Source organism: Vibrio sp. 2-Bac 85, from assembly GCF_037546705.1.
Taxonomy (GTDB): Bacteria; Pseudomonadota; Gammaproteobacteria; order Enterobacterales; family Psychromonadaceae; genus Psychromonas.
Genome location: NZ_JALAAB010000020.1, coordinates 1 through 102,585 on the forward strand (window position 1 = coordinate 1; position 102,585 = coordinate 102,585).

At 37.1% G+C, this 102,585-nt stretch carries 92 protein-coding genes, 6 tRNA genes and 1 pseudogene; 29 read left to right on the top strand and 70 right to left on the bottom strand.

The window, feature by feature from the left end; translation table 11 throughout:
• The 7 genes and pseudogenes from MT390_RS16995 to MT390_RS17025 all read right to left on the bottom strand — a co-directional run.
• Positions 1-182 (bottom strand): annotated as a pseudogene (locus tag MT390_RS16995) (IS66 family transposase); the annotation flags it as partial.
• 91 nt (positions 183-273) lie between these two features.
• On the bottom strand, positions 274-501 hold the full coding sequence (locus tag MT390_RS17000; protein ID WP_499442298.1) for a hypothetical protein: 228 nt from the start codon (positions 499-501) through the stop codon (positions 274-276).
• Positions 502-823: 322 nt separating this feature from the next.
• Complete coding sequence (arsJ, locus tag MT390_RS17005) at positions 824-2,050, bottom strand: organoarsenical effux MFS transporter ArsJ (RefSeq protein ID WP_499442300.1); 1,227 nt, start codon at positions 2,048-2,050, stop codon at positions 824-826.
• A 46-nt stretch (positions 2,051-2,096) separates the two neighbouring features.
• Entirely contained in the window at positions 2,097-3,098 is a 1,002-nt protein-coding gene (locus tag MT390_RS17010) for an ArsJ-associated glyceraldehyde-3-phosphate dehydrogenase (protein ID WP_166371988.1), read from the bottom strand.
• Positions 3,099-3,273: 175 nt separating this feature from the next.
• Positions 3,274-3,597, bottom strand: a complete 324-nt coding sequence (locus MT390_RS17015; protein WP_499442301.1) for a metalloregulator ArsR/SmtB family transcription factor — start codon at positions 3,595-3,597, stop codon at positions 3,274-3,276.
• Positions 3,598-4,008: 411 nt separating this feature from the next.
• Positions 4,009-4,926 carry a hypothetical protein gene (locus MT390_RS17020; RefSeq protein ID WP_499442303.1) on the bottom strand — a complete coding sequence of 306 codons (918 nt, stop codon included), beginning with the start codon at positions 4,924-4,926 and terminating at the stop codon, positions 4,009-4,011.
• A 40-nt stretch (positions 4,927-4,966) separates the two neighbouring features.
• The gene (locus MT390_RS17025; protein ID WP_499442305.1) at positions 4,967-5,422 is read right to left on the bottom strand and encodes a VOC family protein; all 456 of its coding nucleotides are present in this window, start codon (positions 5,420-5,422) and stop codon (positions 4,967-4,969) included.
• Between the two features lie 138 nt (positions 5,423-5,560).
• Between MT390_RS17025 and MT390_RS17030 the strand changes: the two genes are divergently transcribed.
• Complete coding sequence (locus tag MT390_RS17030) at positions 5,561-6,166, top strand: TetR family transcriptional regulator (RefSeq protein WP_499442307.1); 606 nt, start codon at positions 5,561-5,563, stop codon at positions 6,164-6,166.
• 175 nt (positions 6,167-6,341) lie between these two features.
• Here the strand turns inward: MT390_RS17030 and sixA are convergent, their stop codons facing one another.
• Both sixA and MT390_RS17040 read right to left on the bottom strand, forming a co-directional pair.
• Positions 6,342-6,818 carry a phosphohistidine phosphatase SixA gene (gene sixA, locus MT390_RS17035; RefSeq protein ID WP_028867052.1) on the bottom strand — a complete coding sequence of 159 codons (477 nt, stop codon included), beginning with the start codon at positions 6,816-6,818 and terminating at the stop codon, positions 6,342-6,344.
• A 105-nt stretch (positions 6,819-6,923) separates the two neighbouring features.
• A complete protein-coding gene (locus tag MT390_RS17040) occupies positions 6,924-7,064 on the bottom strand; it encodes a TIGR02808 family protein (protein ID WP_084296167.1) in 141 nt (46 codons plus the stop codon).
• A gap of 226 nt (positions 7,065-7,290) precedes the next feature.
• Between MT390_RS17040 and MT390_RS17045 the strand changes: the two genes are divergently transcribed.
• The 10 genes from MT390_RS17045 (at position 7,291) to MT390_RS17090 (ending at position 18,873) form a co-directional block, all read left to right on the top strand.
• The gene (locus tag MT390_RS17045; protein ID WP_166371983.1) at positions 7,291-8,250 is read left to right on the top strand and encodes an AAA family ATPase; all 960 of its coding nucleotides are present in this window, start codon (positions 7,291-7,293) and stop codon (positions 8,248-8,250) included.
• The gene (locus MT390_RS17050; RefSeq protein ID WP_028867054.1) at positions 8,250-9,191 is read left to right on the top strand and encodes a DUF58 domain-containing protein; all 942 of its coding nucleotides are present in this window, start codon (positions 8,250-8,252) and stop codon (positions 9,189-9,191) included. Before MT390_RS17045 ends, MT390_RS17050 begins: the two co-directional genes overlap by 1 nt.
• The gene (locus MT390_RS17055; RefSeq protein WP_166371982.1) at positions 9,175-9,690 is read left to right on the top strand and encodes a DUF4381 domain-containing protein; all 516 of its coding nucleotides are present in this window, start codon (positions 9,175-9,177) and stop codon (positions 9,688-9,690) included. Before MT390_RS17050 ends, MT390_RS17055 begins: the two co-directional genes overlap by 17 nt.
• A complete protein-coding gene (locus tag MT390_RS17060; protein ID WP_499442310.1) occupies positions 9,683-10,666 on the top strand; it encodes a VWA domain-containing protein in 984 nt (327 codons plus the stop codon). Before MT390_RS17055 ends, MT390_RS17060 begins: the two co-directional genes overlap by 8 nt.
• Positions 10,656-12,686 (top strand): vWA domain-containing protein, encoded by a 2,031-nt coding sequence (locus MT390_RS17065; protein ID WP_499442312.1) that lies wholly within the window; start codon positions 10,656-10,658, stop codon positions 12,684-12,686. Before MT390_RS17060 ends, MT390_RS17065 begins: the two co-directional genes overlap by 11 nt.
• Positions 12,686-14,443 (top strand): BatD family protein, encoded by a 1,758-nt coding sequence (locus MT390_RS17070; protein ID WP_499442314.1) that lies wholly within the window; start codon positions 12,686-12,688, stop codon positions 14,441-14,443. Before MT390_RS17065 ends, MT390_RS17070 begins: the two co-directional genes overlap by 1 nt.
• Before the next feature lie 328 nt (positions 14,444-14,771).
• Positions 14,772-15,785, top strand: a complete 1,014-nt coding sequence (locus MT390_RS17075; protein ID WP_028867058.1) for an amino acid ABC transporter substrate-binding protein — start codon at positions 14,772-14,774, stop codon at positions 15,783-15,785.
• A gap of 64 nt (positions 15,786-15,849) precedes the next feature.
• Positions 15,850-17,034, top strand: a complete 1,185-nt coding sequence (locus MT390_RS17080; RefSeq protein ID WP_499442316.1) for an amino acid ABC transporter permease — start codon at positions 15,850-15,852, stop codon at positions 17,032-17,034.
• A gap of 1 nt (position 17,035) precedes the next feature.
• A complete protein-coding gene (locus tag MT390_RS17085) occupies positions 17,036-18,115 on the top strand; it encodes an amino acid ABC transporter permease (RefSeq protein ID WP_499442318.1) in 1,080 nt (359 codons plus the stop codon).
• 29 nt (positions 18,116-18,144) lie between these two features.
• Positions 18,145-18,873 carry an amino acid ABC transporter ATP-binding protein gene (locus MT390_RS17090; RefSeq protein ID WP_182690702.1) on the top strand — a complete coding sequence of 243 codons (729 nt, stop codon included), beginning with the start codon at positions 18,145-18,147 and terminating at the stop codon, positions 18,871-18,873.
• 160 nt (positions 18,874-19,033) lie between these two features.
• On the opposite strand, the gene add is transcribed toward MT390_RS17090, so the two are convergent.
• The 8 genes from add to MT390_RS17130 form a co-directional block, all read right to left on the bottom strand.
• Entirely contained in the window at positions 19,034-20,035 is a 1,002-nt protein-coding gene (gene add / locus MT390_RS17095; RefSeq protein WP_499442320.1) for an adenosine deaminase, read from the bottom strand.
• Between the two features lie 626 nt (positions 20,036-20,661).
• Positions 20,662-21,492, bottom strand: a complete 831-nt coding sequence (locus MT390_RS17100; protein WP_499442322.1) for a nucleoside-specific channel-forming Tsx family protein — start codon at positions 21,490-21,492, stop codon at positions 20,662-20,664.
• 173 nt (positions 21,493-21,665) lie between these two features.
• Positions 21,666-22,376, bottom strand: coding sequence for a purine-nucleoside phosphorylase (gene deoD / locus MT390_RS17105; protein ID WP_028867064.1), 711 nt, complete (start codon positions 22,374-22,376; stop codon positions 21,666-21,668).
• Between the two features lie 16 nt (positions 22,377-22,392).
• Positions 22,393-23,640, bottom strand: a complete 1,248-nt coding sequence (locus MT390_RS17110) for a phosphopentomutase (protein ID WP_028867065.1) — start codon at positions 23,638-23,640, stop codon at positions 22,393-22,395.
• On the bottom strand, positions 23,640-24,413 hold the full coding sequence (gene deoC, locus MT390_RS17115; RefSeq protein WP_499442325.1) for a deoxyribose-phosphate aldolase: 774 nt from the start codon (positions 24,411-24,413) through the stop codon (positions 23,640-23,642). The genes MT390_RS17110 and deoC overlap by 1 nt, the downstream gene beginning before the upstream one ends.
• 122 nt (positions 24,414-24,535) lie before the next feature.
• Complete coding sequence (locus MT390_RS17120) at positions 24,536-25,792, bottom strand: NupC/NupG family nucleoside CNT transporter (RefSeq protein WP_028867067.1); 1,257 nt, start codon at positions 25,790-25,792, stop codon at positions 24,536-24,538.
• A 157-nt stretch (positions 25,793-25,949) separates the two neighbouring features.
• Positions 25,950-26,900 (bottom strand): transaldolase, encoded by a 951-nt coding sequence (tal, locus tag MT390_RS17125; protein WP_166371973.1) that lies wholly within the window; start codon positions 26,898-26,900, stop codon positions 25,950-25,952.
• A gap of 83 nt (positions 26,901-26,983) precedes the next feature.
• Positions 26,984-27,154, bottom strand: coding sequence for a XapX domain-containing protein (locus MT390_RS17130; protein WP_166371972.1), 171 nt, complete (start codon positions 27,152-27,154; stop codon positions 26,984-26,986).
• A 157-nt stretch (positions 27,155-27,311) separates the two neighbouring features.
• On the opposite strand from MT390_RS17130, the gene MT390_RS17135 reads away from it, so the two are divergent.
• Positions 27,312-28,682: a hypothetical protein gene (locus MT390_RS17135; protein WP_499442329.1), complete on the top strand. Its 1,371-nt coding sequence runs from the start codon at positions 27,312-27,314 to the stop codon at positions 28,680-28,682.
• 154 nt (positions 28,683-28,836) lie between these two features.
• Here MT390_RS17135 and cdd read toward each other — a convergent pair whose 3' ends face one another.
• From cdd to MT390_RS17170, 7 genes are all read right to left on the bottom strand, one after another.
• Positions 28,837-29,244 (bottom strand): cytidine deaminase, encoded by a 408-nt coding sequence (gene cdd / locus MT390_RS17140; RefSeq protein ID WP_028867070.1) that lies wholly within the window; start codon positions 29,242-29,244, stop codon positions 28,837-28,839.
• A gap of 381 nt (positions 29,245-29,625) precedes the next feature.
• The gene (udp, locus tag MT390_RS17145) at positions 29,626-30,384 is read right to left on the bottom strand and encodes a uridine phosphorylase (RefSeq protein ID WP_166371970.1); all 759 of its coding nucleotides are present in this window, start codon (positions 30,382-30,384) and stop codon (positions 29,626-29,628) included.
• A gap of 145 nt (positions 30,385-30,529) precedes the next feature.
• Positions 30,530-32,539 (bottom strand): transketolase, encoded by a 2,010-nt coding sequence (gene tkt / locus MT390_RS17150; RefSeq protein WP_499442332.1) that lies wholly within the window; start codon positions 32,537-32,539, stop codon positions 30,530-30,532.
• 247 nt (positions 32,540-32,786) lie between these two features.
• Positions 32,787-33,302, bottom strand: coding sequence for a GNAT family N-acetyltransferase (locus MT390_RS17155; protein ID WP_166370459.1), 516 nt, complete (start codon positions 33,300-33,302; stop codon positions 32,787-32,789).
• Positions 33,303-33,437: 135 nt separating this feature from the next.
• Positions 33,438-33,887 (bottom strand): GyrI-like domain-containing protein, encoded by a 450-nt coding sequence (locus MT390_RS17160; protein WP_499442334.1) that lies wholly within the window; start codon positions 33,885-33,887, stop codon positions 33,438-33,440.
• A 250-nt stretch (positions 33,888-34,137) separates the two neighbouring features.
• On the bottom strand, positions 34,138-34,524 hold the full coding sequence (locus MT390_RS17165) for a carboxymuconolactone decarboxylase family protein (RefSeq protein WP_166370463.1): 387 nt from the start codon (positions 34,522-34,524) through the stop codon (positions 34,138-34,140).
• Between the two features lie 354 nt (positions 34,525-34,878).
• Positions 34,879-35,238: a MerR family transcriptional regulator gene (locus MT390_RS17170; protein ID WP_166370465.1), complete on the bottom strand. Its 360-nt coding sequence runs from the start codon at positions 35,236-35,238 to the stop codon at positions 34,879-34,881.
• A gap of 118 nt (positions 35,239-35,356) precedes the next feature.
• Here MT390_RS17170 and MT390_RS17175 point away from each other — a divergent pair, with 118 nt between their 5' ends.
• Positions 35,357-35,533 carry a DUF6435 family protein gene (locus MT390_RS17175; protein WP_166370467.1) on the top strand — a complete coding sequence of 59 codons (177 nt, stop codon included), beginning with the start codon at positions 35,357-35,359 and terminating at the stop codon, positions 35,531-35,533.
• 199 nt (positions 35,534-35,732) lie between these two features.
• Here the strand turns inward: MT390_RS17175 and MT390_RS17180 are convergent, their stop codons facing one another.
• The 5 genes from MT390_RS17180 to MT390_RS17200 all read right to left on the bottom strand — a co-directional run bounded on the left by MT390_RS17180 (position 35,733) and on the right by MT390_RS17200 (position 40,315).
• Positions 35,733-36,317, bottom strand: coding sequence for a YqaA family protein (locus MT390_RS17180; RefSeq protein ID WP_166370469.1), 585 nt, complete (start codon positions 36,315-36,317; stop codon positions 35,733-35,735).
• 396 nt (positions 36,318-36,713) lie between these two features.
• Positions 36,714-36,905: a CsbD family protein gene (locus tag MT390_RS17185; RefSeq protein WP_028870287.1), complete on the bottom strand. Its 192-nt coding sequence runs from the start codon at positions 36,903-36,905 to the stop codon at positions 36,714-36,716.
• A gap of 380 nt (positions 36,906-37,285) precedes the next feature.
• Positions 37,286-38,251 carry an endonuclease/exonuclease/phosphatase family protein gene (locus MT390_RS17190; RefSeq protein WP_499442338.1) on the bottom strand — a complete coding sequence of 322 codons (966 nt, stop codon included), beginning with the start codon at positions 38,249-38,251 and terminating at the stop codon, positions 37,286-37,288.
• Between the two features lie 325 nt (positions 38,252-38,576).
• Positions 38,577-38,912: a rhodanese-like domain-containing protein gene (locus tag MT390_RS17195; RefSeq protein WP_166370473.1), complete on the bottom strand. Its 336-nt coding sequence runs from the start codon at positions 38,910-38,912 to the stop codon at positions 38,577-38,579.
• Between the two features lie 86 nt (positions 38,913-38,998).
• Entirely contained in the window at positions 38,999-40,315 is a 1,317-nt protein-coding gene (locus MT390_RS17200) for a CinA family nicotinamide mononucleotide deamidase-related protein (RefSeq protein WP_499442340.1), read from the bottom strand.
• Between the two features lie 386 nt (positions 40,316-40,701).
• Between MT390_RS17200 and MT390_RS17205 the strand changes: the two genes are divergently transcribed.
• From MT390_RS17205 to MT390_RS17215, 3 genes are all read left to right on the top strand, one after another.
• Positions 40,702-42,570: a DUF294 nucleotidyltransferase-like domain-containing protein gene (locus tag MT390_RS17205; protein ID WP_499442341.1), complete on the top strand. Its 1,869-nt coding sequence runs from the start codon at positions 40,702-40,704 to the stop codon at positions 42,568-42,570.
• A gap of 233 nt (positions 42,571-42,803) precedes the next feature.
• Complete coding sequence (locus tag MT390_RS17210; RefSeq protein ID WP_499442342.1) at positions 42,804-43,979, top strand: efflux RND transporter periplasmic adaptor subunit; 1,176 nt, start codon at positions 42,804-42,806, stop codon at positions 43,977-43,979.
• Between the two features lie 4 nt (positions 43,980-43,983).
• Positions 43,984-47,091 carry an efflux RND transporter permease subunit gene (locus tag MT390_RS17215; protein WP_499442344.1) on the top strand — a complete coding sequence of 1,036 codons (3,108 nt, stop codon included), beginning with the start codon at positions 43,984-43,986 and terminating at the stop codon, positions 47,089-47,091.
• 176 nt (positions 47,092-47,267) lie between these two features.
• On the opposite strand, the gene MT390_RS17220 is transcribed toward MT390_RS17215, so the two are convergent.
• From MT390_RS17220 to MT390_RS17255, 8 genes are all read right to left on the bottom strand, one after another.
• Positions 47,268-47,879 (bottom strand): glutathione S-transferase N-terminal domain-containing protein, encoded by a 612-nt coding sequence (locus tag MT390_RS17220; protein WP_299665739.1) that lies wholly within the window; start codon positions 47,877-47,879, stop codon positions 47,268-47,270.
• Positions 47,880-48,029: 150 nt separating this feature from the next.
• Entirely contained in the window at positions 48,030-48,356 is a 327-nt protein-coding gene (locus tag MT390_RS17225; protein ID WP_499442346.1) for a DUF4144 family protein, read from the bottom strand.
• 53 nt (positions 48,357-48,409) lie between these two features.
• On the bottom strand, positions 48,410-49,312 hold the full coding sequence (locus MT390_RS17230; protein ID WP_499442347.1) for a DUF6279 family lipoprotein: 903 nt from the start codon (positions 49,310-49,312) through the stop codon (positions 48,410-48,412).
• A gap of 111 nt (positions 49,313-49,423) precedes the next feature.
• Positions 49,424-50,212 (bottom strand): DUF3047 domain-containing protein, encoded by a 789-nt coding sequence (locus tag MT390_RS17235; protein ID WP_499442349.1) that lies wholly within the window; start codon positions 50,210-50,212, stop codon positions 49,424-49,426.
• Between the two features lie 170 nt (positions 50,213-50,382).
• On the bottom strand, positions 50,383-50,868 hold the full coding sequence (locus tag MT390_RS17240; protein WP_240923579.1) for a cupin domain-containing protein: 486 nt from the start codon (positions 50,866-50,868) through the stop codon (positions 50,383-50,385).
• 119 nt (positions 50,869-50,987) lie between these two features.
• Positions 50,988-51,872, bottom strand: coding sequence for a chemotaxis protein (locus MT390_RS17245; RefSeq protein WP_499442351.1), 885 nt, complete (start codon positions 51,870-51,872; stop codon positions 50,988-50,990).
• A 183-nt stretch (positions 51,873-52,055) separates the two neighbouring features.
• The gene (locus tag MT390_RS17250; RefSeq protein WP_499442352.1) at positions 52,056-52,502 is read right to left on the bottom strand and encodes a GNAT family N-acetyltransferase; all 447 of its coding nucleotides are present in this window, start codon (positions 52,500-52,502) and stop codon (positions 52,056-52,058) included.
• Between the two features lie 150 nt (positions 52,503-52,652).
• On the bottom strand, positions 52,653-53,090 hold the full coding sequence (locus MT390_RS17255) for a GNAT family N-acetyltransferase (protein WP_499442354.1): 438 nt from the start codon (positions 53,088-53,090) through the stop codon (positions 52,653-52,655).
• A gap of 319 nt (positions 53,091-53,409) precedes the next feature.
• On the opposite strand from MT390_RS17255, the gene MT390_RS17260 reads away from it, so the two are divergent.
• The gene (locus MT390_RS17260; RefSeq protein ID WP_499442356.1) at positions 53,410-54,780 is read left to right on the top strand and encodes an MFS transporter; all 1,371 of its coding nucleotides are present in this window, start codon (positions 53,410-53,412) and stop codon (positions 54,778-54,780) included.
• A gap of 243 nt (positions 54,781-55,023) precedes the next feature.
• Here MT390_RS17260 and cyoE read toward each other — a convergent pair whose 3' ends face one another.
• The 6 genes from cyoE to MT390_RS17290 form a co-directional block, all read right to left on the bottom strand.
• Entirely contained in the window at positions 55,024-55,908 is an 885-nt protein-coding gene (cyoE, locus tag MT390_RS17265; RefSeq protein WP_166370497.1) for a heme o synthase, read from the bottom strand.
• 132 nt (positions 55,909-56,040) lie between these two features.
• Positions 56,041-56,370, bottom strand: a complete 330-nt coding sequence (cyoD, locus tag MT390_RS17270; RefSeq protein ID WP_499442358.1) for a cytochrome o ubiquinol oxidase subunit IV — start codon at positions 56,368-56,370, stop codon at positions 56,041-56,043.
• The gene (gene cyoC, locus MT390_RS17275) at positions 56,370-56,990 is read right to left on the bottom strand and encodes a cytochrome o ubiquinol oxidase subunit III (protein ID WP_499442359.1); all 621 of its coding nucleotides are present in this window, start codon (positions 56,988-56,990) and stop codon (positions 56,370-56,372) included. Before cyoC ends, cyoD begins: the two co-directional genes overlap by 1 nt.
• A complete protein-coding gene (cyoB, locus tag MT390_RS17280) occupies positions 56,987-58,975 on the bottom strand; it encodes a cytochrome o ubiquinol oxidase subunit I (RefSeq protein WP_499442361.1) in 1,989 nt (662 codons plus the stop codon). Before cyoB ends, cyoC begins: the two co-directional genes overlap by 4 nt.
• Positions 58,976-58,977: 2 nt before the next feature.
• The gene (cyoA, locus tag MT390_RS17285; protein ID WP_499442407.1) at positions 58,978-59,889 is read right to left on the bottom strand and encodes a ubiquinol oxidase subunit II; all 912 of its coding nucleotides are present in this window, start codon (positions 59,887-59,889) and stop codon (positions 58,978-58,980) included.
• Positions 59,890-60,242: 353 nt separating this feature from the next.
• On the bottom strand, positions 60,243-60,668 hold the full coding sequence (locus MT390_RS17290; RefSeq protein ID WP_499442363.1) for a hypothetical protein: 426 nt from the start codon (positions 60,666-60,668) through the stop codon (positions 60,243-60,245).
• Positions 60,669-61,122: 454 nt separating this feature from the next.
• On the opposite strand from MT390_RS17290, the gene MT390_RS17295 reads away from it, so the two are divergent.
• Together MT390_RS17295 and MT390_RS17300 are read left to right on the top strand one after the other, a co-directional pair.
• Entirely contained in the window at positions 61,123-61,488 is a 366-nt protein-coding gene (locus MT390_RS17295; RefSeq protein WP_499442364.1) for an integrase arm-type DNA-binding domain-containing protein, read from the top strand.
• 375 nt (positions 61,489-61,863) lie between these two features.
• Positions 61,864-62,022, top strand: a complete 159-nt coding sequence (locus MT390_RS17300) for a hypothetical protein (protein WP_499442366.1) — start codon at positions 61,864-61,866, stop codon at positions 62,020-62,022.
• Positions 62,023-62,444: 422 nt separating this feature from the next.
• On the opposite strand, the gene MT390_RS17305 is transcribed toward MT390_RS17300, so the two are convergent.
• The 8 genes from MT390_RS17305 to MT390_RS17340 form a co-directional block, all read right to left on the bottom strand.
• Positions 62,445-63,500, bottom strand: a complete 1,056-nt coding sequence (locus MT390_RS17305) for a radical SAM protein (RefSeq protein ID WP_499442367.1) — start codon at positions 63,498-63,500, stop codon at positions 62,445-62,447.
• Positions 63,497-64,792, bottom strand: a complete 1,296-nt coding sequence (locus tag MT390_RS17310) for a glycosyltransferase (protein WP_499442369.1) — start codon at positions 64,790-64,792, stop codon at positions 63,497-63,499. The genes MT390_RS17305 and MT390_RS17310 overlap by 4 nt, the downstream gene beginning before the upstream one ends.
• Complete coding sequence (locus MT390_RS17315; RefSeq protein WP_499442370.1) at positions 64,789-65,706, bottom strand: NAD-dependent epimerase/dehydratase family protein; 918 nt, start codon at positions 65,704-65,706, stop codon at positions 64,789-64,791. The genes MT390_RS17310 and MT390_RS17315 overlap by 4 nt, the downstream gene beginning before the upstream one ends.
• A gap of 22 nt (positions 65,707-65,728) precedes the next feature.
• Positions 65,729-67,315 (bottom strand): carbamoyltransferase C-terminal domain-containing protein, encoded by a 1,587-nt coding sequence (locus tag MT390_RS17320; RefSeq protein ID WP_499442372.1) that lies wholly within the window; start codon positions 67,313-67,315, stop codon positions 65,729-65,731.
• On the bottom strand, positions 67,309-68,589 hold the full coding sequence (locus MT390_RS17325) for a histidine phosphatase family protein (RefSeq protein ID WP_499442373.1): 1,281 nt from the start codon (positions 68,587-68,589) through the stop codon (positions 67,309-67,311). Before MT390_RS17325 ends, MT390_RS17320 begins: the two co-directional genes overlap by 7 nt.
• Positions 68,590-68,722: 133 nt before the next feature.
• The gene (locus tag MT390_RS17330; protein WP_499442374.1) at positions 68,723-69,022 is read right to left on the bottom strand and encodes a hypothetical protein; all 300 of its coding nucleotides are present in this window, start codon (positions 69,020-69,022) and stop codon (positions 68,723-68,725) included.
• Positions 69,023-69,041: 19 nt separating this feature from the next.
• On the bottom strand, positions 69,042-69,221 hold the full coding sequence (locus MT390_RS17335) for a hypothetical protein (protein ID WP_499442375.1): 180 nt from the start codon (positions 69,219-69,221) through the stop codon (positions 69,042-69,044).
• Positions 69,218-69,367 carry a hypothetical protein gene (locus MT390_RS17340; RefSeq protein WP_499442376.1) on the bottom strand — a complete coding sequence of 50 codons (150 nt, stop codon included), beginning with the start codon at positions 69,365-69,367 and terminating at the stop codon, positions 69,218-69,220. The genes MT390_RS17335 and MT390_RS17340 overlap by 4 nt, the downstream gene beginning before the upstream one ends.
• A 316-nt stretch (positions 69,368-69,683) precedes the next feature.
• Here MT390_RS17340 and MT390_RS17345 point away from each other — a divergent pair, with 316 nt between their 5' ends.
• From MT390_RS17345 to MT390_RS17360, 4 genes are all read left to right on the top strand, one after another.
• Entirely contained in the window at positions 69,684-71,507 is a 1,824-nt protein-coding gene (locus MT390_RS17345) for a sigma 54-interacting transcriptional regulator (RefSeq protein WP_499442378.1), read from the top strand.
• A 599-nt stretch (positions 71,508-72,106) separates the two neighbouring features.
• The gene (gene ylqF / locus MT390_RS17350) at positions 72,107-73,048 is read left to right on the top strand and encodes a ribosome biogenesis GTPase YlqF (RefSeq protein WP_166370509.1); all 942 of its coding nucleotides are present in this window, start codon (positions 72,107-72,109) and stop codon (positions 73,046-73,048) included.
• Positions 73,049-73,416: 368 nt separating this feature from the next.
• Positions 73,417-75,822, top strand: a complete 2,406-nt coding sequence (locus MT390_RS17355) for a diguanylate cyclase (protein WP_499442379.1) — start codon at positions 73,417-73,419, stop codon at positions 75,820-75,822.
• 570 nt (positions 75,823-76,392) lie between these two features.
• Positions 76,393-79,941 carry a PAS domain S-box protein gene (locus MT390_RS17360; RefSeq protein WP_499442380.1) on the top strand — a complete coding sequence of 1,183 codons (3,549 nt, stop codon included), beginning with the start codon at positions 76,393-76,395 and terminating at the stop codon, positions 79,939-79,941.
• A 448-nt stretch (positions 79,942-80,389) separates the two neighbouring features.
• Here MT390_RS17360 and MT390_RS17365 read toward each other — a convergent pair whose 3' ends face one another.
• Together MT390_RS17365 and MT390_RS17370 are read right to left on the bottom strand one after the other, a co-directional pair.
• Complete coding sequence (locus tag MT390_RS17365) at positions 80,390-81,199, bottom strand: DODA-type extradiol aromatic ring-opening family dioxygenase (RefSeq protein ID WP_499442382.1); 810 nt, start codon at positions 81,197-81,199, stop codon at positions 80,390-80,392.
• Positions 81,200-81,409: 210 nt separating this feature from the next.
• Positions 81,410-81,871: a DoxX family protein gene (locus tag MT390_RS17370; protein ID WP_166370517.1), complete on the bottom strand. Its 462-nt coding sequence runs from the start codon at positions 81,869-81,871 to the stop codon at positions 81,410-81,412.
• A 268-nt stretch (positions 81,872-82,139) separates the two neighbouring features.
• Here MT390_RS17370 and MT390_RS17375 point away from each other — a divergent pair, with 268 nt between their 5' ends.
• Both MT390_RS17375 and MT390_RS17380 read left to right on the top strand, forming a co-directional pair.
• The gene (locus tag MT390_RS17375; RefSeq protein ID WP_499442384.1) at positions 82,140-83,054 is read left to right on the top strand and encodes a LysR family transcriptional regulator; all 915 of its coding nucleotides are present in this window, start codon (positions 82,140-82,142) and stop codon (positions 83,052-83,054) included.
• Positions 83,055-83,168: 114 nt separating this feature from the next.
• A complete protein-coding gene (locus MT390_RS17380; protein WP_499442386.1) occupies positions 83,169-84,014 on the top strand; it encodes a LysR family transcriptional regulator in 846 nt (281 codons plus the stop codon).
• On the opposite strand, the gene MT390_RS17385 is transcribed toward MT390_RS17380, so the two are convergent.
• Together MT390_RS17385 and MT390_RS17390 are read right to left on the bottom strand one after the other, a co-directional pair.
• Positions 83,965-84,747: a TSUP family transporter gene (locus tag MT390_RS17385; protein WP_499442388.1), complete on the bottom strand. Its 783-nt coding sequence runs from the start codon at positions 84,745-84,747 to the stop codon at positions 83,965-83,967. The two genes, MT390_RS17380 and MT390_RS17385, sit on opposite strands and share 50 nt — an antisense overlap.
• A 194-nt stretch (positions 84,748-84,941) precedes the next feature.
• Positions 84,942-85,340 carry a universal stress protein gene (locus MT390_RS17390; RefSeq protein WP_499442390.1) on the bottom strand — a complete coding sequence of 133 codons (399 nt, stop codon included), beginning with the start codon at positions 85,338-85,340 and terminating at the stop codon, positions 84,942-84,944.
• A gap of 93 nt (positions 85,341-85,433) precedes the next feature.
• On the opposite strand from MT390_RS17390, the gene MT390_RS17395 reads away from it, so the two are divergent.
• Complete coding sequence (locus tag MT390_RS17395; RefSeq protein ID WP_499442392.1) at positions 85,434-85,952, top strand: hypothetical protein; 519 nt, start codon at positions 85,434-85,436, stop codon at positions 85,950-85,952.
• Entirely contained in the window at positions 85,852-86,559 is a 708-nt protein-coding gene (locus MT390_RS17400) for a hypothetical protein (RefSeq protein WP_499442394.1), read from the top strand. The genes MT390_RS17395 and MT390_RS17400 overlap by 101 nt, the downstream gene beginning before the upstream one ends.
• Before the next feature lie 146 nt (positions 86,560-86,705).
• Here MT390_RS17400 and MT390_RS17405 read toward each other — a convergent pair whose 3' ends face one another.
• From MT390_RS17405 to MT390_RS17415, 3 genes are all read right to left on the bottom strand, one after another.
• Positions 86,706-87,614, bottom strand: a complete 909-nt coding sequence (locus MT390_RS17405) for a DMT family transporter (protein ID WP_499442395.1) — start codon at positions 87,612-87,614, stop codon at positions 86,706-86,708.
• A gap of 183 nt (positions 87,615-87,797) precedes the next feature.
• On the bottom strand, positions 87,798-88,505 hold the full coding sequence (locus tag MT390_RS17410; protein WP_499442408.1) for a helix-turn-helix domain-containing protein: 708 nt from the start codon (positions 88,503-88,505) through the stop codon (positions 87,798-87,800).
• A 95-nt stretch (positions 88,506-88,600) separates the two neighbouring features.
• A complete protein-coding gene (locus MT390_RS17415) occupies positions 88,601-90,571 on the bottom strand; it encodes a DNA topoisomerase III (protein WP_499442397.1) in 1,971 nt (656 codons plus the stop codon).
• A 279-nt stretch (positions 90,572-90,850) separates the two neighbouring features.
• On the opposite strand from MT390_RS17415, the gene MT390_RS17420 reads away from it, so the two are divergent.
• Positions 90,851-91,450: a hypothetical protein gene (locus MT390_RS17420; protein WP_499442399.1), complete on the top strand. Its 600-nt coding sequence runs from the start codon at positions 90,851-90,853 to the stop codon at positions 91,448-91,450.
• A gap of 218 nt (positions 91,451-91,668) precedes the next feature.
• Here MT390_RS17420 and MT390_RS17425 read toward each other — a convergent pair whose 3' ends face one another.
• Positions 91,669-92,220 carry an NADPH-dependent FMN reductase gene (locus tag MT390_RS17425; RefSeq protein ID WP_166370535.1) on the bottom strand — a complete coding sequence of 184 codons (552 nt, stop codon included), beginning with the start codon at positions 92,218-92,220 and terminating at the stop codon, positions 91,669-91,671.
• Positions 92,221-92,739: 519 nt separating this feature from the next.
• Positions 92,740-92,976, bottom strand: a complete 237-nt coding sequence (locus MT390_RS17430; RefSeq protein WP_166370537.1) for a PA3496 family putative envelope integrity protein — start codon at positions 92,974-92,976, stop codon at positions 92,740-92,742.
• 363 nt (positions 92,977-93,339) lie between these two features.
• On the opposite strand from MT390_RS17430, the gene MT390_RS17435 reads away from it, so the two are divergent.
• Positions 93,340-94,392 (top strand): aldo/keto reductase, encoded by a 1,053-nt coding sequence (locus tag MT390_RS17435; protein ID WP_499442401.1) that lies wholly within the window; start codon positions 93,340-93,342, stop codon positions 94,390-94,392.
• Between the two features lie 277 nt (positions 94,393-94,669).
• On the opposite strand, the gene MT390_RS17440 is transcribed toward MT390_RS17435, so the two are convergent.
• The 10 genes from MT390_RS17440 to MT390_RS17485 all read right to left on the bottom strand — a co-directional run bounded on the left by MT390_RS17440 (position 94,670) and on the right by MT390_RS17485 (position 102,521).
• Positions 94,670-97,084 (bottom strand): DNA polymerase II, encoded by a 2,415-nt coding sequence (locus MT390_RS17440; protein WP_499442402.1) that lies wholly within the window; start codon positions 97,082-97,084, stop codon positions 94,670-94,672.
• 219 nt (positions 97,085-97,303) lie between these two features.
• Positions 97,304-98,578: a uracil-xanthine permease family protein gene (locus MT390_RS17445; protein WP_499442404.1), complete on the bottom strand. Its 1,275-nt coding sequence runs from the start codon at positions 98,576-98,578 to the stop codon at positions 97,304-97,306.
• A gap of 122 nt (positions 98,579-98,700) precedes the next feature.
• On the bottom strand, positions 98,701-99,327 hold the full coding sequence (gene upp / locus MT390_RS17450) for a uracil phosphoribosyltransferase (protein WP_166370545.1): 627 nt from the start codon (positions 99,325-99,327) through the stop codon (positions 98,701-98,703).
• Positions 99,328-99,513: 186 nt separating this feature from the next.
• Positions 99,514-100,731, bottom strand: coding sequence for an ammonium transporter (locus tag MT390_RS17455; RefSeq protein ID WP_299665599.1), 1,218 nt, complete (start codon positions 100,729-100,731; stop codon positions 99,514-99,516).
• A 636-nt stretch (positions 100,732-101,367) separates the two neighbouring features.
• A tRNA-OTHER gene (locus MT390_RS17460) sits at positions 101,368-101,453 on the bottom strand.
• Positions 101,454-101,520: 67 nt separating this feature from the next.
• Positions 101,521-101,609, bottom strand: a tRNA-OTHER gene (locus MT390_RS17465).
• A gap of 84 nt (positions 101,610-101,693) precedes the next feature.
• Positions 101,694-101,779, bottom strand: a tRNA-Tyr gene (locus tag MT390_RS17470).
• Positions 101,780-101,915: 136 nt separating this feature from the next.
• Positions 101,916-102,001: transfer RNA gene (locus MT390_RS17475), tRNA-OTHER, on the bottom strand.
• Positions 102,002-102,133: 132 nt separating this feature from the next.
• A tRNA-Tyr gene (locus MT390_RS17480) sits at positions 102,134-102,222 on the bottom strand.
• A 223-nt stretch (positions 102,223-102,445) separates the two neighbouring features.
• Positions 102,446-102,521: transfer RNA gene (locus MT390_RS17485), tRNA-Asn, on the bottom strand.
• Positions 102,522-102,585: the final 64 nt, after the last annotated feature.

Genomic DNA, 102,585 nt, shown 5'->3' on the forward strand with positions numbered 1-102,585 from the left:
GCACTTGATGGTGGCTTACTACTATTACGACTGTTGAGGCCGAGACGCTGACAAAGCAAATTAACGATAAGCAGTAATAAATCTAACGTTGTACGCATAGAAGGCGATAATGTTTTATCGGCTTCTATCTGTTGTTTTATCTTTTCGACATTACTCTCAATATCGAGACCACTTACTTTCATTTTGCCTCATCATAAGAATAGGAAGAAAGTAGTTAGAGTAACGACTAAAAAGGATCAATCAAGTTGATCCTTTTTGATCTTCTATAAATTATCAAAAATGTGAATTAAGTGCTGAGTAGTTACTTTTATTTTTACTATTACCTTTTGATTTCCCCCTTTTCTTCTTGTCTGACTCAGGAGGGATAACTTCAAAATATTCATTCATCTCAGATTCAGTTTTGGCACTTGCAGATAAATATTTAGCAAGCAAGTCAGCCTTTCGTTCGCCACTCAAATCTAATTTATCTAGGTTTATAGTGAACTGTTTCACCAACTTCATTATTTACACCAGATTGTTTAAGCACATAACATCGTAACTAAGCAGAACCACTCTATCTATCAGGTGGATAGAAAACATCTACTTGTTACTTAAATTTGATTTAACCATAACAATAAAAAACAATTAATCAATTAGTTAAATTACTTATACTAACTATTCATCATGAAAATAGATAAATAAATCCTATATTAATGCAGGAAATGCGGGATCAATATACTTTGTCGTTTAAAGTTAATAGAAACATTCATTTCACGATTTAATGCAGATAATAAAAAGCACTAACAATAGCGCTTTTGTTTACTTCTCATTGATTCATTAAATTCTACTGTTTATTGCTCGACTCCGGCAGCTTCAATGAAATGATGCTAGTGATCACCAAGAACGCAAATGCAATCCATAAACATGCGGCAAAACCGTAGGCTTGGTAAACCCACCCAGATAATACGGTTCCTACTAAGCGCCCCATGGCATTTGCCATATAGTAAAAACCTACATCTAATGACACGCCATCTTGTTTTGCATAGCTGATGATTAAGTAGGAATGTAAAGATGAGTTAATGGCGAAGATTGCACCAAAGATTAATAAACCCACGATTATCAGTGTCTGCACTTGCCATTCAAGTTGAATACCTGCTGCTAATGCACCAGTCACAACTGCTAATAATGCACACCATAACATGGCATGTTTACCGCCTGGCGCTGAGCCTTCTTTAGCAAAGAACGCAGTGATCTTAGGCGCAAATCCTTGCACGATGCCGTAGGCAATCACCCAAGCAGCCAAGAAACCACCAACGATTGAATGTGACCAACCAAAGATACTCGCTAAGTAGATAGGCAGAGCCACTACAAACCAGACATCACGTGAAGCAAACAAGAATAATCGCGCCGCTGACAATATGTTCACGGGGCCTGATTTGGAGAACATCTGGCTAAATTTTGGTTTAGTTTTTGCCTTGCCTAAGTCCCCTTCTAGGAACAATAAACTCATTACAAAAACCACCGCTAATACACCCGCCATGATCGTCAAGGCCACTTGGAATCCCACCAGCGTTAACAGTAAACCACCAATGAAAAAACCCGCGCCTTTTAATGCATTTTTGGAACCAGTTAATACAGCAACCCAATGATAAAGTTTACCTTGTTGGTTATTAGGAATGAGGGTTTTGATGGAACTTTTGGCACTCATCTTATTCAGATCTTTAGCAATCCCCGACAAGGCTTGCGCCATCATCACCCAAGGAATAGTTAACCATTCACTGGGGACGGTAAGTAGCAATAATGCAAAAACTTGCATACCTAAACCGATATTCATGGTGCGGTTTAAACCTACCCTTGCACCTAACCAACCGCCAACAAGGTTAGTCACCACACCAAAGATTTCATAAAATAAAAACAATAAAGCGATATTTAATGGGCTGTAACCCAGTTGATAAAAGTACAGCACCACTAACATGCGCAATGCACCATCGGTGATAGTAAAGTTCCAGTAATTAAACGTTACCAAAAGGTACTGTCTTAAGGATTTATCAAGCTTTAAAAACCACTTCATTGCTACTATTCCTAATGCTCACTTGTAATTAAGTCGTTTAAGTCGTTTAAGCTAAAGCGACTTTTTTCATTAACTCAGCGGTACGCGTTGCATAACCCATTTCGTTATCGTACCAAGCGTAGATTTTTAACATACGCTTACCAATTAACATGGTAGATAATCCATCAACAATGGTTGAGCGTTGGTCACCTCGGTAATCAATTGACACTAACGGACGCATTTCAAACCCTAAAATACCTGCTAGTTCACCGTCAGCCGCTTCTGCTAATAACTGATTAACTTCTTCCACCGTAGTATCGCGCGCCACTTCAAAAACGATATCGGTTAATGAGGCATTAGCTAAGGGAACACGTACTGCGTGACCATTTATTTTATCTTTTAATTCTGGAAATATTTCTACAATCGCTTTCGCTGACCCCGTTGTGGTTGGGATCAAACTCATGCCACAGGCACGGGCACGACGTAGATCTTTATGCGGTGCATCAAGAATGGTTTGAGTGTTAGTTAAATCATGAATAGTCGTAAATGCGGCGTTGCTGATACCAATTTTTTCATGAATAACTTTAACAATCGGCGCCAAGCAGTTAGTAGTACATGACGCAGCGGTAACAATTTTATGTAACTGCGGATCAAAAACATGGTCATTCACACCCACAACAATATTTGCGATGTCAGGATGCTTAACCGGTGCAGATACCACCACACGTTTGACACCTTGTTGAATGTATTTATCTAATAATGCTTTATCTCGATTCACGCCCGTTGCCTCAATCACGACATCACAAGCAGACCAATCCACAGCATCGATTTCACCCTGTTGTGTCACCGCAATCGATTTACCCGCAACTTGCATGGTATTTTTGGTACAAGCCACCTCATGCTTCCAGCGCCCTTGTACTGAATCGAACTCTAATAGATGCGCTAATGTTGCGGCATCACCTGCGACATCATTGATTAGTACAAATTCTACTTCAGGCCAATCAAATGCTGCACGCATTGCTAAACGACCGATACGTCCGAATCCATTTATACCTACTTTAATTGTCATTACATTTCTCACTTTTATAAATTAAGCTTTTATTAGTATTCTTGAATTCAAATAATAAGCTTTCGTTAGCATTAATTGTTTTAGACCAAGCCTGAGTTCGGTGTTTTTCAAGACAGTTAACACAGGCGTTACCGATTAAGTTTTTAATTATTTTTTAGTAACTAACTTGTTTTAGCTATTTGTTCCCAAGTTGAAATTTTTCAATATCTTGTTGATATTCTGCTTTCAAACAATTGGATGCGGTTAATCCACTAATGACTTTACGCATCCATCCTGGCAACTCTGAATTCACTTTGTAATACACCCACTGCCCTTCACGTTGATCAAGTAACACACCTGACTGTCGTAAAATAGCGAGGTGCCTTGAAATTTTGGGCTGGCTTTGTTCCAGCGCGATACATAATTCACCGACACTCACGCGATCTTCACGCGCAATTAAAATCAAACAACGTAAACGTGTTTCATCTGATAACATTTTGAAAAATTGGTTAGGCAACATAACTACATCCACATATACGAATATCCATATATATTAAATTAATTGAATAATATTTCAACGAAAAAATTAAGAAAATAATTTCAGAAATAATAAACGTGAAATATTTTTTAATATCATAAAGATACGTTTCAGCTGAGATGAAGCTGTTTTTCAGATCGAATGGTATGGGGGTTCTATGACAGAAATATGAATTAATATTGTAACTACTCAGGCCGTCACTATTTAAGCCTATTTCTTCGTTGAAAAATGCTCATTTAAACCACTAAACTGCGCTTTTTCGCCTTGAACTAAGCATAAATAGCTTAGCCCTGAGCATTTACGTTTTTATTTTGGTAAAAAGCACTCAGTTTTAATGGGTGCTGAGTAATTACTTAATATTTTAACCAAATAGGAGGTAATAAAACATCACGATTAAATAACTCGATACGCCAAGCTATCGGTTAATTTTTCTATTTTAATAGGAGTAAAACAAAGTGTGCGTGCTGTTTTTTGTTGCGTATTCACTTGAATACTTTGTAGGCTTTGCTCTGACCACAAAATTTCACTTGATACCGTTATTTGATAGGCATGACCTTGCTGCCAATCGCAAAATAATAAACTCGCAATAGGATTTTCTAACAAATTACCTAAGGTATTAAAAAAACCATTACCAACGTAATCAGGCACTAATAACTGTCCTTTTTCATTAATGGTAATGAAACCAGCCACACCACCACGATGAGAAATATCAACACCTCGATTATTTAATGCTTGTCCATCATCAAAGCGGCTGGCAATAAAAAAGGCATCTGCATTAATTATCAATTCTTGAATGTTTTGCGTTAGCGATACGGTCGAACTAGTTAATTTAGCATCATAATGTGGATTCGTTACCAGTATTTTAAGTTGAATATATTTAGGACAATTGCCGTAGCTTTGTAATACCTTAACTTGAATATTTTTTTGGTTGATATCGGTAATTATCACGTTGAGTCGGTTGCGCCTTTTACTGATAAACTCAATCCCCAACAACCCAACCCTATCACCCACATTAAGATGATTATTATTAAAATCATTAAGCGAATATTGTGTATTGATCTGCAAGGTGGTTTCACTGGATGAAGTTATAAAGCCGGGTTCACCAAATAATAGGCTGGCGCGAGTTTCTGACTTTGAATCACTATAACCGATATATATCATCGATAGAGATTGAAAAAAATCACGATGTTGTTGTGGCATAAATTCTCGAATAAACTTAGGGCCAACTTCTGCCATTTTTTGCGCTGTACCCGCACGTTTTTGTACCGACAATTCACCTTGATGCCAGCTATTGACCACTAGTTTATTCATTTGATTAGCTCACTTATAATTAGATTTTTTTGTTAACTTATTATTCACTAATAAGTTCAAGTCTAATGCCACCTGGGATCAAACACATCATGTGTTGAAAAGGTGAAGCACCTAAGGCTTCTGGTGCAAATTCAATCTCAACATTATCGAGTTTAGTCAGGTTTTGATAAACGGCTTGTAACTGATCGATAGTGCTAACTTTCAAGGCAAAATGGTGCAGACCTACATTTTTTGTGCGGTCAAATTCCACTCTATTATCTGCATCTTTAATCTGCCATAACGTCAACATCACCGTACCATCAGAGATAAAAATAGCTGGGTAGTCAGGTTTTTCACCGACCTGTTTAAAATTTAATTGCTCAATGAAAAAGCTGGCCACCTCTTTAATATTGGTAACGCTCAGACCAAGATGGTGAAGACCTAAAGTAGTAATAGCCGTTACATCGCTGTTTGTAGTTGTGTTTGATGCTGTGTTTGATGATGAAGTAGTGCACATAATGAAGCCCTTTTAGTTTTATAAATTAGAGTGAACAAATCTGTTCACTCACTATAGGTGAACAGAACTGTTTACGTCAAGTTTAAATTGGTTATACTTACTAAAAATAAAATGGTGGTCTAAAGGACAAGCGATAATATGCAACCAAGAAAACAACATTTGATCGAAACTGCGCTGACTCTGTTTAATCAATATGGCTACCATGCAACGGGTATTGATTTGATTTTAGCGGAATCAGGGGTTTCCAAAGCAACCCTATACAAACATTTTCGCAGTAAAGAAGCGTTAATTTTAGCTGCTCTGCAACTTCGTCATGAGCAAGTGATTACAAGACTTCAAGCGACCATTGATAACAATACTAAAACACAGTTAAAGCATGACTTAACGGACCAAAAATCGATAAAAAACGCATCAACTAATGCGGCAACGAATAAAGCAGATAGTGAAAAACTATTGGCTATTTTTGATGATTTAAATGATTGGTTTAACAGTGAAACGTTCTTTGGATGTAACTTTATTAATGTCAGTGCGGAATATGCCGATCCTAATCATCCAATCAATCTATTTGCGGCAAAACATAAACAAGCGATTGTAGATGTCATCTATACACAATTAGCAGAACAAGAAAGTCACAAAGCGGATCAAATAGGTTTATTAATTGAAGGGGCTATTGTGATGGCTCACACGCGGGGTATCAAACAATCAGCCTTGCTCGCAAAAGAGATGGCTAGACAATTGATTTAATGCTTTAAGGTTTAGTATTTAGTATTTAGTATTTAGTATTTAGTATTTAGTATTTAGTATTTAGGGCATTTGAAACCGAGCAAATCTATTGATTGGAATAATAACAACTTACCATCTCAGCAACACACTTTTAGGGCTGAGACAGTTGTTATTCATTACTCTTGTTTGAGCAATCTTAATCGCTTATTTGAGGAACCGTTGTCAAACTCAATAACTCGGCAAAACCATCTTCATCACTCAAAGAAAGGTGTCCAACCGCTGACGTTGAAAAAGCAGGTACGCCAGCCGCAGGTGCAAGTTCCCCTACAATGTAACCCACTAAAGGTAGGTGAGAAATAATCATCACTGACTTCACCCCTTGCGCTTGCATTGCTAATAACTCATCCACTGTTTTACGGGCGCTGCCGCTAGGGGTCAAACAAGGCAATACTTGAATGTTAGTAACACCTTCAAAAAATGGGCTTACAGACTCCCAAGTTTGCTGCGCTCTAACATAGGGACTGACTAATACGGCATCTAGTGACACATCCTGTTCCACTAAATATTTAGCCATTAATTCAGACTCTAAACGACCGATATCGGTCAAATTACGCTCAGCATCTGAATAAGCCATCATCTCTGCCTGTCCGTGGCGCATTATATATATCTGCATAAACTTATTTCTCCTGAGCAAAAAAAAGCCCCATTACATTAAATGGAGCTTAAGCATTATAAACAATTGATAGCTATCTTTATAGGTAGCATTAACATGCTTTGATTAATCTTCGACAGGTGTATCACCTGAGATTTTTAAAATAGCAACAGCACCTATAAATACAGCAACAAAACCAGCCACAAAAATAGTTGGCATAGCCATATAACCTAGTACATGCCAAATGATTGATTCTAATTGACTCATAGCGGTTCCCTTAAATAATTAATGAATAAAGTAATACAATCAATATAGCCTAAATAAAACAATAAAAGTCTTTTTTCAGCAAAGCTTTTGATCTATTACAATATTTTTAAGTACTTTAAAGAAATAATTGTAACTTATTGTTTATAAGGATTGAACTTTTGGGTCTTGAACTTGCCCTTTATAGGCAGTATATTTTCCTCAAAATAAATTAATGAAGATACTCACAATGGCAAAACAACAATTAAATCAATTACGTCACTATTTAAATCAAATGATATTAGGGCAAAGCGAGTTAGTTGATAGCTTATTAATTGCCTTATTAGCCGATGGACATATTTTAGTTGAAAGCCCACCTGGTTTAGCAAAAACACGTGCTATCAATGCATTATCTGATGGTATTGAAGGTGACTTCCACCGTATTCAATTTACCCCCGACTTATTACCTTCTGATGTCACAGGTACTGATATTTTTCGTCAGGAAACGGGTCAATTTATTTTTGAAAAAGGTCCCATTTTTCATAACCTGATCTTAGCTGATGAAATTAACCGAGCACCGGCTAAAGTACAATCTGCATTACTTGAAGCAATGGCAGAACGGCAGGTAACAGTTGGTAAAACAACCTATCCGTTACCGGAGCTATTTTTAGTGATGGCAACACAGAATCCGCTTGAGCAGGAAGGCACTTACCCCTTACCTGAAGCACAATTAGATCGTTTTATTATGCATATTCAACTGGATTATCCGGATGCACAAACCGAACGCGCGATTCTACAGTTGAACCAAAAAGAGATTTTGAAAGAGAAAGTAGCGGAAGTTACTCCCCTATTAAATGAACAAATTTTTGCCATGCGTGAAGAGGTCATGAAAGTGAGTATTGCTCCGCACCTAGAGCAATATCTGATTGATTTAATTATTGCAACGCGCCAGCCAGCTCGTTTTGGTGAGCAGTTAGCACAATGGATAAGCTATGGTGCGAGCCCGCGTGCAACACTGGCTTTAATGCGTACCGCCAAAGCACGCGCTTGGTTAAATGACCGTGATTATGTAATGCCAGAAGATATCATTAGTAACTTGTATCCAGTGTTACGCCATCGTCTTATTTTAAGTTATGAAGCTGAAGCACAAGGTGTCAGTGCCAATCAAGTTATTCAAGAAATCATTAATCAGGTGGCTATTGCAGGATAATGGATAATAACGTGCCCGCTATTTTTACTAATACGCCTTATACCACAGGGGTGGATGTGCAATTAACTGAATTGCTCAGTTATAAACAGCACGGTAAACTTTCGCTTAATGCCAAACGCTTACCGGCAACACGCCAACTCTCTGGTAATTATTTAGCGAATATTAAAGGCCGTGGTATGGAGTTTGCTGAAGTACGTCATTACCAACCTGGTGATGATGTACGTGCCATTGATTGGGCGGTAACCGCAAGAACAGGCAAAGCACACACTAAATTATTTCAAGAAGAAAAAGAACGCCCAGTTTTTTTATTAGTTGATGTTTCCGATAGTATGATTTTTGGCAGCCAATTAGTGTTCAAATCTGTACAAGCCTGCCATTTAGCCGCCCTATTAAGTTGGCAAGCCAAACAGCGAAATGACCGTTTGGGTGGGATTGTATTTAATCAACAACAGGTTGCAGAGCTAAAACCAACATCACGTAATAAAGGCTTAATGGCCTTTTTACATCAAAGCCAAACGTTATGTAAAAAAATAGCGTTTAAAACAGCGCAGCAACAATCACTTTTTTTACAGCTAAAACGACTATCTCATTTAGTACAAACCGGTAGCCAAGTTCATTTAATCAGTGACTTTTCTCAATTAGATTCAGCCTGTTATAAACTTATTAATTTAATGCGGCGGCATAATCAAGTCACCGTCTGGCAAATTAGTGACCCTCTTGAATCGCACTTACCCAAACAAGCGTTACAAGCGGGTTTAAAAATTAATTCAATCAAAGGCAGTGGTTTTTTACGTAATCAACGACAACAACAATCTTACCAAGAAGCTGCTAGTCAACGTCAGCAATTAATGGAAAATAATTTACTTAAGTATGGTATTGCACATTACCATATCAGTGCAGCAGTGCCATTATTGGAGCAATTTAATGCCTACGCCCAATAACCCATTTGAACAAATAATATTGCCTGTCGATGTGCCGTCTGCTTGGCCTCCAGCACCTATTTATTGGTTAATTTTGGTTGCGGTCATTGCCGTTAGCTGGTTAACGTTTTTTTTAGTTAAACGCTATATCAAAAAGAAAAGAATAGTGAAACAAGCCTTGGCATCATTGCAGCAATTACAAAAGGATAACGCCAGCTTTGCACAATTAAACCAATTATTAAAAGGCTTATGTTTACATTATTACCCTCGTGAACAAGTCGCATCGATTACTGGACAAGCATGGTTTAACTTTTTACAAGCACACCATACGCAACAAGGTGTTACTCTGTTCAATAATCAGGATGAGTTTTGCCGTCGTTTATATCAAGATAACTCCTCTTGTACTGAAAAGGATTTTCTCTCTGCCAAAAAATGGATACAAGCATTTCCAACACAGTTTAAAGCACGTCAAACGTTAGCTTTAAAAAATAAGCAGTTAGCAGGTAAAAAAGATGTTTGAATTTGTATACTGGTGGGTTTTTCTATTATTACCACTGCCTTTATTAGTCCGTTATTTTCTAAGCCCTAAAAAACAATCTTACACACAGGTATGGATCCCGCTTGCTGATGGTTTACAGCAACAAAAAACGACTAAAAGAAATCCTCTGATCAGTTTTATTATTCCTTGGTTGTTATGGTTTTTATTACTTGCCACCATCGCTAAACCTATTTGGTACGATCAACCTATCCGCATTCAACAACAAAGCCGCGATATGATTTTATCTTTGGATTTATCAGGCAGTATGGATGAAGTGGATATGCCATTAAATGGTAAAACGGTAAATCGTTTAACCTTAGTAAAATCAATCGTTAAAGACTTTGTTAAAGCACGACAAGGTGATCGTTTAGGGCTTATTTTGTTTGCCGACCATGCTTATTTACAGACTCCGTTAACCTTTGATGTGGAGACTGTTTCCACCATGGTAGATGAAACACAAATCGGCCTAGTAGGGAACCGTACCGCGATCGGAGAGTCGATCGCAATGGCCATTAAACGCTTTGTAGAAAATAAAAATGAACAACGTGTTTTAATATTACTGACCGATGGCGCAAATACAGCGGGTAAAATTAAACCGATTGCCGCAGCGCAACAAGCCGCTAAAAATAATATTAAAATATATACCATTGGTATTGGTGCCGATGAAATGATTAAGCGAGGTTTCTTTGGCAACCAACGTGTTAACCCTTCTGCGGACTTAGATGAAAAAACATTAACTAAGATTGCAACATTAACTAATGGGCAATACTTTAGAGCCAGAAACCAGGAAGACTTACAAAAAATTTACGATACGATTAACCAATTACAACCCGTAGATAGTGAGTTTTTAGAGTTTAGACCAGAGAAAAACTTGTTTTTTTGGCCTTTATCGTTGGCAATATTGATTTTATCAATGGTAATTATTTCATTAAAACTAAGAGGTGAAGATGAACTTTAATGACACCTTAGCCAGCACTTTTGGCCCATTAAGCTTTATTCGTCCTTATTGGCTAATTGGGTTAATCATTATCGCCGTCTATAGTTTATGGCGTTATCAGCGTAGTCAACATAAACAAACCGGTATTATTGCCAATCATTTAAGTGAACATTTGGTTACCTTGCCTGAAACCAGCAAAAATAATCGCCTAGTCATCACTATATTATCGGCCATTGCTTGTATTGCATTATCAGGGCCGAGCCTGCGTAGTGTTGAATTGCCTGTTTATGAAATACAAAAAGCACAAGTTATTGCACTCGATTTATCCTATTCGATGTATGCAACGGATATTAAACCTAACCGATTAAGCCGCGCTAAATACAAAGCAATCGAGCTATTAAAACAATGGTCGGAAGGTGAAAAAGGCCTGATTGCCTATGCTGGTGATGCTTTTACTATCACCCCTCTCACCATAGACAGTAATGCCATTATTAATCATATTCCGCACCTTTCACCGGAGTTAATGCCAGTTAAAGGTTCTCGACCTGACCTCGCGCTACAAAAAGCGATTTCATTACTCGAAAATGCCGGGTATCAACAGGGACAAATTGTCTTTATTAGTGACGGGTTTGATCAACAAAGTTTGAATAAAATGAAGGATCTCATTACAGGTACAAAATGGATGGTATCAGTATTAGCAATGGCTACACCTGCGGGGGCTGCGATCACATTACCTGATGGCAGCTTATTAAAAGATGATGCGGGTAATATCGTTATACCAAAACTAGAAGCAGATAAGCTTTATCCGATCGCTAATATGAGTGATGGTTTGTATTTAACTTTCGATGCTAAGGGACAAGAAATTCCTTTACTAGCGAATCATTATGACACCAATAAAGCAGTAAAAGAGAACCAGAAAAATTCTAAAAACATGGCTAGTAAACAATTGATTGATGATGGCTATTGGTTAAGTTTATTACTTTTACCCCTATTTTTATTGTTATTTAGGAAAGGTACTTTTTATGTTGCATTATTAGCGCTCACTTTGCCATTAACAACACCGAAAGTAGAAGCGTCAATATGGAAAAATAGTGAGCAGAATGCCTACCAGGCTTTGCAAGATGGCGACTATACGCAGGCCAGTGACAACTTTCACAATCCAGATTGGAGAGCCGCCGCACTATTCAAAGATAAACAATACAAACAAGCTGAAGCGATTTATTCAAAACAAATAACAGTAAATCCTAAAAATGCAACGACGCTTTATAATCTCGGTAATGCACAAGCGATGCAAAAAAAGTATCAACAAGCATTAGAAAGTTATCAGCAGGCATTAGCACTCCAGCCAGACTTTGCTAAAGCTAAAGCCAATAAAGAGGCAGTTGAGAAATTACTAGAGCAGCAAGAGCAAAAACAGCAACAGGATCAGCAGAACCAACAAGACCAGCAAGGTCAAAGCCAGCAAGATGAACAACAATCATCTGAGCAACAGAACCAACAAGACCAGCAAGGTCAAAGCCAGCAAGATGAACAACAATCATCTGAGCAGCAGAACCAACAAGACCAGCAAGGTCAAAGCCAGCAAGATGGGCAACAATCATCTGAGCAGCAGGATCAACAAAGTCAAAGCCAGCAAGATGGACAACAATCATCTGAGCAGCAGAACCAACAAGACCAGCAAGGTCAAAGCCAGCAAGATGAACAACAATCATCTGAGCAGCAGAACCAACAAGACCAGCAAGGTCAAAGCCAGCAAGATGAACAACAATCATCTGAGCAGCAAGAGCAACTGGCTCAGCAACAAGCGGAAATGAATGCAGCGGCACAGTCACAGCAGGATCAAGCCGCAGACCAGGAAGCCAATGCATTATCATCAACAAATGAAGAAGACGTTAATAAAGAGTATGAAGAATTACCGATTTGGTTAAAGAATATGCCCGATGATCCTTCTTTATTATTACGCAATAAAATGCAGCTTGAATATAGAAAGAGAGCCGCTAATAAACCTGTTTTACAAAAAAATAACGGAGAAATCTGGTAATGCCGTTTTTACATAAATGTTTAAGTGTGATCCTACTTTTAATTGCGATCAGCTCCTCTGCTTCTGCCGCGACACAAGCAACGGCATCAGTTAGTAATAATCAGGTTTTTCAGGGGGATACTTTTATTTTAACCATAGAAGTTAATGACACGGGATCAGAATATCAACTCGATACTAGTGCATTGACTGATGACTTTAAAGTAAGTGGCCCGTCTCGAAGTCAAAGCACTTCAATTATTAATGGTGATATTAATCGAAAAATCACATGGGTATTACGCTTACAGGCCAATAAAGTAGGTAATTTTACCATTCCTGCTCTAGCAATCGGTGATCTTTTAACCGACCCAATAACAATACAAGTTAAAGAAGCTGGTGAAGAACAACAATCTACCTCAGGCGACACTATCTTTATTGAAAACAGCGTCGATAAAACACAAGTTTATTTAGATCAACCTATTATTTTAGAAAGCAAAATTTATGTCTCTGAAAATATCGTCGATGGTGATGTACAAGCGCCAACATTAGCAGCTGCAAATATAGAGCGTATCAGTAATGATAACCAGCAAACACAAGTGATACTTAATGGACTTCGCTATAAGGTATTCACTTATCAATATCAGATAACGCCAACACAAGCCGGTGATGTGAGGATAACTTCCCCACTCTTGGTGGGCTCAATTCGTAAAAATGTCAATGTCAGCGATTGGCAAAATAGGATCATTTCACAACCTATTAATATACGAGGTAATAGCATTGCCATCACTGTAAAACCGATGCCGGCTAATTATCAAGGCGATTGGTTGATCAGCGAAGATGTACATTTAGTTGAAAATAATAACTTACAGGCAGCTTCTTATACCGTTGGCGACCCAATCACACGTAGCATTAGCTTACGAGTGGCATCAATTAGCGTCGACAAGATGCCTGAAATTAAACTTAACTATGACAGCTCCTTACGTTACTACCCTGATCAAGATGATTTAAAACAAGGAACGTTAAATGGTGTCTTATATAGTCAACGAACTATTACCCATGCGATTATTGCTGATAAAAGTGGCGAGCTAGTTTTACCTGAAATAAGAATTCCTTGGTGGAATAGTAAAACTGAACAACAAGAGTTTGCAACACTACCAGCGCAAACATTAACTATCAAAGCGGCATTACCAAACACCAATAATGGTCATCAGGGCAATGCCAGTAACGTTGTAAATAATGATGCAAGCACTCAGGGTGAACTCTCGGCAGCTTCACAATTAGCCAACAACGATGCACAAAACAAGCTCAATGAATATGTGGCTGAAAATGAACAATTAACAAAACGTTTATTGTTCTGGCAAATCAGTGCACTAATACTTTTAATTCTAGTTATTTCACTTTGTATCTATTTATACTTTGTAAAAACTAATAAACAATTAAAAGCAGTGGTTACCCCAAGTAATAACAATAAAACAGCAACACCCTACCAACAATTATTACAAGCTTGTGAGCAATCAACGCCGCAACAGGTTTATACCTATTTATTACGCTATTTTCAGTCACAACATGCTGATATTACGCAATTACAACAAATTACGGTATTTAGCCCATTGCCGGATGATCAAAAACAACAACTTAAAAGTAATTTGCAACAACTTGAGCTAGCTTGTTCAGGTAAAACGCACCAATGGGATGCAAAACAACTAATAAAGTTAATAAAAATGCACCAAAAAACAGCAAAAATACATAACAGCCACTCAATTAACACCCTCAACCCTTAACTTCAGTCAAAAATGAGCAGATTGTTCTTTTTTAATTTGCTCATAAATGACGTTTAAAACTCATTTTTCGTTAAAAAACAAACCGAAACATGACCTAAATCAAATAAATAGATAGACAAACCCTAATGAGGTAGAACCCTCGCATATGATGCAACTGTTCAATATACGGGATGGCGTTTTAATTACTCCTTTTTCGTATTATTAATGAGCATTCATCATAAAGTGGCATGTAAGTTGCTGTAATTACTTTATATGAATATCGTTTTTAGTGCGTACCCATATATTCATAGTTGATTTGACTATAATTTTAAGCCACAAGGAAAATACAATGAAAGTGACAAAATTAGCATTATTGGTTGGTCTTACTGCAGCAATCCCTTCTCTATCTCACGCTGACACATTACAAGATGTAATGGAAAAAGATGTTTTAAACTGTGGTGTATCGACAGGTATCCCAGGCTTCTCAGCAGCAGATTCTAAAGGTGTATGGAAAGGTATCGATGTTGACATGTGTCGCTCTGTTGCTAGTGCAGTATTAGGTGATGCAAGTAAAGTTAAATATATCCCACTGACAGCAAAAGAGCGTTTTACAGCACTACAAAGTGGTGAAATTGATCTGTTAGCACGTTCATCTACTTGGACAGCGACTCGTGATACATCACTAGGTTTAAACTTTGCTGGTGTTAACTATTATGATGGTCAAGGTTTCTTAATCAGTAAAAAACTAGGTGTAACATCGGCTAAAGAGCTAGATGGTGCAACGTTCTGTATTCAAGCAGGTACTACTTCTGAACTTAATCTAACTGATTACTTTAAGTCTAATGGCATGGAATACAAAGCCGTAACTTATGATACATCAGGTCAAACTATTGATGGTTTCAAAAAAGGTCGTTGTGATGCAGTAACATCAGATGCATCTCAGTTATACGGTTTGAAATTAAAAATGGATGATCCAAACACAGTAATGGTATTACCTGAAATCATTTCTAAAGAACCATTGGGTCCTGTTGTTCGTCAAGGTGATGATAATTGGTTCAACGTAGTACGTTGGAGCTTATTTGCAGCACTTGAAGCTGAAGAACTAGGTGTTACTTCTAGTAATGCAGAAGCAATGATGAAATCAGAAAACCCAAGTATCAAACGTTTATTAGGTACTACAGGTAACGCTGGTGAAAACCTAGGTCTTAAATCTGACTGGGCTTACCAAATTGTTAAACAAGTAGGTAACTACAGCGAAATGTTTGATAAAAATGTAGGTAAAGATTCTCCGCTAAATATTGACCGTGGTTTAAACAAACTATGGAACCAAGGCGGTCTAATGTACGCAATGCCAATTCGTTAATTTTAAACAGTCTCTTAGGGGGAGTTTACCTCCCCCTTTTCCCTAGCTGATTAAAAGGCACATTATGAACAACAAACAACTCCCAATAGACGGTAAAGGTTTCTTAAACAACCCCCAACACCGTGCAGTTTTCTTCCAAATTATTGCCTTAATCGCCGTCATTTTATGTGCATTTTATTTTGCTAATAATATGTTCGAGAATATTGAAAAGCGTGGCATAACAACTGGATTCTCTTTCTTAGATAACACCGCTGGTTTCGGGATCAGCCAAACTCTTACCAATTACGATGATGGTACATCGACTTACTTTGATGTATTTATTGTCGGTTTATTAAATACTTTATTAGTCTCTATTTTAGGCATTATTTTCGCTTCTATTCTGGGGTTATTAGTTGGTATTGGACGTTTATCAAACAATTTTTTGATTTCTAAACTATCACTTATCTATATAGAAACATTCCGTAATATTCCTATTCTATTACAAATTCTATTTTGGTATAACGTTGTACTAGCGGCATTACCTAGCCCACGTCAAAGTATGAATTACTTAGACAGTGTGTTCTTAAATAATCGTGGTTTATTAATACCAGAACCTATTTTTGAAAGTGGTAGTAGCGCTATTTTAATCTCGTTTATCATTGCTGTCGCAGCGGTTTTCTATCTGACTCGATGGTCAAGAAAACGCCACGATAAAACAGGTGAAGAATTCCCACTTATTAAAGTCTCTCTTGCTATTTTGATCCTAGCGCCAACATTAGTTTACTTTATTGTAGGCCAGCCTATTTCAGCTGTTTATCCTGAATTAAAAGGATTTAACTTTAGAGGTGGCCTAGCCATTATTCCTGAGTTATTAGCGCTTTTATTTGCACTAAGCATCTACACAGCAACTTATATCGCAGAAGCAGTTCGTGCCGGCATTGAAGCTGTGCCTAAAGGACAAAAAGAAGCGGCTAAAGCATTGGGTTTAAAAGATCATGTTATTTTATCAAAGGTTGTTTTACCACAGGCATTACGCGTGATCATTCCACCTGTGATTAATCAATTTTTAAACTTAACTAAAAACTCATCCTTAGCAACCGCGATTGGTTATCCTGAACTGGTCACATTATTCTCTGGAACAACATTAAACCAAGTCGGTCAAGCAATTGAAATAATACTCATGACCATGGCTGTTTACCTCACTATCAGTATTGTTATCTCACTGTTATTGAACTGGGTTAACGCCAAAATGGCTATAAAAGGACGTTAAAATGGCAACTTATACAATGAAAGAAGCCAAGCCTGCCCCTTCGGGAAGTAAAGGCATTATTTTTTGGTTAAAAACAAATCTATTCTCGGATGTAAGAAATAGCTTATTAAGTTTGGTTGGTCTGTACCTTATTTACGTCACCATTCCTCCGCTGTTAAATTGGATGATATTTGATGCAACTTGGAGCGGAACACAGGATGAAGTGGTTAATTCAGGTGCACGATGGATATTTATCATCGAGAAATTCGATCAATTTATTTATGGTTTTTACCCTGAACATTTACATTGGCGCCCTAACCTAGTTGCAGTGCTATGCGTTGCATTCTTAATCGCATTAAAAGTATTAAAAAATAACAAATCTAAAATAGTGCTGATGTTGCTATTCCCTTTTGTTTGTTTCATTTTAATTAGTGGTGGATGGTTTGGTCTAGAAACAGTTGAAACAGAAAAATGGGGCGGTTTAATGCTAACCATTTTAGTTGCAGCCGTTGGTATTATCGCTTCGTTCCCTATAGGTATTGTATTAGCCCTAGGTCGTCAATCTGATATGCCTATTCTAAGAACCTTATGTATTGGTTTTATTGAATTTGTACGTGGTGTTCCGCTGATCACTATTCTATTCATGGCTTCAGTGGTATTACCGTTATTTTTTCATGATGGTATTGAGTTTGATAAGTTACTGCGCGCTTTAATAGGGATCACGCTATTCCAAGCGGCTTATATTGCAGAAGTGGTACGTGGTGGTTTACAGGCGATACCAAAAGGTCAATACGAAGCAAGTGAAGCACTAGGTCTTAGCTACTGGCAGGGAATGATTTTAATCATTCTTCCGCAGGCTTTAAAAATATCTATTCCTAATCTAGTGGGTTCGTTTATCTCGTTATTTAAAGATACTACCCTTGTTTTAATCATCGGTTTGTTCGACATTCTTGCCATGGTAACACTGACTAACAGTGATACTAATTGGCTAGGCTACGAAGTAGAAGGCTATGTTTTTGTAACCCTTATTTACTGGGTATGCTGTTTTACTATGTCACAATATTCAAAATCGATTGAACGCAAATTTAACACCGAGCATTAAAAGGAAACGTCATGTCAGACCAAGAATTTATGATAACAATGAAGGACGTCAACAAGTGGTATGGTGATTTCCATGTACTAAAAGATGTAAATCTAAATATTAAAAAAGGCGAGAAAGTCGTTATCTGTGGCCCATCGGGCTCAGGTAAATCAACCACTATCCGTTGTTTGAATCACCTTGAGAAATTTCAACAAGGCCAAATTCATATTAATGGAACAGAGCTGATTGATGATGTGAAGATCGTACGTCACATTCGCGCACAAGTGGGCATGGTGTTCCAACACTTTAATTTATTTCCACACCTTTCAGTGTTAGAGAACTTATTGATTGCACCAACTTGGGTACACAAAAAGCCTCGTAAAGAAGCCATCGAAACAGCGATGTATTACCTTGAGCGTGTGAAAATTGCGGATCAAGCACATAAGTACCCTAACCAGCTATCAGGTGGACAACAACAACGTGTAGCGATTGCACGTTGTCTATGTATTAATCCTGAAATCATGTTATTTGATGAACCAACGTCAGCACTGGATCCCGAAATGGTATCGGAAGTATTAGACGTAATGGTGGAGTTAGCTGACGAAGGTATCACGATGATTTGTGTAACCCATGAAATGGGCTTTGCGAAGAAAGTAGCAGATCGCGTCATCTTTATGGATGCTGGACAAGTAATTGAAGAGAATGAACCGCATCAGTTCTTTGATAACCCACAATCTGACCGACTTAAGCTATTCTTAGATCAAATACTTTCACACTAATCTACTTAGGGCTGTTGATGTTTCTGGTTTAAACAAAACAATCAACAGTCCTCATAAACCTTAGTATTTTACAGAACCAAAAAAGGGCTAATTACTTAGCCCTTTTTTATATTTTTTATATTCTAACTTCAACTAAAAAGAATGAAAGTATCTCAATAAATTAGCGTTTTTCAGCAATGTCACGTAAAGCTTGTTTCTCTTGTGCTGATAAAAATGACATTTCTAAACCATTAATTTGCGCTTGTTTAATTTGTGCTAATGACAGCCCTGCTTGTATTGCAGCTACTTCGTATTCATAAGGTAATTCGATACCTTCAACTGCAGGATCATCAGTGTTTAATGACGCCATTACACCGTGATTTAAAAAAGTTTTAATAGGATGATTAGTAATATCGGCAATAGTACTGGTTTGTAAGTTAGAAGTAATACAAGACTCGATACCAATCTTATTCGCTGCAAGATAATCCATTAACTTCATATCTTCGATAGCTTTAACGCCATGCCCAATACGTTCCGCACCTAACTCTTTAATCGCCTGCCACATGCTTTCTGCACCAGCAGCTTCTCCAGCATGCACAGTGACGCGTAAACCTGCATCCCTCACCTGCTTAAAGTGATTAACAAACAGGTCACCTGGTTTACCTAATTCATCACCAGCAAGGTCTACTGCAACCAACTTATCTTTCTGGCTAAGTAAGCCGTCTAGTTCTATTTGACATGCTTCAGTACCATATGAACGGCTCATAATACCAATTAAATTGGTTTTTACATTGAAGTCTCGACTACCTGCAGCAACACCAGCAACGACAGCTTCAACCACACCTTGTACCGGTAAATTGTGTTTTAACGCCATGTAATAAGGTGAAAAACGCAATTCAGTGTAATCAATCTGCGCATTTTTAGCATCTTCGACATTTTCATAGGCCACTTGATAACAAGCTTCTAAATCGCCCAGCACTGCCACGCCCCAATCTAGTTTTGATAAGAAAGCAACTAAGTTAGGCTCAGCTTCAATGACTTGCACAAAGGGACGCAATGTATCAATTGTTGTTGCAGGTAAAGCAAGATTAAATTTTTGGCCTAATTCTAAAATGGTTTCAATACGAATGTTGCCATCTAAATGGCGATGTATATCAGTAAGCGGTAAGTTTTTAGTGATCATATTCATTCCTCTGTATTTGAAACCATGATAAAAAATTAAACCACCTTAAAATGCAATTTCCGAGGTTACAAATTAAAGTGGTTTAGTAAATGTAGTATAAAGAATGTGGTTATTTTTTGTCATCATAAAATCCGACTAAATGTCACTTTTTAAACTAAACTTAAACCCTATTAACATAATGTGTTGGCAGGATGTAATTAGCACAGGCAGAACATATTTCGAATAATAACGCACTATTGTAATTTTTATGCCCGTTGTCGTTAAAAGCGAGTATAAATTTCTATTTACCCCTTAGCTCTTCATTTTTATGCACTTATTATTTGAACCTAAGCTTAACAACAAATAACCGCACTTTTGATTATTTTGGCTAATAACAATTTCAGCCTTAAATTTATGTCCTCTGCTTGATATTCGTTCAATTAGTTAATGAAACAGGCATCAAGAAGTGAATAATTAAATGATTTGAGTGTGAATAGCTAAATGATTTGAAAATAGGTTTAAGTCTATTTACAAATAATTCAGAGGTTAATATCGGGGTTTTGTGAAATGAATTGCAGGATAAAAGACTATCCTGCAATTATTTAGATTGGCTACATGTTATTTAGATGCACTCAAAAAAGTGATGCTTAGAACTTGTAAGTAGCAGCAAAGTAATGACCAAATCCAGTTGTTTTGCCTGCAAAACCATCGTCTTTAAGACCATAAACATCTTTAAATGCTTTCAAGCCATAACCTAGAGCAAAATTATCTGAATGCCAGTAAATACCATTAAACATTACACCGCCATTATCTGTTTTAAGTCCAGAATTACTATCATCAACTCCAAATTGATAATCGATATAACCTTGGTACGAAATGAATGAACCATTTTCAAAGAAGTGGAAAGGTTTAAACCAGTTAGTAGAAACTTGGAAACCATCCCAATCCTTTTCATTTAAGTCGTATAAACTGTAAACATTTAAACCGACTTTACCTAACCAAGGTACCATTACATCAGAGCCAAGTCCCACAAAAGCATTATTTGTAGTTGTGCTTTCATTACAATTATTTCCATCTGAGTCACATACAGTTGCACCACCGCCACCCCAATTAAATAAAGTAGCTATGTATAATTCTTTAACAGGGCCAAACGATAAATCTGTACCAGTTAAACCATCTAGTGAAATACGAGGTGCAAATTTAATAAAAATTCTATCTTTTCCATCTTTATCAGAAGAGTCACTACTAGTTAAGTTGAATACATCAGCATAACCATAATAATCTAAGATTCCAGAACGGCCACCAAACTCAAGCTCAAGATAGTCATGGTCTGATTCACCTGGAAGTTCATTAACGGCATACATTAAATTGCCTTGCATCCAGTTATAATCATTTTTATGCGTATCGCCATCGGTATAATCGGCTGCAAACGTTGGCATTGCTGCTGCTAAGCTAAGAGCAAGTATTGTTTTTTTCATTGTAAAGTTCCTTTTATTAAGTAAAACAAACCCTAGACATGATAATTCACGTCCAAAAATAGGCTATTTTTTATGACTATCATCCATAACGTCACATTGGATGATGGCTAAAATTCCTGCCGCTTAGGGAGGACCATAAGCATTAAATGGCAGGAATTTTTAGATGTACTTTTTTATTCTGCAACCACAGAATCAAGCGCTATTAACAACATTTCATTAAAGCTTGTTTGACGATCATCTGAAGACAGTTTTTCGCCAGTACGGATATGATCCGATACGGTTAAAATACATAGTGCTTTTGCACCGTATTCAGCTGCCACGCCGTATAGACCAGCCGCTTCCATTTCTACGCCTAAAATATTGTATTTTTCTAACGTATCAAACACTTCAGGCTCAGGTGTATAGAAAGTATCAGCAGAGAAAATGTTACCCACTTGCGCTTTAATACCGTGCGCTTTTGCTGAGTTCACAGCTTTTTCTAGTAGGCTGTAATCTGCAATAGCAGCAAAATCATGATTAGCAAAACGGATACGGTTTGCTTTTGAATCTGTTGATGCACCCATACCAATGATCACATCACGGACTTTAATGTCTTTGCTTACTGCGCCACAACTACCTACACGGATAATGCTTTTAACGCCATAATCCTTGATCAATTCAGTAGCATAAATTGAACATGATGGGATACCCATACCGCTGCCCATAACTGAAATGCGTTTGCCTTTGTAAGTACCAGTAAAACCAAGCATATTACGAACATCCGTCACTTGCACAACGTCTTCTAAAAAGGTCTCTGCAATGTATTTAGCTCGTAAAGGGTCGCCTGGCATTAATACTGTTTCTGCAAATGCGCCGTCGACTGCGTTAATATGTGGTGTTGCCATGTTAATTCTCCAATAATTATTTAAAAATACTTTTACCGTATTCAAGATCTGGTAATTGATGATATTCCGCGATTGTTTGTCCGATATCAGCAAAGGTGTCACGCAAACCGACTGGGCCTGCAGGTACATTTTTACCGTAGAAGATGACCGGAATATGTTCACGAGTGTGGTCAGAACCAGGCCAAGTTGGGTCACAACCATGGTCTGCTGATAACACTAATAGGTCGTCGTCATCCATCAACTCAAGCATTTCTGGTAAACGAGTATCAAAATACTCAAGCGCTGCGGCATAACCTGCCACATCACGACGATGACCAAAATCCGCATCAAAATTTACAAAATTTGTAAATATAATGGTTTCTTTATCTGCGTCTTTTAGCGATTGTAAAGTGGTATCAAATAATGCTTCTAGACCCGTTGCTTTAATCGCTTGGGTAATACCTTGGGTTGCAAAGATATCCGAAATCTTACCAATACTGACCACTTCTCCACCGGCATTTTTCATGCGATCTAACAAGGTTTCAGAAGGTGGTAATACCGAGTAATCATGACGATTACCAGTACGCGCAAAATTGCCCGGTGCGGTGCCTAAAAATGGACGCGCAATCACTCGGCCAATGTTGTAAGGCTCTAATAGCTCACGTGCAATTTCACATAGCTCATACAAACGCTCAACACCGTAGGTTTCTTCATGACAGGCAATCTGAAAAACACTATCACTTGATGTATAGAAAATCGGCTTACCGGTTTTCATGTGCTCTTCGCCTAATTCATCTAAAATAACCGTACCTGATGAATGGCAATTTCCTAGGTAACCAGAAATGCCTGAACGTTCAACAATTGCATCTAATAGTTCTTTCGGGAAACTATTTTTCTTGTCTTTAAAGTATCCCCATTCGTACAAAACAGGTGCGCCAGTAATTTCCCAGTGACCACTTGGCGTATCTTTACCCGTAGAGATTTCCTGTGCGTAACCATACGCAGAGACAGGAACAACAGTTTCGTCGAGTTCTAGTGGGAACTCGCCTGAACTATCTCGGCAAGCATGTGCTAGGCCTAATTTAGTTAGGTTAGGTACCACTAACGGACCCTTGCGATTTATATCTGCTTGACCTGTTGCACAAAGTTTGGCAATACTGCCAAATGTATTTGCACCCACATCATTAAAAGTAGTGCCATCGGCTAAGCTGCCTTCAAATTGGTCTGCATCGTGGCTTGCGCCTATACCTAAAGAATCAAGTAATAGAATAATGGTGCGTTTCATTAGTAACCTCCAGTTTCAGCGGGTTTAGTCGCTAAATTTAATTCCGCTAATAAGCTTCCTAAAAGGCTTGAAGCCCCAAAACGGAAATGCTCTGTGTTCACCCAATCGTCACCCATAATATCTCGGGCTAATTGCATGTAATCATTTGCAGTTTGTGCATCTTTCACACCACCTGCGGCTTTAAAGCCAATATCCTTGCCTGACTTTTTAATTGCTTCAATCATTACTCTTGTTGCTTCTAATGTTGCGTTGACTGGTACTTTACCCGTTGATGTTTTAATAAAGTCAGCGCCTGCATTAATACAAATTGAACTTGCTTGCTCAATTAACTCGGCAGTTTTTAACTCACCGCTTTCAATAATCACTTTTAAAGTGACTTGCTCGCCGCAAACTTCTCGGCAGGCTTTAACCATTTTTTCTCCAACCGTAGCGTTGCCCGCTATTAATGCTCGGTATGGAAATACTAAATCCACTTCATCAGCGCCATAGGCGACAGCGGCTTTAGTTTCAGCGACAGCAATGTCGATATCGTCATTACCGTGTGGGAAATTTGTGACTGTTGCGATTTTAATATCGCCAGTTTTTTGTGCTTGTAATGTTTTACGTGCAATCGGAATAAAGCGTGGGTAAATACAAACAGCAGCAGTGTTACCTGCAGCACTCTGTGCTTGTTTGCATAGCGTAATCACTTTTTGATCCGTGTCGTCATCATTCAGTGTGGTTAAATCCATCAAATGAATTGCTTGTCGCGATGCTTGTTGTAAATCACTCATTAAAAAATCCTTTGATTTCATTTTATGGGTCATTAAGTTGTATCGTGTTTATTGATACTACCTAAAGGTTAAATAACTGAGGGCTCATTAAGAGCACCTCAGTGCTTATTTAAATATGTAGGTTATGCAACGCTTAGTGCGAAGAAAATACCTACTAGAGTTGCACTCATTAAGTTAGATAATGTACCAGCCATTACCGCTTTTAAGCCTAAACGTGCGATATCAGGGCGACGTGAAGGTGCTAATACACCCAGACCACCTAATAAAATAGCCATTGACGATAAGTTAGCAAAACCACATAACGCAACAGTAATAATTACTTGTGTATGTTCGCTTAATGCTTCTTTAACATTTATAAAGTCGATGTAAGCAACAAACTCATTAACTACTAATTTCTGACCTAGTAAGCTACCTGCAACAACAGCTTCAGACCATGGCACACCAATTAAGAAAGCGATTGGAGCAAATAAGTAACCTAGAATTTGTTCAAGTGTTAATGCCTCAAAACCAACAACATCACCAAACGCACCTAACATAGTATTAATTAATGCAATTAATGCGATGAAAGCGATTAACATTGCACCTACATTTAGTGCTAGTTTAAGACCAGATGATGCACCTGAAGCAGCAGCATCAATAACGTTAACAGGTTTGTCTTCATCTTCAACCAATGCGAGTTCTTCGGCAGTAAGCTCTTTGGCTAGTTCTGTTTCTGGCTCTAAAATTTTAGCCATTAACAGACCACCAGGAGCGGCCATGAATGATGCAGCGATTAAGTACTCAAGGCTAACACCTAAAGATGCATAACCTACCAATACAGAACCAGCAACCGACGCCAAACCACCACACATTACGGCAAACAATTCAGAACGAGTCATATGTTTAATGTAAGGTTTAACCACTAATGGTGCTTCAGTTTGCCCAACAAAAACGTTCGCAGCAGCTGACATTGACTCAGTACGACTTGTGCCTAGTAATTTTTGTAGCGCGCCACCAAAGATTTTGATAATGAATTGCATTACACCTAGGTAATACAAAACCGCCATGAATGAAGCAAAGAAGATAATGATAGGAAGTACTCTAAAGGCAAAGACAAAACCGCCACCGCCAAATACTTCAAACATCTTACCTGATACAAGACCACCAAATAGGAAGCTTACCCCTGCATTAGCACTATCGATAACACCTTGAACTGCGCCAGAGATACCCTGCAGGAATGATGCACCCCACGGAGTAAAAATAACGAAAGCTGGAATGATTGCTTGTATTGCAAAAGCCCCACCCACAGTTCGAATATTAATTGATTTTTTATTCTTAGAAAAAAGAAAAGCAATTAAAAGAAGGGATATAACTCCCACTAGACCCATAATTATGTGCATATATTTACTCCATTCATTTATGTCAATTAGACTGAAGAATAACTCTACAGTCATCTCCCTCTGATATCCTGGCCAACCCAGGCATGTATAATCCGAAAAATTCGAATTTGTGCGGTTTGTTACCTATTGAGAACAAACCTAATTTGTTACACCTCGATTATAGTTTATCCATAATCATGGTTTCTAATTTATTCTGGTCAATCGCAAAGTTGCGAATACCTTCGGCTAATTTCTCAACCGCCATAGGATCTTGATGATGAGCCCATAAAAACTCAGATTCTGTTAATGCACTTGGTGCTGCTTTAACTTCCGTAGTTGCGATTAATTTTGTTTCAACTTCACCATCAGTATCACGTAATTCTTGTAATAATTGCGGGCTAATCGTTAAACGGTCACAACCGGCTAGCTCTAGTATTTCACCGACATTTCTAAAACTTGCACCCATTACCACTGTGTTATAACCATGTTCTTTGTAATAGTTATAAATAGACGTTACAGAGATCACACCAGGGTCTTCACTAGGTTCAAAATCAACACCTTGCTTTGCTTTGTACCAATCCATAATACGGCCAACAAAAGGTGAAATTAAAAACACCTCGGCTTCAGCGCAAGCCTGTGCTTGAGCGAATGAAAAAAGCAGCGTGAGGTTACAGTTTATCCCTTCTTTTTCAAGTATTTTAGCTGCTTGAATACCATTCCAAGTTGCCGCTAGCTTGATTAAAATACGATCATTGCTTATTCCTGCATCATTATACATTTTCACTAACTGACGAGCCTTTGCTAAACTTGCTTCAGTATCGTAAGAAAGACGCGCATCTACTTCTGTAGAAATTCGACCAGGAATTGTTTTTAAAATCTCTTTACCAATATTGACCGCTAACATGTCACAGGCAACTTCTACTTGTTGTTGTTTGTTATCACCCTGCTTTTTAGCATATTCAATCGCATCTGCGATTAATGGTGCATAGGCTTCAATAGTCGCAGCTTTTAATATCAGAGATGGGTTCGTTGTAGCATCTTCAGGTTGGTACTGTTTGATTGCTTCAATATCACCTGTATCTGCAACAACTGTTGTCACTTGGCGTAATTGCTCTAATTTATTTTGCATGTTTATTCCTTTCACTTGATTCTTTATTTGCAACTGAAACCTAGTTGAAAGCGTCTCACTTTTTATTTATATTAAGTATTTATTTACGACAATAATGGGATGATAAATTGTTGATAAACTATACCACCAAGATAAACACCAAAAATTCCGATAATGCCTGAAAGTACTGGTGGAGCTGGTAGCGGCAGTTTCAAAAAGGCAAATATCAACCCTACAACAACCCCCGCAAATAAAGCTAATAGTATTTCTTGCATCTCTGTTCCTCGTCATTCTTCAATGAGTAAATAGTAGGCATTCAAAGCACTTTAAAATGAGATCTTGATCTATAGATTTGATATTGACTGAAAAGCATTAACTAGCGTTAACAAAATATGTGGTTTATGCTAATGGTAGATTTAAGGGACCAATATTATGTTTAATATAAGAGAAGATTTTAATTGTTGTAAAACAGTTAGTTGCAGAAATTTCGGCATAAATAAAAGCGATGACTATATTTATAAAAGTAAACGCTTAGGGTATCTTGCAGTAGAATGTAAGGCCTGTGGTAGTCTCCCACCCTGGGTAAATAACCAAATAATCGAAAATATTTTAAAAGAAAAGCTTGCATTCCATTTTGCTAGGAAAATTAGCCACTGTACCCATTGTTATCAATATTTCTTTTTTAACGAAAAAAATGAAGCTCAGTTACACGGTTTCACTGCAGCGGGTACGCAACGTTTGAAATGTAAAAATTGCCAACGGGTGTATAGCGTAGGTAAACATAAGAATATTGATGCAATCACACAGGTATTGCAAACAGTAATAGATAAGCTAGATACAAGTGCTGCGATCAAACAAACCGGTTTATCGGCACGCCTTTATTACTTTTACCTCGAAAAATTATCATTATTGTTGACCAACTATAGCCGTTTAAAAGAGCAAGGAGTAGTACAGCGCGACTACATAGCACTGCAGACTGAAGGCAAGATTGTACATTTAGACCACAAGCGAGGTTTTTATGCATTGTTCACTGCGGAGGCAGATAGTGGCTATATTTTGTTACAAACCAGTAATGTCACACAACAAAAGCTAACCAAACAAGATACTTACCACAGCACTGAAAATACTGTCATTAAAGATGGGTATTCCAATAATGTTGAAAATGAAATTAATCAACGTTACCAGCAAACGATGCAGCGTAAACATTTCGAAAAATTATTGGTTGGAGAATTAAAGCCGATCAACCGCTGTAGTTTAATCAACCCAGCAAGGCTCTCATACGTGCATTTTTCGATGCTACGCGCCTTTATATACAAAACAGAGCATTACAGACATTATATCGAGTTAGAAAGTAGTATTCGTGCCGCGGCATTAATGTCAGCCTATCCAGAGATTAAAACTGAAAAAGCAGAAATCTATTATTATTTACCTTTTGCTAACAGCAAAGAAACATTAATTAATAAAAAAGTGGGATGGTGGGGAGATCGTTGGTCAAGTTTTGAATCAGGTGCATATAGCGCGATCACTAAAAATTTGCAAAGTAGCCCCCCTTTTGACTTAAAGGATACGGAATATTTGAATCGTTATTTTGCTTATTTAAAAGGAAGTTTGAATAAGGGGTTAAATAGTATTAATACCCTTGCAAACTTTTCAGAGATTCATCGCGTATTATTTAATTTTTGTGAAACTAATAAAGGAAAAAGTCCTGCGATGCAGTTTGCTTTAGCGGATAAACCCTATACGGCACAGGAACTACTAGAAGAAGCGATTGTGCTTAACGAAAATTTACCGCAAAAAGACTAAAAGGTGAAGAGATAACAAAAGAAATAAAGGCCAAGACATTGGCCTTTATTTCCTAAAGTGAACGTAACAATTATTGTTTATTACTGTACAGATTAAAGAGTTTAATAGCGTGCGATTAAAACTTAATACCGTGCAGGTTAAAGTCTAATAATGATTAAAGCTCTTCACCTAAGAAAGCAAAAGGTAATAATGCTGCAATCGTATTTTGTGTGTATTCACCTTCTGATTCATAGCTATAGACTAAACAATCGTTCATTGACTGCTCAGCAATCACCTGTCGACATGCGCCACATGGATGCGCCGTAACCAACAGTTTTTCCGCATTACGAGCGGCAATATGCACTTCTTGAATATCGCCTTTATTAATACCTTCAGCAACGGCTGTAAAAATGGCATTACGTTCAGCACAGATAGTCGTTGGATAAGCAGCAGATTCAACATTAACCCCCTTGAATTCGCGTCCATCTTTGCACACCACAATAGAAGCAACATTGAATCCTGAGTATGGCGCAGAGCTATTATCTAATAGCGTTTTTAATTCATTAAAATAGTTTTTTTTCATATGAAATTTCTCTCTTTTTCTACATTGGTGATGTATTTAATACAATTTTACAGCAGACAATAAGTTAACTCGATATTAGCAGTCATTAATCGTACAACAGCACCCGTGGCATAAACATAACGCTAAGGACTATCGACCTTTCAAACTCTAGAGTCAGATAATAAGTGTAATCAATGACGTATAAAACTTTCTTAGGTAATTGGGTCTGATTTCATTCAGCTTAAGCACATCAAGCAAATGAACCACCTAAAGCAAAGCTACTGGTGGTAAAAAATTACACAGCCTACATGAACAGGCAGAAGATATAAGCGACTCTTTGTTGTACTTAAAGAGTCACTTTAAACGATAGACTGAGTACAAAGATCACAGCCTACAGCATCGTTATTTTAATAATTTTTTCGCAGCAGCAACGACAATAGTAATCGCATGTGATTCCGTTTTTTTCATGGTTGCTTCGTCTGGGATCTCTTGTTGTGTACGGTTAACTATCACGCCTGCAACACAAGCAGCAGCCCAACCTTGAGAAGCACACATAGTAAATAAGGTAGATGACTCCATCTCGTAATTTAATACACCAAGGTCCTGCCACTCTTGCATTGAACCTTTAAACTGGCGAGTAACACGACCAGACACTGTATCGTAACGCTCTTGACCTGGGTAAAAAGTATCACTTGAAGCAGTGATACCCACATGTGGTTCAATATCAAGATCACGACATGCAGCGACCATTGCCGTTGTAGCATGAAAATCTGCAACCGCAGGGAATTCCATAGGAGCAAAATGTAAACTTGCACCATCCAGACGTACAGAAGCTTGAGTCACAATCACATCGCCTACATTTACATGTGGTTGAATCGCTCCAGTGGTACCGATACGTAAGAAAGTACGAACACCTAACTGTGCCAGCTCTTCCACAGCAATTGAAGTCGAAGGACCACCAATACCTGTTGAACAAACCACAACAGCTTTACCGTCGATGTATGCTAAGTAACTAGTGTATTCACGGTGGCTTGCTAAAAATGTTGCATTTTCCATTAATTCCGCAATACGAGCAACGCGCTCAGGATCACCAGGGACAATCGCTAAGGTTGCACCATCTAACATCGCTTTTGTTAAACCTAAATGAAATACTTCAGACATAATTTTTTTCCTTTTTTAAAAGGCAGTCACACTGCCTTTATTTGTTATAAGATTTTTATTATAAAAACTTAATATAAGAACTTGCTAGTCGTGTTTGATATAAAACTTCAATGTAACCACTTAATTTATAAGCTAAACACTGTATTTATAAGTTAATTGCTGTATTGACGACATTATCTACAGTGAAACCAAACATTTCAAATAATTGATCAGCAGGCGCTGACTCACCAAATGTGGTCATACCAATCACCGCACCGTTTAAGCCAACGTATTTGTACCAGTAATCAGCAATACCCGCTTCAATTGCTACACGTTTAGTTAAAGCTGCTGGTAATACAGACTCTTTGTATTCTGCAGATTGTAATTCAAACTGCTCAGTACAAGGAATTGATACAACACGTACCGCTTTACCTTGAGCTGTTAATTCTGCAGCACCTTGCATTGCTAACTCAACCTCAGAGCCTGTCGCAATTAAGATGATTTCAGCAGGTGTTTCAGAGTCAAGCAACACGTAACCACCTTTTGCCACATCAGCTAATTGCTGTGCATCACGCGCTTGTGGTTTCAGGTTTTGACGGCTAAAGATAAGTGATGACGGTGCATCAACAGATTCAATCGCAAATTTCCAAGCAACAGCAGATTCAACGCTGTCACATGGACGCCATGTGTTCATGTTCGGTGTTAAACGTAAACTTGCAATTTGCTCGACAGGTTGGTGAGTTGGACCATCTTCACCTAGACCAATTGAGTCATGCGTAAACACTTGAATAGAACGTTGCTTCATTATTGCAGACATACGTAATGCGTTACGTGCGTATTCCATAAACATTAAGAATGTTGCGCCGTAAGGGACAAAACCTTTATGTAATGCGATACCGTTGATAATGGCAGCCATTGCAAACTCACGTACGCCGTAATGTAAGTAGTTACCCGTAGCGTCATCAGCCGTAATCGCTTTTGTACCAGACCACATGGTTAAGTTAGATGGCGCTAAATCAGCAGAACCACCTAACAGCTCTGGTAACATTGCGCCAAATGCTTCGATACAGTTTTGTGAGGCTTTACGTGTTGCAATATTGCCTTGGTTAGCTTGTAAATCAACAATGTAAGCAGAAGATTTAGCTTCCCATTCAGCAGGCAATTCGTTATTAACACGACGTTTGTATTCAGCTGCTAGTTCAGGATAAGCCGCGGCGTAGACTGCGAATTTTTCATCCCAAGATTGCTCTGCTGCTTGACCTTGTGTTTTGTTATCCCAACCCGCGTAAATATCGGCAGGAATTTCAAATGGACCGTGGTTCCAACCTAATGCTTTACGCGTTGCAGCGATTTCATCGTGACCTAATGGTGCACCGTGACAATCATGTGTACCTTGTTTAGCAGGTGAGCCGAAGCCAATAATTGTTTTACAACAAATCATCGTTGGTTTAGTCGTTTCTGCTTTTGCAGAGATGATAGCCGCTTTAATTTCTTCAGGGTTATGCCCATCAACAGAAATAACTTGCCATCCGTAAGCTTCAAAACGTTTAGGTGTATCGTCAGTGAACCAACCTTCTACGTCACCATCGATTGAAATACCGTTGTCATCCCAGAATGCAATCAGTTTACCTAGGCCTAAGGTTCCCGCTAAAGAACAAGCTTCATGAGAAATACCTTCCATTAAACAACCATCACCTAGGAAAGTGTAAGTATGGTGGTCAACAATATCGTGGCCTTCTTTGTTAAAAGAAGCCGCTAAAGAGCGTTCAGCAATCGCCATACCAACGGCATTAGTAATACCTTGGCCTAATGGGCCTGTTGTTGTTTCGACACCTGGTGCGTAACCATATTCCGGATGACCCGGTGTTTTTGAATGTAATTGGCGGAAGCTTTTAAGATCTTCAATTGAAAGGTCGTAACCTGTTAAATGCAATAGAGAATAGATAAGCATTGAACCATGGCCGTTAGACAAAATAAAGCGGTCGCGATCAGCCCAGTTTGGGTTAGTCGGGTTATGCTTTAAAAAGTCAGTCCATAAGACCTGCGCAATATCAGCCATACCCATTGGTGCGCCTGGGTGACCTGAATTGGCTTTTTGGACAGCATCCATACTAAGGGCGCGTATTGCGTTAGCTAACTCTTGACGAGAAGGCTGAGAAGTAGAACTCGATGGCATAAATAACTCCTAAAAATTAAACTTAAATTTAAAAACTAAAATCAGTGTATTTTGTAAATAGGTAAGAAAGTGAGAACTAGATCGACAGAATGGGTAAAATATTTTCAACAGTGCTGCAATACACAAAATATGTGGTTAAATTGATATATTACACTCCACTAAAGTGGTGGGTTTATAAATTAGAGTCTTAATTAAGTGAATTAGTTAAGTGAATTAGTTAAGTGGATTAATTAAGTATCTTCATAAACTAACAGTCCGATGATTGAGCACGTAGGTAATTAACCACTTTTTCTTCAAAGGTAACCTCAGAATAAAATTCTTTTACCATCTTGGCAGGTGAAATAGGCGTGCGCTCCATTAAAGGAACGGCTCGTCCGGTGGCAGTAATATATGCATGTACATCTGTATGTCGAGCCAATAAAGGCTGAATAACATCTCGATACATCACCTCAGCTAATAGGCTCGCATAACCTTGTTTACGAAAGTCAGGCATAGTCACAAAGTGTATTACGCCTAAATCCTGATATAAGATGCCGTCGAATAAAGTTGTTTTATCCATGCAAGCTTCATAATTTTCTAACAGACTATAAGCCACCAGCTGTTCATCAACATACAACTTGAGTAATTCAGCTTGAGTACCATGACGCAATTGCTCATGCTCAGTTAACCATTGGAATAAGTACCACATTTTCATGTTAACTTGCCCTAAGTTGAGCATTTCTTGCGCACAATCTTTAGCATTACAATATTCAAAGCGTTGCATTTATTACCTATATTTATTTAATGAGCCTAATAGAGCTTCTGGCCAAAATAACCATTCACATTAGCATTAGCATTAGCATTAGCATTAGCATTAAAGAATACAATGCAGGCTGAGCAGTAACCACAATAGCGAGTGTTATTTTATCGCAATGTGTATTTCAATTTCATTATAGTTTGGATAAAACTCAAAATCAGTGGAATAAGTGCGCTGATGTTTAGCCTCTGGATTCCAAAAATAATTCCAAACCTCAGTCCACCCATCAATGGCAATTTGTGGCATTTCTCCTTTGTGTTTAAAGACAAGATACTTGCCAGCGGAGATTACTACTTTTTGTAAAGGTATAGATGCAGGTAAATTTTTACCATCAAAACCAGCTAATACACTAAATTGACCGCGAGCATCTGATTCATAATCAAAATATACTCCGTAAACTCTTTCTCCACTTTGATAATCAACATCAACAACCTTATCAAACTGTTGCCACAAAGCGCCTATTTTTCCTTTATCAGCGCTCATTTCAGTTTCATTATCAGTTCTGATACTTAAGCCATGCAGTATTTTTTCTGAAACATTACGTATCGTCATAACAAATCCAAGTAAAAAATCGGATAGTTTACCGAAGTATTCAACAGAAGCACTACTATGAGGCAATACTATGCAGCAGTGAATAGTTTTGCTCATGCTAAGTTGAGGTTAGTTATATCACAATCAAGAATAAGGATTAAAATTTATAAATATTATCCTGGTTATTTTCCAGAGGAGTTGATCTTTGAAGTGTATTTTTCTAGTGCATCAAAGGAAAACTGTGATGCACAAGTATCTATATTTCCTAATATTAACTATTGATAATGGCACGCTCAATAAAGACTTCTTTTGCTATCTGCATCGCATTGAGTGCAGCAGGAAAACCTGCATAAACAGCCATTTGTATAATTACTTCTGTCACTTCCTGTGGTTTACATCCTACATTCAGCGCACCATTAATATGTACATTTAATTGCGGTAAGCAACTCCCCATTGCAGTTAATGCAGCCACCGTTGCTAATTCTCTGCTCTTAAGATCAAGCCCTGCTCTAGGGTAGATATCACCAAAAGCAAACTCAATAGTATACTTGGCTAAGTCGGGAGAAATAGTTGCTAAACTATCAATCACTTTTTGCCCTGCCTCTCCATCAATTTCTTGTAATTTGATAAGGCCATCTTGATAACGTTTATTATTCATTTTCTTTCCTTATGTATTTATTAATAAGCCAACTTTCAATAACAATCGGATTTCGTTAACCACTCTACAACTTAGAGCCAACTCTAAGTCAAGTGTTTAAAAGATGAAAAATTTGAGAAGATTAGCCAATGGGCAAAACGTAGATTTATTAATATAAGTTTATGAAAATTTTGAATTGTCGACAGTGACTTTATAAGAAATTTAATATCAAAGAATTAAGCTGTAACACTTTTATTTTAATGACTTTTAATTTTAATGCCTTGTTATTTAATGATTTAAGGAAGGTATATTAAGGAAAGGTAATTGAAATAATAGCGAGTACAAATTGTTTATAAATTATATTGATGCCTATATTCATTGCACTTTAATAACGTCGCTATAATAGGTGATTTTTTGTTGCAGCTTCTTAAGGTTTAACTGCTGCTCAGTAATATTTTCCTCAAGTTTAAGGGCGTGATCCTGTAACATCTTCATTCTTTGCTCTGATGTCGAAATGCCCTGCTCTCTTAATTCTGCATACTTCAAGATTCCTTCCAGTGGCATCCCCGTATCTTTTAATCGCTTTATAAAGGCGACCCAAACTATATCTTGCTCTGTAAACCAACGGTGGCCACTGCTATTACGAGAAATGTTTTTTAATAACCCCATTTTTTCATAATATCTAACGGTATAAGCAGTGAGCTTGGTTGCCTCTGAAAATTTTTTAATATTCATGCATTTTTCCTAATCTTGAATTCAAGTAATAAGTCCTAATAATTAAAATATACACTAACAAAGTAAACCAAATGAGTGATCAAAACGTATAACTCGAAACAACCTCAAGGAGTAAATCATGTTTTCAATATTTAAAAAAGATCCAATTAAAAAACTCAACCAACAACTGTCTGCAAAATTAGAGGAAGCAATGAACGCACAGCGTAACGGCGATATAAGAACTTACTCGCAATTAAGCTTTGAAGCACAAGAAATTGAAAAGCAGTTAATCGTCTTAGAAAATGCAAACAAGTAGAAGATTATTGATAGCCTTATAAATTTATCTTTGTATTTAAGAGCTCATTTGGTTGCATGTGATAGAGCCTTTGACAGTCCCTATTAACTTAGATTGAGATGGTGTTGTTTATTAGGGTATCGATCATTAGGGTATCAAATATTATACTAGCGATTGTTTTAGAGCTGTGGCGATTGACAATGATCTAATACTAAATGGCTTATAAGACAGCACTTAATGCCCACCCTCCTAGTATTAGAATAGTTAGACTAATCATCGCTTTCTTTTTGTGTTTATTGATAATGCGTTCAGCATGGTTTCCTGCATAATATACAACTAACGCCAAACCAAAGTAACGAATAGAACGTGCAATTGCAGAAGCAATTAAAAATAAAGTAAGTGAGTACTTAGTTGCACCAGCAGCAAGCATTGCGATTTGGAATGGAATCGGAATAATGCCTAGTGTAATAACAAACCAAAATCCTTGATTTTCCATGCTTTGTCTGACATTTTCAAACTGTGTTGGGTTTGAAAATGTTTCAATGATCCAATCGCCAACCACATCAAATAAATAATACCCAAGTGCATAACCAAATAAAGCGCCCACAATACAACCTAAGGTTGCCATTAAGGCAATAAGCCAAAGCTTTTCGCGACGTGCCTGCATTAACGGTACTAATACCGCTTCCAATGGGATGGGAACAATGGTTGATTCCAAAAATGATGCAATCGTAATACCACTCAACATATGCTTTGAATCAATAAACTTACGTGTTTTTTGTTTTATCTTTTTTTGGATTGGCATAATGTATCTCTTTAGTAGCTAGGATCTTGGTTAGCTACCGTTTCAGTTACCTGATGGTTAAATCAGCTGATGACTAAGTTAACTGATTATGTATGTTATTTAGTAGTTATTTAAATATCAAGTAGCAGTTATTTAGTATCAGAGTTGCAGATATGAATATTATTCATCATCAATAAAATAATTTTGAATACACCCTTTTAAAATAACGTTAATGGCTTCATTTTTAGCATATAAGTATGAAGGCGTATTGATATGGAGGACTGATTAATGGGGCAGCAATCAGGGGCTCCCCCTAGAACTTAGACAACATTTTACTACTACAAACCTACTTAGCACTTAACTTATGCATCGATGTATGTACAGCTTGAGTACGGTCGTTGCCCTATGTAAAACGACTTAGTAGTATGATTTTTCAAACTCTTTTTTGGCTTCATCTTCAGCCATTCCATACTTCTCTTGCATTTTTCCTTGAAACTTTTCTAGGTTACCATCAATTTCTTGTAAATCATCATCAGTTAATTTACCCCAATTCGCTTTAAGTGTACCTGAAACTTGTTTCCACTTACCTTCGATAATATCGTTGTTCATTAAGTAACTCCTTGCTTTATTATAAGGTTTATTAAACTTGGTTTAATAAAAGAGCCATTAAAAAGATTATTTAAAAATAACATCGTCATTAGAATCCTTGATGCTACAAACTTTTCATCGAACTCAATTAACTATAACCAAGTTCCATGTAACTATAACCAAGTTCCATGTAACTATAACCAAGTTCCATGCCAACACATAAACCATTGATTATTAAATAATAAAATAAAAGGTAAGTGATAAGCATGTGACTTCTTTGTAATAATTACAGCCCTGCTTGTCAATATTTCATGGGGCACAATGAAAACAGATGCTCAATAAGTTACATTATTGAATAATGCCTTACGCCATAACAGTTGAATCTAGCAACGCTATAGTGATTATTTATTAACGTAAACTAACTCACTGAGTAAAGGGAAGTGATCTGAGTCGATAGATGGCATTCTTTGTATTGAACCCAACTCAAAATGTTCACTATGGAAAATATGATCTAGAGGCCAACGCAAAATAGGATAACTGGCATGAAACGTATTAAACATGCCCCTGCCCATCCTTGGATCCTTAAGTCCACTAATACGCCTAAAAGCACGCGTAGTTGGCGACCAAGCAACATCATTTAAATCGCCGGTCACTATAATAGGCTCCGTTTGTCCTGCAACTTGCTTTGCAATTACCAATAACTCCCGATCTCTTGGCGTTGAGGTTGTGTTCTCTGTTGGACTTGGCGGCGCAGGATGTAGAAAATGACATTTAACTTTAATATTATTTTTTAACACTAAATAACAGTGTATTGAAGGGATCCCTTCCTCGATAAGCTCTAATAATTGTACATCCTCTAATACAAACTTACTGTAAAGGTGCATACCGTATAAATTATCTAATGGGCAATTAACTCGATGTGGATATTCGCTATGGATGGGGTGTAATGCATCTTCCCACCATTGATCTGTTTCCAAGGTCACCACCACATCAGGCTGGTATGACTGAATTAACTTAATTAACTTTTCAGCAGAATGATTGGGCATCAGTACATTGCTGGTCATTATTTTAATTGATTGTTGATATGGTGCGGTCGCCTTTTTCACTTGTATTGGATATAGCCTTGTGTAAGGAAAAATCCAAGCGATTTGATACAAAGATAATAAGCCGTTAATACTAACAAGCACAATTGCCATGCTAGGAGAAGCAAGGAAGACGCTAGCAATGGTAAGACTCACAGTAAGTACGGCAATTTGTACGCGCGGAAACTCCCACACTCTCGATAACCAATGATTACTCGGTAATAAAGGCACTAGTGTCACGCACAACATGATGCAAGTGAATAGGGTAATAATAATTTCAAACATCTTCAATTCCTTGGCTAACTATCTTTTAAATAACTATTTTCTAAATAGTCATTTTTTAAATAAGCACTTTTTAATAACTATGTTGCTCTAAATAGCTATGTATTTCTAAATAATTGGTTCTAATTATGTCTTAATATGCCTTAATTAAAACGCAGTGAGAACTACGTTATGCCCTATGACGTGTGCATTAATTAATGACAGGGTAATGAAGAGATAATCTTGTAAGAATAAGATCATCTAGGAAGTTCATAAAGTAATAATCGATACTTTGTATTTCATGATCCATTGTGTGCGATAATTTTTTGCTAGCGTAACCATTAATACTTTACTGAGAAAGTCCTCTTTGTTTTCGCGCCTCCTCAATACTGCCAGCATTGTGTAAATTTTTATATCCTTCTAGCTTTAGCGCTGAAATGGCAATATCAGATCTCCCCCCAGTTTTATCATAAAAATAGAAAACTGTTTCTCTATCGGGAAACAGTTTAACCACTTCTCTAACAATATTAGAATGCGAAATACGTAAGTCTCCTGCAATATTGTCACGTTGATTTTCCACTAAGGTACGAACATCAATCCACACCGGTTCATCAGCATAAGACAATGAACTAAATAGCATAGCCAAGGTAAATGAAGCGATACTAATAAGCCTTTTAATTTTCATTAAATAACTCCTTTTGAGCTAACCATAGTTTTTAGTTGACCATAGTTTTGAGTTAACCACAGTTTGAGTTAAGCATAGTCTTCAGGTTAATTTAATAGATCTCGCAAATTGTAAACCGCTGAGTCAGTGCGTTTAATATAACTGTAATCCGCAATCGGTGATAACTCTAAAATAGCTCTGCGTAACATATCAAAGGCAATGGCGACGGTTAAATCACGAATGTAATCTCGACTTCTCGTCGCGGTTATATTGATCATCTGGCAATAGATTTTTTGTTGGGCTTTAACCGCAATCACCACCGTACCAACTGGGTGTTGATCTGAGCCGCCACTAGGGCCTGCAATGCCGGTAGTCGCGATCGCAAAATCTGGCGTTGTAATATTGGGGTTAGCACAAGCTACACCAGCGGCCATCTGTGCTGCACAAATTAATGAAACTTCAGATTGCTCAGCAATATCTATTGCTTGTACATTAAGTAAGCCTATTTTTGCTTCATTACAATAACTAACAACACCTTGTTTAAGGTAATGAGAGCTACCAGAAAAAGCAACTAATTGACTGCAAATCTCGCCGCCAGTTAATGACTCAGCAATGGCCAAAGTACTATCTCTTTCACTAAGCAGATGATGTACTTCTGCCGCTAAAGTGTCCTTATTTCTCGCAACAATACCATCACCTAATAAACTAACCGCTTGTGATATTGCTAGCGATTGCTGTTCTTGAGTCACATCACGTGCGATTAACTTTAACTCTAAATAAGGCATGTAAGAACGGTAACCAAGCGTGATACCAGCTGGCCAAGTAAGTTGTTCTAAACGTTCAGCCATCTCTGATTCACCAATACCAATACTTAACAATTTAGTGACTTCAACTTTACTCTGTTTTGTTGCCTGAGATTTAACAAAGGGAATAAATTGCTCTAACACCATTTTTTTGTATTCATGGGGAACTCCAGGTGTAAAAAAGAACCAAGCTTGATTTAATTTAACTCTAAAGCCACAGGCACTACCCACTGGATTATCAACAACTAATGCACCTTTGGGTAACAAAGCTTGCTTTAAATTACTAGCAGTTAGGGCGATATTTCGTCCTTTTGCCCACTGAGTTAAAGTAGCACGCCATTCGGCACTCTCTTCTAACTCAACGCCCATTGCTTTGGCCATCGCTAACGAAGATAGGTCATCTGCGGTAGGCCCGAGTCCACCATTAACTAAAATGATATCTGCACGATGACTTCGCTCTTCAAATACTTCGATTAAATCAGCTAATCTATCACCAACCGTGGTACGACGATGCATCTCAAAGCCATTATCCATCAATTGATTACCTAACCAGGCAGCATTAGTATCGACAATCTGTCCTGCTAATACTTCTTCACCAGTGCATATCATTTCTAGCTTCATAAACTCTCTTTATTAGTTGTTTGATTGCTTACATAAAACAATGCTAGCGTACTCATCTATACTGACTAAAAGATGGTACGCCCATTAGGATTGGTAATAACGCCTTGATTGTTGGTTTACTTTAACATGTTCAAATAAAAAATATCCCATCTGTATTTGATTAATCAGATGCACTCCGACAAGGCATTAAGGCTCTAGGTAAATCTGTACCTGTTATCATTCACAGTTAAATAATTAATACTGAATTCAACGGTTAAGTGCAAATAATATGCAGCTTTCAATTCACTTATCAAAAACGTAGACTACCCTATAAGTACAATTTAAGAATAGGTTTAATTTCTCGGTCAACACAACGATCTACATTCAATATAAAAAGCATGGTTAATATGGATAATCAAGTACTTCCCGACATTTTGTCTTTTCTGCAGACCATCCCTACCTTCAGTGAACTTCCAAGGAATACACTCAAAGAGGTTGCTGAAGCCGTTGATATTATTGTGCTTGATGAAGGAGAAATACTAAACCAAGATCTTGAAAAATCGTACCTTTATATTATTAAAAATGGTGTTATTAAACAAAATAATCCAGATGGTTCGTTACGATCAAAACTAAGTAATGATGATATTTTTGGTTTTAACCTACAACCCGATGATGCCAAACAAACCTATTCAACGACAGCCATTGAAGAGACCTTACTCTATCAATTCAATTACCTTGTATTGATGAAACAAATTGAAGCTTACCCTGACATTAAGTCACAGCTCAATTTAAGCTTAAAAATCCGCTTAAAAGCCAGCATTACCGAACCGAATAAGTCACGTCAATCGTCACATCAATATATGCGTGCCTGTGCCGATTTAATGACCTCTAAAATGGCCTTGGTCTCAGCCGATGACAGCATACAAAGCGTTGCCAATAAAATGCGCGATGCGGTAGGTGTTTCCTGCGCGTTTATTATTGCCAAAGACAATATATTAATTGGCGTGGTCACAGATAAAGACATCACCCACCGTGTTGTTGCTGATTGCGTAGATATAAATCAACCAATTAGTACTGTAATGACCGCCAATCCTTATACTATTTTTGGTAATGAGTTGGTGATGGAAGCTATACGATTAATGACTAAATACAATATTCAGCACATTCCAGTGGTGGATAATAAGCATCAAGTGATTGGTTATATTACCCCAAAAGATTTAATCCAAAACAGTGGCGTACAAGGTATTTACTTAGTCGATAAAATTCGTCATGCGCACTCAATAACGCAATTAATTGAGTTGTCGGAACAACGTAATGATGCCTTCAAAGAAATAATGGAAAGCACTTCGTCACCAAGTTTAGTCGGGCAAACGCTGACCACAATTTATGATGCTTTTACCCATCGTTTAATTGAATTAGCGATTGAAGCCTTTGGTAAACCACCCTGCGCTTTTTCTTGGATGGTCGCCGGTTCACATGCTCGTAATGAAGTTCATTTAGCTTCAGATCAAGATAACGCACTTATTCTAGCTGAGGATGCAACGCGAGCTGACCGTATGTATTTTAATCATCTGGCTATGTATATCTGTAAAGGGTTATCTAACCTTGGTTACACTTTATGCACTGGTAGATTTATGGCAGCAACCCCCAAATGGTGCCAAAACAGCAAAGTATGGAAAGAGTATTATCGCAAATGGAGTGATAACCCAGAGTATGATTCACTACTTAACCTAAATGTGTTTATTGAAATTCGCCATATTTACGGGGATAAACATTTGTTTGATGATATCAATGAATATCGCCAGCAGCAGATCAGTAATAATTTTCAATTATCTTTGGCTCTGGTTAAAAATGCACTGAGGACTCGCCCTCCGCTAGGTATTTTTCAGAACTTAGTGTTGGAGAAAGACGGCCATAATAATCGTGTTTTAAACATCAAAAAAGCAGCGATCAGTTGTATCTCTGACGTCGTGCGTATTTATGCCATCATGAATAATTGTGGCTATATCAATACTAATGAACGCATCAAATGGTTATATCAAGAGAAAATTCTCAACAAAGTCACATATCAAGATTTAAAAGGGACCTACCAATACGTTTGCCATTTGAGGTATCGACACCAACAGCAAGCAATAGAGAATAATCAAACCATTGATAACCTATTAAAACCGAATTTATTTGGCAGTTTTGAACGACAGCATTTAAAAGACTCTTTTCGTATTGTGAGCAGCTTTCAGAACCAAATTAAAATGAAATTTATGAAGTTTACTAAGTAACTAATATTTAACGGTTTACTTAATAAGTAGGAAAGCTGCTCCGCACTTATTAAGTAAATGCTTTAAAGTTAATCTATAACAGCAGAACAAAACCAAAATAGTCGTCAAAATAACAATCATAATCGCAACTAAAGACCTTCCTTAATTAAACCTTAACTTCCTCTTAACCCTTTCCATGAGACTATTGAAGAATCCGTATCTATTGATACTAAATTTTCATTTAAGGTTGATCTATGTTTTTTGCTCGCAAAGTTAAATACTCTTTACTGTTATTACTACTACCCTTGGGCTTATTCGGGTGTAGTGACCAAACTGAGCCCAATAAAAGGCCGGTGCAAAGTATCCACGTTGATACTTCAACGTTAACTTATTCAACATTACGTTTAACGACCGAATTACCGGGGCGGATTACCGCTTTTAAAGAAGCAGAAGTAAGGCCACAAATCACAGGTATAATAGAAAGCCGCTTATACAAGGAAGGCAGTTATGTAGAAAAGGGAGATATCCTTTTTCAAATAGACCCAACGACTTATCAATCAACCGTTAACAGTGCTAATGCTGAACTAAAAAAAGCTTTAAGCAGCGAAAGAAATGCAAAAAAAGAAATGGCGCGTTATGCCCAGCTATTAAAGAAAAAACTAAGTAGCCAACAATTATTTGATTCTGCAGAAGCCGCATACCTAGAGGCCAAAGCTGAAGTAGCCGTTCGCCAAGCAACGTTAGATTACGCAAATATAGAATTATCTTACACCAAAATTAAAGCACCTATATCAGGTAAAGCAGGCTTCTCTCAAGTGTCAGAAGGGTCGCTATTAACATCAGGTCAATCAGACTACATTACCACTGTTATTCAAACTGATAATGTCTATATTGATATGCAACAATCTGCAGTTGCTTTTTATAAAATACAACAAGAATTTAAAAATGCTACCACTAAAAATCCAACTGTCCCTGTTTCTATAACACTAGAAGATGGCACTATTTATGATCAAACTGGCCACTTAGAATTTATAGATACTCAAACTAATGGTTCAACGGGCACAGTCGCTTTACGTGCAATTATTGCAAATCCAGATAATGCCCTGTTAGCTGGAATGTATGTTAGAGCTAAAATTTCAATGCCAGAAGCGCGTGACTACCTTGTTGTAAAACAATCAACGGTTGTAAGAAGCCAGTCAGGACTACCCTCGGTATTTATTGTTGATGATAACAATCAGATAGTAAAAAAATCTATCGTATTGGGTAATGAAGTAGATAACGGATGGGTTGTTAAAGAGGGATTAAAAGCAGGTGATAATGTCGTCATTAACAATTTAGCTAAAGTTAAAAATGGCTTAACAGTCATTGTTGATAACGCCTCTAACACTGCAACAACAAAAACTGACAATCAATCAAAAGATCAGGATTAATTACATGTCTAACTTTTTTATTCACAGACCTATTTTTGCTTGGGTGCTTGCCATTGTTGTTATGATGGCAGGTATAGCTTCTATTTTGACATTACCTGTAGCGCAGTACCCTACTATTGCACCACCAGCAATTTCAATTTCGGCAAACTACACGGGTGCGTCAGCTAAAACCATTGAAGATACTGTGACCCAGGTTATTGAACAAAGCATGACAGGATTAGATAACCTGCTTTACATGTCGTCAACCAGTGATTCCTCTGGTAGCGCAAAAATAACATTAACTTTTAGTGCCGATACCGACCCCGATACTGCACAGGTACAGGTATCAAATAGCTTACAAAAAGTCAGCAGTCGCTTACCTGCTGCAGTACAAAATGCAGGTACCTCTGTCACTAAGAGTACGTCTGGTTTTATCTCCGTAACCACCTTATATTCTGAAGATGGCTCGATGAGTGCAGGAGACATTCAAGATTATGCAAACTCTAATATTAAAGACATTATTAGCCGTGTAAATGGTGTCGGTAGTGTGACTATTTTTGGTCCATCTTACGCCATGCGAATTTGGTTAGATCCAGCTAAATTAAATAGTTATAACTTAACACCGGTAGATATTTCTACTGCCGTATCAGCACAAAATAGCCAAGTCACAGTAGGACAATTAGGCGGCACACCTTCAACAGAGTCACAATTAATCAATGCCACTATCACAGCACAAAGTTTATTAACAACGGTAGATGAATTTAAAAACATTTATCTTAAAGTTAATTCAGATGGCTCGCAGGTCCGACTTCAAGATGTTGCGCGTGTTGAACTAGCAAGCGAAAGCTCAAGTGTGATCCCTACTTTTAATGGCTACGCAACATCAGGTATTGCAATAACACTTGCTTCAGGTGCAAATTCATTAGATACGCAAGCAGGGGTAGATGCAAAATTAGCACAATTATCTGAGTCATTTCCTACTGGTTTAGAGATAGCGAAAGCAGTTGATACCAATGCCTTTATTCGAATATCTATTAGTGAAGTAGTCACAACATTAATAGAAGCAATCGTATTAGTATTTTTAGTTATGCTGTTATTTCTACAAAATTTCCGAGCAACATTAATTCCAACCATTGCGGTACCTGTTGTATTACTGGGTACGTTTGCAATCATGTCGGTATTGGGCTTCTCTATCAACACCTTAACCATGTTTGGGTTGGTGTTAGCCATTGGTTTGTTGGTTGATGATGCGATTGTTGTTGTCGAAAATGTCGAACGAATAATGCATGAAGAGAAACTATCACCATTTGAAGCAACCAAAAAATCAATGGGACAAATTACCAGCGCATTAGTCGGTATTACCATGGTATTAATGGTGGTATTTATTCCAATGGCCTTCATGTCTGGCTCTACGGGTATTATCTATAAACAATTCTCTCTGACTATTGTATCTGCAATGGGATTATCAGTATTAGTGGCTTTAGTATTAACACCGGTACTGTGTGCGACGTTATTAAAACCGGTTGATAAAGAAAGAAACCTTAAAGTATTCGAAATATTTAACCGTTTATTTGACAAATTATTAGGAAAATATAACACCTCTATTAAACACTTATTATTGCGTCCGATTCGTTTTTCTTTAATTTATATCCTATTGTTCGGCGGTACTGTTTACTTATATAACTCATTACCAAGTTCTTTTTTACCTAATGAAGACCAAGGTTCATTTATGGTAATGGTATCAACACCAACGGGGACAACCCTGAAAGAAACCAATGTAGTAATGGATGAAGTAAAAAGCTACTTTGAAGAAAATGAGCCAGATTTAGTGACTTCTGTTTTTACCGTTGCAGGGTTTAACTTCTCTGGAACAGGCCAAAATGCCGGTATGGCGTTTATTGGTTTAAAAGACTGGGCAGAAAGAGCTGAACCAGGTACCGATGCGAACGCTATTATTGCACGTACTATGAAGCATTTTTCAGGTTATAAAAAAGCATCTGTATTTGCTTTTAGTAGCCCTCCTATTCGTGAATTAGGGCAAGCAACTGGTTTTGACTTTTATCTGCAAGATGTGGGTAGTATTGGTCATGAAAAACTCATTGAGCTACGTAACCAATTATTAGAAAAAATAGCACAAAGTCCATTGATACAAAATGCAAGACCAAATGGTTTGGAAGATACGGCACAATTTTACCTCGATATTGACTATGAAAAAGCCAAGGTATTAGGTCTCGATATTGATGATATTAATAACTCGCTCTCTATTGCATGGGGTTCTTCTTATGTGAATGACTTCATAGACCGAGGTCGATCTAAAAAGGTTTATATTCAGGCTGATGCTGAATATCGTATGACACCAGAAGACATGAACCTTTGGTTTATACGTAATGATAAAGGTGAAATGGTACCATTATCAGCTTTTAGTTCCTCACATTGGGGAACAGGCTCTCCGCAATTATCACGTTTTAATGGTAACTCTGCAGTCGAAATATTAGGTGAAGCAGCACCGGGGTATAGTACCGGTGATGCAATGGCTGAAGTTGATAAAATAGCAGCAGAGCTTTCTAGTGATGTACAAGTTAGTTGGACTGGTATGTCATATCAAGAGTTAGAAGCAGGTAACCAAGCACCTATTTTGTATGGCATTTCGCTATTGATGGTATTCCTTTGTTTAGCAGCGCTTTATGAAAGTTGGAGCATTCCAATCGCGATCATTTTAGTGGTACCGTTAGGTATTTTGGGCGCGTTAGCAGCTGTTATGATACGAGGGCTTGAAAACGATGTTTATTTCCAAGTAGGCGTATTGACCACCATTGGATTAACGGCTAAAAATGCCATTTTGATTGTCGAGTTTGCCAAAGAGTTATATGGAAAAGGAATGAACTTAATTGATGCTACAGTCAAAGCCTGTGAAATGCGTTTACGTCCGATCATTATGACATCATTAGCATTTGGTTTAGGTGTTTTACCCTTAGTGATCAGTACCGGAGCAGGCGCGAATGCGCGTAATGCCATTGGTACATCAGTGCTTGGTGGTATGATTGCAGCAACCTGCTTAGTGATTTATTTTGCACCTTTATTCTTTGTTTTAATTCTGAATATGGTGAAAAAGACGCGCTCGATCCTAACATAATAACAATAGCATGATATAAGCATTAAAAAAGGCTAATTCACTTATCGTGAGTTAGCCTTTTTATTTTGAGCTGCGAGCCCGTAAGCAATGAAATTATAATCGAAGTTAAAATAGAAGTTAAATGTTTACTTTGTCTGCCCCTTTATTTAACTGCTGATATAACGCCAATAAATCCGTTAACTAATTGCACACATATTTTCCCAGTGTTCAGCTTGTTTAATCGCATTTTTTAATAAATCCCACTGTAAAAGACTTTGCTGATATTCTCCAGCTTTACCTGGCAATGTAATACCATAGCTATTAAGACGAAATGCTAAAATGGCATAAAATGCGTCGACTGCACCGGCAAGCTCAAACATATAAGGCAAGGTTGCACTTTCAAAAATAGCCTCCACACGGGCTAACTCTTGGTGAATTTGTTGATTCAATATTGCTGGTGTTTTTGCAGGTGTTAACATGAAAGGAAACTGTTCGCGTAATAAGGTAAAACCCGAATGCATTTCTGCACATAAACTTCTTGCACAAGCTCGTTGTTTAACACTGATAGGATACAGCCCACCATGAGAATGTTCATTTAGGTGCTCAATAATTGCTAGCGAATCATTAATCACAATGTTGCCATCAATATAGGCAGGTACAAGTCCACTTGGTGAATACTCTAAAATTTTTGCTTGGTGATCAGTACTGCTTAAATCAATCACTTGCTCAGACGCTTCTACTTTAATTAGCTGTAAACATATCCATACTCTTAGTGACCATGTTGAACCGGTACCTACAATCAATTTCATTTTATCGCTCCATTGTTATATTTTAGTTATAAATTTACTCGTCTAATTCCATCAATAACGCTTTTGCTATTATTAATGATGTTGTTATTTATTGTGTCATTACATCGTTTCATTTTTATTAATGCGAGTACTGACGCTAATGCAATTGAATTAATAAACTAAAGAGTGCACAGCACAGGAGATAGTTAGGAATTCAATTTTAGTCAGGCACACATTCGCTTTACTAAATTCATGTTCACGTATTAACAGTGTCACTTCTTGCTTAGAAAGCTGACGTTCAGCATCAACGAGTTGCACGCAGCTATTGTTAGATTTATTGCTAAATTTAAGCAAATAACTTAGACCATTTGAGTCAACGACGTAATCATAATCACTGACAATTAACTCTTCGCATTCAGCAATAAATTCAGACTCATAAGCTAAGTAAATAAGCTCATGCTCTCCTTCTAATTTTAATAAACACGGCCAACAAATCATTAATATACCTCATTGAATAATAAACTAAAAACGAACTGAGAAAATAATAATCGTTAATATAAACCTTGTATATCTGCAATGGTATCATCTAATTTCGACTGTACATTGCTTAATTGTTTTACATTTAATGAACTGATCAATTGAGGAAGAAACTCAACCCACTGGGCCTGATTATGCTCAAAAATGGCTAAATATTCTTGAGAACGTAAGCTATTAGTATTGATCAAAGCAGGTCTTAATGCCTGTTCAAATTGAACACGATCATTCTCCTTGTGATGTTTCTGTTGCCGTAATTGATAAGCGGCAGCGATTGACTTTGCCCAGTCGCGTCGAAACTGAATACGTTGTTCAAAAGCTGATAATAGAGAAGCATTTAGCAGAGTAAGTCGTTTTTTTTGTTGCGTATCAAGCGGCCCAGTAAATTCAGTTATTTGCTCTTCAATACGCTCAAAACGTTTTTTTAAGCGTTCTCTTTCACTGCTATTATCAAAATCATTTATTTTTTTAAGGTTCTGCTGCTCTATTTCAGCTAATAATTCAGTCACTTGCTTATCCGACAAAGAATAAGCAAATCGCATCACATCCGGTTCAGCTTTGAGTAAAATAGCATCCCAAAACTGCTTTAATGCATTAATATAGTTTTTAATCGTTAAATGCTTTATGCCATTTTTTAAATCAATTTTTATATATTTAATTTGCACCACATAATTTTGTAATTCAGTCTTGCGGTGCCATAACAACAATGACTCAATACTGCTATCAAGTTGCTTTTCTTGGGTATTTGTTAATGTGACATAATCATCGATGTACCAAGAAACAACCCAATCAAGATTGTTATAGGCAAGTTTAGTTGAGCAGGCCGTCATAGAAACTAGCAATAAAGTCATCATTAGTTTCAACAACAAATGCATATTGATACTTTTATATGTTGAATTCTGATATCTGTTAAATGTCATAACATGCACTCCAGATCGTCATTATGCTTAGGCGGCTAATTTTGCGCAGCTCAAGGCAGCTATTTATCTCATATATTCAAACTTATAATCTGATAAAAACAATAGTGATAGCTACTCTGCGCTAAAGTAGATATCACCGTAATATGTTGTGGCTTGTTGCCCTGAACTATCACTATCCGTCATGACTGCAATGGCATCGATATAACGGATCTCTTTTCCCAGCACCTTTAGTAAATCGACACTAACATTACGTTTATATTTAACCCATTTACCAATATTTTTAGTGCCTGATTCAACGGCAAACATAATAGCGTTAGAGGTGTAAGGGTTCGGCCAAAACTCGTTCTCTTTAAAAGAAGATGACCAGACATAATTCAATGCTTTTGTTTTCCATATAAACATACCACCATCGATTACGATATAAATACGCGCAACAAAATCATCCCCTTCTTTTTTAACTTCGTTCAAACCGGAATATAAATGCTGTGTTTTCCAAGACCAATGTAAATAAGGTGTTTTCTGCAGATCAATACGTTGTTCTTTAAACAGCCCAGAAGCACTATTATTACTGTTTGCTTTCAGTATCTTTTTCGCCTTCCCCGCATTAGCTGAAGTGCTGGCATCGGTAACTATTTGGTAGTCTGTTTGACCTGAAAACTCTTTCTCTTCCCACCCAGTAAGGTCTCCCTGTGAGAAATGGCCAATGGTGATATCTGTTGTTAACGCTGGGTTTGCAAAGTGAGTTGAAGTTGCGGGAACAATTAAAGGTTCAACTTGCTCATTAGCGGTCACATTTGAACTAAACATTACCAAGATACAGTTCAGAGCCCAAACGGGCTTCAACTCTTTTTGTCTAAGCACAGTAAACAGATATTTGCAAAAATGACGATTGATGCGCATATAAACACCTTATAAATAATGGATAAATTTGGAAATCGTTGAATTATAGAAAATAGGCTGTGGTTAAAAAGAAAAATTTGTTTGTACTAAAAATACAATTGACGAGCGACTCCAATTTTTAACAATCCACTTGTAGTAATCGACTCAATAAGGCCAGTTTTGATAAATGATTAGATTGAAGCCAACTTAATATGGACCGCAAGCAAGGTTTCATCTCCAATTAATTCAGCACAATGGCCATGAATATGGTCATCAAATGCTTCATTTTCTTGTAAACGATCCTGTGCAATAAATAAGTCCCCTGCTTTAAAGTCTCGAAACTCGCCACTGCGTAGCGTGATACGTAAAATACCTGAACGAATAATAATTAGAGTAGGATCACCGGCCACATGCCAAGTACTAAAATAGCCAGGTTCGCTGCTACGATGGCGAAAGTTGAGCGCATCTATCCTGTCAGTAATAAATAAACCGTTATAATCTACTACTGAATAAGTTACGTCAGTAAAAAATGAATGGCTGGTTTTGCAACTTTCTTTAATTGCATTGCCTTGTTCTGTCATTTTTTGGCTAGCCCCCTGCTCGCCATCCTTTACTTGCAAAAGAGTTTGCTTACTAATGACCGACGCAGTTAAAACAGGCAGTGTAATTTCATTCAAAGTTTGTGCCCCTTAATTTTTTGACCCTTAATAATGTTAATTTTTAATGCATACACCGCTGAGCTAATGTTTTCCAGAAAGCAAAAATCTACTCGTTAACTATGCTCATAAACTAGGTACTAGTGTTTCTTTTTGGCACCTATCAACATCGCATTCACTAATTCTTTAGCATCAAATTTGGCTAATGCTTGATCTGCACCAACCTGACTGGCTCGATCCATACTCATTGCACTGGATAGCGAACTATGCAAAATAACATAGGTTTCTGCAATGGCTGGTACGCTGCGTACTTCAAAGGTTAATTCGTAGCCATCTAACCCTGGCATCTCAATATCACTAACCAGTATGTCGATTGGGTTGCCTTTTGCAGCACAGTCTTTCATGACGGCAAAGGCATCATGACCATTTTTACAAACCTTAAAAGGCACATCAATTTTAGTCAATGCACTTTCTAATTGACGACGCGCAACGGAAGAGTCATCAACTAATAAAATGTGAGAATTCTGTAATAACCCTTTTTGCACGCCAGTGATCTCCACCGCTTTTTCATCGTTATCAGGGAATAGCTCAGCCAGTAGCAATTCGACATCCAATAGCTGAATAAGTTGATTTTCAAAACGGGTAATACCGGTAATATAAGTTTTATGCCCTAATGAACTAGGTGGCGGATCAATATTTTTCCAATTACATTCGACAATACGCTCTATTTTTCGCACCAAAAATCCAACATGCATGCGACTACAATCGGTGATAATAATGGTTGCCTGTTTTTTTTCAGCTTCGCTCATCGCTGGGTAACCTACTGCAGCAGCCATATCGATAATAGGTAGCGTTCGCCCTCGGATACTAGCAACACCTAATATATTGGTATCCGCATTAGGTAATTGGGTAAGTGGCATATAAGGAACAAGTTCTTTTATTTTTAAGGTGCCTAGCGCAAAATTTTGTAACTGAGATAGTCTAAAAAGCAATAATCCTTGCGATTGACTAGATGTTGATTGCATATTAAATCCTTATTAATGACTCTGAGTGCTGTTTTTAAAGCTGCATTCAATCTGCAAACAACAACGATATATTTTATATTTTAATTGCTTAAAGTTTAATGTAAAACATGTGATATTTTCTGCACAATACAACCACATAATACTTCAAGGTATATATCAGTTACCACCCCGTTGGCTCCAATATCATATCAGCTTTTTTATAAATAAAATTTTGCCATTTTCTCCATACTTATCATCTTCATTTGCTTGATATCCATGGATCTGGTAACCACTATTAATTAACAACTGTAACATCGCAGGGTAACGATTCATGGACTTGACATTGATACAACTATATCCCGAATTAACAGCCCATTGTTCTTGATAAACACGTAATTGAGTAGCAATACCTTGTTGACGATATGCAGGAACTACAGCGCCTAACCAACTGTAAAATACATTCTCCGATAGTGCATAACCAATTTTGTAAGCAACGACAAGCCCTTTTATTTTTGCAACTAAAATAAGCGAGGTTTTTCCATTTAATCTAGCGGTAATTGATTGCTGTGTATGTTGTTGTTCAAATTCAGGAGTAGAAGCGTCAACTAGCAACACATCATCAATAGTGCCCATTTCTATTATTAAATCCATTACTGTTTCACCTATTAACATTTGTGTGAAAACTCTATGGGCTATGTTAGCAGGTTATGCGTACGGAGTATGTGAGCAGGTCAAGTGCCCGCCTATGATTCGATACGAAAACCTAGCTTTTTATACAATGATTATGCGCGTTGATTTCATTTAAGGATAAACCATAGTGTTAACCATTAATTGATGGCCTTGGAAGCCGACTTGAAACTCACCGCTGATACGAAAACCTAGCTTTTTATACAGCGATTGCGCGCGTTGGTTTGATTTCCATACCGACAATGTGGCCCCTTTTTCAAGTTTATGTAAAACATATTGCAGTAGTTTATGGCCTACACCTTGACCTCTGCTACTAGGGTCGACAAAAAGCCAATTAATACGATCTCCGCTAAATCCACAAAAACCAAGAATGTTATCTTTTTCATAAACAAACACTTCTGACTCGCCTAACATGAACATAATATATTCATCATCTGCTAATGGTGTGAATTTAAAATTTCCCTGCTCAGCATAAAACTCATCGGGCCTAGCGATATTATAAATATTCTGCAACGCTTCAAAATCGTCGTCGGTATATTTACGAATTGACATTTATCCCCTCCTTTAGATTATTTACGACCTTGAATTCAAGATAACAATAAACTTACCAATAGCAATAAATAATCGAATATTTGATATTGCAGATTTTATAGCATTAATTCCATGAAGTAATTGCGTCAAATGGTTTTTCCTTTACAAAATTTTAAACACAGAATTGATGCATCTTAACCAGTAAGATTATTCAGCTATTTAGCGAAATCGGCATTACTTATCTTTGCGGGTTGTTTACTCTTAATAGCGTGATAAAATAATCATCACATCCTCTGTAACACTTCGCCCATCTAGGGTATAGACAACATTAAGATATTTTATGAGTTCTAACGGTTTAAATAGTATTGAAAAAAAAGCGGCTTTTTCTTTAGCTGCTGTTTTTGGTCTGCGTATGTTGGGTTTATTTATGATCCTGCCTGTTTTTGCTATTTATGGCGAACAGTTAATAGGTTATAGCCCAATCTGGATCGGTTTAGCGATAGGTGCTTATGGCTTGACTCAAGCTATGTTACAGATCCCCATGGGTATTTTATCTGATAAATATGGGCGTAAACCGATTATTTTGATTGGCTTATTCATTTTTCTGTTAGGTAGTATTGTGGCTGCTATGTCAGACACTATCTATGGCGTGGTATTGGGCCGAGCATTACAGGGAACCGGAGCGATTGCGAGTGCTATTTTGGCATTAGCAGCAGATTTAAGTCGTGAAGAACAACGCCCTAAAGTGATGGCAACCATTGGTATGTTCATTGGTTTATCATTTACTATTGCGATGATAATAGGCCCTATTGTGGCAGAAGCCTTTGGGTTAAGTGGATTGTTCTGGTTTATTGCACTATTAACTATTTTTGCGATGTTATTAATTCAATTTTTAGTTCCTCATTCTGTCAATAAAGCCCCACGTGGTGATAGTGTTGCTTTACCTGCTCAACTCAAAAAATTGATTCGCCACCCTCAATTGTCGCGCTTAAATTTTGGTGTATTCGCGCTGCACATGGCGATGACGGCTTGTTTTATTACATTACCTAAACAGTTTGTTGAAAGTGGTTTACAGCTTGAAGATCATTGGCAATTGTATTTACCCACATTAATTGGCTCATTCTTTTTGATGGTACCATTTATGATTTTTGCGATTAAAAAGCAAAAAGAAAAACAAATGTTATCGGCATCGGTTTTATTACTTACCCTAGCGCTATTTCTACTTTGGTACTTGCCTACAAGTTTTACCGGCTTAGTGATCACGGTGATCATGTTTTTCACAGCATTTAACTATTTAGAAGCAACAATGCCTTCTATATTATCGCGCCTTGCCCCTGCAGGTGTAAAAGGTAGTGTGATGGGCATCTACTCTAGTAGCCAATTTCTAGGCGCTTTTAGCGGCGGTGTATTAGGTGGAGCCATTGCCAGTAATTTTGGTGAACAATCTATTTTCTTAGTGATGGCAGTGATCTGCTGTATATGGTTAATCATTAGTTTAGGAATGAGCCCACTTAAAAAGTCTAAAAACCTAAGCTTCATCATTAATGTTGAAAATGAAAAACAAGCGGGAGAAGTAGCAGAACAATTAATTAATATGCCCGGTGTTATTGAGGCAACCGTGGTATTTACTGAAGCGATTGCTTATTTAAAAGTAGATGAAAAAATAGTGAATATTACCAAGATTAAAAGACTGCTAAATCAAGTTGAATAATGGTAAAAAAGGCGTTAAGTATTAACTTAACGCCTTTTTAGTTTGTCTATTTAAGCTTTATTATTTTAAATAACCTTAACTATCAACTATCAACTATCAACTATCAATCGTCATAGCGACCAATCATGTTAGTTATTAATCATCTTAATAAGCAATAATGTAATTACTAGGCGTGTTAGTTACTAGCAATGATAAGGATTAGCAATGGCAAGGACTAGCTTGCACTGTCAAAACGCCTTTAACTCAATTGAACAGCGCGAATTGCGGAGCAATCATTTGATAATCCATCGCCATCGCAATACTCAATGCAGTAATATTAACAATAGAAAAACCGAACACTTGTCGAGCCCAACCAATCACATCAATATCACGACGATAACCGCGTAATGCCATTAACAACCACCAAAAACTAGTCGTACAAGCAACCGCCATAAAGGCCGCGCCAGTATATCCACCAATAGGCAATAACATCACCACTAACGCATAGATGGCAATATAAAGCACAATATGACGTTTTGCTTTATCAATTCCCTTAGCTACCGGTAGCACTGGAATATTCGCAGCTTGATAATCTTTAAAGCGAAAAATAGCGATCGCATAAGAGTGTGGCATTTGCCATAAACTAAACATCACTAATAATATCAACGCCTCCATATCAAAGCGCCCTGTTACTGCGCAATAGCCAACCACAGGTGGCACAGCGCCGGATAAACTACCGATAAATGTGCCATAAATAGAGTTACGTTTCATATAGAGGCTATAAACACCCACATAAATAACATAACCAAATACAGCAAAAAATACAGCAGCCGACGTTGTATAAGCAATCAATAAACCAAAACCAATCACCCCTAATACAACACCGTGGCATAAAGCTGCTAGCGCAGACATCTCGCCAGTCACAGTTACTCGCGTACGCGTGCGCGCCATTTTGATATCAATATCTCTATCAATCACATTATTAATGACACACCCAGAAGCAATCACAAAAGATAAACCTAATAATGTTGCGATCATCAACCATGGATCAATATCACCACGTGACGCGAGTAAAAAACCACCCGCCACACTGATAAAATTCCCCATAATGATACCCGGCTTGGTCACACTCCAATAACGACGAAACATCTTTAACCTCTTTTTTGCCATCTATAACTCGGTTTAATACGCTTTACTAAGTTTGTAAACTTTTACGTATCCTAGTATCAACTCTGATTGAAAATAACCCTGCAACAAACGATTGCCGCAGGGTTGATTAATTTAATACATCATCATTGCGTTTGATGCATAAATAATCCAAACAGATAATCCCACTACCATAATGATAATCATCGCACTGAACAGGAATGAGAAGCTGTTTAAACGACCGTTTTCGGTAATAAAATTAAGGTGTAAAAAGTATTTCAAATGCACCCAAATTTGTACTATTGCTAAAATAACAATGCTCCACAGAGTGGTGACTTTTGAAAAGTCTCCACTGATCACCACATAAAATGGAATGGCAGTTAAAATAACAGATAATACAAAACCAATTAGATAGGTTTTGACGCTACCATGAGAGGCATCATGCTCTATTTCGTTATGGCTCATTACATTGCTCCCATTAAATAAACAACAGTGAAAACACAGATCCAAACAATATCTAAAAAGTGCCAGAATAAGCTTAAGCAACTCAAACGAGTCACTGTTGCATTGCCAAGACCACGACGAGCAACTTCTATTATCATTACCGTCATCCAGATCAAACCCGCTGTTACATGTAAACCATGTAATCCGACTAAGGCAAAAAATGAACTCAAGAAAGCACTTCCTTGAGGGCCATTACCATGCTCGATAAGGTGAGTAAACTCATAAAGTTCCATAGCGATGAACGAAGCACCTAAGCAAAAAGTGATCAACAACCAATTTAAGGTCCATCCCTTTTTTTGTCTTTGTGCAGCAATCATGGCAAAACCAAAAGTAATACTACTGATCAATAATGCGGCTGTTTCTACTGCTACAAAATCGAGTTCAAAGATATCTTTACCCGATACACCACCCGCTGTATTCATAAATAAAACAGCATAAGTCGCGAAGAACGAGGCAAATAACAAGCAGTCAGTCATTAGGTATAACCAAAAACCAAAAATCGTATCTCCGGAAGTATCATGGTGTTCATGATGCTCATGAGATACTGCTTTAGTATCTATTTGTGCACTAACAGTACTCATGCATTTATCCCCTTACTTGCGCTTAAATTATGGGCTTTTTCTGTTGCTAATATTTCTTGTGGTTGCACATAAAAATCGACATCTTTGCTGTAACAACGTTGGATAAAGACAGTAATACCGCCCACCAAACCTACAATCGCTAACCACCAAATATGCCAGATCATGGCAAAACAGAACGCCGTTAAAGTGATCCCCATAAATACGCCTGCCGTTGTGTTTTTAGGCATATGGATAGGTTCATAGCTCGCTTTAGTTTGATAAACTTGGCCTTTTTCTTTCATATCCGTCCATGCATCAATATCATCGATGTGTGGAATTTCGGCGAAATTATAAGACTGTGGAGGAGAAGATGTTGCCCATTCAAGTGTATGGCCATTCCACGGATCACCCGTTTTATCATCAAGGGCCTCACGGTCTCTAAAGCTCACGTACAATTGAATCACTTGGCAAATAATACCGAACATAATGATCACAGCACCCACCATGGCAATGTGTAACCAGATGTTCCAATCAGGATTATTAGTGTGATTTAAACGACGAGTCATACCGAGGAAGCCAAGTACATAAAGTGGCATAAACGCAAGGAAGAAACCAATTAACCAACACCAAAAAGCACCTTTACCCCAACGTTCGTTAAGCTTAAAGCCCATCGCTTTAGGGAACCAGAAAGTGAAACCAGCAAGGTAACCAAATACCGCACCACCAATGATCGTATTATGGAAATGTGCAATTAAGAACAGACTATTATGTAGAACATAATCAGCACCTGGAATCGCTAATAACACCCCCGTCATACCACCGACAGTAAAGGTAACCATAAATCCAAGTGTCCACATTACTGGGACAGTCATTTGTAAACGACCACGGTAAATAGTAAATAACCAGTTGAAAAGCTTCACCCCTGTTGGCACAGCGATAACCATGGTCGCCATACCAAAGAAGGAATTAACGTTGGCACTCGACCCCATGGTAAAGAAGTGATGTAACCACACGATGAAACCTAAGATTGAAATTGCACCACTTGCATAAACCATTGACGTATAACCAAATAAACGTTTACTGGTAAAGGTTGAGATAATTTCAGAGAATATACCAAAAGCAGGTAGTACTAAGATATAAACTTCAGGATGACCCCAAGCCCAAAACAGGTTGATGTACATCATGGCGTTACCACCACCATCATTAGTAAAGAAGTGGAAACCAAGGTAACGGTCAAGTGTTAGCATTGTTAACAATGCGGTTAAGATTGGGAAAGATGCTGCAATTAAAATATTTGCCCAAGTACAGGTCCAAGTGAAAATAGGCATTTTCATTAATGTCATACCTGGTGCACGCATTTTTAAGACCGTCACTAAAAAGTTAACAGATGTTAATAATGTACCCAACCCAGATATTTGTAGGGCCCAAATATAATAATCTACTCCCACTCCAGGGCTAAATGTCAGCTCCGAAAGTGGTGGATAAGCAACCCAACCTGTTTTAGCAAACTCACCAAACACAAGTGACATATTAATTAAAATGGCACCGCTGGCTGTTAACCAAAAACTTAAATTGTTTAAGAAAGGAAAAGCAACATCACGCGCACCAATTTGTAACGGTAAAATGATGTTCATTAATCCCACCATAAATGGCATCGCCATAAAGATGATCATAATCACACCATGTGCCGTAAATATTTGGTCATAATGTTCAGGCGGAAGATAACCCGGCGCACCACTGGTTGCTAATGCAAGTTGTGAACGCATCATGATCGCATCGCTGAAACCACGGAACAACATCACTAAAGCAAGAAGGATGTACATAATACCTAAACGTTTATGGTCTACGGATGTGATCCACTCAGTCCATAAAATACCCCACTTTTTATACTTTGTAATGAGTGCAAAAAGTGCAATGCCACCGATAGCGATGGCACCCATAGTGAACACTAAAATAGGTTCATGGAACGGAATGGCATCTATCGATAATTTACCTAAAAACGACATAATTACTCCTCGCCTTGGCTGTTAGCTGAGCTAACTGAATGTTCAGCCATTTCATGATGCAAATGTTTCATACTTCCCATCTCTTTATTTTTATCCATATTGCGCGAGCCATTCATACCAGCCATGTATTTCATGATAATGGTATGGAACAAGCCTTTATCAACGCTGCCGTAATAAGTCACAGGATTGTTCTCACTGGCTAAAGCTAATTGATCATAATTTGCTTTCGTTAATGAGCCCCCCTGCGCTTTAACATCACTCACCCATTGTTCAAAATCACCTTGAGTAGGTGTTGCAATCGCATTAAATTTCATACCAGAGAAACCAGCGCCACTGTAGTTAGCAGAAATACCTTTAAAGGTACCTGGCTCATTAGCGATCAAATGCAACTTAGTCTGCATACCGGCCATTGAGTAAATTTGACTACCCAACTGTGGAATGAAAAATGAGTTCATGGTGCTTTCTGAGGTGATTTTGTATTCAACCGGGACATTAGCTGGGAACACCAATTCATTGACTGTAGCAATACCTTGTTCCGGATAAATAAATAACCATTTCCAGTTTAACGAAACAACTTCAACTGTAAGGTGTTTGCCTTTACCTTCAATCGGCTTGTAAGGGTCTAAGCTATGAGTTGATTGCCAAGTCATAACGCCTAAAATAATGACGATAACAATAGGAACAGCCCAAACAAAAGCTTCTATTTTATTTGAGTGAGCCCATTTCGGGGCATAAATTTCATGAGTTTGTGTATCTCTATATTTCCATGCGAAATATAAAGTCATCACAATAACGGGGATCACGACGAGCAGCATGAGTACAGTAGCGATGATGATTAAGTTTTTCTCATCAATACCTATTTGACCTTTTGGGTCGAGCACTCCGCCTGAGCAGCCGGACAAAACCAGCACCATGCTAGCTAAGGCTATATTACAAAGGTTGCGAATTAACAATGGACTATCCTACTAATACCAATTCACATAACTAATGAAAAAGCTAACTTACTGTAGTAAATCAACTAAACACATGTAATTAAGTGAATTGATATAACCTAAAATTTAAAAGATGTTATTTGATGCACCACAGTGACTATAAAGTCGGTACATAAAACAACGGAGTAGAAATTCTCTGATATTTTTACTCAACACAAAAATTGGGTGACAAAAAATAACAGTAGATTGAATAAGGGAGGTGAATCGCAAACACATGCGGCTACAAAAAAACAAAGATGATTAAAAAACTAAAACAGCTAAGCTACAGGTAGCGATTAACCATTTACAGCTGGGGGAGCACGGCAACCGTGAATACTGAGGGAAATAAAAGATTGTAGGGTTTCGCAAAAAGAAACCGCTGTTTTACGTAACACCATCGCCGTTCGGCGTGCAGGAAAGCATAAAAATAATAACCAGCATAAACCAATTAATAGTTGACTCGACATTAATGAGTCATCAAAAAGGCTGCCACTATTAACTGACATAGACTCAGAAAAAGCCCCTTCACTTAATAGATGATTTAATTCGCTAATATCGTCAATTAAGCCATTCAACAACATGAATACATAAATGCATAATAGCGTTAAAATAGGCAGTAACTTGCGCTCCATTCCTATTGTACGGGCACTCAAACCTAATCCACTAACTGTGGATTGCGATTTAATTTGCTGACAATATTGTAGAGGAAACAGTACACTCAAAAGTTATTACCTTAATGATCCGGAAAAATCAATTAAACCTCCTACTTCATTTCCAAATATATTTGCATGATGTAAATCAACAAACTAGTAAGAAGCAAGGGAATTTTCGGCAGTATAACAAAGTCATTGAGCGCGACAAGTAGAAAAGACGTTAAGTAATAAATGAATTAATTTTCAAGTCCAATAAAGCAGTAAAAATTTGTTGCCATCAGGTTCAAATAGCTTTTTATGGCTATGGCTTATTATTAACCATTAATTACATGTCTATCTATCCGATCATCAGTTAAAATAAAAAATTATCAACATTGTACTTAAAAACCTTCCCCCGATTAACGAATTTAATTTTCAAGCAGGGTTTCAAGTCATGTTAAGCTTAAATATCAGTCATGATATAAAAAATTCCAAAGGCAGTAAAATTAAATGAGTAAAGCGAATATCCAGTGGTTTCCTGGACATGAACTGCCACTTCAACACACTTCCAGTGAGATTTATTAAACAACATAAAAATCAACAACTTAAAAAACTATTAATGTCCATTAATAAACACGACGAACTACAACTTTTAGTACCCCATGGAACGAAAGCTTGGCAATTCAAATATCGTCATTCAATCACATCAAAATACGTCAAACTAAACCTTGGAGTTTATCCTACCCTTTCATTAGTAAACGATCGTAATTTAACAAATAAATATAAATCATTATTTGCTCTGCGCTTAGATCTAAAAACCTATATTCAAGAACAAAAAATAAAAATCCAAAGAAAAGAAGCAAGTACCTTATATTCTGTAACTGAATTGTGGCACGACAGAAAAAACTAAAAGTATCAATCTAACATGCAGAAAGAGATTGGAAAATGTTAGAAAATTATATTTTCAATTTCTTTGGTAAGTAGCATATTGAAACTATTAGCCCGTTGAACTTATTTAATATTCTATAAAAATTGAGTTGAGCGGAAAATTATCAATCTTAAAACGTACTTTCCAAAGTCTAAATCAGATAATGGATTATGCCGTTGATTATACTTATATTAACGCTAACCCACTCTCACGCATTATTATGCATTTGCTAAGAACTAAGTTGAGCATATGCCGACGTTAGCACCAGTTCAATTACCAGAGTTTTTAAAACACTGAAATAATTCACAACTAAACAAATAAAAACAAGCCCCCCTCATATTGTGGTAATTACATACAATGGCACGCCCCAAAGAAGCCGTACGAATAAGATGGGGCGATATAGATACAAAAAAGAGATGTTGGAGAATTCCGAAAGAAATGAAAAATGGTAAAATCCCACTAACAGATTCAAGTATCAAAATACTTCAGATTATGTGGGCAATCTGTAGTAATTAAGGTTTTTCCAAAAAATTAGAGTGTAGGAAGCCATTTAAGCTCATATACAGCTAAGGCAGCGATTAAAGGAAGTCTTAACTATAAAGGATGGCCTACATAACTTTACATGAAAGTAGTTTTGATAGTTTATATATAGAAGCATGACTATCTATCTCAGATCAAAATGAAACAAGAGCGAGTTGTAACAGCTCTGACTTTTTTAAAAATAGAAAATCAATAATGAGTTGATGGAGTGATCATATTGAAGTAACTTAAAAAATTAGGTTTAGCAAAAAATTTTATTTTTAGGCCTACAAACAAAGAAATATATAGTCAAGTAAGAAAATTTGACCTAGCAATACCATAATAAAATGGATGCCTGCTAGATCAATTATCAACTTCCAGCAAAGCAACTGTTTAATCAAAAAAAATATTAAACTTAATTACTTTACAATCTTTTTCGGTTTTCGCATATTACAAGTTTTACAAAGCGCATTATCCATATAGCTTGTACACAAACTCTTATAAGAAGAGCTTGACCATATTTCTTGTACTGAAACATCATTTAAATTACCAAAGTCACCTAATTTTTTTCTTTGTTGATCTGGCGCACAGCAAACGTTGAAACGCCCATTTGGGTCAATCCACATTTCTTTACCAAGAAAAGGGCATTCCCCATCTGGAGCAATATTCTCAATTTGATTAGGATCTAACTCAAAGAAATTCTCTAGGAGTATTTTATGCTCATTAACTAAATTATGTTTTTCAGCAATATCATGGCATTGCTGAACGACTAGATTCCAACGTTTTATTGACTCACTGCTTTCTCGTAATGAGAATGATTTAATCTCGTCAAAATGAGCCCACAAATGATGACCTTTTACACGGTCAAAGCCTAGCTTTATCGCCATTTCTACCATTTGAGGTATCTCTGCAAGATTGAGTTCCAAAAATGTAAGCTGCATAGTGAGCTTGCAGTAATTCCCCCCGTCTTTGGCAACTTGATTGCGAACTGCAATAAAACGCTTCGCATTATCAACATGCTCGGTGAAACTGGAACGAGGCATTATTTGTTCTTGTGTTTTAGCCGTTGCACCGTTCCATGAGATTTTTACATCACTACCAATTGGCGTTATTCGACTTGCCCAATATTCGACATTTTGGTGTTTATCAGGACTTGGAAAAGTACCATTAGTAGTCAGGTTAATTTTTAAATTGAGTTCTTCGCACAAATCTAAAATCAAATCAAAGTTTCGATAAAGCAACGGCTCTCCCATCGTTGATGGAATAAGCTCAGTGATGCCAATCTCTGAAGCTTGTCTCACCACTCTTTCGAGTAGCTCCTTAGGCATATTTGGTCTTTGCGTTCCTTTACGTTTACGATCACGTTGTGACTCTGCATGTATTGAATGATCTTCGCACATGACACAATTAAGATTGCACATATCTGGATTGGTATCGATTGTCATGCGCCAAGGCATTGAAGAGGTATCGCTCATCCTAATAACCCTTTATAAATTTTTTCCATATCAATAATCTGATCTTCAATATCAGGAATATTACCATCTTCACTAAATAGGTACCCTCGCTCACCAAGTGTTGTTGCCCATGAATGATCGTCCACCAGGCGTTGCATTTGTTTAACCATATCTTCAACAGATCGGTGTTCAAACAGTAAACCGTTTACTTCATGATGCACGTACTCTGCCATTCCTCCTGTATTTCCAGTAATTATAGGTACTCTAGCTTGCTGCGCCTCATGAATAACCAATGGCGAATTTTCAACCCATATCGAAGGCACTACAATTGCGTCAACTTTATTAAAAACATCATCAACTATTTGCTGGTTTTTGTATTCCGGCATCCACTCTATTTGAGAAGACTTGTCTAAAGGTAAACTGTCTGCAATACCTTTTAATGCTTTTGTTTCTTGGCCATGGCTTCTTCCCCAAATTCGTAAGGTTGAATTACCTTTAATCATTCCAAACGCTTCTATTAATTTATGGATACCTTTTGCCGGGATATGCGTACCGATATAACCAAAGGTAAACGATTCACTTGCAATGCGAGTACGGTTTTTCATACGCTTGCGGTCGAAACCATAATCAAGATAAATGCTCTTTTCCGGAGGTAACCCGAAATCATTTTCATATCGGTGTTTAAGATATTTTGCAGGTGAGATGAACAAATCGACCTGTTCAACAACCTCTCTGATGTGCGTCATTCTTCGATCAACCCATTTTTCCCAATATGCAATATCTTCTTCTCGCTCTTCATCAGCCCCAGAGAAATAACGCGCATAACATTGCGTTGCACACTTTCTATTTACTTGCCCCTCACAAGCAGCCCATAAGTTGTTATCCTCTGAATGCATCTGCATAAACTGCCCGCGAGGGCACATTAGCCAATAATCGTGCAGGGTATAAACTATTGGCACATTACGTTTTTTAGCTTCAAAAATAAGTGACGTTGATAAGTGATTAAGATGGCCGACATGCACAATATCAGGCTTCACGTTATCGAGAACTTTTGCAAATTCCTGATCAACAACATCCATGCGATAGCGATCTTTATATCTTGGATTATTTGTTATATAGAGTTTAATCTTAGGATCATCAACATCTGTTTCATATCGCATCGCACCATCTGCTCTAAAAGGATCCTCTTCACGCGTAAATACATGCACTTCATGTCCTCTAGCAGAAAGCCCTAGACATAGCGTTTGCGAATATACCTCTGAACCTGCGTTATATCGCATTGGATAACCATGAATTACCTTTAAAATTTTCATGCTACGACCTTTTCTTTATTTACACTTAATTGAAACTTATTAACTAGCAAAGCTATTCCTTGCTCTGGAGTGATTTTTGCTTCCCACCCCAAAAGAGTTTTAGCACGTGTTGCATCCCCAACAAATCGAGCAACATCATAAGATCGTGAAGGAGCTTCTTGAATAGTGGAACTACTATTTGCAGCCTGAATAGCAAAATAAGCAGCTTCACCTAAAGTAGTTGGCAATCCGGGTAAAAAATGAATTGGAGGCAAATTCATTTCCCCAGAGTCTAATTTATCAATGACTCGCATTAGTCCATCTACAGTGTCAGATATATGCGTAAAATCAAATGTATGGTCCATTCCATCTACTCTCAATACTTCTCCTAAAACGGCAGCTCGACAAAAGGCTGGTAATACACGATCAGCATGATCATCAATACTTCCATATACATTAGCTAATCGCACAATTGAAGTCTGTAATCCTTGTTTACGTGCGAATTGAGTGGCTTCTTCCATCGCGAGTTTAGCTCGTCCGTAAACGTTAACTGGCTTCAATTCAGCGTCTTCTGTTACAGGCAATGCTACTGATTCACCATAAACTTCTCGGCTGCTTGAAACCATCACCCAAGGTTGATGATCACTTTCCAACGCCAAAGTGATTAGTTGTTTACTTGCCTCTGCATTGGTTTGCCAACAAAGATCGGGATTATTCTCCCCCCAAACAACTCTAGATACAGCGGCAAGATGAACGATACCAACACAACCTTGCATAGCTAATTTTAATCTATCCCGATCAATAACATTGCCCTTAAAGTCATTATTTTTGGCTTCAATATCTAACCCAACAGGTAAGTACCCAGCTTTCTTTAATTGCACCATTAAATGGCTACCGACAAGACCTTCATGGCCTGTTATTAGAATTTTTTTCACATTTACTCCTAAAATATAATATTTATTCAGTTAGAGGTGGACGCCACAAAAACTTAACGCCTAATTTTTTCGACTGCGTTATAGCTTGTTCAAACGTCCCAACAATGGGAACACCACGGCTATTAAATGAAGTATTAATTACTCCTTGTATTTCGTGTTGATCCCGCAGTTGTATTAATAGTTGATGAATATGTGCTGTTTCGAGTTCAGTGTCAGCGACAACCTGTGCTCTAACGGTATCGTCTGCATGAATGCAGCCAACAAAGTGCTGTTGCCAATCTTTTTTCACCTTCCAAGCACCAAGCATAAAGCGAGATAAATGCGATTTTTTTGAATACTCCATAAGCGCTAATTCGGCTGTACTCGTTAGCATAATAGGAGCAACGGGTCGATACCATTCACGCTGTTTCATGACTTCACTGAGTTGCTTTCTTAATAAAATTGAATCTGGTCTAATCAACAAACTACGATGACCAAGTGCGCGAGGACCTAGTTCTCCATTTTCCGCAAAAACCGCAACAACTTCCCCTTCAGCAATTAGCGTTACTACTTGATCTATATCTGTCACCACACAAATTCCACCAGAAGAATTAGAAAGCGTAGCCATTGTCTTACTTTCAGGGATACTTGAATTCAAATAAGCAGAGTGTATTTTTATCTCTTTACCATTTTTCCAATCAAAGAATGCGGCAGCGCCAAGTGCTAATCCACAATCACTTGGTGCAGGCGGTATAAATACCGATTCAAATTCAAGTTCTCGCTCAACTCTTACATTGGCATGTATATTAAGTGCAGCCCCGCCAGCGTAATAAAGCGAAGTAGCACCCGTTTGGATTTTAAACTTATTGATATAAGAGAGAACTTGCTCTTCAAGCTCACGCTGCATGCAACAGGCGATATCCGGCCCTCTCGAACCACAAATATCGACAGATTCGGCCTCCTCAACATACCAGTGATTATCAATCAATGACTGATGTAATATTTTGGAATACTTACCAAAGCTTGCATACCCCATTAATTTACCAGGCATCGACAGGTGATCTTTCAGTTCGATATTCAATATTTTTGCTGACAAAGGATTAGCATTGAAATTATTTACCGCCACCTTTAACTCTGGGTGCCAAGCATGATCTAAATGTTGTATTTTTTGGCCGTCAAAATACCATGCAGACGCACATGAGTTTGAAGCCCCACCATCAATATGAATAAGTAAACTATTCGCTTTAAAATTCCCATAAAAGGGTAAACAAGCTGCAATATGTCCCATTTCATGTGTCAGCACATATTGTTTATCAGTTAATTTTCTAAATATATGTTCAACCGGTAAATTCCCGTTATTTTCAAAAATAACGTTACCACCCGCACTAGAAAACTGATCACTCATAAAGTTATTCACTAAGACCCATTGAATATCTTCCTCAGAATTAAGCCATGGTTGAAGTATGCTTTCTACATACTGATCAAGCCGCCCATCATGTTTAATCCCCGTAACACGTTCTAATTCACAACAAAATAACACCTTGCCATCGCGCATTACGGCAACGCTATGATCGTGAGATCGCTGCAGTCCTAATGGATCAACCGCACCATACAATCCAATCGTTAGCATATTGATTCGTCCTTTAACCCAATCAAATGCCTAACCGATAACTTTCCTTGATCTTCAATAAAACAGATACCTTCTAAATAGTCACACCAGTCATCTCTGTCTGGCTTTTTCAATCCAAGAAAACGCATCATGCACGCCACATGTAGATCATGACTAACCAAGACAGAGATATTTGATTTATTCATTATTTTTTTAATAAAGTCACACAGCTCTTCAGATGCTTCAGCCAATGCCCGCATCCCTTTGCTTAAACCAGTCTCGAGAAAACGGTCCATAAATCCATGAAAGTCATTCATCATTTCAGATTCATGTTCAAATGTGCCATCAAAATACACACCAGGATCACCCAATATAGTATTAACATCGCTATGGCTACTTGATGGTTTCATTCCTTTTAAAATATATTGCCCTGTCTGTACACACCGAAATACTGGGCTAGCAATGACTTGAACGTCACGCAATTTGGCTATTGCTTGACCGAATACAACGGCACGTTGCTTGCCATCATCATTAAGCGGAATATCATTTCCCCAATTTGGCGTGTCTTTAGTAATTTCATATCGGTCAGAATGGCGAACTAACAGCGCAACCTTATTACCATTGCTTACAAAATTTGTAATTTCATTTAGTGATATCGAACTGTCTTTTGGCGCTACGTAGTTATATTGACCATTCTCTAACAATCGAATTAATCGCCCCTTATGATCTTCACAAAAGGCATAATTATTATAAAATGGCTCCGCACGTTTCAACCTTAAGCCATGAATAGCTTGTCCTGTTATATCAATATGAAAATAACCTTCACTATCTCTAACTACTGCACAACCTTTATGGAATGGTTCTGCGTATTCAAAACGTTGCGAATACAACCTTTGACCCTGCTCGTTGATATGGAATGCACTACTACCTTGATAAGCTACAGCTATACCATAGCGATAATCACCAACATAACTAAACCGATGTGAATACGCTTCATCACCATTATTCTTAATATGATAAAAACCTGAACGCTCCTCGACTGAACATAAGCCATCTTGGAAATTTCCAGACCATTTAAAGCGATGCTCGTGTATCACATCCCCATCAACATTAATATGCAGATACCCTTTAACATCAACAACCGTTGCAATCCCACCATAAAAACCAAATGTTTTAACAAACCGGTGAGGGTATGCTTGTTTTTCACTCGCAGTAATATGATAAGCACCAGAAGCATCAATTACAGCCGCTAACCCTTCCGGATAATGAAAACTCATTCGCTGTTGTTCATTCATTATTAACTCCTTAATTTTATTGTTAATTTACTATTTTTATTAGAAATTAATATTATTAATTTTAATAAATATGAGTATCAGTTGTTAAATACCCATATTTATCATTATGTTTAAATTGATAATAATCAGCAGTTCACTCTATAACTGATTTATTCTTGATAAGGGCTAGTTCATCAACTCCTAGATAATTGCTTATCTCGCGTTTGATTCGATGTAAATGATTAATTTCAACGTATACAATTCCTGTAACTTCAAAACCTAGGTCTTCTTTACCCAAAGGTTCCTCTTCATTAAAGGAGATATGCAAAAAGTCGGGTATGTACACTGCAGCTGCATTTAAACCAACAATTAATTCTTCAGATGCAACCTCAAAAGTAACAATATTAGCCATATTGAGATACAAACCATCGATTATTTTTAAACCTTTTCTCATGATAAATCCTTTAAATTAATTAAATTTTTTTGGTTAAATGCCAACCTTGATGATGAGGACATTCATATACATGAAGATTTACTTTTTCTTGCTTCCATATAAAACTAGCTGTTGATTTGGCTCTATTTATAGATTCATATGTAGATTTTATTTTCCCCTGACCATCAGTGCAGGTAACACAAAGTCGATGAGCATTCATTTCTTACCTCCATTGGTATTATTTGGCGTCGTATTTAACTGTTTACCACGATTCCCCATCGCTTTGGCATATTTTTGATTAGAGCCATTAACTCCTTTATTCGCATTAGGTTGGTTAGCTGTATTATTAATTACTTTCTTAGTCATGATTTGTACTCCTTAATTTATAAAAACATGAATTTACTGGTATTGATTGCATCGAATTAAATTTTTATAGAGCTAGATGCTAATTCGATACTTCTATACATAGCACTTGGCATGCCAAAATAAACAAAAGGGAAAAACAAGAATAAAAATAAAAATAAATCGTTATATTTCAAAACTTTAAGTAATAATTTATTTTTCAATTAAAATATAAAAGCTACTTACAAAAAACAAACACACATAAAGATCACTTTAATGTTAATATAAATTTACTTTTTAGTTAATTAAATTAAATTTTAATCATTAAGGTTATTTAGATATGTGCTCAGGATTTACTTTCATTACCCCTTTCTTTCAGCGTCATGGTATTGGTTTTTTAGATGTAATATTGAAGACAATCAATGATAGTCCTGGCAAATTCAGTAAGGAAGGTATTAGCAAAAACCAATATAAAGCTATGGAGGAAATACAAAATAATCCATCACTCAATAACCTTGAAAAGGTAATCTATCTATTGCCTAAAGATTATAAAAAGTGCGAAGCTGTCACATCTCGATGGAAAGAATTTAAATCCGAAGAAAAGCTAACATTAGTAAAAAGTAGCATCGAGGAAATATCTCAAAATGCACAAGAAACCCTAGAAGATCTAGATAAATTAATTAAGTACTTTGATAATAATGAAAACAAAAAATTCCCAGATTATCAGTGGCTAGAAAATAACTGGAGAAATCTGCAAGATGTATGGCATATCATCAATGAATTTAGCCTTGCTACACAAGTCAAATGGTATGAAAAAAATTCTCTTGTTTTTAACAAAGAAAAATATGAGTTTGTTTCATTAGATGTAGGCTATGCAGATTTGGAGAATGAATATAAAACAACTGCAGCTCTTAAGTCATGGTTGTCTAAATCTGAAATAACAAAAAATACTTATATTAACCTTTGGGGAACTGCCACAGCATTTCAGTTAGCCTTTCATTATTTATCTTGGTCTTCACCAATTCTAAAGCCAACCTACTTTATTAAATGCAGAACGAGTAAAACTGCGAAAGACAAAGAGCGATTTACCCCTGTCGTTATCAAATTGGCAGACAAAGATTTAATCACTCATCTAGAAGATGACAATCCAAGTGAAGAATTATCTAAAGATCAGCGAATAACATACCGATGGTTAGAACAATATAAAAATTTTAATGATAACTTTACGATTATAATACTTGGCCCGAAGGGCACCGGTAAAACTAAAGTGGTCACTGATGTTTATGGTGATGAAAATATAATATCTATTAATTGTGCTCAATTTCAAAGTAACCCTGAATTAGCTAGGAGTGAACTATTTGGTCATGTAAAAGGAGCTTTTACTGGTGCAGCAGAAACCAAAAATGGTGCGTTTTCGAGGGCCAATGGAGATGGGAGGGTACTATTTTTAGATGAAGTACATCATCTTGATAAAGCGACCCAATCAATGCTGCTAACTGCACTGCAAACCAAAGAAGATGGCAATTTCTATTTCACTCCTTTAGGTGCAAAGGACCCCAAACACTCGAACTTTCAACTAATAGTTGCAAGTAATGCAAAAGAAGATGAATTAGATAATTTGATCTTGCCAGATTTATTCGATCGAATTAGTCAACGGGTGCTTAAAATTGATGCGCTGAAACCTGGGGAATCAATTTCAAAAGAATTTAATAACATCTGGAAAAAAATGAAGTTTATGGGCTCTCATAAAATTCATAATCCAATATTAGAAACTAGCGATATTTACTTTCAGCCCGACTTTAAAGCTTGGTTAACAGATACAAAAAGAGACTTTAAAGGTAATTATCGAGACTTAGAGAAAATATCAATCCTATGTGCAGACTATCAACGCTGCTTAGACGATACCTTCCTAATTCAAAAAGATACTTCTTTGGTTGACTATGTAAGTGACAATTGGAGAGTGCCATCGAAGAAAAAAGAGATTTCTCTGGAAAATTTCTTAAATGAAAATAATCAATTATCATTGAAAGACATCACCAACGAGTTTAAAGCCAAATTAGCAAGATCAGCAGAATATCTCTGTGGCGACCAAAAAGAAGCAGCAAAAATGCTTGGAATAACAGCTAAAACTCTAATAGATATAAAAAAACGGGATGCTTTATAAAAGGTAGTGTTCAAAAAACTATCACATAGCCCCTTCACCCTTAATATCTTACAATAGCTCTATACGCATCAAGGGGGAGATTTCATTAATTCAACTATCTTGTACGCTGTTATTCCGTAAAAAGGAACTTCAGCACAATTATCTTAACGATCAGCTTACGGCATAAAGTTTAGCAAAGAATCATTTTACAAACTAACTTGAAGTACTAAAAAACAAAGATGCACTTCAAAAGTCAAAAGAATTACAAGATAGGCACTTAAAACTGATATGCAAATATAAAGTAATATTTGAGAAGATTGAGTTTAAAAGTAAAGATTCCCCCCTAAACAAAATCAAAAAATTAATGTCATCTACCAAAGTAAACATGTTCGATTTTAGCCTTAAAGCAAACCCTTAATCGAGTTTTTAAAAATAAGCTATCAGCTAATAAAATAATACATAGAATTTGCAAGAGAGGAGAGTTCCACCTAATTAAATGTATATCTTATCTTTCATCAGTTACACTATCCCTGATAAATAATTAAATTAAGCAAACTCATTTAGTACCCCACATAGTACCCCATGAGTAACGCACAGAACAAAAAAGGCAGTAAAATTAAATGAGTAAAGCGAATATCCAGTGGTTTCCTGGACACATGCACAAAGCACACAAACAAATTCAAGAAGTACTTCCACAAGTTGATATTATTATTGAAGTTGTTGATGCACGTATCCCTTACAGTAGCGAAAACCCACTGATAGCAGCTATTAGAAAGAAAACGCCTTGTATTAAAGTATTAAATAAAGCGGACCTTGCGGATCCAGAAATTACCGCCAGATGGATTGAGTATTTAGAACAAGATCAAGATGTAAAAGCGATTGCCATTACCACTAGCAAACCTGAGCAAGTGCATCAGATCACTAAACTCTGTGAAAAGATGTTACCTAATCGATTAGGGCAAGATAAACAAATTCGAGCCATGATCATGGGTATTCCTAATGTAGGTAAATCCACCATCATTAATATTTTAGCTGATCGTATTATTGCTAAAACGGGTAATGAACCTGCAGTGACTAAAAATCAGCAACGTATCCGCTTACCAAGTGGCATTATGTTGTCCGATACACCAGGTTTTTTATGGCCTAAAATTGAGAATGCAAATTCTGGTTATCGTTTAGCGGTAACGGGAGCGATTAAAGATACTGCTATTGAGTATGAAGATATTGCATATTACGCAGCGGAATATTTAATAAAACACTATTTGCCTCGTTTACAGCAGCGTTATGAGTTTGAGGAAACTCCGCAATCGGACCATGAGTTAATGGAACTGATTGCTAAACGTCGTGGTGCATTGCGTGCAGGTGGGCATTTTGATATCTACAAAGTATCAACAATCCTGTTAAACGAGCTGCGTTCTGGCGCATTAGGTTTATTAAGTTTAGAAATACCTGAAATGGTGGCGGTTGAAAAACTGGAAGTTGAAGTGATCATGGCAGAAAAACTGAAAAAGAAAATTGAAGTTAAAGAAGCAAGAAGAAAAAGATACAAGAAAAATAGATAATATCGATAACTTCTTACTATGCGAATTAACGCTAAAGTGTTTAAGCATGAGATAGGAAAATATAGCTATTAGATAAGTCTTAGATAAACATCACATTGGCTTTTTACATTTTTTATAAACCCTGTAAATAATGCTAATACTAATGTGATGACATTGTTGTAACAATCAATCCTACCTACCTATTCCTTGTTTTTTATCCACAATATACATAGATATTTTATCGCGCAGATTTTAAATTGATTTATATAACTCCTTTATCAAAAAAAGGTTTATATGCACTCTGCAATATCTGTTATCATTAATAATTGAGCATTAGTATTATTTAATATCTGATATGTAAATCTGCATTGTCAAAAAAGGAATTCTGAGTGCCCATCAATATCAGAGTGTGTATTTGTTTTTTTGCATTGTTTGTTAATACACTGCATGCAAAAGAATTCAAGCAAATAACTTTGCAAGCTTCTTGGTTTGAGCAATTTCAATTTGCTGGCTACTATATGGCCAAAGAAAAAGGCTTTTATAATGAAGTTGGTTTAGCACTGACAATAAAACCTTTTCACATTGAGATACAAAATGAGATCGCTCAATTAGTCACTGATGGCAAAGTAGATTTTGCAGTTGGTAAAGAAAACCTCATTTTAGAGCAAGCTCAACATAAAAAAATAATTGCTTTGTATGCCCTTTTTCAATCCAGTCCCTTAGCTATTTTCAGCACTAAAAAATCTCATATTGATACATTCAAAGATTTCCTAGGTAAACGGATCATGACCACCCAGGCCGATGCTCAGCAAGTCTCATTGAAGTCCATGTTGAGTTCACACCATGTGCAAGAATCAGACTTAACTTATTTAACTCATACGCATGATATAAAAGACCTCATCAATAACAAAACTGATTTAATCTCTGGTTATGTATCAAAAACCCCACACGATTTAGAAGCCTTAGGTGTACCCTTTAATACTTTTTCACCACAAGATTATGGTTTTGATTTGTATAGCGATTTTTTGTATACCAGCCAAAATTTTATGGCTAATAATAAACTACAGGCCGAAGCCTTTAGAGCCGCATCTTTAAAAGGCTGGCAATATGCGTTTGATAATATAGATGAAGCCGTTGATATAATATTTGAAAAATACAATGAACAAAACATAAGTAAATCAGCCCTTTTATTTGAAGCAAAAGCACTTAAAAAATTAGCCTACCTCAATACACCAACACTTGGTGTTATTGATGAGAATAAACTAAAAAAGAGCTTTGATTTATATAAGGTACTAGGGGTTGATAAAGGACCGATTGATTTCAGTCAGTTCATTTACGATAAAACGAACCCTTTTCTGTTCTTAACATCGCAGGAAAAAAGCTATTTAAAGAATAAGCAAAAGATAACAGTATGTATTGATCCTAACTGGTTACCCTATGATGCTTTTGATAATACAGGTCAACATATTGGGTTGAATACTGAGTTTCTTGATATCTTTAGAAAGCGCCTACCTATTCCATTAGATATCGTGAAAACTGAATCATGGGCTGAATCGGTAGTTTTTGCCAAACAAAGGAAGTGTGACCTTTTATCACTTGCAGGTGTCACTGAAGAGAGAGAAGAGTTTCTTAATTTTACTTCTCCTTACTTAACTTTTCCCCGAGTATTAGTGACTAAACCAGACCAGCCATTTGTTAACAATTTTACTCTCTTAATAGATAAAAAAATTGGCATGGTTCAAGGCTATGCGCAACAGGATATAATTAAAAACACTTACCCCAATATCATTATAGTAAATGTTAATTCGATAAAAGATGGCCTTAATAAAGTAGCTAACGGCGAACTTTATGGTTTCATTGATGCTTTAGATGCTGTTGGCTATTTTTTACAAGAAGATTTCTTAGGACAGTTAAAAGTCAGTGGGAAATTTGACCAAAAAAGAGAGCTTGGTCTTGGCGTAAGAAATGATCACCCTCTTTTATTAAGTATATTTAACAAACTAATTGATAACCTATCGCAAAAATCAATCAAGAGTATTACCGATAAAAGTGCATCCATTCAATATATTGATAAATTTAACTATCAATTATTATGGTGGTTATTGTTTATCGTATTAGCCATTATTGCGGCCTTTATATACAGACAGAATTTATTGAAAGATTTAAATAATAAGTTGAATGAAAAAGTTGCAGAAAAAACCAAAGCCTTACAGGAACTAAATGAAAGCTTAGAACTAAAAATAAAACAGCGCACTGAGCAAATCGAACATTCAAAACGTCTATTACAAGATGTTGCTTACAGAGATAATTTAACGGGTGTTTTTAATCGACATTACTTAGATGAAAAGTCGATATGCTTTTTTAAACAAGCCGATATGCTTAATCAACCTCTCTCTCTATTGTTAATTGATATCGATTATTTTAAAAAAGTAAATGATGCTCATGGGCATCTTGTTGGAGATAAAGTGTTAACTCATTTTGTTAACAATATTAGAAAAACCTTAAGAGCTGATGATTTACTGGTGCGCTATGGCGGAGAAGAATTTATTTTACTGCTACCTAATGAGGATTTGCAACAAAGTTTAATCGTTGCAGAAAAACTACGAAAACATATAGAGTTGCACCCTTATCAACTGGATGAAGAAATGAATTTAATCAAGATTACAGTTAGCATAGGTGTTGGAGAATATGAAACCGGCGATTCCTTAGAACAATTCATCGGCAAAGCTGATTCAGCATTATATACCGCTAAAAATAAAGGCAGAAATCAAGTACAAACAATTATTAAGAAATAAACAACTTAGATTCAAAGCAAAAGGCTCTAGGTGGAGGTTGCACACAATAAAACTAGTTATATTGTGTGCAACCTGTAAATAATACTGGTAAACGCCATATCACTTTCAGAGTTTAAATCGCTTAAAAATAGTTATTATCTAGATATATTAAATGATTTTTTTAAGCTGTGATCAATGATTTACATTGATATACATTTATCAGCTATATTTGTTTTCATATAAAATTTATATACTATTTTCATCTAATATTAGGTCTACTCCCTCACTATCAGACCATTCAAGTTGTCCCCGAAGCCATCTATTAATAGTAAGCTTATATTGGCTACTCAGTTTAAATAGCAAGGATAAAAAAATGACAAACCTTGAACCACAAATAAGCGCTAAAATTTATATAAAAACATCTACTATTTTTCTCTCAATGCAAAAACTTATAAACGTCCAACTTCCTTTAAGCACGCTCAGTTTTCCTAGCCTATTTTTACTACCAACTTTGTATAATGTTAAACTATGAAATTAAACAATTCAAAGTCACCTCACCTACTGATTAATGATACGGAGCTGTTATTTAAAATGGCTTTCAATCAACCATTTTATTTCATGGCAATACTCTCACCGGAAGGAAATATCTTAGACGTTAATGACTTAGCATTAACATCAAAAGGTGTGAAAAAAGAAGATTATATTGGCAAGTTATTTTGGAAATCACCTGCATGGTCTAACTTGCCTGAATGGGAGAGTCTTTGGATAACACGCTTGGCTAAAGCTTCTAATCAACATAAAGCGGTAATAACGGAAGATAGTTACAAACTTGCAGATGGCTCTGTTTATTATACTGATGTATCGACAACTGCTATTTATACCCCTAATAACCAACTCTCTGGTTATATGATCCAAGCTATTGATACGACAAAACACAGACAAAAATATAGACAAATAGAAGATACAACAAAAAAAGATGATACTGACTTAGAGCTGGTTCTAGAACAAAGCAAGGTTGGTAATTGGTCTCTTAATCTTGTTAACCAGAGTTCTCAACGTTCTCTGACACACGACCAAATATTTGGTTACGAATCATTGGTACCCCATTGGACCGCAGATACATTTCTTCAACACGTCATCCCCGAAGAACAAATAGAAGTAACTCACAAACTTCAACAAGCTATTGCAAATAAAGTAAATTGGAAAATTGAGTGTCGAATTATTCGAACCGACGGTGAAATTCGTTGGATTTTAGCTTCAGGTGGGCATGTGATTGACGCACCAGGTCAATCAAAATTAATGGTTGGAATAGTACAGGATATAACGGATCTAAAAAAAGCAGAGAAAGCTAATTTACAACATAGTGCAGAGCTACAAAGCATATTTAACGCGCTACCAGATACTTACTTTCGTATACAATCCGATGGAAAAATTCTAGATTATCGTACACAAAATAAAAGCGAGCTGTTTAAAGTACCCGAACAATTTATTGGTAAACGCATGCAAGATATTTTACCAAAAGATACTGGCGCATTATTCCAATCAAAAATAGATGAGACAACGCAGGTAGATAAGGTAGTTACTTTTAATTATCAATTATCTACTAATAATCAAGTAGCTCACTTGGAAGCTCGACTTAATAGAATTCATTTGCATGACCAACTTGTGTGTGTTGTTCGTAATGTTACAGATCAATATGAATCCAGAGAATCTTTAGAGGTCAGTGAACAACTATTTCGTACTATTTTTGAACAAGCATCGGTTGGCGTTGCATTGGTCAGTTTTGATATCAAAAAGGTCATTCGTATTAATCAACAGTTTTGCGATATGGTTGGCTACAGTAAAGAAGAAATGTCAGACCCTAATATTTTTGAAAAAATCACACACCCTGATGATTTAAAAAGCAATTTAAGTAAACGAAATAAAGTATTAAGTGGTAAAGAACAATCTACAACAATGGATAAACGTTATATGCACAAAGATGGGCATATCGTTTGGGTTGAGCAGACCATTTCCCTTACTCGTAAAGTCGGCGGCCTAGCTAAAACTATTCTTGTCGTTGCTCAGGATATTAGCCAACGTAAAAAAGCAGAAGAAAGATTACTACTATCCTCTAAAGTATTTAGTGATACTAATGAAGGTATTGTCATTACAGATGCTCAGCAACTTATTGTGGATGTTAATCCAGCCTTCGTTAGAATAACAGGCTTTAGCAAACAGGAAGTTATGGGTAAACTGCCCAGCTTCTTAGGGTCTGGTAAGCAAAGCCCGCAGTTTTATGAAGAGATGTGGTCATCAATTAAAACCCACGGGCATTGGCAAGGCGAAGTTTGGAACAGAACAAAACAAGGAGAACTCTATGCTGAACTGCTCAATATCTCATCACTAACCAATCAACAAAATCGAGTCACTCACTACATAGGTGTATTTTCCGATATTACCAGCATTAAGCAACAACAAGAAAAACTTAACCTGATGGCGCACTATGATGTACTGACTAAATTACCTAATAGAGCTTTATTTATAGATCGTTTTCATCAATCTATTGCCCATAGTATTCGTACAGGCCATCAACTAGCGGTGTGCTTCCTAGATTTAGATAATTTCAAACCTGTAAATGATACCTATGGTCACGAAGCGGGTGACCATTTATTAATTGAAGTATCAGAACGTATTATTGGTTGCATCCGAGAAGAAGACACGGTTTCCCGCCAAGGTGGTGATGAGTTTGCCATCTTATTGAATGATATTAAATCGCCTTCACAATATGAAGCAACCGTCAAACGCATTCATAAAGCGTTAGCCATACCTTATATAATTGATGATATTGAGCATCATCTTACTGTCTCTAGTGGTGTTACCCTTTATCCATCAGATAATGCTGATATAGATACTCTATTACGTCATGCTGACCATGCAATGTACCAATCTAAATTAGCGGGTAAAAATCGCTCTCAATTATATAGTCCAGATTCAGACCAACGTATAATTCAACACAACCTTCAATTAGAAGAAATTAATCGCGCTTTAATCAATAATGAATTTCAATTGTACTATCAACCGAAAGTTAATATGGCAACAGGTGAGGTGTTTGGAGCCGAAGCCTTAATTCGCTGGCTTCACCCAGAAAGAGGCATGATACCACCACTAGATTTCTTACCATTTATCGACGGAACATCATTAGAAATTAAGATTGGAGAATGGGTTATCAATGAGGCCCTGCAACAACTTGAAAACTGGCAGCTGCAAGGTATTGAACTTGAAGTGAGTATCAATATTGCTTCTTATCACCTGCTCTCTTCCTCTTTTTTTATTGTGCTTGAACAGTGCTTAGCTGAACACCCTGCAATTAAACCTCAATGTTTGCAATTAGAAATTTTGGAAAGCTCTACTTTAGGTGATCTCAAAACAATTACTCATATTATCAAGGAGTGTCAAACGCTGTTAGGTGTCAGTTTTGCTTTGGATGATTTTGGCACAGGTTACTCATCATTAACTCATTTAAGAAGTTTACCTGCGGAAACGATTAAGATTGATCAAAGTTTCGTCAGAGACATGCTAGATGATCCAAGTGATTACTCAATTATTGATGGTGTTATTTCATTAACAAAATCATTTAATCGTAATGTTATTGCTGAAGGCGTTGAAACTAATGAGCATGGATTGATGCTGTTATTGATGGGATGCCAACAAGCTCAAGGTTATGGAATAGCGAAACCGATGTCAGCACCAGCCCTGTCGAAATGGTTAAGTGACTATATTCCTAACCAAACCTGGATCACTTGCAGTAAAAAAGAGCACAATAATAAACAAAAAAATCTGAAAATATTTAAGCTAATTACCACACAGTGGAAAGATAAACTAAGAAAACAGATTTTATTACCCCCGAATAACAAAATAGTTTGGCCAATACTTGATAATCAACTATGTCATTGTGGTAACTGGACTTTCCTAAGGAAACAAGAGCAGTTATTTACAGAAGAAGAGATGCAACAGCTTGAAAATGCTCATGACAAAATACATAAAATAGCTTATTCGTTACAGCTTAAATACCAAGCCGGAGAACTAGAATCAGCACGCGCTGACTTAGCTGAGCTTGACTTGGCTTTTATTGAAATGAACAACACAATTGGCCTATAGGAAATATTAGTTAACCTTTACGTTATGACTAATATTGGTTGGCAACGGCTATATATATCCTGACTAGAAATAGAAATAGAAATAGAAATAGAAATAGCCAATATCTTATTTTTAGATTTTCAATAAAAAAGATTTATGCCGCCAGTAATCTCAACTAAATTAGAATCACTTTACATAAGTGACACTCGGCTATACAAATACGGAATAAAATCAATATATCAATATATCAATATATCAATATATCAATATATCAATATGATGAAATTGAATCTATTGATAGGCTAGCCGAGGCAGTGATGACTAATTTTAATAGGCCACTATACTTTTGTAATTTAACCTAATTTCCTTGATATAATGCCAAAAAGTACCAGTAAACGATTAAGTCATATCCATTTCATATTCAATTACATAAAGAGATCAAATTCTATGATTTTAATTGTTCATTGCATTATTTTACTTGGCTATGCCATATAAAGGCGCTAGATTGTTTGTTAAGAATAGTTATATTTTCATGTTCATCACTTGCTCTTCCCGCCAGCCCATAACAAACATGTAAAGGTAATAAATGTTCTTCTCGTGGATGACAATAGCGAGCATGTGGAGCCTGAACCCAGTTTGTCATTCTTTCATTACGATCATCTTCGCGAATATTTTTGTCGCTCAATGTTATACTTAACCAATCTTCAAACTGTTGATTTTTTAATTGGTTATCAGCCGTATTAGGTGCAAAGAATGCTTTCATATTATGAAATGAGAAGCCTGACCCTATCACTAGTAAATTATCATAATCAAGTAACTGTAGTGCTTTCCCAATGGCTAGATGCTGCGCAGGATCTAGACTATTCACTAATGAAAGCTGAATAACAGGAATATCAGCAGCGGGATACATTAACGTCAATGGAACATAGACACCGTGGTCATAACCTCTTTTATATTCAAGTTTAGCTGGTATGCCAGATTGCTTTAATACCTGCTGTACTTGTTTTGCAAGCTCAGGTTCTCCTGGGCTTGGATACTTCACTTCATATGCTGGAGCAGGAAAGCCGTAGTAATCGTAGATCAATTCAGGGTTTGGCTGCGCAGTGATCATCACCTGTTCTGCTTCCCAATGCGCACTAATCAATAAAATAGCACTTGGTTTAGATATTTTTTGGGGTAGCGATTTTAAATAAGACACCATTTCAGCGTGCGCAGGGTCATCAAACAATGGCATAGGGCCACCACCATGAGAAATAAAAGCGATATTTACGTTTTTCATATTAACTCCAAACAATAAATTAGGTTTAAGGTGTTCAATTGAGTACTAGCTAGCTACTGAGTTCAACACTGGTAAAGCTCGCTAAGCGAAAATAATCAAGTGCTTAAGTAGACTGATAAAAGTCTAAAAGTAGCTCAAAACTTACTAATAAATCATTGTCGCGCATTGAGTCGCAACAATGAATTACGTAAGAAAGAGGGAATAATTAAATTATTTACTCTGCTTTTTACTATTCAATTCAAGTAAGAAGTGATCAAGACTATAACTACCACCACCTTGTACAGCGATAGCAACCAATACAACTAAAAGTGTTAATGCATATTCATACCCATTATTAGCCATAAATAAACCATTATTAATGTGTACGGAGAATATAGCGACGACCATAGTGAAAGCCGCAACCACTGCCGCAGGACGAGTTAACAAACCTAATAGAATGGCTAATCCACCAAAGAACTCTGCACTTCCAGCAAGTAATGCCATTAGGTAACCAGGAGTCATTCCTATACTTGCCATCCACTGTCCAGTCCCCTCTAGTCCATAGCCCCCAAACCACGCAAACAATTTTTGCGCACCATGAGCAGCTAAAATAAGACCAATTGGCGCACGTAGTATTAATGCAGCAACGCCTGCTTTAGATGACAGTACTTTGTTTAACAATGATGATTTCATGGGTTGTTCCTTGATAAAGTTAATAATTAATAGTGTTGCCCCTGTTGTGGGATGTACGTACTTTACTATCAACAAAATAAAAGAGTAATATGTATAATAACGAATAATTAACAACAAAATGTTGTTAATTGAGTTTTTAAGATTTAATTTGTAATAAATAAATTAGTTATGCTGATTAAATAAAAAAGTCAAATGAATAACTTAAATAGAAAAGTTGAATAGATAGTTAATTAAAAAATAAAATAAGTCAGCTAAAGGAACAAGTAAAATGGATAGAATTGATGCGATGCGGGCTTTTGTATCCGTTGTTATAGAAGGTAGTTTCAGTAATGCGGCAACAACTTTGCAATTATCACCACAGCTAGTCAGTAAGTATGTTTCTAAACTTGAAGAGCGATTAGATGTGCGCTTATTACACAGAACCACACGTAAAGTCAGTTTAACCGAGGCGGGGACCCATTATTTTCAGCATGCACAACAAATATTGTTAAGCATTGATGAAATGGATTCTCAGTTAGGAGGATTACAACAAACTCCTAAAGGCACTCTTCGTATCAATGCACCTGTCTCTTTTGCTTTAAGGCACATGGCTAAATTAATTGCCGATTTTCAAATGCAATATCCGTTAGTGAATGTCGATTTACAGCTAAACGATCGTAAAGTAGATATCGTTGAAGAAGGTGTTGATATTGCATTACGTATTGGACGTCTTAAAAGCTCATCTTTAATTGCAAAATATCTCACCCCTATTCGTCTTATATTATGTGCATCTCCTGAATATCTGCAAGAAAATGGCGTACCAAGCCACCCTGAAGCGCTCAAAAATCATCGCTACCTCCACTACAGTTATATGGACATCGAAGGAAAAGGGGACGTTTATCAATGGTTAAAAGCTAAAAATACTAATCATCTTGGTGCATTCCATAGTAATAATGGAGACGTATTAACGGAAGCTGCTATAGCAGGTGCAGGATTAATATTGCAACCCACTTTTATAGTGCATGAGGCGCTTGAAAAAGGTCAATTAATACCAGTATTACCTGATTTCGAGCCTGAGCAAGTGGGGTTATATGCGGTCTATGCTAATAGAAAACTATTACCTAACAAAGTTCGATGCTTTATTGATTTTATCGAGCACTATTACGGTTCACCGCCCTACTGGGATCAAGCGATAAGTAAATAAGCCTAAAGATTATTGTTATCCTACTCGCTAGTTGCTATTTTTTGCGATAGTATTTTCACCTATTCCAAATAAGCATTGATAATTTATTGTTTAAATATTAGGTCCCTTTATCTTATGTTACTTGAAGGCATTGAAACGTTGTTAATGCTCAGCCATGAAAAAACCATGAGCAGAGTAGGTAGTCAGCTTTATATTAGCCAGTCTGCGGTAAGCAAACGTATCGCATTATTAGAAAAGAAATTAGGTAAAAAGTTGATTGCACCTGATGGGCGGCATGTACGCTTAACGCCTGCAGCGAATGAGTTGATCGCTAGCATTGGGCCTACATTTCAAGAATTACAGGGACGTATTTACGAACAACATACGTTAAAAGATGAAACGATTATTTCCCTTGCTTGCTCGGAAACCTTAGTCGCAGGATACCTTGCCAGTATCATGGGGGATTATTGTCAACAGGATGCCGCGATTCGTATTAGCACCCACCATACCCCAAGGATTATTGAACGCGTGCAATCGGGTAAAGCGACGATCGGCTTTTGTGCTGGTCAGATCCCAGCACATCACGGACTAAAAATGATTTGTCTATGGCAAGAGCCTTTTGTATTGGTCAGCGAATCCGCATTATTAACACTGCCTAAGCAAATATTAACCAATGACCTATCGAACCCAGCTAACCGTTACCAGTTAGATATATTAACGACACTAGGTATTGAGCCACTAATGCAAATGGACTCTTATACCGCTTCAGCGCAACTTGCACTCGGCGGTATAGCGCCTGCATTAGTGCCACTTTCTATTGTAAAAACCATGAAAATACAAGCTAAGGACTGTTTTACCTTTGAACAGTTAAGGCCTTTATATCGCCCAATTCACATCTGCTTACGGCCCAACAATTATCAGAACCAAAGAGTTAAAACATTGATAAAAGCCATAACGAGTGCTGTTCCCATAACAACTTAATAGCCATGGTCATCGACATAATGATCACTAATGGTCGAATGATTTTTTGACCATTACCTAACACCACTCTTGCACCTAAACGCGCGCCAAAAAAGCCGCCTATGGCCATCAATAATCCCAACTCCCATATTGGTAACCCTGCAATTATAAAAAACAGCAACGCTGCTATATTTGAGGTGAAATTTAACACTTTGGTGCGCGCTGTTGCTGCTATCAAGCCATAACGCCCTAGTGCAACAAAACAGACCGTAAAAATAGAGCCCGTACCTGGACCTAAAAATCCATCATAAAACCCCACACTTCCGCCAATCACAAAAGCAAAGGCAGTTTCTGACAGTTTCGGTTTATCATCAGGATGTGACGTGATTGAAGAAGAGAAAAGAAAGTAACCTGAAATCGCAATCAGTATAATTGGAATAATACTCAATAATAAATCAGCTTTTACATGCTGTACGATTTCAGCCCCTATTGCGGCGCCGACAAAGGTACATAAAATAGGTAAACGCATCGGTTTTAACTGCACAATACCATTACGAACAAAATATAAGCTTGCGGAGAAACTACCAAAAGAGCTTTGTAGTTTATTCGTTGCTAATGCTTGTGCAGGTGGAATACCCGCAGCGAGTAAAGCAGGAACGGTCAACAATCCCCCGCCACCAGCCATTGCATCGATAAATCCGGCTAATGTTGCAACAGCGACGAGAAACGCCATGACCTCTAGTGAAATTTCCATACTTTTCCTTATCATTATTAAGGCCGCGACTATAACACTGAGCAGCTAGTTAGATGAGCAAAAGCATGGAAATTAATGTATTCCTATTTTTCATAGGAGATGGTGACAGTAACTAGCACTGTTCACCATCTTTCAGGGAAGCCTAATAAACTGGCTATTGGATTGACTAAATAGGTTGACTAATGAATAGAGGGTTATGCCATCATAAACAGAGGAATGTGAGTGTGACGTAATAATTTTTGCGTTACGCCACCAAACATTTGCTTATGCAACTTCTGATGTACAAGTGCACCTGCGACAATGAGATCAGCCTCTTGATCCAGCGCCTCTTTTAATATATTGCGCGGTGTATTTAAGCGGCTGGTAGAAAAAGACACACATTCAGAGTCGATTAGATGGCGTTTTAAAAACACCTGTAAATCTTGTTGTGTGGGCTTTTTCAATAATGCTCGCTCACTGGTAACAATGACAACTCTATCTGCCTTTTGTAAAACAGGAATAGCAGCACTGACCGCTCGAGCTCCTGCATCATCTCCATTCCAAGCAATTACAATCGTTTTAGGCGAAAACTCACAATCAATGCACCTAACCAATACAGGTAATGCATCATACTAGTGGTGTTAGTGTCATAGGCATAACCATTGGTAATGTATTTGGAAGAATTGCAGGAAATGAGGCTGCTGATTATGCGAACAACTAATAAAGTAACAGAAGCACAAAGAGTCATGACCATTTGTAATGCATGTCGTTATTGCGAAGGTCATTGTGCAGTGTTTCAAGCGATGGAATTACGTTTAGAATTTAACGCAGATAATTTAGATTATTTAGCCAACCTTTGCCATAACTGCGGCTCTTGCTATCACAACTGTCAATATACTGCTCCACATGAATTTGACCTTAACGTACCTGCTGCGATGGCAGAACTGCGACAAGAAAATTATGGTGTATATGCATGGCCAGGATTTATGGGGAAGCTTTTTGCCAATAATGGTTTATGGATGTCGTTATTATCAATTATAGTCATTACAAGCTTCTTTATAAACTGGGGATGGTTTTTGGACTGTACAAGAGCAAGCCTTTTACGGCGTAATTTCGCACAATACAATGGCCTTTATATTTTCCACTGTCTCTGCTTTTGTAGCGATTGCAATGCTTGCCTCGATCATCAAATTCTGGAAAACCATGTGCCTGCCTTCTCCGTTTAGCTTGAACTGGAAACAGGTAAGACAAGGTGTGAAAGATGCATTAACATTAAAATATTTAGATGGGGGTAATGGTCAAGGTTGCTCTCACGAAACTGAACAACCTTCCATGGCACGCCGCTGGTATCATCAAATGACATTTTGGGGTTTTATGCTGTGCTTTGCTGCGACATCAACGGCGACAGTCATGCATTATGGATTTAATTTACCAGCACCCTATCACTACATTAGCTTACCAAAGCGATTTGGGATCCTGGGTGGCATAGGATTAATTGTAGGACCGATTGGCTTACTCTCGATCAAATATCGAGCACCCAATGAAATGAAAGGAAAAACCAATAAAGGCATGGATGTGAGTTTTCTCGCATTACTTTTATTGACTAGTATTTCTGGGCTTTTACTGATGTTAGTAAAGGATACACAATGGGTAGGTTTGGTATTAAGCTTACATTTAGGTATTGTCATGACATTTTTTCTTTCCATGCCCTATGGTAAATTTATTCATGGTTTTTATCGTTTAATTGCATTGGTTGTTTTTGCTATTGAAAAAGAAAAGCACCAAGCAATAGCAGGTGTTGAAACAATTAACGTGGTTAATATTGATACATAACCCTCTACTGAAGTAATAATGAAGAAATCAGTCCTGAAGAAGGTCATACTTAGAAACAATTTTAAATTAATCAACTAAATAAATCTGAAGAAAAGCTAGTCAGCCTATTAACTTGAGCGTTAATAGGCTGTCAGAAATATGTTAAGTTAAGACTTATACGACTGCAGTAATAAGCACAGCATAATAAGGACAACACCAGCCCACCCTAATACAGAAATTGATTCTCCGACCACAACCACTGCAAATACAGCAGCAACGGCAGGTTCAAACAAAGTCAACAAAGTGGCTTTGCTCGCATGAATAGTGTTAAGCCCATATCCAAAGCAAATATAACCGATAAACATAGGTATTACTGCGATATAAAGCACCACCGCAGTATTGATGGGTGTCGCAAACAGATCATTGCTATTCAATAATAAAATAGGGAGAAGCAGTACCGCACCAATACCAAAGATGCTACCCATTGCTGATTTCGAACTTATTCCGCGATTAATCAATGCTTTTGCGGCCCATGAATAAAGTGCATAAGCGAGACCTGCAATAAAACCAAGGGCGATACCAATCACTTTGCTTGAATCATCAAGGGTCTGTTCAGTCAGGTTTGTTTCTGAACTAGCTAACAATACAATGCCAACAGACCCGATAAATAAACTCAGTACCCAACGACGGTCGATGTTATTTTGTTTGCTAAAAAGACACTCAATTAAGGCGACAAAAAAAGGAGCACTAGCGATTGAGATAACCGTGCCTATTGCGACACCCGATAAGCGCATTGAACTATAAAAGGCTAATGGGTAAACGGCTAAGGCAATAGCCCCTATGCAAAGTAGTTTACCTTCTTTTAGCAGGCACTTTGCATCATGTCGTAGATTTTTCGCACCAAAAATAGCTAACATTAAACCACCGACGCCCATAGAAAAGGATCCGATGGCTAGTGGATTCACGGTAGATGCAAACGATGCAGCCGTGCCTGTTGTGCCCCATAATAAAGAAGCAAATAAGATAGCTGATACACCGTATGTTTCTGACTTATTAGTTATGCTTAACTTGCTCATGTTGATCCTTTAGACGATTAATGAGTCGAAGTATAAATCTGGAGCTAACAAATTAGTTTGCAGAAAAGACGCTTATATTGTTTTATCAGACTACATTTTTCAAGACTGTTTTTATAGCGTTAGGTTTTATAAGGCTAGGCTTTATGAAGTTAGGTTTACAGGTGAATCTATGCATTGAACTTATTAACGTCTTAATTGGCGAGGCGACAAACCAAAAAAGTGTGAAAAGCGGCGACTAAAAGCAGAGATATCTCCATATCCTACTTGTTCCGATATTAGCTGCACTGGTGAATCTGTATGCGTTAATAATGCCTTTGCCTTTTCCATTCTTTGAATCGTTATATATTGCAGCACACTTTGCCCCATCGACTGCTTAAATATTTTCTTAAATTGTGTTGGGCTCAAGCAAGCGATGTCGGCTAACCCATTAATAGTGAATGTTAATGATAGGTCATCGGATATATGCTGAATTACGGATCTCACCCTAGAGTCTATTTGTTCGCCCACTCTTTGTTGCTGCAACAATTGAAAAAACATCTGCTGCATCAAGCTTTCAATCGAGCTATCAACTTTGTGTTGTAATTGTTTTTCAATAAAAAAGAGATAACTTCTAAGCGGCGAAGAGACAGAGAAAACAACAGAGTCCATGTTTAATAAATTATCAGGTAATAGATTAAGGTCTGCGACAATAAATCGAGCTTCTTCATTGGCTCTGAATAAGTGAAAGGTATCGGATTGGATCACAACACATTCTCCAACGGAGACTTTACCTTGGTATCCTTCAAGCTCGATAATAATAGTGCCTAATATCGGCAAAACTAGCTGGTGATAACAGTGCACATGCCCTCTTCGCTGCTTGCTATATGCTCTTATGCTTAAATTATCTTGCATCGCCGTGACTCTCATTAAATATTGCCGTGTTTATTAGCTATTTATTATCAGACAATTACCATAATATCGAAGAATTTCACAATAATATTAAACCTTTAGCGTGATTTTGTGGCAGCTCTTTTTGTTTTTGTGGTTTTACTAGCACTAGCACTTTTTTTAGCTGCTGGTTTTCTTTTAGCAAATGACTTTTTAAACCCAGCAGGGCTTGCAGGCAGGTTGACTAATGCTTGTGGGCCATCAGCAATCGCTTTTTTGATAATATCACCAAGCTGTTCTTGTAATGGAGAGACAAACCCCTGATAACTTTGTTGCTTTTGACTAATTGCATTTAACTGCATTTCCCACAAAGCAGTCATATCTGGCAAGGTTAATTTGTCAGGAAGACTTTCAATTAATTTTCTACCAACCTCTGTTGCTTGAATCGTTTTACCAATGCGCTGTAAAAATTGACGCTTAAACAACAACTCGATAATGCCAGCTCTAGTCGCTTCAGTGCCTAAACCATCGGTTTCTTTGAGTACTTTTTTTAGCTCCGCATCCTTAACAAAACGTGCAATATTGCTCATCGCAGCGAGTAAGGTTGCATCAGTAAAGTGTGCTGGAGGTTGTGTATTTTTATCAATCACTTCACCACGCTCACAATATAATATCTGGCCTTTTTTTAATGTCGGTAAAAAACTTTCAGTTTCTTTTTGAGGAAACAAAACTTTCCAACCATCACTTTGCTTTGACTTCGCTTTACTGATGAACAGCCCTTTATTTATTTCAATTTCAGCAATACATTCTGCATAACAATAATCATCATAAAACTGGCTAAGGTACTGACGAGCAACCAATTGATAAATATTTTTAGCAACAATATCTAATGAACTAGTGGATTTTTTAGTATCTGTCGGAATAATCGCGTGGTGCGCGTCAACCTTACTGTCATTCCAAGCACGGCCTTTAATTGATAAGTTAGCCCCCTGCACCGCTTGTTGCATTTGCGGTTCGTTGCTAGCAATTGCCTGCGTAACAAACTTAGCTTGTTGATGATGATTACGCGGTAAATAACGAGAGTCTGAACGTGGATAGGTAATTAGTTTATATCGCTCATAAAGAGCTTGGGCGGCATCTAATACTTGTTGTGCGCTGTAGCCAAAACGTTTAGCGGCATCAATTTGTAACCCAGATAAATTATAAGGTAAAGGTGCAACCTGCTTTTTATTTTTATTAATAAAGCTAATAACAGTGGCGGGTTGATCTGTAATACGTGCGGCAACATTTTCAGCTAAGGCTTTAACTAGTACTCGCCCTTCTGAATCTTGATAAGGAGCGCAAGCGTCACTAGGTTGCCATTTAGCAGTAAAAGGCTGCGTATTACTTACCTCTTTATTAACATCTAAATGTGCTAATACTTCATAAAAAGGCTTACTAACAAATTGATCAATCTCTTTATCACGCCTTGCTACTAATCCTAATAAAGGTGTTTGTACTCGACCAACTGAAATAACGCCTTTATAGCCTGATTTTTGAGCCAATAAAGTATAAGCCCGTGTCAGGTTTAAACCGTATAACCAATCCGCACGTGTTCTCGCTAAAGCAGAGGTTGAAAGTGGAATAAAATCTTGATTTGAGCGTAAATTTTGAATTGAACGTTTCACTGCATTAACCGTTAAATCACTTATTAAACAACGCTCGACTTGTTTTAATTTTTTCCCCTTAACACCGCTGAAATGAATCACTTCATCAACCAAAAGTTGCCCTTCTCGATCGGGGTCACCAACATGGACAAGTTGATCAGCTTGTTTAATCAGTTTTTTCAAAATCGTTAATTGCTTGCTGGTGTTGGCAACAGACTTCAACTTCCACTGAACGGGAATGATAGGTAAGTGTTCAAACTTCCATTGCTTAAAAGCGGGATCATAAGCTTCTGGGTCAACTTGCGTTAATAAATGGCCGATACACCAACTGACCACGTCGCCATTTCCGGCATAAATACAACCATCGGCTTTTCGGTGTGGTTTAGGTAATGCGTCTGCAACGGCACGCCCTAAACTTGGTTTTTCAGCAATATATAGTTTCAACGCACACTCCAACTGTTTTTATAGACAGTATTTTATCTACTGCCATAATTCAAGTGTTGGACGCTTTTATTTGCAACTATGTTCACGATTGCTTGACTAATAAACAATACTTTTGACTATGTGTCTTTTATAATATTGGTATTACTTTGCATTATTGTCATATGATGACCTTAATAGATCGCCAGATTGATTAAGTGTCATTGTTTTGAAAGAACCCAACAGATTTATAAAATCATTGAAATAGTACATTTGATAAAGAATTTAATGAGAGAACCAAATATGAAACTAACCAAAAAAGTAACATCATCATTATGTCTGTGTAGTGTGCTATTTGTTGCGGCCTGTAATGCCGATGAAATCAACCAAGATTCTCCAATAGCAGTGGTTGACGCACCATTAAGCACCAAACAGGTAAGCCAAGCAAAAGCAACGGTGGACACTGTGATTAACGCAGATACGCTATATAAAACTTCAGCAGCCAAAAAAACTGAGTCTACTAAATCTTGGGACGAAGTTAAAAAATCCAGCGAAGAAGTTTGGGAAAAAAGTAAAAAAATCAGCCAAGATGCGATAGAAGCAGGAAAAGATACCACCACTGGTGCTTGGAAAGAAGGCACAGAATCCAGCAAAAAAATGTGGGAAAGTAGCAAAGAAAAAAGCAAAGAACTTTGGGAAAGTAGTAAAAAATCTAGCCAAGAAATTTGGGATAAAAGCAAAGAAACTAGCGAAGAACTTTGGAAGGATGGCAAACAATCAAGTAAAGAGTTATGGCAAGAAGGTAGTGAGAAATTAGATAAAATATTTGAAGAGTCAAATGAACCAACTAAAGAAGATGCTTTTAATAAAGCAAACCAAGCTTTTGAACCTGATGAAATTTAGCGATGTCAAAATTTTCAAAATTTAATTATGTAATGATTTAACTATGTCATGATTTAACTATGTCATGATTTAACTATGCTAAATTTAACTATGTAAAAAATTAAATAAGCCAAAAAATGACACAAGAAACATATAGCATGCCCCTCTGCTTATTCGTTTGATAATGCAATAAAGATGCATTAAATTAATGCATCTTTATGAGCAACAAAACATAAAAATTAAATTACAGTGCTAGCACCTATATCATTAACTAACAATGTAACTAAATCTCTTAGTTTGGCATCGATTTCTGTATTCTTTACCGAACGAGTTTCAATATTATAGTTATCAAAAAAGTTTGGCATAGACAGCGAACCTTTTAGATCAGCCGCAAAATAAGGAGCAGAACCCACCGCCGAGGCCAATACTGATGCTGCACCGCCTGGACCAGGAGAAGCTGACAACATTAACATCGGTTTATTTTGATACACTTTAATATCGATACGTGAGGTCCAGTCAAAAAGGTTTTTATAAGCCGCCGTGAATGACCCGTTATGCTCTGCATAAGAAATGACAATCGCGTCAGCTTCGGTAATTTTATCGTAAAAGTCCTGTGCCTGTTGTGGCTTTCCTAACTCTACTTCTCGTTGAATACTGTAAATTGGCATTTCAAAATCATTAAGATCCAATAGTTCTACTTCAGCTCCTTCTATTAAATGTGCGGTGTAGTTTGCTAACTTCCGATTCATTGAGTTTTTTGAATTACTGGCTGCCAATGCTAATACTTTCATGCGGAATCCCTTACTGATGATCACTTTTTAAATGAGGATAAGAATTAAAACACACCGAAAACGATTCTATTAATGGAATACGATAAGGTATATTAATTTTGTTAATTAATTGTTCTTTCATATATAACTAACTGATTTTTGCCTAACAATATTAGGCCATATTCAGCGCTAAATTGGTATGGCTGATCGATATTAATTACTATCGGGTTTAGTGACATCACTAACAGAATCATATGAATAGTAAGAAAATGAACAAAGCAGCTTGGTTAAATGTGGTGGAATAGCTTAATACCTTAGAATGGCAGTTGTAAAATCAATTGAATTCTAAATTAGCATAATAAGTGTAGAAAAATAAATGTAAAAAAAAGGCTGATGTTTCCATCAACCCTTTTTAACAGATAAAACGATAATTTCCCCTGTACTTTGACTTAAGCTAAATCACTAAATTAATGTTTAATGAATCTAACTTTTTGTAAGTAAGTTACAAAGCAAAATTCTTAATTTATCTATAAAAATATATTAACTATCTAAGTAATCTAAGTCGTCGTAATCATCACCTAATAGTTCTTTTAAACGTCTTCTTTCTTTTAATTCTTCAATACTACGGCGAACTTTGCCTCTTTTTCTATCGTTTAATAATGCTTGTTTTTTCTTCATCGATGCATTGTTTTCATCCCAATCATCTTCAGGAAAAAAATCAGTGATATCTTGAGTCTCATCTTCAGTTTGTAGAGAGTTTCTATTTGAGTGTGCCATTTTAATTCTCCAATCATGACAGTATTGCTATGCCGTTATAGGCTTATTTATAACTACAAAAAACTAATTTTAAATATTAAGTACGGGAGACTTTTATCTACGATTAAATAAAAAACCATACCTAGTCTTTTTAACTCATTATTTAAAATAATTCGATAAAAATTTACATAAAAAACAAGATTAAAAAGCACTTTCTATAAAATATGAGATTAAATAGCCATTTTCGTGATGATTTAGTCGATTTAATGATAAAAAAACATTGACGATAATAATTATCACTCTATTTTTCATCAATTGGATAATATACAACAGCTTCATAAGCAGTTACATTAAGGGTCTTTTTCAAGACATAAAAGGGTGAATATGCAGTTTTCAACGTTAGGCAGCAGTGGTGAATCAGTTTCTCGAATTTGTTTAGGAAGCATGACCTGGGGGTTGCAGAATAATCAACAAGATGCAGACCAGCAAATAGCCTATGCATTAACGCAGGGTATTAATTTCATCGATACCGCTGAAATGTACGCAGTACCTCCTTCTGCTGATACATATGGAAAAACAGAATCAATCATTGGACATTATTTACATAATAATGCCAGTCAACGTAAAGATATTATTTTAGCCTCTAAAATTGCCGGATCAGGGCTACCTTGGGTAAGAAACGGCGGCGACATAACAGGTGAAGCAGTGATTAGTTCAGTAGAAGCTTCTTTAAAACGCTTACAAACGGATTACATTGACCTTTACCAATTACATTGGCCAAATCGCCAGTCTCCTCATTTTGGACGTCACACACCTAATACGTTTAAATTCTCTGATAGTGAGACAGCACAACAAACAGATTCGATGCTCGATATACTTCAAGGTTTAGATAAGTGTGTTAAAGCTGGGAAAATAAGATACTGCGGTTTATCAGACGATACACCTTGGGGCATTAACAGCTTCTTAAAACTTAGTGAACAGCATAACTTACCGCGTATGGTATCGATTCAAAATGAGTTTAATTTATTACATGCCAAAGATTGGCCATATTTAATTGAAAACTGTGTGCATGAAGATATTGCGTACTTACCTTGGTCACCATTAGCAACGGGTATGCTAAGTGGTAAGTATTTAGATGGGCAATGCCCAGCAGGGAGTCGTTGGAGCATTAAGCAGCGTAATGGTTTATTTAGAGATACGCCTGAAAGTGAAGCAGCGGTAAAAGCTTATCAAGATATCGCCCATCAGAATGGCATTACCACAGCACAATTGGCCTTGAAATGGTGCGACCAAATAGATGGAGTGACTTCGACCATTATTGGCGCAACTAAAATGACGCAATTAAAAGAGAATATCGAGGCATTTAAAGCGCCTTTATCTGAACAAGCGTTAAGTGATATCAATACGATATTTAAAAAGTACCCAGCGCCTTATTAACAATGACTCAAACGATCATCTGTAGCAACTGGTAAGTGAGAGTAAATAACCTATTAGCTTATTAAGCTATTAATTTATCAACTGATGAGCCATACCTAAATCAAGTGCCGAAGCTTCCAGTAAACACTTCGGCGCTTTTATCATTTCACTTTCTACTGTATTTAAGCATTGCCGGGAACAACACTTCCTACTTTCGATACTTAACCTTGACACTTAGTCTTGATAACTTTTGTCTAAAGCACAAACTAACTGGCTTAATAGCAGTTCCCCTCCATCTCTAAAATAGAGACATTTGATCTGACGTGATCATATTAAAATCTTTACCTAATACAGGCAAAATTGCCTCCGCAATAGGTTTTAGTTGTTTATCAATATACTGCTGATAATCAATATCAGAATGACAATACTCTTGTGGCTCTGGCCCATTTACTGTTAATAAATAACCAATGCGCCCCCGTTGCTGATAGCGAAGTGGTAACCCCAACACTGCATTTTGTTGATCTGCTAACCGTGCGGCACGTACTTGCGGGGGAATGTTTTTAATATAATCAGCCAAAGGACGGCGCAACCTTTTATGATAGACGAGCTTATCATCTAATAAACCTTGTTTTAGTTGCTCAATGGTATCAGTGATATATGCTTCCACCGGTAACTCGGCAAATATTTTTTGATATAACGTTTTCTGAAATGTTTGTGCTAATTCAGTCCAATCTGAGCGTACGGTTTCCAATCCTTTAAATACCATTTTTTCACCGCTTTCTGTGGCGGTTAACCCTGCATAGCGTTTCTTAGAGCCGGTATCTTGGCCACGTAAAGTTGGCATAAAAAATTTAGAAAAAGCCGTTTCAAACTCAATCTCTAAAAAGCAGTCAAGGTCAAAGTCCTGCCGTAATAAATCTGCCCAATACTGATTAATGTCTAAGGCTAATTGTTGACCTATTTCATTCGCTTGTTGTAAATTATTACAATCTTTAAGATAAACAAAAGTTGAATCAGTATCCCCATAGATGACTTTTTGCCCTTTGTTTTCAATAAAGCGAGCAGTTTGTTGCATAATTTGATGGCCGCGCAAGGTGATTGAACTGGCTAAGCGCGTATCATGAAACCGACACCCTGCAGATCCTAATACCCCATACATACTGTTCATAATAATTTTTATTGCATGCTGAAATGCATTATTTTTTTCTTTTTTGGCTTGCTCTCGCGCGCTGGTTAATGTGTTTAATAAACTAGGTAAATGGTGTTCAGTTCGACTAAACCTTGCCCCTCTAAACCCTGGAATAGTTTCTTCTTCAGGCGCTAATAAACCTTCAATCATGCCCATTGGATCAATTTTAAAGCTGCGAATGATATTTGGATAAAGCGATTTAAAATCGAGTACTAACACCCATTCATACAAACCTGGAATCGAATCCATCACAAACCCGCCGGGAGAATGTTGTGCTTGTACATCTCCTAGATTAGGTGCGATATAACCGCTACGGTGTAATAATGGTAAATATAAATTAGTAAAGGCGGCAACTGATGCTCCCCTTCTATCTAAAGCGAGTCCTGTTAATCGTGCTCGTTGGATCGTATATTCTGCGAGTTGTTTATCTTCAAAAATACGCTCAACTAATAAACAGTCCTGCAAGTTGTAACGTGCAAGTGTGACAGGCTCTTGCTCAAATTGGCGTTTAATCTCTAACCCTTTATCGCTATTGGTTTCAATTAACTTACCTTCACCAAATAAACTCTGGCTGACAAATTCCAAGCTATAGCTTTCAAAATGTAAACTGGCATTCTTTAATGCGTCGATACCATCTAACACCACGCGTCCGTTTAGTATGACGGAGCCACTATCGGGATCATCTCTATGTGTTAACCATTTTAAGGCACTACCATCTCGGCCGATGGTTAATGGGACATTAAGAATTTGAGCGCGTTGTGCTAATAAACGCATATCAAAGTTAGCAACTGCCCAACCGATGATTGCATCGGGATCATATTGTTCAAACCAAGCAATTAATTGCAATAATAATGACCGTTCATCTTTAACCCAAATGATATTAATATCGTTAGCAGATTGGGACTTGCCTATCATCAATACCGAATGATGTGCTTGCTTTTTGTCACCGACATTATGCATACTCAATGCGATACTATATAGCTCACTTTGCGGACTACATTCCACATCGAGTGACACCATATTTAAGGTTACATTGGCGCTAATGACATCGGGATTAATTTCATTAGATAAAGTTGCTTGCTGACATGACCAATACTTGCCTAACCATTCAATTTGACCAGAAACTTTCACCAAGCCATAAATGAAGCGCTCCATTAGAAATCGGTCGCTGAGTTTAATATCTCCTTCATAGGTGGCAATACTTTGTTGCATTAATGCTAATTGGCACCATTTATGAAGTTGTTGTTTAAAGGTGTAAATAGCACATATTTTTTTGCCATTAAAGGTTTTAATATCAAGCGGACGAATAAAATTAGGTTGGCAGTTTTCTTGTTTCCAAACTTGCTCCGCTTGCTCAAGTTGATCCTGTTCAATTAAAAACACATAACGTTGTTGTGGTACTACAAGTCTGCAAGGCCCACGGTCGGTGCTTAACCAAAAAATAAGATCAACACCATTCGCTGTCTCAACTTGCTGACGCGATAGAATTAAACCGGATAGAGAGGTAATAGAAGATTCAGTCATATTGCTATTTTAGGATAGTTTCAACGTAAACGTTACCGCTTAATAAAAGTAATTAAAAACAAAGCATTGCAAACAATTAAAAAGAAATAAAAAAGGCAAAAAAAGAGGCTGATAATCAGCCTCTTTTTAGATGTAATATTTCATGCGATTACTTCATGCGACTAATTATGAATAGCAATTAGAAGCACTTCAATATATGAATACTTAAACCATTAAAAACTACGCTCGGTGACGAGGTAATAACAAATTCAGTAAGATTGCCACTATACCGCAAAGGCTCACACCTTGCAGGCTAAAGGAACCAATACCAAGTGCCATACCACCAATACCAAACACTAAGGTAACTGAAACAATACACATATTACGCGGCAGTGATAGATCAACGCGATGGCGGATCATTGTATTTAAACCAACAGAAGCAATCGTACCAAATAACAACATCATGATGCCGCCCATGACTGCACCTGGTATGGTTTGTAATACAGCACCAAACTTACCAACAAAGGCTAATAAAATGGCAATGACAGCAGCCCACATCATTATTTTTGGATTAAAGTTACGTGTTAACATGACCGCACCAGTCACTTCTGAATAAGTTGTATTAGGTGGACCACCAAATAACGAAGCAGCACTGGTCGCAATACCATCACCAAACAGAGTACGGTGTAATCCTGGTTTTTTAAGGTAGTCTTTACCGGTGACGTTACTAATAGCAAGAATGTCGCCCACATGTTCAACCGCTGGTGCTATAGCTACTGGGATCATGAATAATACCGCATGCCAATTCCACTCGGGTGTAACAAACTGTGGAACACTTAACCAAGCAGCTTCAGAAATCGCGCTGAAATCAAGAATACCGAAAAATAGTGATAATAAATAACCAACAATCACACCGCAAAAAATAGGTACTAATTTAAAGATCCCTCTTGCTAAGGTTGATACTAATAGTGTGGTAATTAAAGAAGAAAAAGAGATAATCATCGCGATATCTTGTTCAACTAATACCATACTTGCATCACCCGTTTTACCGAGCGCCATATTAACAGCAACAGGAGCAAGGCCAAGACCAATCACCATGATCACCGGCCCCACAACAACTGGAGGTAATAACCGATGAATAAAATCAACACCTTTAAGCTTCACTGCATAAGACATCAGCATATAAACAACGCCTGCAGCAAATAAGCCAGACATAGTCGCTGGAATACCCCAAGTTTGAACCCCATAGGCAATGGGCGCAATAAATGCAAAAGAAGAGGCTAAAAAGATTGGTACCTGTCCTTTTGTTACCAATTGAAACAAGAGCGTACCAATACCCGCAGTAAATAATGCGACATTAGGGTCTAATCCAGTGATTAATGGCATTAAGACCAACGCACCAAAGGCAACAAATAGCATTTGAGAGCCAGCAAGTAGTTGCTGAAATACATTAAGATTGGCTGTGATATCTTGCTCAGGCGGTTTCGATTGATGTTCTGAAGCAATTTCAGACATGAATAATTCCCTTTAATAATTTCAAATTGACAAGTTCATTTTTTAAGCATGCTACTTTTAAAATATCCATCATAAAATGGAATCCAGTGAACATGCTCATATTTTATAAGGCGTGATTATGACTATTTGGTACCAAATATTTTATCACCCGCATCACCTAGACCAGGTACGATGTAACCATGATCGTTAAGATGAGAATCTATAGAAGCCGTATAAACTTCAATATCAGGGTGTTTTTCTTCCAGTGCTTTTAGACCTTCTGGTGCGGCAACTAAAATTAATACTTTAATATTAGTACAACCACTTTCTTTGATAAGATCCAATGTAGAGATCATTGAACCACCAGTTGCTAGCATTGGATCAACGACTAATGCTAAACGTTGATCAATTTGGCTTACCAATTTTTGAAAATAAGGAACAGGCTCTAACGTTTCTTCATCACGATAAATACCCACCACACTTACTTTAGCACTTGGAATATAATCTAAAACCCCATCCATCATACCTAAACCAGCACGTAAGATAGGCACAACAGTAACTTTTTTACCTGCAATTTGTTGAACTTCTAACTCACCTTCCCAACCTTGGATTGTCACTGTTTCTAGCTCTAAGTCTTTAGTTGCTTCATAGGTTAATAAACTGGCAACTTCACGAGCTAACTCACGAAAACGTTTGGTGCTAATATCCGCTTCGCGTAATAAACCTAATTTATGTTGGATAAGGGGATGTTTTACTTCAACTACTTTCATGATATTTCTCCAAAAGGGTAAAATTTAAAATTGGCTGATAATAACAGCTCAATATATTAGGATAATGTTTTGCGTCATTATAAATTGAAAATGCGCAGTTGTTTTAAAAAATAAAAGATAAAGAATAAAAAATTTAAAAAAAAGGCTAAGAATCACTTCTTAGCCTTTTGATTGATAATCATATAATTAATTATTATTCAGGTTAGTGGCACCGATTTTATGAATGGCAACATCTGCGCCATTAAATTCATCTTCTTCACTAAGGCGTACCGGCATGATTGCATTCACCACTTTATAAACAATAAAGCCCCCCGTAACCGCAAAAATAACACCAGCAATAGATCCAATAAATTGGCTCATAAAGGTTACCCCACCTAAACCACCGAAGCTTTCAAGGCCAAATATCCCCGCAGCGATACCACCCCATAACCCGCAAATACCATGTAAAGGCCATACACCTAAGACATCATCAAAACTTGAAAATTTACTTTGCACATAAGTAAATAGCCATACAAACAAACCACCAGCGACTAATCCCGTCATTAAAGCACCAATAGGATGCATTAAATCCGAACCTGCACAAACTGCGACTAAGCCAGCTAAGGGGCCATTGTGAATGAAACCTGGGTCCTTTTTACCAATTACCAATGAGCTAATAATACCGCCGACCATTGCCATTAAAGAGTTCATTGCAACTAAACCGCTAATACCTTCAATTGCCTGAGCTGACATAACATTAAAACCGAACCAACCAATAGATAATATCCAAGCACCTAATGCCAACAATGGAATGTTAGATGGCGCAAAAGCCACTACTTTGCCATTACGGTAACGACCATTACGGCTACCTAAAACAATAATGGCAGCAAAAGCAATCCATCCTCCAACAGCATGCACAACAATCGAACCAGCAAAATCATGGAAAGCTGCACCAAAATTAGCTGCTAACCAATCTTGAAAACCGTAATTACCGTTCCACATCAAACCTTCAAAGAAAGGATAAACAAGACCTACACAAAGGGCTGCTGCAATTAACATTGGATTAAATTTGGCTCGTTCTGCAACACCACCCGAAATAATAGCCGGTATAGCTGCCGCAAAAGTCATTAGAAAGAAAAATTTAACGAGTTCATAACCATTGTTTTCAGCTAAAACAGCAGCGCCATCAAAAAATGTCACCCCATAAGCGAGCCAATAACCAAAAAAGAAATAGACTAGCGCAGACACGCCAAAGTCAGACATGATTTTAACCAAGGCATTAACTTGGTTTTTATGGCGCACGGTGCCTACTTCTAAAAAAGCAAACCCCGCATGCATGGCAAATACCATGATTGCGCCTAATAATATGAATAATGTATCTGCACTACTAATTAATGCAGTAACATGGTTTTGTACTGACTCCATAAAATCCCTCTCTAAAGTCCTTAAAAAAATTCAACAGAACCTTAACCGATCAGCCAGCTAGTTAACATATTTTTATGGCTATATTCGCTCATTTTTTAACCACAAATCAATATTAGTGATAAAAATAGAATAAAAAAACAGCTAAATAACGAACTTTATAAAAATAAGACATTTACTTCGCTTAAATTTATATTAAATAAATAATATCAACTCATAGAATTTAGACTATTCATGCTAAATATTAGTGTTTATTAGCTTAGAAATTTTATCAATAGTGCTTAGCAGTCAATACTGAGCGTAATGCCATTAAATCACCAATAAAATTGCAATTATTGCAGTGCAATTTTAAAGGCATCAACATGCAGCCAGATTAAATTGAGGGATGAAAAAATTAAGTATTTCCGCACCAAATAACAGCGCTCACATTTTGTTATCCACGGAGTTAAAAATGAGCTGTAAATTTCTCACTAAAAAACCTAAATACGAGTCTTTATAGAGCGAGCACTGAGATAAAGAAGGGCTAACTTTTTAAGTCGCCAAGTATGACTGCCTGAGGTTTATTACATTTGAAGCTCACCAAATATAGCCTATATGGCTGGACTTCAAACAATACAACTATAGCTTTTTTAAAGTTACTCCTTCTTACTGGATTTGAACCAACGGCACACGCTATGATTTATAAACAGGACAGTCCTTTGCTCTACCAACTAAGCTAAAGAAGAATTAACTTTTTAAGTCACCAAGTTTAACAGCTTGTAGACTTGTTAAACTCGAAAGCTTAACTAAATATGGATCCTCTTGCTGGGCTTGAACCAGCGACAGACGCTATCCCTTATAAACAGGACCGTCCGTTGCTCTGCCAACTGAGCTAAAGAGGAATTCCTTATTTTGCTAATGTATAAGTAGATCATAAATTTTAGGTAAAAAAAGCCCGAACAATGTGTTCAGGCTTTTTGATGTTGCTCCTCTTGCTGGGCTTGAACCAGCGACACACGCTATGCTTTATAAACAGGACAGTCCGTTACTCTGCCAACAGAGCTAAAGAGGAATTCCTTATTTTGCTAATGTATAAGTAGATCATAAATTTTAGGTAAAAAAAAGCCCGAACAATGTGTTGAACTGACCCCCAATAGTTGGACAACCAATTACTGAGGGTCAGTTCATGTTCAGGCTTTTTGATATTGCTCCTCTTGCTGGGCTTGAACCAGCGACACACGCTATCCCTTATAAACAGGACAGTCCGTTGCTCTGCCAACTGAGCTAAAGAGGAACTCCTTATTTTGCTAATGTATAAGTAGATCATAAATTTTAGGTAAAAAAAAGCCCGAACAATGTGTTGAACTGACCCCAATAGTTGGACAACCAATTACTGAGGGTCAGTTCATGTTCAGGCTTTTTAATGTGGCTCCTCTTGCTGGGCTTGAACCAGCGACACACGCTATGCTTTATAAACAGGACAGTCCGTTACTCTGCCAACTGAGCTAAAGAGGAATTCCTTATTTTGCTAATGTATAAGTAGATCATAAATTTTAGGTAAAAAAAAGCCCGAACAATGTGTTGAACTGAGCCCCAATAGTTGGACAACCAATTACTGAGGGTCAGTTCATGTTCAGGCTTTTTGATGTCGCTCCTCTTGCTGGGCTTGAACCAGCGACACAAGCTATTAATTTTAGCCCAAAAAAAGCCTGAACAATAATGTTCAGGCTTTTTAATGTGGCTCCTCTTGCTGGGCTTGAACCAGCGACACACGGATTAACAGTCCGTTGCTCTACCAACTGAGCTAAAGAGGAATTGTAATTTTCTCACTGTAAAATATAAATACGTATTAACAGTGTCTCTGTAGCTCTACTAACC

What these genes read in the sequence shown, in the direction of transcription:
- deoC (WP_499442325.1), bottom strand. Translation starts at nt 24,413, where the DNA reads ATGAGTGATTTACAACAAGCATCGCGACAAGCAATTCATTTGATGGAT.
- upp (WP_166370545.1), bottom strand. Translation starts at nt 99,327, where the DNA reads ATGAAAGTAGTTGAAGTAAAACATCCCCTTATCCAACATAAATTAGGT.
- MT390_RS17050 (WP_028867054.1), top strand. Translation starts at nt 8,250, where the DNA reads ATGGATAATAACGTGCCCGCTATTTTTACTAATACGCCTTATACCACA.
- MT390_RS17155 (WP_166370459.1), bottom strand. Translation starts at nt 33,302, where the DNA reads ATGCAACGCTTTGAATATTGTAATGCTAAAGATTGTGCGCAAGAAATG.
- MT390_RS17220 (WP_299665739.1), bottom strand. Translation starts at nt 47,879, where the DNA reads ATGAAATTGATTGTAGGTACCGGTTCAACATGGTCACTAAGAGTATGG.
- tkt (WP_499442332.1), bottom strand. Translation starts at nt 32,539, where the DNA reads ATGCCATCGAGTTCTACTTCTCAGCCTTCTCGTCAAGAGTTAGCTAAC.
- cdd (WP_028867070.1), bottom strand. Translation starts at nt 29,244, where the DNA reads ATGAAAAAAAACTATTTTAATGAATTAAAAACGCTATTAGATAATAGC.
- MT390_RS17230 (WP_499442347.1), bottom strand. Translation starts at nt 49,312, where the DNA reads ATGACATTTAACAGATATCAGAATTCAACATATAAAAGTATCAATATG.
- MT390_RS17435 (WP_499442401.1), top strand. Translation starts at nt 93,340, where the DNA reads ATGCAGTTTTCAACGTTAGGCAGCAGTGGTGAATCAGTTTCTCGAATT.
- cyoA (WP_499442407.1), bottom strand. Translation starts at nt 59,889, where the DNA reads ATGGTGCTGGTTTTGTCCGGCTGCTCAGGCGGAGTGCTCGACCCAAAA.
- MT390_RS17305 (WP_499442367.1), bottom strand. Translation starts at nt 63,500, where the DNA reads ATGAGCGATACCTCTTCAATGCCTTGGCGCATGACAATCGATACCAAT.
- MT390_RS17100 (WP_499442322.1), bottom strand. Translation starts at nt 21,492, where the DNA reads ATGAAAAAAACAATACTTGCTCTTAGCTTAGCAGCAGCAATGCCAACG.
- cyoB (WP_499442361.1), bottom strand. Translation starts at nt 58,975, where the DNA reads ATGTCGTTTTTAGGTAAATTATCGATAGATGCCATTCCGTTCCATGAA.
- MT390_RS17425 (WP_166370535.1), bottom strand. Translation starts at nt 92,220, where the DNA reads ATGAAAGTATTAGCATTGGCAGCCAGTAATTCAAAAAACTCAATGAAT.
- MT390_RS17195 (WP_166370473.1), bottom strand. Translation starts at nt 38,912, where the DNA reads ATGAAAATTAAAAGGCTTATTAGTATCGCTTCATTTACCTTGGCTATG.
- MT390_RS17245 (WP_499442351.1), bottom strand. Translation starts at nt 51,872, where the DNA reads ATGCAATCAACATCTAGTCAATCGCAAGGATTATTGCTTTTTAGACTA.
- MT390_RS17205 (WP_499442341.1), top strand. Translation starts at nt 40,702, where the DNA reads ATGGATAATCAAGTACTTCCCGACATTTTGTCTTTTCTGCAGACCATC.
- MT390_RS17260 (WP_499442356.1), top strand. Translation starts at nt 53,410, where the DNA reads ATGAGTTCTAACGGTTTAAATAGTATTGAAAAAAAAGCGGCTTTTTCT.
- MT390_RS17440 (WP_499442402.1), bottom strand. Translation starts at nt 97,084, where the DNA reads ATGACTGAATCTTCTATTACCTCTCTATCCGGTTTAATTCTATCGCGT.
- MT390_RS17120 (WP_028867067.1), bottom strand. Translation starts at nt 25,792, where the DNA reads ATGCACATAATTATGGGTCTAGTGGGAGTTATATCCCTTCTTTTAATT.
- MT390_RS17190 (WP_499442338.1), bottom strand. Translation starts at nt 38,251, where the DNA reads ATGTTTGAAATTATTATTACCCTATTCACTTGCATCATGTTGTGCGTG.
- MT390_RS17065 (WP_499442312.1), top strand. Translation starts at nt 10,656, where the DNA reads ATGAACTTTAATGACACCTTAGCCAGCACTTTTGGCCCATTAAGCTTT.
- MT390_RS17360 (WP_499442380.1), top strand. Translation starts at nt 76,393, where the DNA reads ATGGCTTTCAATCAACCATTTTATTTCATGGCAATACTCTCACCGGAA.
- MT390_RS17410 (WP_499442408.1), bottom strand. Translation starts at nt 88,505, where the DNA reads ATGCAAGATAATTTAAGCATAAGAGCATATAGCAAGCAGCGAAGAGGG.
- ylqF (WP_166370509.1), top strand. Translation starts at nt 72,107, where the DNA reads ATGAGTAAAGCGAATATCCAGTGGTTTCCTGGACACATGCACAAAGCA.
- cyoC (WP_499442359.1), bottom strand. Translation starts at nt 56,990, where the DNA reads ATGAGTACTGTTAGTGCACAAATAGATACTAAAGCAGTATCTCATGAG.
- MT390_RS17380 (WP_499442386.1), top strand. Translation starts at nt 83,169, where the DNA reads ATGTTACTTGAAGGCATTGAAACGTTGTTAATGCTCAGCCATGAAAAA.
- MT390_RS17295 (WP_499442364.1), top strand. Translation starts at nt 61,123, where the DNA reads ATGAACTGCCACTTCAACACACTTCCAGTGAGATTTATTAAACAACAT.
- cyoE (WP_166370497.1), bottom strand. Translation starts at nt 55,908, where the DNA reads ATGTTTCGTCGTTATTGGAGTGTGACCAAGCCGGGTATCATTATGGGG.
- sixA (WP_028867052.1), bottom strand. Translation starts at nt 6,818, where the DNA reads ATGCAGATATATATAATGCGCCACGGACAGGCAGAGATGATGGCTTAT.
- cyoD (WP_499442358.1), bottom strand. Translation starts at nt 56,370, where the DNA reads ATGAGCCATAACGAAATAGAGCATGATGCCTCTCATGGTAGCGTCAAA.
- MT390_RS17185 (WP_028870287.1), bottom strand. Translation starts at nt 36,905, where the DNA reads ATGAACAACGATATTATCGAAGGTAAGTGGAAACAAGTTTCAGGTACA.
- MT390_RS17085 (WP_499442318.1), top strand. Translation starts at nt 17,036, where the DNA reads ATGGCAACTTATACAATGAAAGAAGCCAAGCCTGCCCCTTCGGGAAGT.
- MT390_RS17170 (WP_166370465.1), bottom strand. Translation starts at nt 35,238, where the DNA reads ATGAATATTAAAAAATTTTCAGAGGCAACCAAGCTCACTGCTTATACC.
- MT390_RS17110 (WP_028867065.1), bottom strand. Translation starts at nt 23,640, where the DNA reads ATGAAACGCACCATTATTCTATTACTTGATTCTTTAGGTATAGGCGCA.
- MT390_RS17080 (WP_499442316.1), top strand. Translation starts at nt 15,850, where the DNA reads ATGAACAACAAACAACTCCCAATAGACGGTAAAGGTTTCTTAAACAAC.
- MT390_RS17400 (WP_499442394.1), top strand. Translation starts at nt 85,852, where the DNA reads ATGGCCTTTATATTTTCCACTGTCTCTGCTTTTGTAGCGATTGCAATG.
- MT390_RS17225 (WP_499442346.1), bottom strand. Translation starts at nt 48,356, where the DNA reads ATGATTTGTTGGCCGTGTTTATTAAAATTAGAAGGAGAGCATGAGCTT.
- MT390_RS17250 (WP_499442352.1), bottom strand. Translation starts at nt 52,502, where the DNA reads ATGGATTTAATAATAGAAATGGGCACTATTGATGATGTGTTGCTAGTT.
- MT390_RS17180 (WP_166370469.1), bottom strand. Translation starts at nt 36,317, where the DNA reads ATGCCAATCCAAAAAAAGATAAAACAAAAAACACGTAAGTTTATTGAT.
- MT390_RS17000 (WP_499442298.1), bottom strand. Translation starts at nt 501, where the DNA reads ATGAAGTTGGTGAAACAGTTCACTATAAACCTAGATAAATTAGATTTG.
- MT390_RS17055 (WP_166371982.1), top strand. Translation starts at nt 9,175, where the DNA reads ATGCCTACGCCCAATAACCCATTTGAACAAATAATATTGCCTGTCGAT.
- MT390_RS17030 (WP_499442307.1), top strand. Translation starts at nt 5,561, where the DNA reads ATGCAACCAAGAAAACAACATTTGATCGAAACTGCGCTGACTCTGTTT.
- MT390_RS17015 (WP_499442301.1), bottom strand. Translation starts at nt 3,597, where the DNA reads ATGTTGCCTAACCAATTTTTCAAAATGTTATCAGATGAAACACGTTTA.
- MT390_RS17025 (WP_499442305.1), bottom strand. Translation starts at nt 5,422, where the DNA reads ATGTGCACTACTTCATCATCAAACACAGCATCAAACACAACTACAAAC.
- MT390_RS17040 (WP_084296167.1), bottom strand. Translation starts at nt 7,064, where the DNA reads ATGAGTCAATTAGAATCAATCATTTGGCATGTACTAGGTTATATGGCT.
- MT390_RS17455 (WP_299665599.1), bottom strand. Translation starts at nt 100,731, where the DNA reads ATGGAGTCAGTACAAAACCATGTTACTGCATTAATTAGTAGTGCAGAT.
- MT390_RS17255 (WP_499442354.1), bottom strand. Translation starts at nt 53,090, where the DNA reads ATGTCAATTCGTAAATATACCGACGACGATTTTGAAGCGTTGCAGAAT.
- MT390_RS17210 (WP_499442342.1), top strand. Translation starts at nt 42,804, where the DNA reads ATGTTTTTTGCTCGCAAAGTTAAATACTCTTTACTGTTATTACTACTA.
- MT390_RS17075 (WP_028867058.1), top strand. Translation starts at nt 14,772, where the DNA reads ATGAAAGTGACAAAATTAGCATTATTGGTTGGTCTTACTGCAGCAATC.
- MT390_RS17045 (WP_166371983.1), top strand. Translation starts at nt 7,291, where the DNA reads ATGGCAAAACAACAATTAAATCAATTACGTCACTATTTAAATCAAATG.
- tal (WP_166371973.1), bottom strand. Translation starts at nt 26,900, where the DNA reads ATGCAAAATAAATTAGAGCAATTACGCCAAGTGACAACAGTTGTTGCA.
- udp (WP_166371970.1), bottom strand. Translation starts at nt 30,384, where the DNA reads ATGTCTGAAGTATTTCATTTAGGTTTAACAAAAGCGATGTTAGATGGT.
- MT390_RS17020 (WP_499442303.1), bottom strand. Translation starts at nt 4,926, where the DNA reads ATGAATAAACTAGTGGTCAATAGCTGGCATCAAGGTGAATTGTCGGTA.
- MT390_RS17335 (WP_499442375.1), bottom strand. Translation starts at nt 69,221, where the DNA reads ATGAATGCTCATCGACTTTGTGTTACCTGCACTGATGGTCAGGGGAAA.
- MT390_RS17235 (WP_499442349.1), bottom strand. Translation starts at nt 50,212, where the DNA reads ATGCGCATCAATCGTCATTTTTGCAAATATCTGTTTACTGTGCTTAGA.
- MT390_RS17385 (WP_499442388.1), bottom strand. Translation starts at nt 84,747, where the DNA reads ATGGAAATTTCACTAGAGGTCATGGCGTTTCTCGTCGCTGTTGCAACA.
- MT390_RS17215 (WP_499442344.1), top strand. Translation starts at nt 43,984, where the DNA reads ATGTCTAACTTTTTTATTCACAGACCTATTTTTGCTTGGGTGCTTGCC.
- MT390_RS17310 (WP_499442369.1), bottom strand. Translation starts at nt 64,792, where the DNA reads ATGAAAATTTTAAAGGTAATTCATGGTTATCCAATGCGATATAACGCA.
- MT390_RS17200 (WP_499442340.1), bottom strand. Translation starts at nt 40,315, where the DNA reads ATGAAGCTAGAAATGATATGCACTGGTGAAGAAGTATTAGCAGGACAG.
- MT390_RS17010 (WP_166371988.1), bottom strand. Translation starts at nt 3,098, where the DNA reads ATGACAATTAAAGTAGGTATAAATGGATTCGGACGTATCGGTCGTTTA.
- MT390_RS17375 (WP_499442384.1), top strand. Translation starts at nt 82,140, where the DNA reads ATGGATAGAATTGATGCGATGCGGGCTTTTGTATCCGTTGTTATAGAA.
- MT390_RS17340 (WP_499442376.1), bottom strand. Translation starts at nt 69,367, where the DNA reads ATGACTAAGAAAGTAATTAATAATACAGCTAACCAACCTAATGCGAAT.
- add (WP_499442320.1), bottom strand. Translation starts at nt 20,035, where the DNA reads ATGATCACTAAAAACTTACCGCTTACTGATATACATCGCCATTTAGAT.
- MT390_RS17060 (WP_499442310.1), top strand. Translation starts at nt 9,683, where the DNA reads ATGTTTGAATTTGTATACTGGTGGGTTTTTCTATTATTACCACTGCCT.
- MT390_RS17160 (WP_499442334.1), bottom strand. Translation starts at nt 33,887, where the DNA reads ATGACGATACGTAATGTTTCAGAAAAAATACTGCATGGCTTAAGTATC.
- MT390_RS17165 (WP_166370463.1), bottom strand. Translation starts at nt 34,524, where the DNA reads ATGAATAATAAACGTTATCAAGATGGCCTTATCAAATTACAAGAAATT.
- MT390_RS17320 (WP_499442372.1), bottom strand. Translation starts at nt 67,315, where the DNA reads ATGCTAACGATTGGATTGTATGGTGCGGTTGATCCATTAGGACTGCAG.
- MT390_RS17430 (WP_166370537.1), bottom strand. Translation starts at nt 92,976, where the DNA reads ATGGCACACTCAAATAGAAACTCTCTACAAACTGAAGATGAGACTCAA.
- deoD (WP_028867064.1), bottom strand. Translation starts at nt 22,376, where the DNA reads ATGGCAACACCACATATTAACGCAGTCGACGGCGCATTTGCAGAAACA.
- MT390_RS17330 (WP_499442374.1), bottom strand. Translation starts at nt 69,022, where the DNA reads ATGAGAAAAGGTTTAAAAATAATCGATGGTTTGTATCTCAATATGGCT.
- MT390_RS17175 (WP_166370467.1), top strand. Translation starts at nt 35,357, where the DNA reads ATGTTTTCAATATTTAAAAAAGATCCAATTAAAAAACTCAACCAACAA.
- MT390_RS17345 (WP_499442378.1), top strand. Translation starts at nt 69,684, where the DNA reads ATGTGCTCAGGATTTACTTTCATTACCCCTTTCTTTCAGCGTCATGGT.
- MT390_RS17420 (WP_499442399.1), top strand. Translation starts at nt 90,851, where the DNA reads ATGAAACTAACCAAAAAAGTAACATCATCATTATGTCTGTGTAGTGTG.
- MT390_RS17325 (WP_499442373.1), bottom strand. Translation starts at nt 68,589, where the DNA reads ATGAATGAACAACAGCGAATGAGTTTTCATTATCCGGAAGGGTTAGCG.
- arsJ (WP_499442300.1), bottom strand. Translation starts at nt 2,050, where the DNA reads ATGAAGTGGTTTTTAAAGCTTGATAAATCCTTAAGACAGTACCTTTTG.
- MT390_RS17370 (WP_166370517.1), bottom strand. Translation starts at nt 81,871, where the DNA reads ATGAAATCATCATTGTTAAACAAAGTACTGTCATCTAAAGCAGGCGTT.
- MT390_RS17130 (WP_166371972.1), bottom strand. Translation starts at nt 27,154, where the DNA reads ATGCAAGAAATACTATTAGCTTTATTTGCGGGGGTTGTTGTAGGGTTG.
- MT390_RS17300 (WP_499442366.1), top strand. Translation starts at nt 61,864, where the DNA reads ATGGCACGCCCCAAAGAAGCCGTACGAATAAGATGGGGCGATATAGAT.
- MT390_RS17395 (WP_499442392.1), top strand. Translation starts at nt 85,434, where the DNA reads ATGCGAACAACTAATAAAGTAACAGAAGCACAAAGAGTCATGACCATT.
- MT390_RS17445 (WP_499442404.1), bottom strand. Translation starts at nt 98,578, where the DNA reads ATGTCTGAAATTGCTTCAGAACATCAATCGAAACCGCCTGAGCAAGAT.
- MT390_RS17135 (WP_499442329.1), top strand. Translation starts at nt 27,312, where the DNA reads ATGTTTAATATAAGAGAAGATTTTAATTGTTGTAAAACAGTTAGTTGC.
- MT390_RS17365 (WP_499442382.1), bottom strand. Translation starts at nt 81,199, where the DNA reads ATGAAAAACGTAAATATCGCTTTTATTTCTCATGGTGGTGGCCCTATG.
- MT390_RS17070 (WP_499442314.1), top strand. Translation starts at nt 12,686, where the DNA reads ATGCCGTTTTTACATAAATGTTTAAGTGTGATCCTACTTTTAATTGCG.
- MT390_RS17405 (WP_499442395.1), bottom strand. Translation starts at nt 87,614, where the DNA reads ATGAGCAAGTTAAGCATAACTAATAAGTCAGAAACATACGGTGTATCA.
- MT390_RS17090 (WP_182690702.1), top strand. Translation starts at nt 18,145, where the DNA reads ATGATAACAATGAAGGACGTCAACAAGTGGTATGGTGATTTCCATGTA.